The sequence below is a fragment of the Dactylosporangium cerinum genome (genome assembly GCF_042653625.1).
Lineage (GTDB): Bacteria > Actinomycetota > Actinomycetes > Mycobacteriales > Micromonosporaceae > Dactylosporangium > Dactylosporangium cerinum.
Map to the genome: position 1 here is coordinate 114932 of NZ_JBHSIU010000019.1, position 86774 is coordinate 201705.

Annotated in this window: 81 protein-coding genes, 2 tRNA genes and 4 pseudogenes (1 of these 87 cut by a window edge); 37 read left to right on the forward strand and 50 right to left on the reverse strand. The window is 71.6% G+C overall.

Annotated elements, in window-relative coordinates; translation table 11 throughout:
• Nucleotides 1–355, forward strand: the 3' end of a protein-coding gene (locus ACFPIJ_RS18250) for an elongation factor G-like protein EF-G2 (RefSeq protein ID WP_380116321.1). 1808 nt of this gene lie to the left of the window's left edge; only the last 355 of its 2163 coding nucleotides appear in the window; its start codon lies beyond the left edge, outside the window; it ends in the stop codon at nucleotides 353–355.
• On the opposite strand, the gene ACFPIJ_RS18255 is transcribed toward ACFPIJ_RS18250, so the two are convergent.
• Nucleotides 356–829, reverse strand: a complete 474-nt coding sequence (locus tag ACFPIJ_RS18255; protein WP_380116322.1) for a GNAT family N-acetyltransferase — start codon at nucleotides 827–829, stop codon at nucleotides 356–358. It abuts the gene before it with no gap.
• Nucleotides 830–867: 38 nt separating this feature from the next.
• Between ACFPIJ_RS18255 and ACFPIJ_RS18260 the strand changes: the two genes are divergently transcribed.
• The gene (locus tag ACFPIJ_RS18260) at nucleotides 868–1890 is read left to right on the forward strand and encodes a hypothetical protein (RefSeq protein WP_380116324.1); all 1023 of its coding nucleotides are present in this window, start codon (nucleotides 868–870) and stop codon (nucleotides 1888–1890) included.
• Between the two features lie 34 nt (nucleotides 1891–1924).
• On the opposite strand, the gene ACFPIJ_RS18265 is transcribed toward ACFPIJ_RS18260, so the two are convergent.
• From ACFPIJ_RS18265 to ACFPIJ_RS18295, 7 genes are all read right to left on the reverse strand, one after another.
• Nucleotides 1925–2437 carry an HIT family protein gene (locus ACFPIJ_RS18265; protein ID WP_380116326.1) on the reverse strand — a complete coding sequence of 171 codons (513 nt, stop codon included), beginning with the start codon at nucleotides 2435–2437 and terminating at the stop codon, nucleotides 1925–1927.
• Complete coding sequence (thrS, locus tag ACFPIJ_RS18270; RefSeq protein ID WP_380116327.1) at nucleotides 2434–4422, reverse strand: threonine--tRNA ligase; 1989 nt, start codon at nucleotides 4420–4422, stop codon at nucleotides 2434–2436. The genes ACFPIJ_RS18265 and thrS overlap by 4 nt, the downstream gene beginning before the upstream one ends.
• 54 nt (nucleotides 4423–4476) lie before the next feature.
• On the reverse strand, nucleotides 4477–5058 hold the full coding sequence (locus ACFPIJ_RS18275; protein ID WP_380116329.1) for a phosphatase PAP2 family protein: 582 nt from the start codon (nucleotides 5056–5058) through the stop codon (nucleotides 4477–4479).
• Nucleotides 5059–5144: 86 nt separating this feature from the next.
• Nucleotides 5145–7568: a VIT domain-containing protein gene (locus tag ACFPIJ_RS18280; protein WP_380116330.1), complete on the reverse strand. Its 2424-nt coding sequence runs from the start codon at nucleotides 7566–7568 to the stop codon at nucleotides 5145–5147.
• Nucleotides 7565–8137, reverse strand: a complete 573-nt coding sequence (locus ACFPIJ_RS18285; RefSeq protein ID WP_380116331.1) for a MerR family transcriptional regulator — start codon at nucleotides 8135–8137, stop codon at nucleotides 7565–7567. Before ACFPIJ_RS18285 ends, ACFPIJ_RS18280 begins: the two co-directional genes overlap by 4 nt.
• 18 nt (nucleotides 8138–8155) lie before the next feature.
• Nucleotides 8156–9499 carry an ATP-binding protein gene (locus ACFPIJ_RS18290; protein WP_380116333.1) on the reverse strand — a complete coding sequence of 448 codons (1344 nt, stop codon included), beginning with the start codon at nucleotides 9497–9499 and terminating at the stop codon, nucleotides 8156–8158.
• Between the two features lie 82 nt (nucleotides 9500–9581).
• Nucleotides 9582–10241, reverse strand: a complete 660-nt coding sequence (locus tag ACFPIJ_RS18295) for a response regulator transcription factor (protein WP_203849905.1) — start codon at nucleotides 10239–10241, stop codon at nucleotides 9582–9584.
• Between the two features lie 99 nt (nucleotides 10242–10340).
• Here ACFPIJ_RS18295 and ACFPIJ_RS18300 point away from each other — a divergent pair, with 99 nt between their 5' ends.
• Nucleotides 10341–11477, forward strand: a complete 1137-nt coding sequence (locus ACFPIJ_RS18300) for a LolA family protein (RefSeq protein WP_380116334.1) — start codon at nucleotides 10341–10343, stop codon at nucleotides 11475–11477.
• A 25-nt stretch (nucleotides 11478–11502) separates the two neighbouring features.
• Here the strand turns inward: ACFPIJ_RS18300 and ACFPIJ_RS18305 are convergent, their stop codons facing one another.
• Nucleotides 11503–12342, reverse strand: a complete 840-nt coding sequence (locus tag ACFPIJ_RS18305; RefSeq protein ID WP_380116336.1) for an MHYT domain-containing protein — start codon at nucleotides 12340–12342, stop codon at nucleotides 11503–11505.
• Between the two features lie 111 nt (nucleotides 12343–12453).
• Between ACFPIJ_RS18305 and ACFPIJ_RS18310 the strand changes: the two are divergent.
• Nucleotides 12454–12906, forward strand: a pseudogene (locus ACFPIJ_RS18310) (SRPBCC family protein); the annotation flags it as partial.
• A 267-nt stretch (nucleotides 12907–13173) separates the two neighbouring features.
• Here the strand turns inward: ACFPIJ_RS18310 and ACFPIJ_RS18315 are convergent.
• Entirely contained in the window at nucleotides 13174–13953 is a 780-nt protein-coding gene (locus ACFPIJ_RS18315) for an SAM-dependent methyltransferase (RefSeq protein WP_380116337.1), read from the reverse strand.
• 187 nt (nucleotides 13954–14140) lie between these two features.
• The gene (locus tag ACFPIJ_RS18320) at nucleotides 14141–15136 is read right to left on the reverse strand and encodes a terpene synthase family protein (protein WP_380116338.1); all 996 of its coding nucleotides are present in this window, start codon (nucleotides 15134–15136) and stop codon (nucleotides 14141–14143) included.
• 270 nt (nucleotides 15137–15406) lie between these two features.
• On the opposite strand from ACFPIJ_RS18320, the gene ACFPIJ_RS18325 reads away from it, so the two are divergent.
• A complete protein-coding gene (locus ACFPIJ_RS18325) occupies nucleotides 15407–15727 on the forward strand; it encodes a hypothetical protein (RefSeq protein WP_380116340.1) in 321 nt (106 codons plus the stop codon).
• Complete coding sequence (locus tag ACFPIJ_RS18330) at nucleotides 15727–17037, forward strand: DUF6745 domain-containing protein (RefSeq protein ID WP_380116341.1); 1311 nt, start codon at nucleotides 15727–15729, stop codon at nucleotides 17035–17037. Before ACFPIJ_RS18325 ends, ACFPIJ_RS18330 begins: the two co-directional genes overlap by 1 nt.
• 42 nt (nucleotides 17038–17079) lie before the next feature.
• On the opposite strand, the gene ACFPIJ_RS18335 is transcribed toward ACFPIJ_RS18330, so the two are convergent.
• The gene (locus ACFPIJ_RS18335; protein WP_380116342.1) at nucleotides 17080–17292 is read right to left on the reverse strand and encodes a hypothetical protein; all 213 of its coding nucleotides are present in this window, start codon (nucleotides 17290–17292) and stop codon (nucleotides 17080–17082) included.
• Between the two features lie 120 nt (nucleotides 17293–17412).
• Here ACFPIJ_RS18335 and ACFPIJ_RS18340 point away from each other — a divergent pair, with 120 nt between their 5' ends.
• Both ACFPIJ_RS18340 and ACFPIJ_RS18345 read left to right on the forward strand, forming a co-directional pair.
• Nucleotides 17413–18507: a DNA glycosylase AlkZ-like family protein gene (locus tag ACFPIJ_RS18340; protein ID WP_380116344.1), complete on the forward strand. Its 1095-nt coding sequence runs from the start codon at nucleotides 17413–17415 to the stop codon at nucleotides 18505–18507.
• Nucleotides 18508–18511: 4 nt separating this feature from the next.
• Nucleotides 18512–18841, forward strand: a complete 330-nt coding sequence (locus ACFPIJ_RS18345; protein ID WP_380116345.1) for a hypothetical protein — start codon at nucleotides 18512–18514, stop codon at nucleotides 18839–18841.
• On the opposite strand, the gene ACFPIJ_RS18350 is transcribed toward ACFPIJ_RS18345, so the two are convergent.
• On the reverse strand, nucleotides 18805–20526 hold the full coding sequence (locus ACFPIJ_RS18350; protein WP_380116346.1) for a CocE/NonD family hydrolase: 1722 nt from the start codon (nucleotides 20524–20526) through the stop codon (nucleotides 18805–18807). The two genes, ACFPIJ_RS18345 and ACFPIJ_RS18350, sit on opposite strands and share 37 nt — an antisense overlap.
• An 11-nt stretch (nucleotides 20527–20537) precedes the next feature.
• Complete coding sequence (locus ACFPIJ_RS18355; RefSeq protein ID WP_380116347.1) at nucleotides 20538–21437, reverse strand: transglycosylase SLT domain-containing protein; 900 nt, start codon at nucleotides 21435–21437, stop codon at nucleotides 20538–20540.
• A 157-nt stretch (nucleotides 21438–21594) separates the two neighbouring features.
• Here ACFPIJ_RS18355 and typA point away from each other — a divergent pair, with 157 nt between their 5' ends.
• Entirely contained in the window at nucleotides 21595–23460 is a 1866-nt protein-coding gene (typA, locus tag ACFPIJ_RS18360) for a translational GTPase TypA (protein WP_380116348.1), read from the forward strand.
• Nucleotides 23461–23469: 9 nt separating this feature from the next.
• On the opposite strand, the gene ACFPIJ_RS18365 is transcribed toward typA, so the two are convergent.
• From ACFPIJ_RS18365 to pnuC, 7 genes are read right to left on the reverse strand one after another with little or no spacing between them, the layout of a single operon-like run.
• Nucleotides 23470–24348 carry an STM4011 family radical SAM protein gene (locus tag ACFPIJ_RS18365; RefSeq protein ID WP_380116349.1) on the reverse strand — a complete coding sequence of 293 codons (879 nt, stop codon included), beginning with the start codon at nucleotides 24346–24348 and terminating at the stop codon, nucleotides 23470–23472.
• Entirely contained in the window at nucleotides 24345–25655 is a 1311-nt protein-coding gene (locus tag ACFPIJ_RS18370; RefSeq protein ID WP_380116350.1) for an STM4012 family radical SAM protein, read from the reverse strand. The genes ACFPIJ_RS18365 and ACFPIJ_RS18370 overlap by 4 nt, the downstream gene beginning before the upstream one ends.
• Nucleotides 25655–26470, reverse strand: a complete 816-nt coding sequence (locus tag ACFPIJ_RS18375; RefSeq protein WP_380116351.1) for an STM4013/SEN3800 family hydrolase — start codon at nucleotides 26468–26470, stop codon at nucleotides 25655–25657. Before ACFPIJ_RS18375 ends, ACFPIJ_RS18370 begins: the two co-directional genes overlap by 1 nt.
• Nucleotides 26467–27693, reverse strand: coding sequence for an STM4014 family protein (locus ACFPIJ_RS18380; RefSeq protein WP_380116352.1), 1227 nt, complete (start codon nucleotides 27691–27693; stop codon nucleotides 26467–26469). The genes ACFPIJ_RS18375 and ACFPIJ_RS18380 overlap by 4 nt, the downstream gene beginning before the upstream one ends.
• Nucleotides 27690–28616 (reverse strand): STM4015 family protein, encoded by a 927-nt coding sequence (locus ACFPIJ_RS18385; protein ID WP_380116353.1) that lies wholly within the window; start codon nucleotides 28614–28616, stop codon nucleotides 27690–27692. The genes ACFPIJ_RS18380 and ACFPIJ_RS18385 overlap by 4 nt, the downstream gene beginning before the upstream one ends.
• Nucleotides 28617–28626: 10 nt before the next feature.
• A complete protein-coding gene (locus tag ACFPIJ_RS18390) occupies nucleotides 28627–29736 on the reverse strand; it encodes an AAA family ATPase (RefSeq protein ID WP_380116354.1) in 1110 nt (369 codons plus the stop codon).
• On the reverse strand, nucleotides 29733–30347 hold the full coding sequence (gene pnuC / locus ACFPIJ_RS18395) for a nicotinamide riboside transporter PnuC (protein ID WP_380116355.1): 615 nt from the start codon (nucleotides 30345–30347) through the stop codon (nucleotides 29733–29735). Before pnuC ends, ACFPIJ_RS18390 begins: the two co-directional genes overlap by 4 nt.
• Nucleotides 30348–30368: 21 nt before the next feature.
• Here pnuC and ACFPIJ_RS18400 point away from each other — a divergent pair, with 21 nt between their 5' ends.
• Nucleotides 30369–30662, forward strand: coding sequence for an antibiotic biosynthesis monooxygenase family protein (locus ACFPIJ_RS18400; protein ID WP_380116356.1), 294 nt, complete (start codon nucleotides 30369–30371; stop codon nucleotides 30660–30662).
• Here ACFPIJ_RS18400 and ACFPIJ_RS18405 read toward each other — a convergent pair whose 3' ends face one another.
• Complete coding sequence (locus ACFPIJ_RS18405; protein ID WP_380116357.1) at nucleotides 30663–31631, reverse strand: hypothetical protein; 969 nt, start codon at nucleotides 31629–31631, stop codon at nucleotides 30663–30665.
• A 174-nt stretch (nucleotides 31632–31805) separates the two neighbouring features.
• A complete protein-coding gene (locus ACFPIJ_RS18410; RefSeq protein WP_380116358.1) occupies nucleotides 31806–32048 on the reverse strand; it encodes a hypothetical protein in 243 nt (80 codons plus the stop codon).
• A 147-nt stretch (nucleotides 32049–32195) separates the two neighbouring features.
• On the opposite strand from ACFPIJ_RS18410, the pseudogene coaE reads away from it, so the two are divergent.
• Nucleotides 32196–32765 (forward strand): annotated as a pseudogene (gene coaE / locus ACFPIJ_RS18415) (dephospho-CoA kinase); the annotation flags it as partial.
• 316 nt (nucleotides 32766–33081) lie between these two features.
• Complete coding sequence (uvrB, locus tag ACFPIJ_RS18420) at nucleotides 33082–35235, forward strand: excinuclease ABC subunit UvrB (RefSeq protein WP_380116359.1); 2154 nt, start codon at nucleotides 33082–33084, stop codon at nucleotides 35233–35235.
• Nucleotides 35236–35320: 85 nt separating this feature from the next.
• On the opposite strand, the gene rpsA is transcribed toward uvrB, so the two are convergent.
• Nucleotides 35321–36826, reverse strand: coding sequence for a 30S ribosomal protein S1 (gene rpsA, locus ACFPIJ_RS18425; RefSeq protein WP_203849882.1), 1506 nt, complete (start codon nucleotides 36824–36826; stop codon nucleotides 35321–35323).
• Between the two features lie 258 nt (nucleotides 36827–37084).
• On the opposite strand from rpsA, the gene ACFPIJ_RS18430 reads away from it, so the two are divergent.
• On the forward strand, nucleotides 37085–37894 hold the full coding sequence (locus ACFPIJ_RS18430) for a class I SAM-dependent methyltransferase (RefSeq protein WP_380116360.1): 810 nt from the start codon (nucleotides 37085–37087) through the stop codon (nucleotides 37892–37894).
• A gap of 73 nt (nucleotides 37895–37967) precedes the next feature.
• Here ACFPIJ_RS18430 and polA read toward each other — a convergent pair whose 3' ends face one another.
• Nucleotides 37968–40670 carry a DNA polymerase I gene (gene polA / locus ACFPIJ_RS18435; protein ID WP_380116361.1) on the reverse strand — a complete coding sequence of 901 codons (2703 nt, stop codon included), beginning with the start codon at nucleotides 40668–40670 and terminating at the stop codon, nucleotides 37968–37970.
• Between the two features lie 247 nt (nucleotides 40671–40917).
• Between polA and ACFPIJ_RS18440 the strand changes: the two genes are divergently transcribed.
• Nucleotides 40918–42174 carry an ABC transporter substrate-binding protein gene (locus ACFPIJ_RS18440; protein WP_380116362.1) on the forward strand — a complete coding sequence of 419 codons (1257 nt, stop codon included), beginning with the start codon at nucleotides 40918–40920 and terminating at the stop codon, nucleotides 42172–42174.
• Between the two features lie 209 nt (nucleotides 42175–42383).
• Here the strand turns inward: ACFPIJ_RS18440 and ACFPIJ_RS18445 are convergent, their stop codons facing one another.
• From ACFPIJ_RS18445 to ACFPIJ_RS18465, 5 genes are all read right to left on the reverse strand, one after another.
• A complete protein-coding gene (locus ACFPIJ_RS18445; protein WP_380116363.1) occupies nucleotides 42384–43181 on the reverse strand; it encodes an ABC transporter ATP-binding protein in 798 nt (265 codons plus the stop codon).
• Nucleotides 43178–44194 carry an ABC transporter ATP-binding protein gene (locus ACFPIJ_RS18450; RefSeq protein ID WP_380116364.1) on the reverse strand — a complete coding sequence of 339 codons (1017 nt, stop codon included), beginning with the start codon at nucleotides 44192–44194 and terminating at the stop codon, nucleotides 43178–43180. The genes ACFPIJ_RS18445 and ACFPIJ_RS18450 overlap by 4 nt, the downstream gene beginning before the upstream one ends.
• On the reverse strand, nucleotides 44184–45179 hold the full coding sequence (locus tag ACFPIJ_RS18455) for a branched-chain amino acid ABC transporter permease (protein ID WP_380116365.1): 996 nt from the start codon (nucleotides 45177–45179) through the stop codon (nucleotides 44184–44186). Before ACFPIJ_RS18455 ends, ACFPIJ_RS18450 begins: the two co-directional genes overlap by 11 nt.
• A gap of 10 nt (nucleotides 45180–45189) precedes the next feature.
• Nucleotides 45190–46470 (reverse strand): branched-chain amino acid ABC transporter permease, encoded by a 1281-nt coding sequence (locus ACFPIJ_RS18460; RefSeq protein ID WP_380116366.1) that lies wholly within the window; start codon nucleotides 46468–46470, stop codon nucleotides 45190–45192.
• Between the two features lie 171 nt (nucleotides 46471–46641).
• Nucleotides 46642–47253, reverse strand: coding sequence for an ANTAR domain-containing response regulator (locus tag ACFPIJ_RS18465; protein ID WP_380116367.1), 612 nt, complete (start codon nucleotides 47251–47253; stop codon nucleotides 46642–46644).
• 118 nt (nucleotides 47254–47371) lie between these two features.
• On the opposite strand from ACFPIJ_RS18465, the gene ACFPIJ_RS18470 reads away from it, so the two are divergent.
• A tRNA-Leu gene (locus ACFPIJ_RS18470) sits at nucleotides 47372–47445 on the forward strand.
• 37 nt (nucleotides 47446–47482) lie between these two features.
• Here the strand turns inward: ACFPIJ_RS18470 and ACFPIJ_RS18475 are convergent.
• Entirely contained in the window at nucleotides 47483–48298 is an 816-nt protein-coding gene (locus tag ACFPIJ_RS18475; protein ID WP_380116368.1) for a spermidine synthase, read from the reverse strand.
• Between the two features lie 30 nt (nucleotides 48299–48328).
• A complete protein-coding gene (locus tag ACFPIJ_RS18480) occupies nucleotides 48329–48883 on the reverse strand; it encodes a hypothetical protein (protein ID WP_380116369.1) in 555 nt (184 codons plus the stop codon).
• A gap of 116 nt (nucleotides 48884–48999) precedes the next feature.
• On the opposite strand from ACFPIJ_RS18480, the gene ACFPIJ_RS18485 reads away from it, so the two are divergent.
• The 4 genes from ACFPIJ_RS18485 to ACFPIJ_RS18500 all read left to right on the forward strand — a co-directional run bounded on the left by ACFPIJ_RS18485 (nucleotide 49000) and on the right by ACFPIJ_RS18500 (nucleotide 52982).
• The gene (locus ACFPIJ_RS18485) at nucleotides 49000–49290 is read left to right on the forward strand and encodes a hypothetical protein (RefSeq protein WP_380116370.1); all 291 of its coding nucleotides are present in this window, start codon (nucleotides 49000–49002) and stop codon (nucleotides 49288–49290) included.
• Between the two features lie 6 nt (nucleotides 49291–49296).
• The gene (locus ACFPIJ_RS18490; RefSeq protein ID WP_380116371.1) at nucleotides 49297–50172 is read left to right on the forward strand and encodes a hypothetical protein; all 876 of its coding nucleotides are present in this window, start codon (nucleotides 49297–49299) and stop codon (nucleotides 50170–50172) included.
• A 67-nt stretch (nucleotides 50173–50239) separates the two neighbouring features.
• Nucleotides 50240–52318: a hypothetical protein gene (locus ACFPIJ_RS18495; protein WP_380116372.1), complete on the forward strand. Its 2079-nt coding sequence runs from the start codon at nucleotides 50240–50242 to the stop codon at nucleotides 52316–52318.
• A gap of 37 nt (nucleotides 52319–52355) precedes the next feature.
• Nucleotides 52356–52982, forward strand: coding sequence for a TetR/AcrR family transcriptional regulator (locus tag ACFPIJ_RS18500; RefSeq protein ID WP_380116373.1), 627 nt, complete (start codon nucleotides 52356–52358; stop codon nucleotides 52980–52982).
• Here the strand turns inward: ACFPIJ_RS18500 and ACFPIJ_RS18505 are convergent.
• Entirely contained in the window at nucleotides 52969–54480 is a 1512-nt protein-coding gene (locus ACFPIJ_RS18505; protein ID WP_380116822.1) for a M28 family peptidase, read from the reverse strand. The two genes, ACFPIJ_RS18500 and ACFPIJ_RS18505, sit on opposite strands and share 14 nt — an antisense overlap.
• Before the next feature lie 178 nt (nucleotides 54481–54658).
• Here ACFPIJ_RS18505 and ACFPIJ_RS18510 point away from each other — a divergent pair, with 178 nt between their 5' ends.
• Genes ACFPIJ_RS18510 through ACFPIJ_RS18530 form a run of 5 tightly spaced genes read left to right on the forward strand, consistent with a single transcriptional unit; the run spans nucleotide 54659 to nucleotide 60166 of the window.
• The gene (locus ACFPIJ_RS18510; protein ID WP_380116374.1) at nucleotides 54659–56455 is read left to right on the forward strand and encodes a bifunctional metallophosphatase/5'-nucleotidase; all 1797 of its coding nucleotides are present in this window, start codon (nucleotides 54659–54661) and stop codon (nucleotides 56453–56455) included.
• 17 nt (nucleotides 56456–56472) lie between these two features.
• A complete protein-coding gene (locus ACFPIJ_RS18515) occupies nucleotides 56473–57471 on the forward strand; it encodes an aldo/keto reductase (RefSeq protein WP_380116375.1) in 999 nt (332 codons plus the stop codon).
• Nucleotides 57472–57475: 4 nt separating this feature from the next.
• Entirely contained in the window at nucleotides 57476–58573 is a 1098-nt protein-coding gene (locus ACFPIJ_RS18520; protein WP_380116376.1) for a carboxylate-amine ligase, read from the forward strand.
• A complete protein-coding gene (locus ACFPIJ_RS18525; protein ID WP_380116377.1) occupies nucleotides 58573–59184 on the forward strand; it encodes an HAD family hydrolase in 612 nt (203 codons plus the stop codon). Before ACFPIJ_RS18520 ends, ACFPIJ_RS18525 begins: the two co-directional genes overlap by 1 nt.
• A gap of 13 nt (nucleotides 59185–59197) precedes the next feature.
• Entirely contained in the window at nucleotides 59198–60166 is a 969-nt protein-coding gene (locus ACFPIJ_RS18530; protein WP_380116378.1) for a TAXI family TRAP transporter solute-binding subunit, read from the forward strand.
• A 29-nt stretch (nucleotides 60167–60195) separates the two neighbouring features.
• On the opposite strand, the gene ACFPIJ_RS18535 is transcribed toward ACFPIJ_RS18530, so the two are convergent.
• The 3 genes from ACFPIJ_RS18535 to ACFPIJ_RS18545 are packed head-to-tail and all read right to left on the reverse strand — an operon-like array spanning nucleotide 60196 to nucleotide 63793.
• Nucleotides 60196–61584, reverse strand: a complete 1389-nt coding sequence (locus ACFPIJ_RS18535) for a sensor histidine kinase (protein ID WP_380116379.1) — start codon at nucleotides 61582–61584, stop codon at nucleotides 60196–60198.
• 14 nt (nucleotides 61585–61598) lie between these two features.
• Nucleotides 61599–62270: a response regulator transcription factor gene (locus tag ACFPIJ_RS18540; RefSeq protein ID WP_380116380.1), complete on the reverse strand. Its 672-nt coding sequence runs from the start codon at nucleotides 62268–62270 to the stop codon at nucleotides 61599–61601.
• A 32-nt stretch (nucleotides 62271–62302) separates the two neighbouring features.
• Nucleotides 62303–63793: an AMP-binding protein gene (locus ACFPIJ_RS18545; protein ID WP_380116381.1), complete on the reverse strand. Its 1491-nt coding sequence runs from the start codon at nucleotides 63791–63793 to the stop codon at nucleotides 62303–62305.
• Between the two features lie 88 nt (nucleotides 63794–63881).
• Between ACFPIJ_RS18545 and ACFPIJ_RS18550 the strand changes: the two genes are divergently transcribed.
• Together ACFPIJ_RS18550 and ACFPIJ_RS18555 are read left to right on the forward strand one after the other, a co-directional pair.
• The gene (locus ACFPIJ_RS18550; protein WP_380116382.1) at nucleotides 63882–64343 is read left to right on the forward strand and encodes a PaaI family thioesterase; all 462 of its coding nucleotides are present in this window, start codon (nucleotides 63882–63884) and stop codon (nucleotides 64341–64343) included.
• Nucleotides 64344–64434: 91 nt separating this feature from the next.
• Nucleotides 64435–65094: a hypothetical protein gene (locus ACFPIJ_RS18555; RefSeq protein ID WP_380116383.1), complete on the forward strand. Its 660-nt coding sequence runs from the start codon at nucleotides 64435–64437 to the stop codon at nucleotides 65092–65094.
• On the opposite strand, the gene ACFPIJ_RS18560 is transcribed toward ACFPIJ_RS18555, so the two are convergent.
• The gene (locus ACFPIJ_RS18560) at nucleotides 65069–65704 is read right to left on the reverse strand and encodes a TetR/AcrR family transcriptional regulator (RefSeq protein ID WP_380116384.1); all 636 of its coding nucleotides are present in this window, start codon (nucleotides 65702–65704) and stop codon (nucleotides 65069–65071) included. The two genes, ACFPIJ_RS18555 and ACFPIJ_RS18560, sit on opposite strands and share 26 nt — an antisense overlap.
• A 60-nt stretch (nucleotides 65705–65764) precedes the next feature.
• On the opposite strand from ACFPIJ_RS18560, the gene ACFPIJ_RS18565 reads away from it, so the two are divergent.
• From ACFPIJ_RS18565 to ACFPIJ_RS18575, 3 genes are read left to right on the forward strand one after another with little or no spacing between them, the layout of a single operon-like run.
• Complete coding sequence (locus ACFPIJ_RS18565) at nucleotides 65765–66940, forward strand: acyl-CoA dehydrogenase family protein (protein WP_380116385.1); 1176 nt, start codon at nucleotides 65765–65767, stop codon at nucleotides 66938–66940.
• 26 nt (nucleotides 66941–66966) lie between these two features.
• On the forward strand, nucleotides 66967–68325 hold the full coding sequence (locus ACFPIJ_RS18570; RefSeq protein WP_380116386.1) for an aldehyde dehydrogenase family protein: 1359 nt from the start codon (nucleotides 66967–66969) through the stop codon (nucleotides 68323–68325).
• The gene (locus tag ACFPIJ_RS18575) at nucleotides 68322–69413 is read left to right on the forward strand and encodes a Zn-dependent alcohol dehydrogenase (protein ID WP_380116387.1); all 1092 of its coding nucleotides are present in this window, start codon (nucleotides 68322–68324) and stop codon (nucleotides 69411–69413) included. The genes ACFPIJ_RS18570 and ACFPIJ_RS18575 overlap by 4 nt, the downstream gene beginning before the upstream one ends.
• Nucleotides 69414–69423: 10 nt before the next feature.
• On the opposite strand, the gene ACFPIJ_RS18580 is transcribed toward ACFPIJ_RS18575, so the two are convergent.
• The 9 genes from ACFPIJ_RS18580 to ACFPIJ_RS18620 all read right to left on the reverse strand — a co-directional run bounded on the left by ACFPIJ_RS18580 (nucleotide 69424) and on the right by ACFPIJ_RS18620 (nucleotide 77483).
• Nucleotides 69424–70221 carry an alpha/beta fold hydrolase gene (locus ACFPIJ_RS18580; RefSeq protein WP_380116388.1) on the reverse strand — a complete coding sequence of 266 codons (798 nt, stop codon included), beginning with the start codon at nucleotides 70219–70221 and terminating at the stop codon, nucleotides 69424–69426.
• Entirely contained in the window at nucleotides 70218–71675 is a 1458-nt protein-coding gene (locus ACFPIJ_RS18585) for a flavin-containing monooxygenase (RefSeq protein WP_380116389.1), read from the reverse strand. Before ACFPIJ_RS18585 ends, ACFPIJ_RS18580 begins: the two co-directional genes overlap by 4 nt.
• 93 nt (nucleotides 71676–71768) lie before the next feature.
• Nucleotides 71769–72725, reverse strand: a complete 957-nt coding sequence (locus ACFPIJ_RS18590) for a hypothetical protein (RefSeq protein WP_380116390.1) — start codon at nucleotides 72723–72725, stop codon at nucleotides 71769–71771.
• Nucleotides 72726–72745: 20 nt separating this feature from the next.
• Nucleotides 72746–73357: a hypothetical protein gene (locus ACFPIJ_RS18595; RefSeq protein ID WP_380116391.1), complete on the reverse strand. Its 612-nt coding sequence runs from the start codon at nucleotides 73355–73357 to the stop codon at nucleotides 72746–72748.
• A gap of 105 nt (nucleotides 73358–73462) precedes the next feature.
• On the reverse strand, nucleotides 73463–74119 hold the full coding sequence (locus tag ACFPIJ_RS18600) for a hypothetical protein (protein ID WP_380116392.1): 657 nt from the start codon (nucleotides 74117–74119) through the stop codon (nucleotides 73463–73465).
• 10 nt (nucleotides 74120–74129) lie between these two features.
• Nucleotides 74130–74657 (reverse strand): hypothetical protein, encoded by a 528-nt coding sequence (locus ACFPIJ_RS18605; protein ID WP_380116393.1) that lies wholly within the window; start codon nucleotides 74655–74657, stop codon nucleotides 74130–74132.
• Between the two features lie 40 nt (nucleotides 74658–74697).
• Nucleotides 74698–75252, reverse strand: a complete 555-nt coding sequence (locus tag ACFPIJ_RS18610; protein WP_380116823.1) for a peroxidase family protein — start codon at nucleotides 75250–75252, stop codon at nucleotides 74698–74700.
• The gene (locus ACFPIJ_RS18615; RefSeq protein WP_380116394.1) at nucleotides 75144–76085 is read right to left on the reverse strand and encodes a peroxidase family protein; all 942 of its coding nucleotides are present in this window, start codon (nucleotides 76083–76085) and stop codon (nucleotides 75144–75146) included. The genes ACFPIJ_RS18610 and ACFPIJ_RS18615 overlap by 109 nt, the downstream gene beginning before the upstream one ends.
• Before the next feature lie 267 nt (nucleotides 76086–76352).
• A complete protein-coding gene (locus tag ACFPIJ_RS18620) occupies nucleotides 76353–77483 on the reverse strand; it encodes a damage-control phosphatase ARMT1 family protein (RefSeq protein WP_380116395.1) in 1131 nt (376 codons plus the stop codon).
• A 30-nt stretch (nucleotides 77484–77513) separates the two neighbouring features.
• Here ACFPIJ_RS18620 and ACFPIJ_RS18625 point away from each other — a divergent pair, with 30 nt between their 5' ends.
• The 3 genes from ACFPIJ_RS18625 (at nucleotide 77514) to ACFPIJ_RS18635 (ending at nucleotide 80472) form a co-directional block, all read left to right on the forward strand.
• The gene (locus ACFPIJ_RS18625; protein ID WP_380116396.1) at nucleotides 77514–77855 is read left to right on the forward strand and encodes a YkvA family protein; all 342 of its coding nucleotides are present in this window, start codon (nucleotides 77514–77516) and stop codon (nucleotides 77853–77855) included.
• 130 nt (nucleotides 77856–77985) lie between these two features.
• Complete coding sequence (locus ACFPIJ_RS18630; RefSeq protein ID WP_380116397.1) at nucleotides 77986–79041, forward strand: hypothetical protein; 1056 nt, start codon at nucleotides 77986–77988, stop codon at nucleotides 79039–79041.
• A 180-nt stretch (nucleotides 79042–79221) separates the two neighbouring features.
• Nucleotides 79222–80472 carry an alanine--tRNA ligase-related protein gene (locus tag ACFPIJ_RS18635; RefSeq protein ID WP_380116398.1) on the forward strand — a complete coding sequence of 417 codons (1251 nt, stop codon included), beginning with the start codon at nucleotides 79222–79224 and terminating at the stop codon, nucleotides 80470–80472.
• Here ACFPIJ_RS18635 and ACFPIJ_RS18640 read toward each other — a convergent pair.
• On the reverse strand, nucleotides 80418–81719 hold the full coding sequence (locus tag ACFPIJ_RS18640; protein ID WP_380116399.1) for an MFS transporter: 1302 nt from the start codon (nucleotides 81717–81719) through the stop codon (nucleotides 80418–80420). The two genes, ACFPIJ_RS18635 and ACFPIJ_RS18640, sit on opposite strands and share 55 nt — an antisense overlap.
• A 99-nt stretch (nucleotides 81720–81818) precedes the next feature.
• On the opposite strand from ACFPIJ_RS18640, the gene ACFPIJ_RS18645 reads away from it, so the two are divergent.
• The 5 genes and pseudogenes from ACFPIJ_RS18645 to ACFPIJ_RS18665 form a co-directional block, all read left to right on the forward strand.
• A complete protein-coding gene (locus ACFPIJ_RS18645) occupies nucleotides 81819–82931 on the forward strand; it encodes a DUF5937 family protein (RefSeq protein WP_380116400.1) in 1113 nt (370 codons plus the stop codon).
• Between the two features lie 32 nt (nucleotides 82932–82963).
• A complete protein-coding gene (locus tag ACFPIJ_RS18650) occupies nucleotides 82964–83188 on the forward strand; it encodes a DUF6158 family protein (protein ID WP_380116401.1) in 225 nt (74 codons plus the stop codon).
• Between the two features lie 99 nt (nucleotides 83189–83287).
• Nucleotides 83288–83359: transfer RNA gene (locus ACFPIJ_RS18655), tRNA-Val, on the forward strand.
• 113 nt (nucleotides 83360–83472) lie between these two features.
• Nucleotides 83473–84222: a DUF6928 family protein gene (locus tag ACFPIJ_RS18660; protein WP_380116402.1), complete on the forward strand. Its 750-nt coding sequence runs from the start codon at nucleotides 83473–83475 to the stop codon at nucleotides 84220–84222.
• Between the two features lie 157 nt (nucleotides 84223–84379).
• Nucleotides 84380–84757 (forward strand): annotated as a pseudogene (locus ACFPIJ_RS18665) (NUDIX hydrolase); the annotation flags it as partial.
• Here ACFPIJ_RS18665 and ACFPIJ_RS18670 read toward each other — a convergent pair.
• The 3 genes and pseudogenes from ACFPIJ_RS18670 to ACFPIJ_RS18680 form a co-directional block, all read right to left on the reverse strand.
• Nucleotides 84754–85311, reverse strand: coding sequence for an HD domain-containing protein (locus ACFPIJ_RS18670; RefSeq protein ID WP_380116403.1), 558 nt, complete (start codon nucleotides 85309–85311; stop codon nucleotides 84754–84756). The pseudogene ACFPIJ_RS18665 and the gene ACFPIJ_RS18670 overlap by 4 nt on opposite strands.
• Nucleotides 85312–85576: 265 nt before the next feature.
• Nucleotides 85577–86399: pseudogene (locus ACFPIJ_RS18675) on the reverse strand (transposase family protein).
• A 169-nt stretch (nucleotides 86400–86568) separates the two neighbouring features.
• Nucleotides 86569–86774: hypothetical protein (locus tag ACFPIJ_RS18680; RefSeq protein ID WP_380116404.1), on the reverse strand; the 206-nt coding region annotated here is incomplete at its 5' end.

Below are 86774 nucleotides of genomic sequence, written 5' to 3' on the forward strand. Positions count from 1 at the left end.
CTTCCAGACCGCCGGGGCCCTCGCCCTGCGCGAGGCCGCCGAGCAGGGCCAGACGACCCTGCTCGAGCCGATCGACGAGGTCACCATCCGGGTCCCCGACGAGTTCGTCGGCGCGGTGATGAGCGACCTGTCCGGCCGGCGCGGCCGGGTCCTGGGCAACGAGCCGGACCCCGCCGGGCAGGAGCGGACCCTGGTCCGTGCCGAGGTCCCCGCGACCGAACTGGTGCGCTACGCGGTCGAGCTGCGGGCGATGACGTCGGGCTCGGGCACGTTCAGCCGCGTCTTCGCCCGGCACGACCCGATGCCGGCGCACCTGGCCGACGCGGTGAAGAAGGAACACGCCGCGGCCCGGTGATCACTGCGGATGGTCTGGCTGGATCTCCCGATCCAGCCAGACCTGGTCGCGCAGCTCGATGCCGTCGACCATGATGCCCTCCGGATACCCCCTTGCCGGGGTGAACACGTCCCGCTCGACCGACCGGAACCGGAACCCCTGCCGCTGGTAGAAGCGCAGGTTGCCGACGTCGGCGGCACCGGTCGCGACGAGGATCGTGCCGCCGCCCTCCGCCCGCACCAACGCCACGGCCGCAGCGATGAGCGCGGCACCGACACCCGTCCCGCGCCGCTGCGGCACGACCGCCATGTTCTTGATCTCCAGGCCGACCAGCTGGAGATGCCCCACGACGTGCCCGCCGTCAGGCGCTTCTTCCGACGCCACCAGGACCCGGCCCCGGTCCAGGTAGCCGTCCAGCAGTTCGGCGGAGTCCTCGGCCAGCTCGAACGACCACCGCAGCGCGGCCCGGTCGCCGTCGTACAGGTCCACTCGCATGACCCCCGACTCTGGCAGGTCGGCCTACACTGCGCGGCATGATTTTCTCGCGGGGCAGGAAACAGGATCCCGTCGTCGAGTTCTGGGCCTGGTGGCCGACGATCCGTCCCGCCGTCGTCGCCGCCATCGCCGGCGGTGGCTGGGGTTCGATCACCGAGGATTTCAACAAGCGGGTCACCGCGATCCACAAGGAGCTCACGTGGGAGTTCAGCGCGGGCCATGAGGCCCGGCATGCGCTGGTCGTCTCCCCCGCCGGCAACGCCGAGCTGCGGGCCGTCGCCGCCCGCTGGGCCGCCCTCGCGCCCGCCGCCGACCCCGAGTTCGAGTACCACACCAGCCGCCAGCCGGACCATTCGACGCTCACCGCGACGATCGAGATCGGCGGCGGTGTGAAGCTCGACATGTCACAGCTGCGGTTCGCGTTCCAGCGCGACGACGGCGCCGCCGCGATCGACGTCGTCGGCTACCACCCGATGTTCCGCAAGCTGCAGGAGACCGTCCGGGGACAGGTGACGTTCCTGGCGCTCGACTGGCTCCTCGGCGAGGATGGCGTCGAGACGTGGGTCGGCGCGGTCGAGTTCGCGGCCGACGAGCCCGCCGGCGCCCGGGACCCGCTCGACCTCGTCGCCGCCGTCGACACGCTGCGGGAGGAGTACCGCGAGCCGCAGTGGGTCATCATGCGGGCCACCCCGCCGGGCGCGCCGATGATCCTCGCGCTCGCCGTGCGGCCGCTGCGGTCGGTGCGCTGGCCCCGTTTCGACACGCACGTCCCGGTGTCGCTGCCGTTCCCGGACCGCACCGACGAAGGACTGCCGGCGACCGGGTCCCTGGAGGCGCTGCGGGCCTTCGAGGACGGTCCGCTCGCCGCGGCGCTGCACGGCGACGGCGAACTCGTCGCCCACGAGAGCAGCGACGGCGTGCGTACCCTGCACTACTACGTCGACGGCGCCACCAGCGCGGGCGCGGACCTCGCCGCCGCGGCGGCCACCTGGCAGTTCGGCCGGGCGCAGGTGGGGCGCGCCCACGACCCCGGGTTCGAGGCCGTGGCGCACCTGTCCTAGCGCGGTACTTCCCAGCGCCTCAGTCCCAGCTGCTTCAATCCCACACCGAGGCCAGGAGCTTCCGGGTGTCGGTGAGCAGCTGCGGCAGGACCTTGGTCCGGCCGACGACGGGCATGAAGTTGGTGTCGCCGCCCCACCTCGGCACGATGTGCTGGTGCAGGTGGGCGGCGATGCCGGCGCCGGCGACCGTCCCCTGGTTCATGCCCAGGTTGAACCCGTGGGCGCCGCTGGCCCGGCGGATCACCCGCATCGCGGTCTGCGTGAACGTCGCCAGCTCCACCGTCTCCTCGGCGGTGAGGTCGGTGTAGTCGGCCACATGCCGGTAGGGGCAGACCATCAGGTGCCCCGGGTTGTACGGGTACAGGTTGAGCACCGCGAACACCGACGTCCCGCGGGCCACGACGAGGCTGTCCTCGTCCGGCAGGCCGGGCGCCCGGCAGAACGGGCACCCGGTCGGCTCGTCGTGGTCGCCGGCCCGGTCCTCCTTGATGTAGGCCATCCGGTGCGGCGTCCACAACCGTTCCAGATCATCCGGAGCACCCGTCATGCCGCTGAGGGTCCCACATTGCTCCGGGAACGGACGACCTCCACCACGTGCGCCACGGCGTCGTCGAGGGCGACCCCGTTGCGCTGCGAGCCGTCGCGGTACCGGAACGACACGGTGCCGCCGCTGACGTCGTCGTCGCCGGCGATCGCCATGAACGGGATCTTCTGCTGCTGCGCGGTGCGGATCTTCTTCTGCATCCGCTCGTCGGAGTGGTCGACCTCGACCCGGATGCCCTCCCTGCGCAGCCGCGCGGCGAACTCGGCGAGGTAGTCGCCGTGATCGGCGCGGACCGGGATGCCCACCACCTGCACCGGGGCCAGCCACGCCGGGAACGCGCCCGCGTAGTGCTCGGTGAGCACACCGAAGAACCGCTCGATCGAGCCGAACAGCGCCCGGTGGATCATCACCGGCTGCTGCCGGGTGCCGTCGGACGCCTGGTACTCCAGCTCGAAGCGCTTCGGCTGGTTGAAGTCGACCTGGATCGTGGACATCTGCCAGGTGCGGCCGATCGCGTCGCGGGCCTGCACGGAGATCTTCGGGCCGTAGAACGCGGCGCCGCCCGGGTCCGGCACCAGCTCCAGGCCGGAGTCCACGGCGGCGGCCCGCAGCGCCTCGGTCGCCTCGTCCCAGTCGGCCTGCTCGCCGATGAACTTCGGCGAGTCGTCGCGGGTGGACAGCTCCAGGTAGAAGTCGGGCAGGCCGTAGTCGCGCAGCAGGTTGAGCACGAACTGCAGCAGGCCGCGCAGCTCGCCCGGCATCTGCTCCTTGGTGCAGTAGATGTGCGAGTCGTCCTGGGTCAGGCCGCGCACCCGGGTGAGGCCGTGCACCACGCCGGACTTCTCGTAGCGGTACACCGTGCCGAACTCGAACATGCGCAGCGGCAGCTCACGGTAGGACCGGCCGCGGGCCCGGAAGATGAGGTTGTGCATCGGGCAGTTCATCGCCTTCAGGTAGTACTCCGCGCCCTCCATCTCCATCGGCGGGAACATGGTGTCGGCGTAGTACGGCAGGTGGCCCGACGTCTGGAACAGGTTCGCCTTGCTGATGTGCGGCGTGTTGACGAACTCGTAGCCGGCCTCCTCGTGCCGCTGGCGCGAGTACGCCTCCATCTCCCGGCGGATGATGCCGCCCTTGGGGTGGAAGACCGCGAGGCCGGAGCCGATCTCGTCGGGGAAGCTGAACAGGTCCAGGTCCGCGCCGAGCTTGCGGTGGTCCCGGCGGGCCGCCTCCTCGAGCAGCTTCTGGTATTCCTTGAGCGCGTCGCGGGTCGGCCAGGCGGTCCCGTAGACCCGCTGGAGCTGCGGATTCTTCTCCGAGCCGCGCCAGTAGGCGGCGGCGACACGGGTGAGCTTGAACGCCTGGATCATCCGGGTCGTCGGCAGGTGCGGCCCCCGGCACAGGTCGGACCAGCAGACCTTGTCCGACTGCGCGTCGAGGTTGTCGTAGATCGTCAGCTCGCCGCCGCCGACCTCCATGACCTCGCTCTGATCAACGTCCGATTTCACATCGACGAGCTCCAGCTTGAACGGCTCGTCCTTGAGCTCGGCCTTGGCCTGCTCGACCGAGTCGAACCGCCGGCGGCGGAACCGCTGGCCCGACTTGATGATCTCCTGCATGCGCTTCTCGAGCTTGTCCAGGTCGTCGGGGTGGAACGGCTTGGCGACCTGGAAGTCGTAGTAGAAGCCGTGCTCGATCGGCGGGCCGATGCCGAGCTTCGCCTCGGGGAACAGGTCCTGGACGGCCTGGGCGAGCACGTGCGCGGTCGAGTGGCGCAGCACGTTGAGCCCGTCGGGTGAGGACAGGTCGACCGCTTCGACCTCGGTGTCCTGCTCCGGCGTCCAGTCGAGGTCGCGCAGCCTGCCACCGTCTTCCCGGACCACGACGATGGCCTTGGGTCCGCTGGTCGGCAGCCCGGCCTCGGCGACCGCGGCACCGGCGGTCGTGCCGGCCGTGACCACGAGGGTATTCGAGCGCACTGTGGACACGGTCTGCTCCCAAGCGTGAAGAGGTCTGATTCCTCCAGAACTCTATCCGCCGCGCTACCGCAGGGCCGAGAACACCCCGCCCGCCACGGCCGCGCCGACGAGCGCGCCGACGACGACCTGCGCCACGGTGTGGTCCTTCAACGCCACCCTGGACCATCCGACGGCGGCGACCAGTGGCGCCGTGGCCGCCAGGGGCCAGCCGTAGACGAGGACGAGGATGACCAGCGCACCGGCCGCGACCGCGGTGTGGATCGACATCTTCCACCAGTGGTTGACGGCGGCGGCGACGACGAGCCCGACCCCGCCTGCGGCGACGCCCGCCAGGAGCTCCCGCTGCGCGTCCAGGCCGAGCAGCACGACGAAGCCGACCGCGACCGACGCCAGCCCGACGAGCAGCGGGCCGCGCCGCTGCCGGTGGTCGCCGACGTGGATGTCGGTCAGGTCACCGCGCCGCACGCCGCGCAGGATGTACAGGAACGGCAGCACGCTCTCGAACAGCGCGGCGACGGCCCCGAGCAGCAGCCCCCGCCCGATGCTCTGCTCGCCGTGCACGGCGAGCAGGACGAGGAGCACCGACACCAGCACCGCCGGTGCGAGGAGTTCGGTGACGGCACGGGCGATGCGCTGGGAGATCACCGCAGTACCGTACAGAAAGAGACGCCGGCCGATGCACTCCCCCGTTTGAAGTACATCGGCCGGCAGTCCCGGTCTTGTGCCGCCGCTCAGCGCTTCCAGAACGCCCCGCGGGTGGCGGGCGGCTCCGGCCGGTCGCCGGCGACCGCGTCGAGCTCCGTCAGGACCTCACGCCACAGCTCCTCCAGGGGCCGGGCCGCGATCGCCGCCGGGGTGAGCCGCTCCGCGAGGATCCGCAGGACCCCGATGCCGAGCACCGCCAGCCGCGACCCGAGGTCTTCGAGCAGCTCGCGCCGCTCGAAGTCGGGCCGGTCCTGGGCCTCCCGCAGCCGCCGCGCCTCACTCGCTGCGAGCTCCCGCAGCTCCGCCGTGTCGGCCCGGCGCCGCTCCGCCTCGACCGACGGCTGCGCCGCCGCGGGCGCCTGCGGGCGCACCGATCCCCGCCCGCGCAGCGACCGGGCGAGCCCGCCCGCGCCGGACATCGGCGGCATCGGCGGCATCATCGGCGGCATCGGCGGCGGCCCGCCGGGCGACGGCATCGCCGCGGACCGGCTCCGGTAGGGCGCGCTCGCGGGCGCGGCCATCGGCATCGCCGTCGGGTGCAGCGGCGGCGGTGGCACCGCCGTCGGCAGTTCCCAGCCGGCCGGCAGATCGACGGGCTGCACCACCTGGCGCGGCTCGCCGCCCTCGGTGACCACCCGCTTGTCCACCGCCACATACGCGGTGAAGCGGCACAGCACCTGGAACCGCAGCGACACCCCGGTGATCCGCCGTTCGAGCTCGTCGCCGCCGGCCGGCCCGGAGACATAGGCGTCCTCGAGGTCGCGCAGCAGCGCCCGGGCCCAGATCGCGGTCAGCGCCGAATTGTCGTGCCGGGTCGCGGTGACCGTGGCCGACCAGGGCGTGCCGTCGCGCATGGTGCCGCCGACGGTGAGCGAGCCCCCGGTCTCGCCGTCCGCCGCGACCCGATACCGCCCGGTGACCACGAACGGCACGCCGGGGAAGACGTCGGGCAGCCGGGCCGGGGCCTGCGTGCCGTCGATCAGGTCGAGCCCTCCGGCGGTGACGGTGACGCCGCTGACGACGGGCGCGCCGATGCGCCGGTGGATGCGGTCCATCGCCTCGTCGAGCCGGTCCTCGCTCTCCACCAGCTCGCAGCGGCCACCGCCGGCGATCGCGAGCCGGCCGAGGAACCCGGCGTTGACGGCCTGGTCGATGCCGACGGTGTGCACCCGCACCCCGCGCAGCGCCGAGGCGACCGTCCGCAGGATCTGGTCCTCGTTGCCGACCTGGCCGTCGGTGACCAGCACCAGGACCCGGTCGCGGCCACCGTTCGCGGTGGCCGCGTCGAGCAGCTTCAGCCCCTCGATGAGCGGCTGGAGCAGCTCGGTGCCGCCGCGGGCGTCGACCCGCGACAGGTGCTCCACGGCCCGGAACCGGTGCCGGTCGGTGCCGTCGGCCAGCCCGGACGGCAGCGACTTCGGCGTCTCGACCCGGTCGTCGAAGGCGAGGACGGCGAACCGGTCGCCGTCGGTGAGCGTGTCGACGATGCGGGCCGCGGCGCGGCGGGCGGCGACCATCTTCCAGCCACCCATGCTGCCGGAGCGGTCCAGCAGCAGCACCACGTCCTTGGGCTTCGGCGGCGCCTGCGACGCCGGCGGCAGCACGGTCAGCCGGTAGGTGCCCTCCTCGCCGGTGCTGTCGGGCACGAGCGCCAGCCCGGCCTCGCCGGACCCGTACGCCAGGCGCAGCACGAAGTCCCGGTCAGCCCGCGCGCCGGGCACGACGGTGACGGTCCGCTCGGTCTGGTGGACGGTGTGCAGGCTGGAGCGGACCTCGCCGAGCGGCAGCCCCGCGGGGTCGATGTCGACGGTGATGCCCAGCCGCAGCGGGTTGGGGAACCCGGGCAGCAGCACCGGCGGCGTGATCCGGGACGCGTCGGGGACCGCGTCGGTGTCGAGGGCGTGCCCGATGCCGACACTGTCACCGTCGAGAGCCCCGCCGGGGATGTACCGCGGCGCGACGACGAGCGGGAACCGGAACGTGGCCTCGCCGTCCTCGAACGACAGCGGTCCCGCCAGTGACAGTGACACGCTGACCCGCTCGCCCGGCAGGATGTTGCCGACCCGCATGGTGAACACGTCGGGCCGCTCCTCCTCGGCGATCGAGGCGCGCTGACCGGAGGCGATCGCCCGGTCGTAGGTCTCGCGGGCGGCGCCGCGCTCCTGCAGGTCCGCCTCGACGACCCGGCCGTCGGCGGTCATCGCCATGCGGATCACCGCGGCCCGGTCGGGCAGCGGGAAGACGTAGGTCGCTTCCAGGGCCTCGTCGTGGACGTTGACGAACTCCTGGGTGAGGTCGATCCGCGCGACCAGGCCCGTGATGGCCGTGTGCACGTCGATCCGGTCGAGCGGCAGGTTGCCCCGCCCGGTGCGCAGCGCGCCGAGACCGGCGTCGTCCTTCGGCGCGGCGACCCGCAGGGCCTCCGCCTCGCTCATGGTGGCGACTCTCATTGCACACTCCCTCGCTCGGCGCTCACATCGGGGCTCGGATCACGCGTCAGTCCACGGGCTGCCAGCAGGTCCAGCAGCGGCTTGGCGGCCGCCTGGATCGCGGCCACGTCGTCGGGTCCGGGAGTGCCGGGCAGCAGCAACGTCACGTCACCACTCAGCGGCACCCCGCTGAGCAGTGCGGGCGGCGGCGCCGGAGGCGGTGCGTGCGGTGCGGGCGGCTCGGTCCAGAACCTGTTGCGGGGTTGCTCGTGCTTCGGCAGGTCGGCGATCTCCCACAGGAGCGCGTCGGGCGCTTCGGCAAGCTCGATCTGGATGTCGGCGATCCGCATGCCCTCCGACTGGCGGCGTTTGATCGCCACCAGCTGCGCAAGGTGTCGCGGACCGTAGAGCGCGGTGCGGCCCCGCATGGTCGGGCGGTCGACGAGCCCGATCGTCGCATACCACCTGATGGCACGGGCGTCGGGAACGTCGCGCACCCGGCCGTTGGGTGCGCCCGCGTAGGCGGTGCCGTCGAGCGCGGCGGCAACCCGTGCCGTCAGCTCGTCGAGCGTCCATCCTGTCGCGGTCACACGACAACTATGACACTGTCACATGACACTGTCAACAAAGCGGGGCAGCCGCACCTCGGCCCGCACCCCGGGGCGCGCGTCCAGCAGGCGGACCGTGCCGCCGTGCCGCCGCACCAGCTCCCGGACGATCGCCAGCCCCAGCCCGGTGCCTCCGGCGTCGCGGGCGCGACCGTCGTCGAGGCGGGTGAACCGGTCGAACACCCGCTCCCGCAGCGGACCGGGGATGCCCTCCCCGTCGTCGGTGACGGTGACCAGGACCTCCTGCCCCTCCGCCTCGGCCCGCAGCACGACCCCCGTGCGGGCGTGCCGCACCCCGTTGTCGACGAGGTTCAGCACGACCCTGATCAGCGCGTCCTGCTCACCCTCCACCCACAGCGACTGGAGGGACTCCTCGACGGTCACGGTGGCGAACCGCTTCGCCAGGTTCGTCAGCAGGCTCTGCATCTCGACCGGCTCCCGCGCCACCCGCCGCCCGTCGCGCTCGTCCGCCCTCGCAAGCAGCAGCAGGTCGTCGACCAGCCGCGACAGCCGGTCCAGGTCGGTCAGCAGGTCGTCGCCGACGGACTGCCAGTCGCCCAGCTTCTGCGCCACCTCGACCTGGATGCGCATGCTGGCCAGGGGGCTGCGCAGCTCGTGCGCGGCGTCCGCGATGAACGAACGCTGCCGGGCCCGGGTCGTGGCGAGGCGGTCCAGCATGTGGTTGAGCGTCACCGCGAGGCGCTGGATCTCGTCGCTGGACGGCGGCACCGGCAGCCGCTCGTCGGTCGCCGCGCCCGTGATCCGCTCCGCCGACGCGCTGAGCCGGTCGACGGGCGCCAGGGCCTGCCCGACCACCTTCCAGGCGATCGCGACCAGGATGGTCACCAGGGCCGGGTACGTCACCCACAACGACGTCTTCAGCAGCTCCAGGCTGCGGTTGTAGTCGCCGAGCGGCACCGCGACCACGATGATCCGGCCGTCCCCGACCTTCCGGGCGGTGACCCGTAACGGGTCCGGCTGCAGCGCCCGGTCGCCGGGCACGGTGATCCGCTCGCGCTGGGCCCTGGCGATCTCGTCGTCGTGCAGCAACGGGACGAGCAGGTCGGCGTTGCGGTCACCGGCGACGACGCGGTGCTGGGTGTCGAGGACCTGGACGACCTGGCCGGCGGGCGCCGGCAGAGGCGACGGCAGCGTCGAGCCCTCCTCGAGGAGGGCGGCGATCTCGGTGACGGTCGCGTTGGCGGAGCGGTCCAGCGTGCCCCGGAAGCTGTACGTCATCGCGGTCGCCATCGCCACGCCGGCGATCGCCAGCCCGACGATGAGCCCGCTGGTACCGAGGAGCACCAGCCGCCCCCGCAACGACAGTCGCGACCACCAGTTCATGCCCCCTCCGCTTCGCTCCGGCGGCACGAACTTCGACCCTGAGCTCGCTGATTCGCGGCTCCTCCGCTTCGCTCCGGACCGCTCATGCCGACCGCAGCCGATATCCGGCGCCCCGCACGGTTTCGAGGGCGTCGCGGCCGAGCTTGCGGCGCAGGTACCCGACGTACACCTCGACGGCGTTGGGCGCGGTGTCGATGCTCGCGTCCCACACGTGGTCCAGCAGCTCCGTCTTGGACACCACCTGCCCCGGGCGGCGCATCAGGTACTCCAGCAGCGCGTACTCCCGCGCCGTCAGCACGATCTCCTCGCCGCCGCTGGTGACCCGCCGCCGCGCCGGGTCGAGGGTCAGCTCACCGACGGTCAGCACGCTCGGCCGCTCCGGCGCGCCCCGGCGCAGCAGCGCGCGGAGCCGGGCGACCAGCACCACGTAGGAGAACGGCTTGGTCAGGTAGTCGTCGGCGCCGCAGTCGAGGCCGTCGGCCTGGTCGTATTCGCCGTCCTTGGCGGACAGCATCAGCACCGGCACCCAGTTCTTCTCGGCACGCAGCGCCGAGACCACGCGATACCCGGACAGGCCGGGCAGCATGATGTCCAGGATCACCGCGTCGTAACCACCGTGTCTGGCCAGCTCCAGGCCGGTCGGCCCGTCCCCGGCGACGTCCACGGCGAACCCCTCCGCCTGCAGGCCGCGCTGCAGCGCCCCCGCCATGCGGATCTCATCCTCGACCACCAGCAGCCTCACGTGCACCAGCGTGGCACGCTGTGCTGTGGGAACGCACAGGCGGTCTCAGCGATGTCACAGCCGACCCCGCGCACCATGGTCGGCAGGAGGTGTTACCCAATGTCGAAGTTCACGTCACGACCTGTCCTACGGTGGGCGGTGCCCGCGGTTGCCGCGGTCGCTGTGGTAGGTGCGGGCGTGGCCGCAAAGACCCTCGCCGTCGCCGCCGAGCCGAACCTGCCGCCGCGCACCGCCGCGCAGCTGCTGGTCGACCTGCAGACCGCGCAGCTGGACGGACTGTCCGGCACCGTGGTGGAGCGCGCCGACCTGGGCCTGCCGGCCCTGCCGTCCCTGCTGGGCGAGCAGAGCTCGGAGCTCACGTCGCTCGTGTCGGGCAAGCACACCCTGCGCGTGTGGTACTCGGGCCCGGACAAGGCCCGCGTGTCGCTGCTGGGCACGCAGGGGCAGAGCGACATCATCCACAACGGCGTCGACACCTGGACCTGGAACAGCAAGTCCGGCTCGGCGAAGCACTTCAAGGGCAACGCCGAGCAGGACCCGACGGCGAAGGGTCCGGGCGCGGTCCCGAGCGAGATCCCGAAGACCCCGCAGGAAGCGGCCGACCTCGCCCTCAAGGCGATCGACCCGACCACGCAGATCTCCGTCGGCACCTCGGCGAAGATCGCCGGCCGGGACGCCTACGAGCTCATCCTGCGCCCGCGGGACACGGCGTCGCTCGTCGGTCAGGTCCGCCTGGCCATCGACGCCAAGGAGAAGCTGCCGCTGCGCGTGCAGGTCCTCGCGAAGGGGCAGTCGAACCCGGCGTTCGAGGTGACGTTCACGCAGGTGAGCTTCGCCCGGCCGGACGACAGCCAGTTCGTGTTCAACCCGCCGGCCGGCACCAAGGTCGAAGAGGCGGACCCGGCGAAGGCCGGCGCCGAGGGGCAGCCGAAGGTCGACGAGTCGGCCTCCGGTGAAAAGCCCAGGAGCACCGTCATCGGCACGGGCTGGACCTCGGTCTTCGTCCTCCGGACGGGCACCCCGGCTCAGGCCGCGGGCACCGACGCGGGGGCAGCGGCAGAGGCGAAGAAGGCACAGGACGCCATCAACCAGCTCCCGCTGGGCAACGGCGGCCGGACGTTCAACAGCAAGCTGTTCAGCGTCCTCATCACCGACGACGGCCGGGTCCTGGTCGGCGCGGTGAGCCCCGAGCGTCTCTCGCAGGTGGCCGCCGACCCGGCAGCCGCACTGAAGTAGCCGGAGCCGATCACTGAGAGACCGATCACTGAGGGACCGCGGCCTTGCCGCGGTCCCTCTCCTCGTGCCGGGCCGCGGCGGCGCGGTGCAGGGTCGCGATCGAGTACATGTCCCTCGCCCGCCGCAGCAGCTCCTCCTCCGACGCGGTGTTCTGGCGGACCGAGAACCCCACCGTCGCGTACGCCAGGACGCTCAGCAGCAGACACGCCAGCACGCACACCGGCGTGAGCAGTTCCAGCGGGCTGGTCCCCCGGATCTCCGCGGTGATCGGGGCGGCCTGGACCCGCACCGCGGACAACACCGTGTAATGGGTGCTGCACGCGGCCACGGCCATGATCGCCGCGGCGACGGCGAGGGCCTTGTTGCCACGGACCGTCGACACGCACCACAGGGTCACCGTCGCCCCCACGACCGCCGCGACGGTGGCGGCGACCGCGGTCGCCGGGTCGTATCCCACCGTGCCGGCCAGCCGCATCGCCAGGGGCGCGGTGCTGTAGACGGCGGTCAGCCCCAGGCCGGTGACGATCCCGGCCGGCACGACCTTCCACAGCGACGGGCGGCCGAACCCGACGATGTACAGGCCCAGGCAGTACACCACCACCGCGATGCCGAAACCGAGCGCGGTGATCGGCACGTCGTAGCGCACGACCGAGTTCGGCACGTCGGTGCCGAGCAACGCCATGAAATGCGGCACCCAGGTGCCCGCTCCCCCGATCGCGACCGCGGACAGGGTCAGCCACCGGGCTCTGCTGCCGCCGCTGGACGCCCTGGACCGGGCGGCGATGAACACGCCGAGCAGGCAACCGAGGAACGACAGGGTGAGGGCGAGCGCGGGCGTGATGGCGCCATAGGCGAAATGCTCCACGGACGCCCATTCAGCCAGCCCGATGGGTGAGCCGGTCGGACAACTTGTGCGGGTTTGCCCTCACCCCATGGGGGTAGTTGAAGGTGAGCACCGAAAGGAAGGGAAGCGCACATGAGCCAGGTTGTGGAGACCGTCGACGTCGCCGTGCCCGTCCGCACCGCATACAACCAGTGGACCCAGTTCGAGCAGTTCCCCGCGTTCATGAACAGCGTGCGGGAGATCCGCCAGCTGGACGACACCAGGTTGCACTGGGTGGTGGAATTCGGTGGGGTACGCCGTGAGTTCGACGCCCGGATCACCGAACAGCACCCGGACGAGCGGGTCGCGTGGACGTCGACGGAGGGACCGAAGCACGCCGGTGTGGTCACCTTCCACCGGCTCGACGACACGCACAGCCGGGTCACCGCGCAGCTCGACATCGACCCGGAGGGCTTCGTCGAGAACGTCGCCGACAAGGCCGGCATCGTGGACCGGCTGATCAAGTCCGACCTGGCGAAGTTCCGCGAGTTCATCGAGCAGCGCGGCACCGAGACCGGGGCGTGGCGCGGCGACGTGGAGCAGCCCGACGCGGCCGCCGGCGCCGTCCCGAAGCCGGGTTCATGGATCTCGCCGGGGAGCACGCCGCCCGGCGCGGCGCTGCGCTCCCCCGACGCGACACAGTCCCCCGCGTACGGGTCCGATGCCATCCAGGCCGCCCCGGACCTGACGCAGTCGACCGACGTGCATCGCATGCCGGATCCCGACGACTCCCGGCACGCCATCTGAGCATTCCTCTCCACCGCACCGGAAAAGCCGGCCGGTCAGCGTTCGCGCGCTGACCGGCCGGCCCGGTCACCGGCGCTCGCCGCGCCGGGCGGTGACGAGCAGGCGGTCACTGCCCATCGTGTACGGCGCATCGTCCGGCCCGCCGAACAGCGTCACGTCCGTGAACCCGCCGTCGCGCAGCAGGGCACCGATGTGCCCGCTGGTGTAGACGTGGTGCACGGCCGTCGCGTCGAGCCGTTCGTCGCCGCGGATGAAGGTGTACCTGCTGAGCATGCGGCTGGTGAGCACGTCGTACTCGATGGCCGCCTCGACGGTGATGTCGCCGGTGCGCATCACCCGGTCCTGCCCCGTGAAGCCGGGCAGGACGGTCTCCGCCGCCGCGCTGAAGTCGACGACGAACCCGCCGCCGGGCCGCAGCGCCGCGGCGGCCGCCGCGATGAACACGGTCAGGTCGGCGGGCTCCAGGTAGCCGAAGCTGTTGCCGAGGCAGAGCACCGCGTCGAAGTCGCCGGTCCGCGGGACGTCCCGCATGTCGGCGACCATGAAGTCGATCTCGGCACCGGCTGTTGCCGCGGCGCGGCGGGCGTGCCCGATCGCCTCCGCGGAGATGTCGACGCCGGTGACCCGGTGCCCCAGGGCGGCGAGGGCGAGGCTGTGCCGGCCGCTGCCGCACGGCACGTCGAGCAGGCGCGAGCCGGGTGCCAGCCCGAGCCGCTCCTGCACGAACCCGACGTCGGCGGTGGTCAGCTCCGGCACCGCGGCGCGGCGCCAGAACTCGTTGGGCAGTTCGGTGAAGAAGTCCGCGTACCAGGTTGCGGGAACAGCGGACCTGACGTGCTCTGACAACTGAGGATTCCCATCTCGGGTGTGCAACGGAATGGTCGTCGTTGCCCGGGCACACCTCGGCGCACCAGCGGACCGCAGCGGTCCGTGGTCACCGGCGACCCGGGACTGGGTCCCGGGCAGGCATGGCATCCTCCAAGATGAAAAGCTGCGCCGACGGTACCAGCGTCCGGCGCCGCCGCGAACCGGATTACTCCACCGGCAGGCGCTGCGCGGGGATCGCGATCGCCCCGCCGCTCGGGTGGCCGGTGGAGGCGTCGTCGGACGGCGTGTAGCGCCCGGACTCCATCGACCAGTCGACGTTGCCGCGGATCCAGTGCGCGAAGTCACCGGCGACCGCGGCGACCGCCGGGTCCTCGGCGAGGAGCCCGGTCGCGAACCGCTCCCGGGCCGCCACGAAGTCCCCGACGAGGGCGTCGTGCTCGGCGACGGCGGCCCGCACCGCGGTCTCGACCGGCAGGCCCCGCTCGTGCCGCAGCGCGAGGACGATGTTGTGGTGGTCGCCGGCGGCCTCCTCCTTCGGCCACGACACGAGGTCGTTGAAGATCGCGGTGATCATCCCGGCGGAGCGGCGCATCGCGGCGAAGTCGTGGTCGGTGAAGACCGCCGCGGGCAGTTCGACACCGTGCATCGGCTCGATGAGGTCGAAGAACATGTCGATCGCGGCGGTGCGGAACCGCATCGTGCGGTATTCGGCCACGGGCGGCGGCCGGTTCGCGGCCCGGTTGCCGGCCTCCCAGACGGTGGCCTCGAGATAGTCCCGGACGTGGCCGGCGAACCGCTCCCGCCAGGCGGGGCTGACCCTCGGCCCGGTCCGGCGCCACACCTCGCCGAGTGCCCGCAGGTGCCCCTTCGGCGGCTCGGACGCGTCATCGACGAGCAGCGCCAGGACCTCGTCGACGAGGTGCCGGGTCGCGGCCGGGTCGCCGGCCCGCTCCAGGCGGTCGTCGAGGGCGAAGACGCTGATCAGCCACGCGGTGGCGAGCTGCAGGTCGCCGACGCCGGCGTCGGGGTAGGTGCGGGCCATGAGGTTGGCGAACCTGGCCCGGGCGAACGCGGCCCGGGCGCCCGGCCGGTCGAGCAGGCCGTGTCGCGTGGCCCAGTGCAGCGACCAGCGCTGCACGAGGTCCACGTGCGGTGAGAGGCGCGGCGTGAACGGGCACAGGACCGCCAGCGTCGCCTGCACGATGCACCCCCTTGCGCCACGAGGTCTTCATGGTCGCGTCTTTTCACGCTTTACGCGACCCTGTTCGATGGCTTCAGCCCGAATTCACGGTTGTTGTCTTGATACGCGTTCTCTGCATAGACGTCGCTATGGGACTTGACCACCAGGGTGCCTCTGGGGCGAGGTCGTCCCGGTCCCGGCCCCACGGAAAAATGTCGTACCTCCCGGCTATCGTGCGATCTGCTGGTTCGAACATCTGTTGGTTCGTCTGTCCCGCTGGGAGGTCCGGCCGTGTATCGACAAGGTGACGTCCTGCTGGTGCCCGTCGCCGCGGGCGAGGTGCCCGTGACCGCGGTGCCCGCCCCGCGCGACCGCTCCGGCCGCATGATCCTGGCCCGTGGCGAGGCGACCGGCCACGCCCACGTGATCGTCGGCCCCGACACGCTGCTGCTCGCCGACCGCGACGACATCGACCGGCTCTACGTCAAGGTCGTGTCGCGGGCGAGGGTCGTGCACGAGGAGCACGGCGCGATCACCATCCCGGCCGGGTCCTATCGGATCGTGCGCCAGCGCGAATACGTGCCGGGCTCCTGGCGTCCGGTGGCCGACTGATGACCACGACCCCGCTCACCGACGAGACCAGCGCCGCGGCGCTCGGTGCCAACGCGGCGAAATGGCTGGCCGCCGGCCTGTCCACGACGCCCGCGGACCGGGCCGCCGCCGCCGACGCGGTCCGCCTCGCGTATCGCTCCGCCGGGTTGCCCGCACCCGCGCGCGTGGTGTGGTTCGCCTCACCGGCGGCGGGCGCGCGGGCGGCCGCCCTGCTCACCGGCCGCCGCGACCTGCCCGGCCCGGTGCCCGTGTCCGACCGGCCCATGACCACCGCGGCCCGCCGCGCCGCCCGGGCCGGCCTCACGCTGCCCACCGCCCGCCTGGGCGTGTCCACCACCGCGGCCCCCGGCGCCGAGGACAGCTCCGTCGTGGCGGACCGGGCCGTCGTGGAGGAGCTGCGGGCGCAGGGCTGCCCGCCGGTCCCGGGCACCGCGGGGGTGTCGGTCCGCGCGGCCGTGCGCACCGCACCGTGGGCGGCCGCCCGGGCCGAGGTCCACGGGCTGCTCGGCCCCGACGGCTGGGCGCGCCTGTGGGCGGCCTGCGGCGCGGACGTCTGGCGGATGGTCAACGACCGGGTCGCCGCGCCGCTGCGCACCCATCTGCGCAACGAGCTGCCGACCCGGGTGCGCGCGGTGCTCCTCGACGCCGTCGGCGGTCAGCACGACGCGGGCTGGCTCGCCGCGTTCGACGCCGCCGCTTCCCGAGCTGACGGTTCCAGAGCTGACGGTTCACGGGGTGAGACGCCGGCGGCGGTGCTGGGCGCGGCGCAGCGCCTCGCCGGGCTCGCCGGGGTGGCCCGGTCCGCCGGCTGGTGGTGGCCGTATGCCAACGTCGCGATCCTCACCGACCGCCCCGACGAGCTGCACCGCGACAACGTCGGCCGGCTGCACGCCGCGGAGACGCCGGCGCTGCACTACAGCGACGGGTTCGCGTTACACGCCTGGCGGGGCATGCCGATCCCCTCGGATCTCGTCGACCGGCTCGCCCACCTGACGCACGCGCAGATCGCCGGCGAGCGCAACGCGGAGCTGCGCCGCGTCATGCTCGAGCACTTCGGCTACGAGCGTTACCTGCGCGAGGCCGGCGCCCGCCGCCTCGGCGCCGACGCATGCGGCGTGCTGTGGCAGCTGACGTTCAGCGACGACGAGCCCCTGACGATGGTCGAGGTCATCAACAGCACGCCGGAGCCCGACGGCACCAGCCGCGTCTACTGGCTGCGCGTCCCGCCGACGACCCGCACCGCCCGCGCGGGCGTCGCCTGGACGTTCGGCCTCACCGAGGAGGAGTATCACCCGCTCGTACAGACGTGAGCCGCTCGCGCTGCGAACGTGAGCCGATCACGCGGCCCGGGGTCAGCCGCTGGCCCAGTAGGCGTTCATCTGCTCGCGGCTCGGACCGTCGGGCCAGTCGCGCCGGGGGTCGGTCTCGACGAGCTCGATCATGTCCGCGGGGCGCACCCGGGCGGGCAGCTCGCCGAACCGGGCGTGCCGCAGAAACGCCAGCTCGGGGTCAGTGAACCTGACCTCGCCGGTGCCGTCCCCGGCCGCGCCCACCTCACTGGTCATACACCAATCGTCCGCCCTCGCTGCCACGTCATGCAAGCACCGTTGTCACGCAGACACAGCGGTCTCACGGACCTGGCGAGCCGGGCTGCGGGGCCGGGCGGGCGGCACGAGAATGGGGCGATGCCGACCGTCGGACGGGCGAAGGTGCTCGCGTACCGGACCGTGACCAACCAGCTGCACGAGCGGGTCGACACCGACCCCGGTGACCTGGAGATCCTCGACCTCGGGGTGCCCAACGTGCCGGCCGGGACGGCGCGGCAGGCCCTGGCGGCCCGGACGAGCCGGTTCGACGGCGCTCTGAGCATGGTCTGGTCGACCCGGGGCGCCCGGCACCTGCACCGGCCCGGCGACCTGCCCGGCCTGGTCACGGCGCTGTGGCCGATCAGCGACGCCGACGCGGCGGCCCGGTTCGGCAGCCGGCAGATCCCGGACGGCGGGAAGCTCGGGATCGCGGCGTTCCGGGCGGCCGCCGAGGCGTTCGCGGCCGTCGTCACCGGCCCGACCGCGAAGGGCGACGCGAGCCGCGGCGTCAGTGACCGGGTCGACGGGGCGCTCACGTACGACTGCGGCCCGTGCGGGGCCCGGCACATCTCGGGCTCGCTGTTCCAGCAGGCCGGGCTCGCCGGCGGGGTCCAACTCGACGAGGACGCGCCGACCGGCGTGCTGCTGCCGGTCGGCGGGCTGCGCATCCCCGACGGGCCCGGCGACCCGTCCGGGCTCATCCGCGCGTACCTGCGGCTGCTCGGCCCGGCCACACCCGCCGACGTCGCGAAGTACCTGGGCACGACCCGGACCGCGCTCAAGCCGGCCTGGCCGGACGGGCTCGCCGAGGTCACCGTCGACGGCCGGGCCGCGTGGATACCGCAGGAGTCGCTGGCCGGCCTCCTCGCCGCGGAGCCGGTGCGCGGCGTGCGGCTGCTGCCGGCGTCGGACCCGTTCCTGCAGGCCCGGGACCGGTCGGTGCTGACCCCTGACAAGGCCAGGGAGAAAGAGGTGTGGCGAATCCTGGGCAACCCGGGCGCACTGCTGCTCGACGGGGACCTGGCCGGGACGTGGCGGGCGAAGGTCGCGGGGAAGCGGCTCGCGGTGACGGTCACGCCGTGGGTGCAGCTGCGGGCCCCGGCGAAGACCGCGATCGAGGCGGAGGCACAGTGGCTGGCGGCGGCGCGGGGACTCCCCACCGCCGAGGTCGCGGTCGGGCGTGGGGATACTTGAGCGCATGAGCTACTTGATCGCGTTCGCGTCGCGGCGGTTGGTGGAGGACGAGTCGCTGCTCCCCGGGTACGTGTATCACGACCCCGAGGACGCCACCCTGCCGGCCGCGCCCGACGGGCGGAAGGCCAGCGGGTGGAACCTGCTGGTCGGCGACGAGACCGACGAGCAGCTCGCCGACGCGGGTGAGCTGCTCATGCCCGACCTGGAGTGGCTCGTCGAGCGCTACCCGGCGTTCGGCAAGATCGTCAGCGCCGGGTCCGAGGGGCGCCAGTTCGAGTGGGACGCCGACGCCGGCACCTACACCGACGTCGGCCCGTCCACGTTCGACGACTGAGCCGGCTGCTCCGGCGGCAGCACCGGCAGGCTGATCGACGACGGGGCCAGGAGCTCCTGCCGGACGGCGCGCAACTCCAGTTCATGGCCGAGCGGCGCGCCCGTGCCCGGGTTCCGGGAGAAGCGCGGGTGCGCTCCCCCGCTGACCTGCACCCGGATGCGGCGGCCGGCCGCGAACCGGTACGCGGTCGGCCACAGCTCCACCCGCACCGCCACGGGGTCCGTCCCGGTCCCCGGGTCCGCCGCGGCGGTGGCTCGGGCCAGGCCGTCGCAGATGTTCCACGACCGGTCCTGCTCGTCAACCTCGCACAACCGGACGAACACGTCGAAGTGCGGCACGAGGTCACGGGACCGCGGTGCCGCGCCGTCCGGGCGCACGCACGTCGCGTGGACGGTGATGTCGGCCGAGACCGGGCCGACCACCTCGAGGGGCTCGGTCAGCGGCGCCGAGGTGAACGTCAGCACGTCGGGGCGCGCCTCCAGGGGGCGGTTGTCGCGGCGTCCGGCGATCTTGCCGACGAGCCGCGGGCCGCCGAGCGCCGGCGTCGGGTGTTTCGGGTCGTACGTGAAGCCGTCGAGGCGCTCGCCGTCCGGTACGGGTACCGGACGCAACGCGGCGTCCTGCTGGAGGTACCAACGCTGCGGTTGGCTCGTGACGGGAGGCCACTCGGGCAACTCCCGCCATGATTCAGCGCCGGTGTCGATGCCGCCGACGTGCACCCGGACGGGGTGCTCGCGGATGGGCTCGGGCCCGCCGGTGTGGGCGCGGAACCAGGCGACGGCCTCGGCCGCGGAGTGCTGGAACAGCCCGGCGCTGCCGTGGTGCCACGGGCCGACGGTCAGGTGCGGCTGGAGGCCGGCGGCCCGCAGCGCGGCGTAGTCGACCAGCTGCCACGGCAGGAAGATGTCGTGCCAGCCGCCGATCATGAGCACCGGCGCGGTGACCTTCGGCAGGCTGTGGGTGTGGCCGCGCTGGGTCCAGTACGCGGACGTCGGGTCCGCCTCGGCCAGCCACCGCTGGAAGAACTCGATCTCGGCGCCGGTGGTGATCCGGTCGGCCTCGGCGAGGGGCACCCGGGCCAGCCCGCGCTGCAGCCTCGGCTGGCCGCGCAGCAGCTCGAGGGCGTTGTCCAGCCGCGGGCCGCGCTGCGCGTCGAGGAGCGCCGACCAGGTGAGGACGGTGTCGAGGGAGAACGCGCCACCCGCGTAGGTGGGCGGGCCGAAGTCCGACGCGGTGACGATCGTGGCCATCGCCTTGAGCTCGTCGCCGGCCTCGGCGGCCAGGGCCCACTGCACGAACCCGACATAGCTGGGGCCGTAGGTGAGGAGACGGCCGTCGTACCACGGCTGCAGCCGCAACCAGTCGAGCGTGTCGAGGCCGTCCTCGCGCTCCTGGAGCAGCGGCTCGAACGTGCCGCCGGAGTCGGCGGTCCCGCGGCAGGACTGGATGAGCACGTTGAAGCCACGCTGGGCGACGGCCCGGCAGAGCAGGTTCGTCGGCGCGCCCCGGCCGTACGGCGTGCGCACCAGCACCGTGGGCAGCGCGGCGTCCAGGGCCGGCCCGTAGTGGTCGGCGCGCAGGATCGCGCCGTCCCGCATCCGGACCGGGATGCCCCTGGTGACGCGGACCCGTCCGGTCAGCGCGGGTGGCAGCTTCAGCAGTCGGCCTACCGGGTCGAGCCTCATGCCGCCCTACGCTAGTAGGTGTTGCAGCACCTGCCCATGAGCGCCTTGACGTTGTTGACGTAGGTCCAGTTGGTGATGCCGGCGTCACCCTTGGTGAGGTCGACCGCCCCGGCCCCGTTGTTGTACGCCGAGATCACCGCGTTGAGCAGGGTCTGATCGGCGCCCAGGATGTCGAAGGTGCCGAGCTGCTCACCGAAGTAGCGGATCGACCAGGCCAGGTACTGCCCGCCGAGCATCACGTTGTCGTGCGGGGTGTCGATCTTCCAGGACGTGCCGAACCGCTGGTTCATCCACGTCTCGGTGTTCGGCATGACCTGCATGACGCCGACCCCGCCGTCGCAGGCGTAGATGTTGGACTGCCAGCCGCTCTCCTGCTCGGCGGTGCCGTACAGCAGGCGTTTCGGCACCCGGATGGCCTGCACCTCGGCCGGGGTGGCGCTGCCCCAGAACTGCTTCACGGCGGCGGCGTCGAGATACTCCCGGACCGTCGACTTCGGCAGCTGGGTGCCCTTGTAGGTGGGCTGGCAGCCGGGCTTCGTGCTCGCCTTCGGCGGCGGCGGCGGGGGCAGGGCCGTCTGCTTCGGCGGCGCGATCGACTTCTTCGGCGCGGCGCTCTTCGACGGCTTGGCGGACGCCGACGGGCTCGGCGGCGCCGACGTGGTCTCCACGACTGCCTCCACCGGCTCGGCGCTCGTCTCCGCCGGCGACCTGGACGAGCCCGCCGTGACCGACGCCGGCTTCGCGTCCTGGCCCTTGACGAGGACCGCCAGCCCGCCGACGGCGATCAGGCCGACCACGACCAGCCCGCCGACCAGGAAGATCATCCCGGCGCGCCGCCTGCGCGGCGGGTCCTCCTCAACGCCCCATGGCTGCTCAGCGGTGTCGTCGTCATAGAAACTGCCGTAGCTCATCGATGCCCTCCCCGTCCTGGCACGTTATCGCGGACGGGCGGTGCCCGCTGTCCCCTAGGACGCCGCCGGACGGCGAAAACGATGACCGGGGGCGCGGAACGTCACAACGCGCACTGTGCGTCACGGCGATCTGGGACCGCCTGGAACAATGGAGGTCATGCAGACCCGTTCAGACCTCCGCAACGTCGCCATCGTCGCTCACGTCGACCACGGCAAGACCACCCTTGTCGACGCGATGCTGCGGCAGAGCGGCGCGTTCCACGCGCGCGCGGAGCAGGTCGACCGGGTGATGGACTCGATGGACCTCGAGCGCGAGAAGGGCATCACCATTCTCGCGAAGAACACCGCCGTGCGCTACGTCCCCGCCGACGGCGGCACCCCGACCACGATCAACATCATCGACACGCCCGGCCACGCGGACTTCGGCGGTGAGGTCGAGCGCGGCCTGACCATGGTCGACGGCGTGATCCTCCTCGTCGACGCCAGCGAGGGCCCCCTGCCGCAGACCCGGTTCGTGCTGCGCAAGGCGCTCAAGGCCCGCCTGCCGATCATCCTGGTGATCAACAAGGTGGACCGGCCCGACGCCCGGATCAAGGAGGTCATCGACGAGACGTACGAGCTCTTCCTCGACCTCGACGCCGACGAGCACCAGATCGAGTTCCCGATCGTCTACGCCTGCGCCCGTGACGGCGTCGCCTCGCTCAGCCAGCCGGAGGACGGCACCGTCCCCGCCGACAGCGACAACCTGCAGCCGCTGTTCCAGACGCTGCTGAACACGATCCCCGCCCCGGCGTACACCGAGGGCGCGCCGCTGCAGGCGCACGTCACCAACCTCGACGCGTCGCCGTTCCTCGGCCGCCTCGCGCTGTGCCGGGTCCGCGAGGGCAAGATCCGCAAGGGGCAGACCGTCGCCTGGATCCGCACCGACGGCACCGTGCAGAACGTGCGCATCTCCGAGCTGCTCATGACCCAGGGCCTGGAGCGCAAGCCGGCCGAGGAGGCCGCGCAGGGCGACATCATCGCGCTCGCCGGCATCCCCGACATCATGATCGGCGAGACCCTGGCGGACGCGGAGAACCCGGTCGCGCTGCCCCTGATCACGGTCGACGAGCCGGCGATCTCGATGACCATCGGCACCAACCAGTCGCCCCTGGCCGGCAAGGTCAAGGGCACCAAGGTCACCGCACGGCTGGTCAAGGACCGGCTCGACCGCGAGATGGTCGGCAACGTGTCGCTGCGGATCCTGCCGACCGAGCGCCCCGACACCTGGGAGGTCCAGGGCCGTGGCGAGCTCGCCCTGGCCATCCTCGTCGAGCAGATGCGCCGCGAGGGCTACGAGCTGACCGTCGGCAAGCCGCAGGTCGTCACCCGCGAGGTCGACGGCAAGGTGCACGAGCCGGTCGAGCGGCTCACCATCGACGCCCCCGACGAGTACCTCGGCGCGATCACCCAGCTCCTCGCCACCCGTAAGGGCCGCATGGAGCAGATGGTCAACCACGGCACCGGCTGGATCCGGATGGAGTGGCTGGTCCCGGCCCGCGGCCTGATCGGGTTCCGGACCGAGTTCCTCACCGACACCCGCGGCACCGGCATCCTGCACCACGTCTTCGAGAAGTACGAGCCGTGGTTCGGCGAGCTGCGCATGCGCGCCACCGGGTCCCTCGTCGCCGACCGGGCCGGCGTCGCGACCCCGTTCGCGATGATGAACCTGCAGGAGCGCGGCTCGATGTTCATCGAGCCCACCACCGAGGTGTACGAGGGCATGATCGTCGGCGAGAACTCCCGCGCCGACGACATGGACGTCAACATCACCAAGGAGAAGAAGCTCACGAACATGCGCTCCTCCGCCTCCGACGAGACGGAGAAGCTGATCCCGCCGCGCAAGCTCACCCTGGAGCAGGCCCTCGAGTTCTGCCGCGAGGACGAGTGCGTCGAGGTCACCCCGACCGCGGTCCGCATCCGCAAGGTCATGCTCGACCAGAAGGACCGCGAGCGCTCCGCCCGCAAGCGGGCGCACGCCTGATCCGCACTGTCACGCCGGCCGCGTTCTGGTGAGCGCGGCCGGCGGCACGGACCACAGCGGCAGCTCGTGCGGCACCCGCTCGAGGACGCCGCCGGCGAACACGTCGTAGAGCGGCAGCGTCCGCAGGTGCACGTAGCCGATGTGACAGTCGCACTCGCCCTTCGGGCAGGGTTGCGTGGTCCGCCGCCAAGTCCCGTCGTACAGGTTGCCGAGCGGCTCCGGCACGAAGTGGCAGCGGCGGACCGTGCCGTCGCCGAGGACCGAGATCACCTCGTCGCCGGTGCGGCAGGACCGGCCCAGGGATGCGTGCGGCCGCACGCTGTAGCCGAACAGCGGGTCGATCGCCGTCCACGCCGCCTCCTGCTCCGCCGGGTACCGGTGGCCCTCGGCGGCGTTGACCCACAGGTACACGTCGCCGGGCAGCGCCTCGCGCAACGCGACCGCCTCGGCGAGGTGCTCCGGCAGGCCGACCACGCCGACCGAGTGCCGGATGCCGTGCCGGTGCAGGATCTCGACCTGGCGCAGGAACCGCTCCCGGCTCACCTGACCCGGGTGGAACGTGCACCACAGCGCGAGGGTGCCCGGGTCCGCGCCGGCGACCCAGCTGAGCCGGCCGGCGAGATTGGTCTGGATCGCGGCGCGCCCGACGTGCGGCAGGTGCGACAGGCGCACGAGCGCCTCCCGATACCAGGACCGGGTCAGCCCCTCACCCCACGGCGTGAACAGCACCTCGATCGGCTCCCGCTGGGCCTCGACCCACGCCACGAAGCGCTCCAGGGCGGCCCGGTCGGCGCGCAGCAGCTCGGGCGGGTCGCGCCGCTTCGCGAACGGGCAGTACGCACAGTCGTAGTTGCAGCTGGCCAGGGGCCCGCGGTAGAGGATCCTCACCGCGGCACGTGCCCGGCCATCGCGGCGCGGACGCCGTCGGAGGTGAGCCACGGCCCGATCGCGTCGGAGTGCGCGAGCCCCTCGGCGGTGAGCCGGTGCCCGTCGAGGTGGCCGCTCTCGCGGAGCAGGCGCAGCGCCGGGAAGTCGTCGTCGACGGCGGTGCCGAAGCGCGCCAGGTAGTCGCCGGGCACCACCCCCGACGCCCGCAGCAGCGACTTGAGCAGCCAGCGGCGGCGCTGCTCGGTGCCGTCGAGCACGAACCCGACCTCGGCGACGTCGAAGTCCCCCGCCGGCCGCGCGAGGTAGTCGTCGAGGATGCCGCGCACCTGCCGGACGCTCACCGCGTAGTCGAACGAGTAGTGCAGCGCCGACGTGTACGACCTGGCCCCGCAGCCGAGTCCGACCATCCCGTCGTCCTGGCAGCAGTAGCCGGGACCCTCGGCGTCGTCCGCCGGTGGCGCGTCCCGCCGCCGGAACGCACGCATCGACTGCTGCTCGTAGCCCGCGTCGGCGAGCAGGTCCACGGCGTGCCGGTAGAGCCCGAGCCGGTGCGCGTCCCACTCGGGGTCCGCCGCGCCGGGCGCCCGCCGGCCGAGGCCGGTCATCGGGCGCACGTAGAGCGGATACAGGTACAGCTCCTCGGGCCGCCAGGTCAGGGCGGTCCGCAGCGAGCTCGTCCAGGTGTCGGTGGTCTGGCCGGGGATGCCGTAGATGAGGTCGATGTTCAGCTCGACCGGGCCGGCGGCGCGGATGGTGTCCAGGGCCCGGTCGACCTCGGCGCGGTGCTGCGGCCGGCCGGCGGCGTGCGCCTCCGCGTCGAGGAAACTCTGCACGCCGATGCTGACCCTGGTCGTGCCGCGCTCGACCAGGACCGCGAGCCGGTCGGCGGTCGCGGTCGCCGGTGACGTCTCGACCGACATCGGCACGGCACGCAGCTCCGCGCCGGTGGCCCGTTCGACGATGTCGAAGAGCCGGGTCAGCTCCGCCGCGGTCAGATACGTCGGGGTCCCGCCGCCGACCGCGGCCCGGGCGTAGGACGCGGCGGGCACCGCTGCCGCGACCCGGTCCGCCTGCCGCCCCAGCTGGTCGAGGTAGGCGGTGACCTGCGCGGCGGGCGGCAGAGCGCGGGTGAAGAGGTTGCAGAACCCGCACCGCATCTCACAGAACGGCACGTGGACGTAGAGGAACAGCGCCCCCGTCGGCTCCGCCGCCCACACGTCGGCGAGCCTCGGCCGGGGCCGCAGCGGCCGGTACGCGGTCTTGTGCGGATACGCATACAGGTAGCCCTGATACGGGGAACCGAGCATCACCACTCCCCCGGTCCGAGCGTGAACTCGGCATACGGCACGGTCCACACCACCTCGTGCGCGAACCGGTGCCCGGTGTGCCCGTCCTCGCCGTAGGCGGTGCCGTGGTCGCTGCACATGATCACATGGCAGGGCCGGCGACGGGACGTGACGAGCCCGAACAGCACCGGCAGGTGCCGGTCGACATACGCCAGGGCGGCGCCGTGCGACGCCAGGCTGTCCTCGCCGGCGCCGGGCAGGTAGTGCCGGTTGGGCTGGTGCATGGCGGCGACGTTGACGAACGTGAACAGCGGACCATCCCGGTGGCTGGGGTCGCGGCGGTCGCGCAGCACGGCGGCGAGCCGGTCGAGCTGCGCCTCGAAGCAGGCGGGGTTGGTGACGCCGAAGTCGCGGGTCCAGTGCGCCTCGTCGAACAGCCCCGGCAGCACCCCGCCCTGCGCGCTGGTCATCGCGAAGAAGCCGACCCCGCCGATGCAGACCGTGTGGTAGCCGGCGGCGCGCAGCCCGGTGACGACGTCGGCCGCGTCGAACTCCCAGGTGTCCCCGCCGACGGTGGTGCTGCCCGGGAACCTGGCCGCGAACGGCCGCTCGTGCGGCCCCGGCGTCACCGGCGTGGGCAGGAACCCGCCGAAGAACGCGTGGTGCGCCGCATACGTGAACGACGCCGGCGTGTGCCGCCGCTGCCACGCCCCGCCGGGCAGCACCCTGGCGAGGTTGGGGGTCCGCCCGGCCGCGAGCTGCGCGGCGGCGACGTCGTGGCGCAGCGTGTCGAGCGTGACGAAGAGCAGGTCGTGGCTGCCGATGAGCGCCTTCACCGGGCACCGGCCACGGCGACCACAGGCGCCGGCTCGGCAACCACAGGCGCCGGCTCGGCAACCACAGGCGCCGGCTCGGCGACCGCGGGACCGGCGGCGCGGAACCGGCCGGTCAGCAGCGCGTCGATCTCCGCGGCGTACGTGTCGCGCCCGCCGGCGAGCAGGCCCGGCAGCAGGTCACCGAACGCGTTGACCTCGGCGACCGCGTGCGTGCGGTGGTCGCGGGTGAACATCAGGTCCACGCCGGCGTGCAGGCTGCCGGGGAAGCACGCGGCAGCCGCCTCGCAGGTGCGCATCGCGGCGGCCCAGCGCTCCTCGCCCGCGGCGGCGCGGACGCCGGCCAGGTCACCGCGGGCGTTGCCGAGGTGCAGGTTGGTCATCGGGGACCGGCCGGTGCGCACGACGACGTGGCTGACGCGCCCGGCGACGACGAGCACCCGCAGGTCGAAGGCGAGCCCGTCGTGGGACGCCTTCGGCAGCCAGCGCTCCACGTGCAGGGCGCCGCGCTCGGCGGGCACGGCGCCGCGCTCGGCCGCGAGCCGGTCGATGATCGCGGCAACGGTCCGCTCGTCGGTGTAGTGGCGCACCCGCAGCTCGTTGTAGAGCCGGTCACCGTCGAACACCGCGGACGTGTAGGCACTGACCCGGCTGCCGCCCTGTCCACCGCCCTGTCCACCGCCCCGGTTGCCGCCGAACGCGAGGGCGACGACCCCCGACGCCGACGACCCGTGCGGCGGTTTGACGAACACCCTGCGCCAGCCCTGCTCCCGCCCCCGCTCGCGGATCTCCTCGTAGCCACCCGCGGTGAACGCCTCGGGCACCGCCACACCCCGGGACCGCAGCAGGGCGTGGCAGCGACGCTTGTCGAACATCACGTCGAGCTCGTCCACCGCGGTCAGCAGCGGCACCCCGCGCGCCTCGACCCGGCGCGCCGCGGCGACGAGACCGCGGTGCCAGGCGGCGAGCCCGACGATCTCCCCGTGCGCGGCGGGCGCGGCGGCACCCCGCAGCAGCCGGTCGATCTCCGCGTCCTCACCGGGCGACTCCAGCCGCACCCACGCCCTTCCGTCCCCCGCGCCGCCGGCCGCCAGGTCGAAGTCGCCGGCGCACACGTCGCGCCAGCTCACCACGGCCGGCTCGGGCAGGCCCGCGGCGACGGCCGCGTCGCGGAACAGCCGGACGCGCCGGTGGCCGGGAACGCCGACGACGGTGACGGTGGTCATTCCGACACTGCCGTGTATCGCTCGCCGTCGTCCTCCTCCTGCTCGTCGGACAGGTCGACGTCGACGCCGGGCAGCTCGGTCCGGAGCCGGTCGGCCAGCTCGGCCGAGATGAAGTGGTGGGACAGGTCGAGCCGGCGCAGATGGGTCAGTGGCTGGCCGAGCAGCAGCGCCTCGGCGCCCTGGTCGGACAGGATGCCCAGGGACAGGTCGAGCGTGTCGAGGCGGGGCACGACGGGTGCGCCGGCGAGCGCGGCCGCGACCTGGTCGGCGATCTCCGCGTTGCGCAGGGCGAGGCGGCGCAGCCGGGGCACGCCCGTGCCGCTGAACACCGGCGCCAGGTCCTCGACGCTGACGTCGCCGCCATACTCGCTGACGCCGAGCCACAGCTCCAGATCGGTCAGCGCCGGCAGGTGCGAGTCGGCGATGCCGCGCACGACACCGGCGGGCAGGCCACCGCTCTCCACCGCCAGCTCCCGCAGCCGCATGTGCCGCACCGGGGACAGCTGCAGCCCGTCGGCGCCGCGGATGCGCAGGACCTCCAGGCCCGGGAACGCGGCGAGCAGCGGCGCCACGTCGGTGTGGTTGATCCAGGAGATCTCGCACTCCTCGCTGGTCATCTCGCCGAGGAACAGCGCCCGCAGGTGCGGCAGCCGCAGGCGGGCGGCGATGAGCAGGTGCAGCGGCGGCGGGGTGTCGTAGGCCTCGCCCCACTGCCCGACGACGAGCGCCTGCACGGACTCACCGCCGACGACGTCGAGGCACCGGTCCAGGACGGTCCGGAACGCCTCCTCGTCGGCCTCGTAGTCCGTCTCGATGCGCCAGGCGACGGCGCTGCGCGGGGTCCCCTTCGCGTCGAGCCGGTCGACGACGCCGGGCTCGAACTGGACCACCGGGAGCCCGGCGAACGTCGTGATGTGCCTCATGCGCGGGACCCTAACAGGACCCACCGACAATTCCCGGCGCCCGATCCAGGGACTCATCCGCAGACCGGCGCGGCAACTGCGGCGCCGCGAAGGACCAACCCTGCGCGAGCACATCGTCGCAGGCCGCGAGCGCGGCACGCAGCCTGTCGCGGTACGTCCCGGTCAGCTCGATCCACGGCACCCGCCCGGCGGCGAGCTCGGCGCGGAAGCGGCCGGTCATCCAGCCGCGCAGGTGCTCGCCGTCGCGCATCCCGTCGTCCTCGAACGGCACGCCGTCGTCCGGGGTCAGCAGGTACAGCGCCGGTTCGCGGGCGGCGGCGCGGACCCCCGGCGAGGCCGAGCCCAGGTAGCGCTCCTCCCAGATCGTGGTGGCGAACGCGTCGGTGTCGCAGATCAGCAGCGGCCCGCCGGCCCGGGCGGCGGCGTCCTCGGCGGCGTTCTGCTCGCGCACGACGGTCAGGAAGTCGTCGCGGTCCCAGACGAGGTCCTCGACCTTCACGCCGCCGGCCATCTTCAGTTCGGTGAGGGTCCGGCCGTACTCGGGCACCCACCGCGTGCCCGCGAAGGCCCCGCCGCGCAGCCGGAGCTGGGCGGCGAGGGCCCGGGCCAGGGTGGTGGTGCCGGTCGACTCGGCGCCGACGACGACCACCCGGCGGGCCAGCCAGGCGCGCACCGGCGCGGCCAGGAACGCCCAGTTGGCCACGGGATCCGCGCGGATCGCCGTCCCGGAGACCGGCACACCGGCCCGGGAAGGGTCGACCGCCACGTGCCGGGCGTCGAAGCGCCGGGCGAGCTCGTCGCCGTACACCTCGGAGGAGAAGACCACATCCACCGTCGCGGCGCCGGCGGCGCCGCGGAAGACCTCGTAGTGCGCCTGCCAGATGTCGGGGTCGTCGTAGTCGATGGGCAGGTCGCAGTACACGCCGGCGAACCGCACGTGCGGGCTCGCCGCGTGCACCTCGCGCAGCCAGTCGAGCCGGACCTCGAGGGGGATGGACTCGGCGCTGGACGGTGCCACGACGACGGTGACCCGCTCGCAGGCGCGGGCGGCGGTGTCGATGAGGTGGTGGTGTCCGGCGTGCGGCGGGTAGAACTTGCCGACGACGAGGCCGTGCGTCATGCCGGCACCGCGAGCCGCTGCGCCGTCAGCGCCTGCCGCCAGGCCCGCAGGCCCAGGACGCACAGGCCGAGGAAGGCGAGGTACAGCACCGCGGTGAGCCACAGGTCCTTGTACCCGTACAGCGGCACGTACACGACGTCGACGGCGATCCACAGCCACCAGCTCTCGACCAGGCGGCGGGTCTGGCCGTAGGTGGCGAGCAGCGAGACGGCGGTGGTCGCGGCGTCCGGCCACGGCACGGTGGACTCCGTGAACCGGTCCAGGTACCACCACAACGCCACGGTGAGCACCGCGCCGGCAATGGCGAGCGCGCCCCACTCGACCCGGGTCGTGCGACGGACCTCCGTGGTCGCCCCGGGCCGCCAGCGCCACCAGCCGTAGGCGCCGAGGATCACGTAGACCACCTGCAGCCAGGCGTCGCCGTAGAGGCCGACGTGCTGGAACGCGACCATGAGCAGCAGCACGTTGGCGATCCCGACCGGCCAGTTCGCGATGTGCTGGCGCACCACCAGCCAGACCGTGCCGAGGCCGGTCAGGAACCCGAGCAGTTCGGCCCACGTGGTCGGCGCACCGAAAGCATGGAAGGCGGCGGATGTGAGCCAGTCGAGCACGATCTCCTCTACCCTTTCCGGATGGTCTTGGAAGTTGCGCTCATCGACGTGCTCGCCGGCCGCGAGGAAGAGTTCGCCGCCGCTTACCGCAAGGGTCACGAGTTGCTCGTGACCACCCCCGGCTGCCGGTCGGTGCGCATGACGCGCGGCGTCGAATCGGCGAGCCGGTTCGTGCTGCTGGTCGAGTGGGACTCCGTCGACGCGCACCTGGACAACTTCCGCGCCACCGACCGTTTCACGCAGTGGCGCGCGCTGCTCGGCCCGTTCTTCGACGGCGCGCCCACGGTCGAGCACTTCGTCGACGTGCCCGCCTGATCAGTCGCCGCTCTTCTTCCACACCGTGAAGTCGAGGTACGTGGTGTAGAGCTGGCCGGTGATCACCGCGTCGCCGGGACGGGGGCTGAACCAGCCGAAGCGCTGCTCGCCGGTGCGGACGCAGACCTTGGCGGTGGGCAGCAGGGCGGTGAGCAGGATCTTGTCGGTCCACTGCGCGGCCGGGACCGCCGAGCAGGCGGCGAGGGTCGGCGCCGCCAGGACGGGGGCGAAGGCCGCACCGCCGACCGCGCTCAGGCCGAGCGCACCGGCGGCGATGTCGGCGCCCGCCGGCTGCTTCACGCCGCCGTCGACGTCGAACGCCTCGTCGGGCTGCCCGGCCAGGACGGTCAGCCGGACGGTGCCGGCCCGCAGCACGTCGGTGACCGTGCCCGCCGGCACGGAACCGGTCACCACGGCGCTCGGGTCGGGGGTGCCGCTGAGGCCGGGCACCGGTGATCCGCTGGCGTCCAGACTCGGACCGCCGCTCGCACCGGTGGTGGCGGTGGTCCCGGTGGTGACCCGTGCGGTGGTTCCGGCCACGGCCGGTCCGGTGACGGCGCGCTGCTCGCCGTCCGGCTGCTCGGTGCCGCCGCCGGTTCCGCGGGTCGCCAGGACCCCGCCGACGACCGCGACCAGCAGCACGATCAGACCGATGATCAGCGCCGCGATCCGCCGCCGGTGCGGGGCAGCCGCCGGCACCACCTCGGCGTCCTCAAAGGTCTCGTGCCGGATCGGTTGGGTGGTGTACTGCGTCGCGTCCGCGACCGGGTTCTGGGGCGACTGCTCGGACTGTGGGGCCGCCTGGCGGGGGACGATCGCATAGGCCGACGTCGGCCAGCCGGAGCCGCCGTCGAGCGGCGAGTCCGACATCCAGCCGCGCCGGCTGCCGGGCCGCGGTGGCGACCCGTTGACCTGGTCGTGGCTCGGCTCCGTCGGTGGATCCTGCCGTGGGGGATGTCCCGGCTCCATGCAGCGTGTCCTTCTGGTCCTGGCGTCGGTGCAGTTCGTGCACTTGCGCACGGCACTCGTGCACTCGCCCGGCAGAGTATCGCTGACAGCCCGCGCCTCGCGCCACGGCTGATGGCTCAGCCTTTGGGTGCCGGCCCGGTCACTGCGCCTGCCATCGGGCCGATCACAGTCCGGTCACCGGGCCAGCATCTGCACGACCGCGGTGGCGCCCGACGCCGTGTACCAGCCGCTGACCGCGAGCATGGCGAGGACGGTCGCGGCGGCGACGATGCCGGCGGCCTCGGCCGTCGACCGGCGCACCGAGCGCCCCCGGCGGTGCCGTGGCCTGCGCCCGGAGGCGTCGGCGGCGGCCACGATCATGGTGATGTCGCGGCGCCCGAGGCCCGGCCGGCCGATGCAGTGTCGTCCCTGTGTCATGTTCGCCCCGTTACGTTCGCCCCCGGGAAGTCTTCCCCAGGACGGACGTTATCTCTATAATTGCCGCTTTTGACGGGGCCACGCCGGGCGGTCACCTGTCCGGTGCCCGGCGCCGCACTCCCATCGCGGCAGTGGTGTGATGGCGCGATGAGAATGGTGGGGCTGACCGGCGGCATCGGCGCCGGGAAGAGCGCCGTGGCGGCCCGGCTGGCCGCGCTCGGCGCGGTGGTCATCGACGCGGACCGGCTCGCCCGCGAGGTCGTGGAGCCCGGCACGCCCGGCCTGGCCGCGGTCGTGGCGGCGTTCGGCGACGGCGTGCTCACCGCCGGCGGCGCGCTCGACCGGGCCGCGATGGCGGCCCGGATCTTCGGCGACGACGACGCCCGCGCCACCCTCGAGGGCATCGTGCACCCGCTCGTGCGGGCCCGGACCGCCGAGCTGATCGCGGCCGCGCCCGACGGGGCCGTGGTGGTCAACGACGTGCCGCTCATCGTCGAGAAGCAGATGTCCCGCCTGTACGAGACGGTGGTCGTCGTCTTCGCCTCCCTCCAGACCCGGCTGGACCGCCTGGTGCGGCTGCGCGGGATGACGCCGGAGGAGGCCGGCGCCAGGATCGCCGCCCAGGCCACCGACGAGCAGCGGCGGGCGGTCGCCGACGTGGCGATCGTCAACGACGGCACCCCGGAGGACCTGGACGCGGCGGTCGAAGCGGCCTGGCCGGCGATCGCCGGGCTGTCACACCCCTGAGCCGCGGCCCGGCCCTGGGACGCAGGGGCGCTCGCGGCGGCCGGTCGCGCGTGTCGCGCGATCCCACCACGGTGCGCTCGCCGGCCGTGACGGGCCGGGGCAGCAACCTGGCGCCGGGAGGGCCGACCGTGTGGTGGTCGGCCTGCTCTCCGGTCGGCCGCCGCGAGCGGCCTACGGCTCTACGGTAGCCCGGTGATCTTCCCCACACAATCGTCAGGTTGAATACGATCAACCACCCAGGGCGAGGACCCCGAAAGTTGTCATACCCTCCGCGTACGGTTGGGTCATGGCGCTCGACATCCCCCGCTTGGACAACCGCTTCGAGGTGGTCAGCGAATACGTCCCGTCCGGTGACCAGCCCGCCGCCATCGAGCAGCTGGCGCGGCGCGTGCGGGCCGGCGACCGGCACACGGTGCTGCTCGGCGCGACCGGCACCGGCAAGAGCGCGACGACCGCGTGGCTGGTCGAGCGGCTCCAGCGCCCGACGCTGGTGCTCGCGCACAACAAGACCCTGGCCGCGCAGCTGGCCAAGGAGTTCCGCGACCTCATGCCCAACAACGCGGTCGAATACTTCGTCAGCTATTACGACTACTACCAGCCCGAGGCCTACATCCCGCAGACGGACACCTACATCGAGAAGGACTCGTCGGTCAACGAGGAGGTCGAGCGGCTGCGGCACTCCGCGACGATGAGCCTGCTGACCCGCCGCGACGTCATCGTGGTCGCGACCGTGTCCGCGATCTACGGTCTGGGCACGCCCGAGGAGTATCTGGACCGGGCCGCCAAGGTGACCGTCGGCGAGGAGCTCGATCGGGACAAGCTGCTGCGGCGGCTGGTCGACATCCAGTACACGCGCAACGACCTCGCGTTCAACCGGGGCACGTTCCGGGTCCGTGGCGACACCCTCGAGATCATCCCGGCCTATGAGGAGCTCGCGATCCGGATCGAGTATTTCGGTGACGAGATCGAGCGCCTGTCCTACCTGCACCCGTTGACCGGCGACGAGATCCGCCAGGTCGACCAGTTGATGATCTTCCCGGCGACGCACTACGGCGGTGGTCCCGAGCGCATGGAGCGGGCGATCTCCCAGATCGAGGTCGAGCTGGAGGAGCGGCTCGCCGAGCTCGACCGCGAGGGCAAGCTCCTGGAGGCGCAGCGGCTGCGGATGCGCACCACCTATGACATCGAGATGATGCGCCAGGTCGGCTTCTGCAACGGCATCGAGAACTACTCCCGGCACATCGACGGCCGCGAGGCGGGCAGCCCGCCGCACTGCCTGATCGACTACTTCCCCGACGACTTCCTCACCGTCATCGACGAGTCGCACGCCACGGTCCCGCAGATCGGCGGCATGTATGAGGGCGACGCCTCCCGGAAGCGGACGCTGGTCGAGCACGGGTTCCGGCTGCCCAGCGCCCAGGACAACCGGCCGCTGCGCTTCGACGAGTTCGAGGAGCGGGTCGGTCAGACCGTCTACCTGTCGGCGACCCCGGGCCCGTGGGAGCTCGGCCGCACCCAGGGCGAGTTCGTCGAGCAGGTCATCCGCCCGACCGGCCTCATCGACCCGCAGGTCGTCCTCAAGCCGACCAAGGGCCAGATCGACGACCTCATGCACGAGATCAACCAGCGGGTCGAGCTCGACGAGCGGGTCCTCGTGACGACCCTGACCAAGAAGATGGCCGAGGACCTCACCGACTACCTGCTGGAGCACGGCATCCGCGTGCGCTACCTGCACTCCGAGGTCGACACGCTGCGCCGGGTCGAGCTGCTGCGCGAGCTGCGGCGCGGCGAGTTCGACGTCCTCGTCGGCATCAACCTGCTGCGCGAGGGCCTGGACCTGCCCGAGGTGAGCCTGGTCGCGATCCTCGACGCCGACAAGGAGGGCTTCCTGCGCTCCGGGACCAGCCTGATCCAGACCATCGGCCGCGCCGCGCGAAACGTCTCCGGCCAGGTCCACATGTATGCCGACAAGATGACCCCGTCGATGGCCCTCGCCATCGACGAGACGAACCGGCGGCGGGACAAGCAGATCGCGTACAACACCGCGAACGGCATCGACCCGCAGCCGCTGCGCAAGAAGCTCGGCGACATCCTCGACGACATCTACCGCGAGGCCGAGGACACCGCCGGCGCGGTCGGCGGCCACGGCCCCGGTGGCGCCATCACGGTCGGTGGCGGCCGGCAGATGAGCCGCGGCAAGTCCCCCGAGAACACCCGCGCCCGGCAGAAGGGCGGCGGCACCAAGGGCTCCGCCGGCGCCGCCACCCCGGCCCGCGCGGGCATGGCCAGGGCCGAGCTCGCCACCCTGATCCAGGACCTCAGCGACCAGATGCTCGGCGCCGCCCGGGAGCTGCAGTTCGAGCTCGCCGCGCGGCTGCGTGACGAGGTCTCCGAGCTGAAGAAGGAGCTCCGTGCCATGGACGTCGCCGGCGTCAAGTAACCGCGGCGCTCCGCACACGCTGCACACAGAGAAGGGCCCCGCAGCCGGAACCGGCTGCGGGGCCCTTCTCATGTTCGGCGAGCCGTCAGCTCTTGCCGCCGGCCAGCTTCTCGCGCAGGGCGGCCAGGGCCTCGTCCGTCGCGAGGGTGCCTGCCGGCTCCTCCGGGGCGCGGGCCGCGGTCGGCGTCGACGAGGTCACCGGGCCGCTGCTCGTCGAGCCACCGGCCGCAGCTGCGGCGGCGGGCTCGGCGGCGTCGGCCTGGCGGGCCGTCTGCACCTGCTTGGTGTGGGCCTCCCAGCGCTGGCGGGCCTCAGCGTACTGCTGCTCCCACGCCTCGCGCTGCTTCTCGAAGCCCGCCATCCACTCGGCGGTCTCCGGGTCGAAGCCCTCCGGGTAGATGTAGTTGCCCTGCTCGTCATACGTGGCCGACATGCCGTAGAGGGTCGGGTCGAAGTGCTCCTCGCCCTCGACGAAGCCCTCGTTGGCCTGCTTGAGCGACAGCGAGATCCGGCGACGCTCGAGGTCGATGTCGATGACCTTGACCATGACGTCGGAGCCGACCTGCACGACCTGCTCCGGGATCTCCACGTGGCGCTCGGCCAGCTCGGAGATGTGCACCAGGCCCTCGATACCGTCGTCGACGCGGACGAACGCGCCGAACGGGACGAGCTTGGTGACCTTGCCCGGGACGATCTGCTGGATCGCGTGGGTGCGGGCGAACTGGCGCCACGGGTCTTCCTGGGTCGCCTTCAGCGACAGGGAGACGCGCTCACGGTCCAGGTCGACGTCGAGCACCTCGACCTCGACCTCCTGGCCGACCTCGACGACCTCGGACGGGTGGTCGATGTGCTTCCAGGACAGCTCGGACACGTGCACCAGGCCGTCGACGCCACCGAGATCGACGAACGCACCGAAGTTGACGATCGAGGACACGACGCCCTTGCGGACCTGGCCCTTCTGCAGCTTGTGCAGGAACTCGGTGCGCACCTCGGACTGGGTCTGCTCGAGGTAGGCCCGGCGGGACAGGACCACGTTGTTGCGGTTCTTGTCCAGCTCGATGATCTTCGCCTCGAGCTCGCGGCCGACATACGGCTGCAGGTCACGGACCCGGCGCATCTCGACCAGGGACGCCGGCAGGAAGCCACGGAGCCCGATGTCGAGGATGAGACCACCCTTGACCACCTCGATGACGGAGCCACGGACGATGCCGTCGTCTTCCTTGATCTTCTCGATCGTGCCCCACGCCCGCTCGTACTGCGCGCGCTTCTTCGAGAGGATCAGGCGCCCTTCCTTGTCCTCCTTCTGAAGGACCAGGGCCTCGATGTGGTCACCGACCGACACGACCTCAGCAGGGTCGACATCATGCTTGATCGACAACTCGCGCGAGGGGATGACACCCTCGGTCTTGTAGCCGATGTCGAGCAGGACCTCGTCCCGGTCGACCTTGACGACGGTGCCTTCGACGATGTCGCCGTCGTTGAAGTACTTGATGGTCTCGTCGATCGCGGCGAGGAACGCCTCATCGGACGCGAGTTCGTCGACGACCTTGTTGCTGCTGGCGCTCGAGGTGGCCTCGATGCTGCTCGTCATGTGGGTTGTTGCTCCGGTCGGTGGGTGACTTCGGTGGACCTGCGCTCCCGCGGATCATCGTCGGGCACAACCCGCCTGTCTGCAGTGCAGGATCAGTGCATTGGAAGCTCAGGATGTGTCGGACGACCGTGAGCCTGCTCCATGCCGAGGCGCACAACCCACGAGTGCACCGATCAGCCTACCCTGCGCAATACCACATGGTCCAACCCTCCCCCAGACCCGATCCGCCGACTTTTGCGGGGCCTACCGTTGCAGTCCATGGAAACGTCACCAGACGCAGGCGTCACACGACGCGCAGTGAACCCGGCCGAGAGCCGCCGCGCGAGCCGGGGCTGGTGGGACGCCGACGCCGACGCCTACCAGGCCGAACACGGCGCGTTCCTCGGTGACGTCGACTTCGTCTGGTGCCCGGAGGGCCTGCGTGAGGCCGACGCGCACCTCCTCGGTGACGTCGCAGGCAAGGACGTCCTGGAGATCGGCTGCGGCGCCGCGTCGTGCTCCCGCTGGCTGCGCACGCAGGGCGCGAGGGTCGTGGCCAGCGACCTGTCCGCCGGAATGCTCCGCCACGCGGACGCCGGGTCCACCCGATCGGGTGTACGCGTGCCGCTCCTCCAGGCCGACGCGGCCGCCCTGCCGTTCGCCCAGGGCGTATTCGACGTCGTGTGCACCGCTTTCGGGGCGGTGCCGTTCGTCGCCGACTCGGGCCGGGTCATGCGCGAGGTGTTCCGCGTCCTGCGTCCCGGCGGCCGCTGGGCGTTCTCCATCACCCATCCGATGCGCTGGGTGTTCCTCGACGACCCGGGTGAGGGCGGCCTGGTCGCCGTGCACTCCTACTTCGACCGCCGCGCCTACGTCGAGCAGGACGAGGCGCGCGTCCCGACCTACGTGGAGCAGCACCGCACGCTCGGCGACCGCATCCGCGAGCTCGTCGCGGCCGGCTTCGTCCTCGACGACCTCGTCGAGCCGGAGTGGCCCGACGACCACCAGGGCACGTGGGGCCAGTGGAGCCCGCTGCGCGGCCGGATCTTCCCGGGCACGGCGATCTTCGTCGCCACCAAGCCGGCCTGACGGCACTGCCGGCCCGCCGGCCCGCACCCGCTCGCCGCGGCCGCTCGAAAGTGCGGCCGCGGCGGACAGCGGGTCAGTGGTCGGCGGCGTTCCAGTCGCGGCCGGAGCCGACCGAGACGCCGAGCGGCACGTCGAGCGGATACGCGGCGCCCATCTGCTCGCGCACCAGCGCCTCGACCGCGTCGTGCTCGCCGGGGGCGACCTCGAAGACCAGCTCGTCGTGGACCTGCAGGAGCATGCGCGAGCGCAGGCCGGCGGTGCGCAACGCCTCGTCGACGCGCAGCATGGCAACCTTGATGATGTCGGCCGCGGAGCCCTGGATCGGCGCGTTGAGCGCCATCCGCTCGGCCATCTCACGCCGCTGCCGGTTGTCGCTGTTGAGGTCCGGCAGGTAGCGGCGGCGACCCAGCACCGTCTCGGTGTAGCCGTCGCGGCGGGCCTGCACCACGATCTGGCGCAGGTAGTCGCGGACCCCGCCGAACGTGGCGAAATACTCCTCCATGAGGACCGTGGCCTCGGCGGGGGTGATGCCGAGCTGGCTGCCCAGGCCGTAGGAGGACAGGCCGTAGGCGAGGCCGTAGTTCATCGCCTTGATCTTGCGGCGCTGGTCGGGGACGACCCCGGCGGCGGGGATCGAGAAGACCGAGGACGCGGTCGCGGCGTGGAAGTCGAAACCGGAGTTGAACGCCTCGATCAGCGCCTCGTCCTTCGACAGATGGGCCATGATCCGCATCTCGATCTGGCTGTAGTCGGCGGTGAGCAGGGTCTCGAAGCCGTCGCCGACGATGAACGCGCGGCGGATCTGCCGGCCGTCCTCGGTGCGGATCGGGATGTTCTGCAGGTTGGGGTCGGTGCTGGACAGCCGGCCGGTGGCCGCGACGGTCTGGTAGTAGGTGGTGTGGATGCGGCCGTCGTCGCTGACCGACTTCAGCAGCCCGTCCACGGTGGTCTTGAGCTTGGCCCAGTCCCGGTGGCTCAGCAGGTGCGCGAGCAGCGGGTGCTCCGTCTGCTTGTGCAGGCTCTGCAGCGCCTCGGCGTCGGTGGTGTAGCCGGTCTTGATCCGCTTCGTCTTCGGCAGGCCGAGCTCGGTGAACAGGATCTCCTGCAGCTGCTTGGGCGAGCCGAGGTTGAACTCCCGGCCGATCACCTCATAGGCGCCCTGGGCGGCGGCCTTGACGTTGCTGGCGAACCTCGACTCCAGCTCGCTGAGATAGTCGGTGTCGGCGGCGATGCCGACCCGCTCCATCTCGGCGAGGACCGTGACCAGGGGCAGCTCCACCTCGGCGAGCAGCCGGGCGGAGGAGTCACCGTCGCGGCGCAGCTCCTCGGCGATCGCCTCGGCCAGGTCGAGCGTGGCGCGGGCGCGGAGCATGAGATTCTCCTCCGCCTCCCCGGTGTTGCCGCCCAGGCCGTCCAGCGTCAGCTGGCCGTTGTCCGGGGTGTCGACCCGCAGCTCGCGCTTGAGATACCGCAGGGCCAGGTCGGTCAGCTCATAGGAGCGCTGGTCGGGGCGGGCCAGATACGCCTCGATGGCGGTGTCGCTGGCGACGCCCCGCAGGTCCCAGCCCCGGACGCCGAACGCGAGCCGGGCGGGCTTCACGTCGTGCAGGATCTTGAGCCGGTCGTCGGCGGCGAGCCACTCCCCCACGGCGGCGTCGTCGGCCGGGTCGAGCTCGGTCGGGTCGAACCAGGCGGCCGGGCCACCGGCGACCGCGAGGCCGACGCCGGTGACCTCACCGGTGCCGCGGCCGAACTTGCCGGCCACGGCGACGCCGACCCGGGTGCCGGCCGGCGCATGCTCGGCGAGCCAGCCGCCGACGCCGTCGCCCTCACCGGAGCGCAGCACGCTGCCGGCCAGGTCGAAGCCGCTCTCGGCCTCCGGCTCGACCGCGTCGAGATACTGGTAGAGCCGGTCGCGCAGGATCCGGAACTCCAGGGCGTCGAAGACCTGGTGGACCGCCTCGCGGTCCCAGCCGCGCCACTGCAGCTCGTCCGGGGTGATCGGCAGCTCCAGGTCGTCGACGAGGCCGTTGAGGTCGTAGTTGCGCATGACGTCGGCCAGGTGGGCCCGCACGCTCTCGCCGGCCTTGCCCTTGATCTCGTCGACCCGGGCGATGATCCCGTCGAGGTCGCCGAACTGCAGGATCCACTTGGCGGCGGTCTTGTCGCCGACGCCGGGCACGCCGGAGAGGTTGTCGCTGTCCTCGCCGACGAGCGCGGCCTTCGCCCGGTAGAGCGACGGCGGGATGCCGTAACGCTCCTCGACCTTGGCGGGCGTCATGCGGTCCATCTCCGAGACGCCGCGCTTGAGGTAGAGCACCGTGACCAGGTCGGTGACCAGCTGAAACGCGTCGCGGTCGCCGGTGATGATCGAGGTGTGGATGCCCTTCGCGGCGGCCTCGCGGGCGAGCGTGGCGATCACGTCGTCGGCCTCGTAGCCCGGCTTCTCGATGAAGGGGATCCGCAGCGCGTTGAGGATCTCCTTGATCAGGTCGACCTGACCGGCGAACTCGGGCCGGGTCGTGGACCGGTTGGCCTTGTATTCCGCATACTTCTCCAGGCGGAAGGTCTGACGCGACACATCGAAGGCGACCGCCACATGCGTGGGCTTCTCGTCCCGCAGCATGTTGATCAGCATCGACGTGAAGCCGAAGACGGCGTTGGTCACCTGCCCCGTCTTGGTCGAGAAGTTCTCCGCGGGGAGGGCGAAGAACGCCCGGTAGGCGAGGGAGTGCCCGTCGAGCAGCAGGAGCCTGGTGTCTGTTGAACCCGTCACACCTGCGAGCCTAGTCCGGGGGTATGACACTTCCCGGCAGTGGACCCGCACGGGACCTCACGCAGTGACGCGACAAAGCGATTCCCGCGACGGTTGCGAACAGGAAGATTACGACTGCGCAACTTCCTAGGGCGTGTTGCCCCGAAGGCCTAGTGCCAGCCCAGGAGTTTCATTAGGTTCTGGCTTCATCAGCGTCTTGGCATCTAGGCGCAACCACGCCTACCGCGCTGTAAAAAGGAGACAGGTGATGATCCGCCCCAACCTCGCATGGCGCTCGGTCGCCGTGCTGAGCGCTGCCGTCCTGGCACTCAGTGCATGTGGTGACGATGCAGATAGCCCGAGCACGAGCGCGACCACCGGTGGCGCCACTCCCGGCGACGGCGTTCTGAAGATCGGCACGATCCTGCCGCAGACCGGTTCGCTGGCCTTCCTCGGCCCCCCGGAGTTCGCGGGCGTCGACGTCGCGATCAAGGAGATCAACGCCAACGGTGGCGTGCTGGGCAAGCCCGTCACGATCCAGCACATGGACTCGGGCGACACCTCCACGGACATCGCCACCCAGTCGGTGAACAAGCTGCTCACGGACAAGACCGATGTCATCATCGGTGCTGCCTCGTCGTCCGTCTCGCTGTCCGTGATCGACAAGATCACCGGTGCGGGCGTGGTCCAGATCTCGCCGGCCAACACGTCGACGGCGCTGACCACCTACAACGACAAGGGCCTCTACTTCCGGACCGCCCCGCCGGACACGCTGCAGGGCCGCGTCCTCGGTGACCTGATCGTCCAGGACGGCAACGCCACCACCGGCATGCTGGTCCTCAACGACTCCTACGGCACCGGCCTCGCCGAGAACGCCAAGGCGGAGATCGAGAGCGGCGGCGGCAAGGTCGCCGTGTCGGTGACCTACGACCCGAAGGCCGCGGACTTCTCGGCCGACGTGGCGAAGATCAAGGCCGCCAACCCGGACGCCATCGCGATCATCGGCTTCGACGAGACCAAGAAGATCGTCCCCAAGCTGATCGAGGCCGGCCTCAAGACCAAGAAGTGGTACTTCGTGGACGGCAACATCGCCGACTACTCGAAGGACTTCGCCCCCGGCACGCTGAAGGGCTTCAAGGGCACCCAGCCCGGCGCCGCGACCAAGGACGACTTCAAGAAGAAGGCCCTTGAGATCAACAAGGACCTCAAGGACTGGAACTACGCCGTCGAGTCCTACGACGCCACCATCCTCGCGGCCCTCGCGGCCCTCGAGGCCGGCAGCGACAACCCGGGCGAGATCGCGAAGCACCTGGGCACCGTGTCCAAGGGTGGCGAGAAGTGCACGGACTTCAAGTCCTGCGCCGACCTGCTCAAGGCCAAGAAGGACATCGACTACGACGGCCTGAGCGGCCCGATCTCCTTCAACGACGCCGGTGACCCGGCCGAGGCCACCATCGGTGTCTACACCTACGACGAGAACAACAAGCTCACGTCGGACGTGAAGTACCAGAACGGCAAGATCTGATCTGAATAGCGAACAAGGGCCCCACCGCCACGGCGGTGGGGCCCTTTTTCCATGTCACCACTGCCATAACACCGCTTGTATGGCCGCTCACGCGAAGCGCGGGGCCCGCGAATATCAAATGCCCGACGAAGCGAACCGGTGCACGGCAACGGAAATCCCGCGTCCCCCGTTCGGGGGGCGCGGGATTTCCGTCTGACAAAAACGATGGTTCAGGCGCGGGCGAGCGTGCCCAGATACAACTCGATGACCCGCGGGTCGTTGATCAGGTCCTGACCCGACGCGGTGTAGGCATTGCGGCCCTGATCGAGCACATAACCCCGGTCGCAGATCTGCAGGCACCTGCGGGCGTTCTGCTCGACCATCACGACCGTCACACCGGTCGAGTTGATCTGCTTGGTCCGGAAGAACACCTCGTCCTGCAGCGCCGGCGAGAGGCCCGCTGAGGGCTCGTCGAGCAGCAGCACGGTCGGCTCCATCATGAGCGCCCGGGCCATGGCGACCATCTGCCGCTCACCGCCGGACATGAGCCCGGCCCGCTGCTTGCGCCGCTCGGCCAGGGTCGGGAACAGCTGGGTCACGAAGTCGAAGCGCTCCTTGTAGCGCTTCGGCTTCAGGAACGTGCCCATCTGCAGGTTCTCTTCGATGGTCAGCGCCGCGAACACGTTGTTGTTCTGGGGGACGAAGCCGATGCCCCGCTCCACCAGCGCGTGCGCCTTGAGGTTGGTGATGTTCTCCCCGCGCAGGGTCACCTGACCCGAGCGGATGTTGACCAGGCCGAACATGGCTTTCAGGAGGGTCGACTTGCCGGCGCCGTTGGGGCCGATGATGCCCACGAGCTCGCCGTCGTGCACGTACAGGTCGGCGCCGTTGAGGATGTTGACGCCGGGCAGGTAGCCCGCGACGACGTCGTCGGCCCGCAGGACCGCCCCGTCGGCGTGCGCCAGGTGGTCGCCGCGGTCGACGATCTCGTTGCTGACCGGGATGTCGTCTTCGATCGGTGCGGTCATGCCGGCCCCCTCTTGAAATCGTCGCCGCCTGAAACCGGAGACGTAGCCGAGCCGGACGGGTCGTCCAGCGACAGCTCGTCGACGGCGCCGATGAGGGTCACGCCGCCGCTCTCCTCGAGGTCACCGGCGTCCACCTCCTCGCCGCCGACGGTCTTGACCGCGCCGTCGTGGTGCGCGCCGAGGTAGGCGTCGATCACCCGCGGGTCGGCCATGACCTTGTCCGGGGTGCCCTCGGCGATGACGCCGCCCTGCCCCATGACGATGATCCAGTCGCTGATGTCGTGGACCATGTCCATGTCGTGCTCGACGAACAGCACGGTCATGCCGTCCTCGCGCAGCTGCTTGACGTGGCCGAGCAGCGACTGCGTCAGCGCCGGGTTGACCCCGGCCATCGGCTCGTCGAGCATGACCATCTCCGGCTGGACCATCAGGGCCCGGGCCATCTCCAGGAGCTTGCGCTGGCCGCCGGAGAGGCTGCCGGCGAAGTCGTCCCGCTTGGCGATGAGCTTGAACCGGGTCAGCAGGTCCTCGGCGCGCGCGGTGATCTCGGCCTCCTGCTGTTTCCAGGTGCCGGGCAGCAGCGCGCGCCAGAAGGTCTCGCCACGCTGCCCGGTGGCGCCGAGCCGCATGTTGTCGATGACCCTGAGCTTGGACAGGGCCTTCGTGAGCTGGAAGGTGCGGACCATGCCGGCCCGCGCGACCTTGTGCGCCGACACCCCGGACAGCGACCGGCCGTTGAACGTCCAGCTGCCCTCGTCCGGCGCGTCGAAGCCGGTGAGCAGGTTGAAGAACGTCGTCTTGCCGGCACCGTTGGGGCCGATCAGTGCCGTGATGGAGCCGCGCTGGACCTCGACGTGCTTCACGTCGACGGCGGTGAGGCCGCCGAAACGGCGCACCACGTTGTCGGCGACCAGGATCGGGTCGGGCTTCGGGATGCCGGGCTCGCAGGGCAGGCCGGCCAGGGCCTGCACGGCTCGCGTCCGGGCGGCCCGGTCGGACTTCTCAACGTCCATCGAGCATGACCTCCCTCTTGTCGCCGAAGATGCCCTGCGGCCGGTAGATCAGCAGCAGGATGAGGCCGAGACCGACCAGGATGTACCGGACGGAGCCGGCCTGCGAGGTGGTCATGAACCACTCCGGGAAGACCTTGTTGTTGGACGCCTCGCTGAGCGTGGAGTCGATGAAGACCAGCAGCACCCAGAAGATCATCGAACCGACGACCGGACCGAAGACCCGGGCCGCGCCGCCGAGGATCACGATGGTGTACGCGAAGAAGGTGAACTCCGTGCCGTACGTGTCCGGCTGGACCGCCGCCCGGTCGAGGGCGAAGACGAAACCGCCGAGCGCACCGATGACGCCGCCGAGGACCAGCGACTGCATCTTGTACGAGAACACGTTCTTGCCGAGGCTGCGCACGGCGTCCTCGTCCTCGCGGATCGCCTTCAGCACGCGGCCCCAGGGGCTGCTCATGAGCAGGTAGACCACGAGGCAGCTGATGGCGACCAGGGTCCAGCCGACGACCAGGATCCACAGCTCACGGTCGGTGAACGTGATGAGCCCGAGGTCGACGCCCTTGCTGCCGGCGAACGGGTTCAGGTCGTAGAAGTCCTGCGAGAAGCTCTGCAGGCCGTCCGAGGCACCGGTCCACTTGCGCAGGTCGGTGGCGCGGTAGAAGAGCCGGATGATCTCGGCCGCGGCGATCGTGACGATGGCCAGGTAGTCGGCGCGCAGGCGCAGCGTCGGGATACCGAGCAGCAGCGCGAGGATCACCGCCGCGGCGAGGCCGATGGCGACGCCGAGCCAGAGCGACTGGCTGAAGGTGGCCACGGTGATCGCGATGCCGTAGGCGCCGACACCGAGGAAGGCCGACTGGCCGAAGTTGAGCAGGCCAGTGTAGCCGAAGTGGACGTTGAGGCCGATGGCCGCGAGGGCGTAGGCAATGGTCGTGGAACCGATGATGGCTTCCAGCGACACGCTGAAGATACTGCTCCAGTTCATGGTCGTCCCCTCAGCCGATCCGGGCCCGGCGACCGAGGATGCCCTGCGGCCGGAAGAGCAGGATCACGATCAGCACCGCGAGGGCGCCCACAGACTTCAACTCGGTCGGGATCCACAGCGTGGAGATCTGGATGAACAACCCGATGACGAGGCTGCCGAGCAGTGCACCCCAGGCCGTGCCGAAGCCGCCGAGGGTCACCGCGGCGAAGATGAGCAGCAGGATCTGGAAGCCCATACCGAAGCCGACGCCCTGGAAGGTGCCGAGGATGGCACCGCTGAGCGCGGCGAGGGCGCCGCCGATCGTCCACACGAGGCGGATGATGCGGTCGACGTTGATGCCGGACGCGGCGGCCAGGGCGGGGTTGTCGGCGACCGCACGGGTCGCCTTGCCCAGCCGGGTGCCGACCAGCGCGAAGGACACCCCGGCGAGGACGACGAGGGCGATGACGTCGCAGACCAGGTTCTTCGGCGCGATGAGGAACGGGCCGTACTGCACGCCCGCCTGGGCGTTGTAGTCGGCGAAGTTCCGCGACTCACCGCCGAAGAAGTACAGGTAGACGTACCGCACCAGCAGCGACAGGCCGATCGAGATGATCATGGTGGTCACCAGGTTGGTGCGGCGCTTGCGCAGCCAGCCCCAGAACGCGCGGTCCTGGAAGTAGCCCAGGGCGGCGCCGATCACCACCGAGATGACGCCGGCCAGCACCAGCGGCATCCCGATCGTCACGTTGAACAGGAACGTGAGCAGGCCGCCCAGGGTGACCATCTCGCCGTGGGCGAAGTTGGTCAGACCGGTGGTGCCGAAGATCAGCGAGATGCCGAGCGCCGCGAGGGCGATGATCAGCGAGAAGTGCAGGCCGGAGTACAGCAGGTCGGCGAAGCGGTCGAACGACGAGGAGCCACCCGAGTCCTTCGTCCCCGGCTGGTTGCCGCCGATGGTGGTGCCGGCCGGGCCGAGCGGGAACAGCACGTTGCGTGCCTGCCCCTCCGCGACGGTCGGGGTCAGGCTGGGCCGGTTGTTGGTGACACCCACGCCCGCGGGCAGCGACGCGACATCGAGTTCCACCTTGTAGGTGCCCGGACCGGTTACCGGAATACTCCACTTGCCCTGCTCGTCGGAAGTGTCCTCACCGGCGGGCGCGCCGTCCTGGGTTGACGCTTTGATCTTGACGCCGGCGACCGGAGCGCCGTTGTTCGTCAACGTCCCCTGCAGTGCTTCCCCTTCGGCCCACGCGCTTGTGGCACTCAGACCGAAGGACAGCATCAGGCAGGCCAGGAAGGCCGTGAGCATGATCACGGCTCTACGCAATGGTGCTCCTCGAATAACTGATGGCTGCAATCCGTCCCGACCCTCGGGACTGGCGGATCATAGCCCGCGCCACAAGCCAATTGCGGGCTGTTACCAAGCCGTTATTCGACCATGAGCGTCACGTGCGCAGACGTGCCGTGCGCAGGTAAAAGGTCAGGACTCCGGGGTTACGGGGCTGTTACCGCCGGCGGTTTCCGCGATGATCCGATCAGCCACTTCGCGCATGGTCATTCGGTGATCCATCGCGGTGCGCTGAATCCATTTGAAAGCCTGCGGCTCGTTCATCTGGTAGGTCGCCATCAGCTGCCCCTTGGCCCGCTCCACGACCTTGCGGGTCTCGAGCCGGTCGGTCAGCGTGGCGACCTCCTCCTCGAGCACCGCGAGCTCCGCGAACCGCGACACGGCGATCTCCACGGCCGGCACCAGATCGCTCTTCTGGAAGGGCTTCACCAGATACGCCATGGCGCCCGCGGCGCGGGCCCGCTCGACCAGGTCGCGCTGGCTGAACGCGGTGAGGATGACGACCGGCGCGAGGCGGGCGCCGGCGATCTTCTCCGCGGCGGCCAGCCCATCCATGATCGGCATCTTGATGTCCATGATGACCAGGTCGGGCTTGAGCTCCTCAGCGAGACGGACGGCGGTCTCGCCGTCGCCGGCCTCGCCGACCACGTCGTAGCCCTCCTCGACGAGCATCTCCCGCAGGTCGAGGCGGATGAGCGCCTCGTCTTCCGCGATGAGCACCCGGCGGCTCTGTGCCTCGGCCACGCGCAACTCCCGATCCGACTCGACTGGACTGATGGACTGACTCACACTGGACTGGCTGACAACCCGACGGCGGTTACCACCGCGATCAGACTAGTGGGTACCCTGGTGCGGCGTACTCGTCCCGGTATCCCAATCGGCAGAGGAACGGAGCTCAAACCTCCGACAGTGTGGGTTCGAATCCCACCCGGGGCACGCACGATTCACCCGTTCCGGCGGTCCTGAGACACCGTCAAGGCAGCACGACCGGGTCCGCGCCGGCGGTCAGCAGGTCCAGTCCGGCGCCGCTGACGACCTGCGCGGGCTGGCGGTCCCGGCCGAGGATCGCGGCCAGCCGCGCGACAGGCAGCCGGTCCGGTGCCTTCGCCGCCGCAAAAACCACGTTGCCGAAGCGCCTGCCCCGCAGGAGTTCCGGACGCACCAGCAGGCACAGGTCATCGAAGGCGGTGCGCAGCGTGGCCGCCTGCCCCCGGGAGAAGGCCAGGGGCGCGAGGTCCGCGACGTTGACCGCGTAGACCCCGTCGGGCCGCAGGACCCGGGCCACCTCGGCGGCGAACGTGACGTCCGACACGCTTTCCGGCATCTGCGCCGCGTCGTACACGTCGCCGATGACGAGATCGTACGAGGAAGCCGGAATGTCGGACACGACCCGCCGGGCGTCGCCGAACACGAACGAGATGCCGGCCGGGTCGCGCAACGGCACGACCCGCTGCACGAACTCGGCCAGTTGCCGGTCCCGCTCGACGATCACCTGCGTGGAGCCGGGCCGGGTCGCGGTGACGTACCGCGGCATCGTGAAGGCGCCACCGCCGAGGTGCAGGACCCGCAGCGGCGCCCCGGCCGGCGCCATGGTGTCCACGACCGCGGCGATGCGCCGGGCGTACTCGAAACTCAGGTGCGTCGGGTCGGCCACGTCGACGTATGACTGCTGGACCTCTTCGAAGAGCAGCGTCCAGCCACCCTTGCGGCGGGGGTCGCGCACCAGCCTGGCGTTGCCGAACTCGGTGCGCTCGCCGATCCCGTCGACGATCTCGCGCCAGGTCCCCATCTACGCAGCACCCATCTACGCGGCACCCATCTAGGCGGGTGCCTCGTTCACGAGCTCCACGGGCGGCCCGTCGGCGTAGCGGGCGGCGAACAGCGGCTTGGCCTTGTCGACCTCCTGCGTGCCCACCACCACGACCCCGCGCACGAAGTCCGAGGACACGCTGTTGACGTGCACGCCCTGCTCGCTCCAGTACGTGGTGTCGTCGCCGACCTGCTGATACCGCTTCGCCAGCTCGGGGGCGGAGAACCGCGCGTCGTGCAGGATCACGCACGAGGTGGCAAACGTCGACCTCACCCACGCGTCGAGGTCGGCGGACGGCTTTCGGTAGACCTCGACGCCCTCGTCGCCGACCCTGGCACCGGCGAACACGGCGGCGAAGTCGGCCTCGCCACGGGTGCCGATCTGCCCGGCGACGTCCACCAGGCGCTCGGGGTCCGCCGACGACGCGGACGCCCCGCACCCGCCGGTGCGCACCGTCCCGCCGGAGGCGCCCGGCGAGGCCGGGGAGGAGGTGTCCGACGCGGTGCACGCCGTCAGCGCACCCACCGTCAGACCCAGCAGCAGCGTCACCAGTACACGTCGCATCGCCGCCCAACCTACCGGAGCGACCCCACCCTCCGCCAAACGGCGACTACCCTCAGTTTCGGGCAATTACCCTCAGTTACCCTCAGTTTCTGGAAGCCGGGGTCGAACCAAAGGACATGGACGGCACGGGCGGCCCGGGCGGCCCCGACAGGTCGACCGCGGGCATCATCCGCGGCATCGGCGACGTCATCGACGCGCGGGCCGTCACCACCGTGTTCCAGCCGATCGTGCGGCTCGACTCGTGGCGCCGCCACCGGCCCGAGGTCGTCGGCTACGAGGCGCTGACCCGGGGACCGGCCGGCACGCCGTGGGAGGCCCCCTCGAGCTGTTCGACGCGGCCCGCCAGGCCGGGCGCCTCGCCGAGCTCAACTGGGTCTGCGCTGCTGCAGTGGATCGTGCCAACATAGGCGGTTATGAAGCGGTTGGCGCTCGTCGTGGTGGTCGCTCTCCTCGCCGGTTGTTCCAGCGGTTGCTCTGCCGCCGGCGGCGGCAAGACGGAAGATCCGGTCAAACTGCGGGTCGAGCTGACCCAGGGCCGGGTCGACGAGGTCCGGCACACGGTGCAGATCTCGATGCACAACGACGGCCCCGCGAAGATCACCGTCGAGCGGGTCGAGCTGCAGGCGCCGTCGTTCAAGGGCGTCGGGCCGGTCACCGTCGACGCCCCGCTGCCCGTCGGCGGCCTGCGCGTCGACGTGCCCGTCTCCTACGGCACCGGCGTCTGCCAGGGCGACGAGCTCAAGCCGCGCAGCGCCGCCTCGCACGTCACCTTCGGGGTGCGCACCGGGGACGGCAAGCTGCACGACGTGCGGCTGCCGCTGCCCGACCCCGACCCGATGCTCGACAAGCTCCTCGCCATCGACTGCCAGCAGGCGTACCTGGACCGGCAGGTGACCCTCACCTTCGGCCCGTGGACGCACCTGCCCAGCGGCTGGCTCAACGGCACCGTCGTCATGAAGCGCGTCGGCTTCACCGGGGCGATCACGCTGCAGGAGTTCGTCGGCAGCATCCTCCTGGAGGTCCTGCCGCTGCCCGCCCGGGAGCAGACGCCGAAGCCGTACGCCGTGCTCAACCCGGGCCAGCAGGAGATCACTGTGCCGATCGTGGTCGACGGCGAGCGCTGCACGCCGCACGCCCTGGCGGAGATCAAGAAGCCGTACGTGTTCCCCGCCTGGCTCAGCCTCGACGGCGGCCCGCCGCTGTACACGGAGCTGAAGATCACCGATGCGGAGCGTGACGCCTTCAAGCCGGTCATCGACGCCTGCGCCGCCGGCCACACGCAGATGTGAGATCAAACTTTTAAGGCAGACTTAGGCCAGTTGCGATGGGGTACGGCGGGTGCCATGCTCCAGAGCCATGTCCGAGGTCGGTGAGCGCGTTCGCGCCGCATTACCCGCGGTCGCGCTGCTGACTCTCGCAACCGCGGCCGTCCTCGGCCTGTCCACGCTGGTCGGGATCGCCCCCGCGCCGCCCGTGTGGCAGCTCGGACTGACCCTCGTGGCGGGGCTGCTGCTCGGCATCGCCGCCACCGACCAGGTGCGGGCCGCGCTCACCGACTGGCAGGGCGCCACCGCCGCCGAGTCGGGCACCCACCGGCGGGCCCGGCGCGGGGCCGCACCCGCATCCTCACCCGCTTCGCCGTCGCCGTCGCCGTCGCCCGAGCAGCAACCGCTCGAGAAGCCCCGTCCGCCCCGGCCCGCACGCCCGTCGTGGCCGCGGATCGGCATCATCGCGCTCACCGTCGCCGGGCTCGTCGCCCTGCTGTGGGTGCCGCAGGTCCCCGTCCACGGGGTCGCCACGGCGATCTTCACGTTCGTGGTCGGCTACGCGGCCTACGCCCTGCCCGTCCTGCCGCTGCTGCTGCTCTGGCCGCTGCCGCGGCTGCCCCGGGCCACCTGGCCGTGGCAGCTGCCGCTCGTGCCGTTCGTCGACCGGCGGCTGTGGACCGGCGCCGAGCTGCGCGACCTGACCGTCGCCACCCTGCAGTACCTGCGCGAGCGGGTGCTGACCCGCACCACCGGCATCGCCCTGGCCGTGCTCGGCCTGCTGCACCTGGTGCGCGGCAACCCGAGCCTCTTCGACGGCGGCACGTCCCGCGCCGGTGGGCTGATCGGCTGGCTCCTCGCCGAGCCGCTGCGCCTCGTGTTCAGCGCCGGCGGCGCGATCGGGCTGCTCGGCGGGATCCTCGTCGGCGCGGCCGCGGTCATCGCCGCCTCGGTCGGCCGGGCCTGGGGCACCGTGACCGGCTACGCCGTCCTGGCGGTCGCGGTCGCCGTGCCGCTGCTCGGCGTCGGCGCCGGGCACTGGCTGGGCTTCGAGTACTACCTGCGCACCGAACAGGGCAGGGTCGTCGTCGTGGCGGGCCTGTCCCCCACCCACCGGCAGGCGGTCCACGACACCGCCGTGCCCGTCGACGGCCTGTCGCCGTCGCTGCTCGCCCTGCTGGACAAGGGGCTGCAGGTCACCGGCAACGCCGACGGCGACCGGATCGCGCGGGCCCTGGCCGACCCGTCACAGGCGGCCGCCGACCTCTTCGTCGGCGACCAGTTCGAGCTCAAGGCCGGCGAGTGCTTCGACTGGATCGGCGGGTCGTCGCAGCTGCGGTACGTGACGCCGTGCAACGCCGCGCACATCGGCGAGGTCACCTACGTCGGGCACCTGCCGTTCCTCACTGACCCGGGCCGCGACGCCGTCGACGCGGCCGCGAAGGCGGTCTGCGAGCAGTCCTACGGCGCGTATCTCGGCGTGCCGTACGGCCAGTCGTTCCTGCCCCTGGAGAAGCCGATGCTGCCGCCGGGCTGGACCGCGCGGCCGGTCATCGCGTGTTCCGTCGGCGCGGTCGGCCCGTGGACGCTGAAGGGCACCAAGACGGTCGCCGCGCTGCAGCAGAAGGTGCCGTGGGGCGCCGCGACCGGCTGCAAGGTCGAGGTGCCGGACGCGCTGCGGGTCACCGCCGAGCAGCCGAACACCCGCTGCGTCGCGCCCGGCCCCGAGCAGCGCCTCGCGGTCCAGGGCGGCGGCTTCGCGATGGACCTGGAGTTCGCCGCGATCGGCAAGGCCGCCGGCGGCGCCAAGATCGGCGCGGCCTGCCTGGACGGCGCCGACCTGGGCAACGGCTACACGTTCGAGGTCGGCGCCGACGGCGTCATCGAGATCTTCAAGCTGACCGGCGGGCAGCCGGTGAAGCTCGCCGCGTCGGCGAAGCCGAAGAACGCCGGCCCGCCGACCACCGCCTCGACCCCGCTGCAGGTCACCTGCAAGCCGACCGCCGACGGCGGGATCGAGCTGACCGCCTTCTCGACCGGCAACCGCAAGGCGACCGCGGTCGACAAGACCAACCCGGTGACCCGGCTCTCCCCCCGGCTGATGCTGGCGAACGCGGCCGCCGGCGGCGTCGTCATGACCGCGATGATCTTCAACGCAACTCGGGTCTGACACGTTCAGCGAGCGAACATTCGCTTTACAATGGGGTATGCCCCGCGTCTCCGAAGCCCATCTCGCCGCCCGCCGCGAGCAGATCATCGAGGCGGCCACGCGCTGCTTCCTGCGCAACGGGTTCCACCAGACGTCCATGCAGGACGTCATCAAGGAGGCGGGGCTGTCGGTCGGGGCGTTCTACCGGTACTTCGACAGCAAGGCCGCCCTGATCAAGGCCATCGCCGGGGAGAAGATCGGCATCGTGCAGGCGACCGCGGACCACCTGCTCGCGCAGGACCCGGCGCCGCCGCTGCTCGCGGTGATCGACGACCTGCTGCGGCAGATCGACGTGAACCTCACCGACAACGGCACGGTCCGCATCGCCGTGCAGGTCTGGGGCGAGGCGGTGCACGACCCCGAGTTCGCCGCGCTCATCTCGGAGATCTACGGCCGGATCCGTGGCAACGCCGTCGCCCTCGCCCGGCGCGCCCGGGACAACGGCCAGCTGCCCGCCGACGCCGACCCGGCCGCGGTCGGCTCGGCGATCTTCGGGCTCATCCAGGGGTACATCCTGCAGCGCGTCCTCATCGGCCAGGTCGACCGCGAGACCTACGTCGGCGGCATCGGGGCCCTGCTGGGGGCCGGCCACGAGGACCGGCCCCCGCAGGTCACGACTGCGTGACCTTCACGTCGTCGACGCCGGCCTCGACGAGGCTGGCGGTGCCGGAGTCGTTGGCCTCGACCAGGATCCGGATCGACTGGCCCGCGTAGGCGGTCAGGCTGACGCTCGCCGACGCCCAGGCGCCGGCCCGGTTCGACGCCGCGCCCGCCTGGCTGAACACGGTCGTCGTGGTGGTCCCGACGATGCGCACCCGCACGAAGTCGGCGCTGGTGGCGTTGTTGAGGTGGGCCAGGTACCAGGAGAACGTGAGCGTCAGCGTCCCACCCGACGGCAGCGCCGGCAGGGTGATCGCGGGCGAGCGGATGCTGGTGACCCCGCCGTCCACGTCGTAGGTGCCCGCGCTGCTGCCCGCCGCGGCGCCCGTGACCAGGTCGAAGGAGCCGCTGACGGTGGTGCCGAGCTGCAGCGCCACGCCCGAGGTGGTCGCCGCCGGGTCGCCCCGCTCGAACGCGCCCGCGGTGGCCGTGTCGGTGCCGGACGGGTTGACGGTCCAGCCGGTGGCCGTCTCGAACGTGTCGCTGTAGACGGTGGTGCCGGGCGGCGTCGGCGTCGAGGTGGCGATGGTCCAGACCGCGTAGGCGATCGCGTCGCTGTTGCGGTCCAGGGCCGTGTCGCTGATGTTGGCGGTGGTGTCGCAGGCGCGGTGGTAGCAGACGTCGAAGGCGGTGCCGGATGTGCCGCCCCACTTCGTCGCCTGGGCCGCGGTCTTGCGGCCCTCCGCGCCGGTGAAGATGCCGCCGGCCGGGATGCCGGCGCTGATGAACGGGCCGTAGTCGGAGCGGCCGTCGAAGTCGGTGCCCTCGGTCGGCACGCCGATCGACGTGAAGTAGTCCTGCAGCGTCTGCTCCAGGGCGGCCGAGCCGGCCGGACCGGGTCCGGAGCCGACGCCGTCGGAGTTGTCCCCGTCGTACAGGAAGTAGCCCGGGTTCGGCGAGCCGACCATGTCGAAGTTCAGGTACGCCTTGATCTTCGCCTTCTCCGCCGCCGGCAGGCTGTTGACGTAGGCGGTCGAGCCGCGCAGCCCCAGCTCCTCCGCGCCCCACCAGCCGAACCGCAGGTGCTTCGTGGTGCTCAGCGCCTGCCGGGACACCTCGAGGGCGACCTCCAGGTTGGCCGAGGAGCCGGAGCCGTTGTCGTTGATGCCGGGCCCGGCGGTGACGCTGTCCAGGTGCGCGCCGACCATGAGCACGTCGTTCGGGTCGCCGCCCGGCCAGTCCGCGATGAGGTTGTACCCGGTGGCGCCGTTGTACGTGAACGACTGCACGACCGTGGTGTACCCGGCGGCGTCGAGCTGGCCCTTCACGTAGTTGACCGAGGCCAGGTACCCGGGGCGGCCATGGGCGCGGTTGCCGCCGTTGGCGGTCGCGATGCTCTGCAGCTGCGACAGGTGGGCCTTCACATTGGCGACGGAGATGTTCGGCGCGGCGGCGAGCAGGATCTTCGCGGGCGCGGCGGCGGCGGGCGCCGGGATCGCGGTGGCGACCGGAACCACGACCAGGACCGCGGCGAGCGCGGCGGTGACAAACTTCTTCACGTGGACGGCTCCCAGGGGTGGAGGGACGGCAGCGTCATGGTCCCGTCACGCATCGATGTCCGTCAAGATGTTGATGCGCCGGTGAACCGATGCACCGGCGCGCGCGGGGCGGCAGCGGTTGCCGGAATATAGGGTGCCGGGAATGAACAACCCTTCAGGCACCTCACGGCGGACCGTCCTGGCCGTCGCGGCGGCCGCGGCGACGGCACCCTTCGTCGCCGGCGGCGAGGCCGGAGCGGCGCCCGCCAACGCGGCGCACCCAACCCAACCCCGGACCTGGGACCTCACGCTGCTGGGCACGTCCGACACCCACGGCAACGTCTACAACTGGGACTACTACAAGGACGCCGAGTACGACGACAGCGCCCACAACGACATCGGCCTGGCGAAGGTCGCCACGCTGGTCAACCAGATCCGGGCCGAGCGGCGCGGGAAGGCGACCCTCGTCCTCGACGCCGGCGACACGATCCAGGGCACGCCCCTCGCGACGTACTACGCGAAGCAGGAGCCGATCACCACGACCGGCGAGCGGCACCCGATGGCGCGGGCGATGAACATCATCGACTACGACGCCGTCACCCTCGGCAACCACGAGTTCAACTACGGGCTGCCGCTGCTCGCACTGTGGATCCGGCAGCTGGGCTTCCCGGCCCTGGCCGCGAACGCGATCAACGTGAAGACGGGCCGGCCGGCGTTCGTGCCGTACGTGATCAAGAAGGTCGACCTCGGCAGGGGTGCGCCGAACTTCCGGGTCGGCATCCTCGGCCTCACCAACCCCGGCGTCGCCATCTGGGACCGGGCCAACGTCGAGGGCAAGCTGCGCTTCGACGACCTGGTCGCCACCGCCGCGAAGTACGTGCCGGAGATGCGCCGCCGCGGCGCCGACATCGTGCTCATCTCGGCCCACGGCGGCGACAGCGGCAAGTCCAGCTACGGCCCCGAGCTGCCCAACGAGAACCCGTCGGCGCTCATCGCCGAGCAGGTCCCCGGCATCGACGCGATCCTCTTCGGCCACGCGCACAGCGACATCCCGCAGCGCTTCGTCACCAACACCGCGACCGGTGCGCAGGTGCTGCTGTCGGAGCCGTCGAGGTGGGGCCAGCGGCTGACCCGGATGGACTTCCAGCTCAGCCGCGACCGCAACCGCTGGACGATCACCTCGAAGGCCTCGACGTCGCTGAACACCAACACGGTCGAGGCCGACCCGAAGGTCATCGCCGCGGTGCACGCGCAGCACACCAAGACCGTCACCTACGTGAACCAGGTCGTCGCGACGTCGACGGAGACGCTGTCGGCGGCGGAATCGCGGTACAAGGACACGCCGATCCTGGACTACATCAACAAGGTCCAGACCGACACCGTCACCGCGGCGCTCGGCACGGCGCTGCCGGTGCTGTCGATCGCGGCGCCGTTCTCCCGGACCGCGGTGTTCCCGGCCGGCGACGTCAAGATCAAGGACGTCGCGGGGCTGTACATCTACGACAACACCCTCGAAGCCGTCGTCCTGACCGGCGCCGAGGTCCGCGCCTACCTGGAGTACTCGGCGAAGTACTTCGTGACGCTGCCGGTCGGCGCGCCGGTCGACCCGGCGGCGATCAGCGACCCGGCGGTGCCGGACTACAACTACGACACGATCTCCGGCGTCGAGTACGACATCGACATCAGCAGGCCCGTCGGGCAGCGCATCACCCGGCTGGTCCACCCCGGCACCACCACGGCCGTCGGTGACACCGAGCAGTTCGTGGTCGCGGTGAACAACTACCGGCGTTCCGGCGGCGGCAACTTCCCCGGCATCGTCAAGACCCAGGTGTACAACGCGCAGCAGGAGATCCGGCAGCTGCTGATCGACTGGGCCCAGGCGAAGGGTTCGATCAACCCGGCGGACTTCTTCACCCCGAACTGGCGCCTCGTGCGCGAGAACGTGCCGGTCTTCGCGTAACGCCATAGTCTGGGCGGATGCAGGAACGGATCTTAGGACGGACCGGTGCCCCGGTCGGCGTGGTAGGGCTCGGCGCATGGCAGCTCGGCGCCGACTGGGGCGAGGTCGACGAGGACCAGGCCCTCGCCACCCTGATCGCCGCGCACGAGGCCGGCGTGACCTTCATCGACACCGCCGACGTGTACGGCGACGGCCGCAGCGAGCGCCTCGTCGGTGCCTTCGTCAACGGCCTGCCTGCGGGGCACGGCGTCACGGTCGCCACCAAGATGGGCCGCCGGGTGCCGCAGGAGGCGGACCGGTACAACCTGGACAACTTCCGCGCCTGGAACGACCGGTCCCGGGAGAACCTCGGCGTCGACACGATCGACCTGGTGCAGCTGCACTGCCCGCCGTCGGAGGTGTACTCGACCGACGAGGTGTTCGACGGCCTGGACCTGATGGTCCAGGAGGGCCGGATGAAGGCCTACGGCGTGAGCGTCGAGACGGCCGCGGAGGCGCTGACCGCGATCGCCCGGCCCGGCGTCGCCACCGTCCAGATCATCTTCAACATGCTGCGGCTCAAGCCCCTCGACGACGTGCTGCCCGCAGCGGAGAAGATGGGCGTCGGCATCATCGCCCGGGTGCCCCTCGCCAGTGGCCTGCTGTCGGGCCGCTACGACGAGCACACCACGTTCGGCGCCGACGACCACCGCACCTACAACCGGCACGGCGAGGCGTTCGACCAGGGCGAGACGTTCTCCGGGGTCGACTACGGCACCGGGCTCGCCGCGGTCCGCCGGCTCGCCCCGCTCAAGCCCGAGGGGTTGACGATGGCCCAGTTCGCGCTGCGCTGGATCGTCGACCACCCGGCCGTGTCGGTGGTCATCCCCGGCGCCCGCAACGGCGACCAGGCCCGCGCCAACGCGGCCGTCGGCAACACTGGGACGGCCGCCGAGCCATTGCCCGAGGCCACCCACGACGCGGTCCGCAGCGTCTACGACGAACTGATCCGCGGCTCGGTGCACAGCCGATGGTGATGCCGTGGTGACGCCGGGCGGCGTGCGAGCCGGCGACACGATCGGTGTCGAGGAGGAGTTCCACGTCGTCGACGCCGGGACCGGCGACCTGGAGCCGGCCGCCCGGCGGGTCCTGCGCGGCGCGGACGCCGAGCCGGAGCTGCACCGCTCGATGGTCGAGACGGCCACCGGCGTGCACACCGACCTCACCGGCCTGCGCGCCGACCTCCTGCAGAAGCGCCGGTCGCTGGTCGAGTCCGCCGGCCGGCACGGCCTCGCGGTCGTCGCCGCCGGCTCGGTCCCCGGCTCCGGCGGCGGGCCGAGCCGGGTGTACCCCGACGAACGCTACGAACGCATGGCGCAGGAATACCGGCAGCTCGTCGACGAGCAGCAGGTGGCCGCCTGCCAGGTGCAGGTCGGCGTGCCGGACAAGGACCTGGCGGTGCGGATCACCCGGCGGATCCGGGAGTGGCTGCCGGCGCTGCTCGCGCTCAGCGTCAGCTCGCCGTACTTCGCCGGGCAGGACACCGGGTACGCCTCCTACCGGACCGTCGTCACGTCCCGCTGGCCGACCGTCGGCCCGCCGCCGGACGTGGACTCCGACGCCGAGTACCAGCGGGTCGTCCAGACGCTCGTCGAGAGCGGCGTGATCAGCGACGCCGGGATGGTCTACTTCGACGCCCGGCCGTCGGCGCGGTACCCGACGGTCGAGGTCCGGGTCGCCGACTCGTGCCCGCGGGTCGACGACGCGGTGCTGCTCGCCGCGCTGTCCCGGGGCCTCGTCACCGTCGCCGCCGAGGAGGACGCCGCGGGCCGCCCGCTGCCGGAGGCGCCGCAGGTGCTGCTGCGGGCCGCGACGTGGCGGGCCGCCAGGTCCGGGCTCAGCGGCCACCTCGTCGATCCGGCGACCCGCTCGGCACTGCCCGCCGGGGCGCGGGTCGACGCGCTGATGGCGCACGTCCGCCCGGCCCTGGAGGCGCGCGGCGACTGGGAGATCGCCGTCGACCTGCTCGATGACCTGCGGGCCCGGGGCACGTCCGCGACCCGCCAGCGGGCAGTCGAGGACCCGGTCGAGGTCGTACAGTCGCTGGCGAAGGAAACCGCGGAGGGAACGGAAGCCTGATGACCGTGCACGAGGTGACACTGCGCGGGCTGCTGGTCGACTACGGCGGGGTCCTCACCACCGACGTGTTCGTCTCCTTCGACGCGTTCTGCGCCCGGGAGGGCCTGCCACCCGGCACCGTCCGGGACCTGTTCCGCGACGACCCCACGGCCCGGTCGCTGCTCGGCGGCCTGGAGGACGGCACGCTGCCCGACGCCGGGTTCGAGGCCGGGTTCGCCGCCCTGCTGGGGGTGCCGCCCGAGGGCCTGATCGAGCGGCTGCTCGGCGCCACCACCGCGGACGTCGCGATGCTGGACTTCGTCCGGGCCGCCCGCGGCCGCGGCATCCGGACCGGACTGATCTCGAATTCGTGGGGTTCGCAGCGGTACGACCGGATCCTGCTGGACGAGTTGTTCGACGGCGTCGTGATCTCCGGTGAGGTCGGCGTGCGCAAGCCGGACCCGGCGATCTACGTCCTCGGCGCCGCGGCGGTCGGGCTGCCGCCGCAGGAGTGCGTCTACGTCGACGACCTGCCCGGCAACCTGAAACCGGCGCGGGCGCTCGGGATGACGACGGTGCGGCACCGCACCCCGCAGGAGACCCTGGAGATCCTGGCGGCGTGCCTGCCATGAGACGCAGGGTGCCATGAGACGCCGGGTGCTGCTGGCGGGCGGGCTCGGCTGGGGCGTCAGCGGCGCGCTGCTCACCGCGTGCGAGTCCGACGGTGAGGAGGCGACCGGGACGCTGCGGATCGCGACCGGCAGCACGGGCGCGGTCTACTACGCGTATGGCAACGCGATCGCGAAACTCGCCAAGCGGTACCTGCCGAACGTGCACGCCAGCGTCCTCACCACGAACGCGTCGAAGGAGAACGTCGAGGCGGTCCTCGCGGGCACGGCGGAGGTCGGTTTCACCCAGGCCGACACCGCCGGCGAGGGGCACAAGGCCGCGCCGGGGCAGCTGGCCGCGCTCGCCCGGATCTACGACGACTACGTGCACCTCGTCGTCGCCCATGACAGCCCGATCCAGAGCGTCGAGGACCTGCGCGGCAAGCGGGTGTCCGTCGGCGCCGCCCGCTCCGGCACCGCCGGGACCGCCGATCACATCCTCGACGTCGCCAGCACCGGCTCCAATGTCGGCACTGGTGCCGACCTCAAGGCCAGCATCGTCCAGCTGCCGCTGAACCTGGAGGCGTCGGTCGACGCGCTGCGGAAACGGCAGATCGACGCGTTCTTCTTCTCCGGCGGCCTGGCCGTCGGCCTCATCCAGGGGCTGGCCGAGACGTTCCCGATCCGGCTCCTCGCCCTCGACAAGCTGGTCCAGCCGATGCGCGACCGGTTCGGCGACTACTACGCGGAGCGGGTCGTGCCGGCCTCGGCGTACCGGGGCATCAGCCCGACCGTCTCGATCGGCATCGCCAACTATCTCGTCGTGCGGGTGTCGATGCCGGAGCCCCTCGCGCACGGCGTGACGCGGCTGCTGTTCGAGGGCCGCGACGAGCTGGCGAAGGCGCACCAGGCGGCGGGCCGGCTCAACATCCGCTCCGCGATCAGCACCACGCCGCTGCCGCTGCATGCGGGCGCGGTGCGCTACTACCGCACGCAGAAGGCCTGAGCCTTCCCGGCTGTGTCACGGCTTTCGGGTCACGGGGCCGGGAACCACAGGCGGGCGTGCAGGCCGCTCGGTTCGTTGGCGAGCAGGTCGAGGCGGCCGGACGACGCCTCGACGAGGACCGCGACGATCGGCAGGCCGAGGCCGCTGCCGTCGACGTTCTGCGTGCCGGGCGCCCGCCAGAACCGCTCGGTGGCCAGGTCCCGCTGCTCCTCGGTGAGACCGGGGCCGGTGTCGATCACGTGGACGGCGACACCGTCGACACCGTCGTTGTCGGCCGCCGCCGGGCGGATCGTGACGGTGCTGCCCTCGGCGGAGAACTTGACGGCGTTGTCGATGAGCGCGTCGAGCGCCTGGTCGAGCGCGGTCGTCACGGCACGGGCCTTCAAGGCGTGCGGCGCGCGGACGTATCGCAGCGTGATCTGCTTCTTCGCGGCGACCGGCTGCCACGCGACGACCCGCGCCCACGCGACCTCGCCGGCATCGATGTCGGCGAGCTCGAACCGTCCCCGCTCGGCGCGGGCCAGGGCGAGGAGGCTGTCGAGGACCTCGCCGAGGCGTTCGACCTCCTCCAGGGCGAGCCGGTGCCCCTCGACCGCCTGCGGGTCGGTGAGGTCGAGGCCGAGGTCCTCGACCCGCAGCCGCACCGCGGTGAGCGGGTTGCGCAGCTGGTGGCTGGCGTGGGAGACGAACGCCCGCTGCCGCTCCAGGGCGTCGGCGACGGTCGCGGCCATCTCGTTGAACGCGGAGCCGAGCCGGCGCAGCTCCGGCGGCCCGTCGGCGGCGGGGACCCGGGCGGCGTAGTCACCGGCGCCGAGCTCGTGCGCGGCGGCGTCGAGCTCGGCGACGGGCCGCAACGTCCACCGGGCGAGGGACCAGGCGGCGACGATGCCGGCGAACAGCACGACGAGCCCGCCGCCGGCCAGGACGCTCCAGGCGGCGCGGACCCCGGCGACGCGCCCGCCGACCGGCGAGACGGTGACGACGGCGCCGATGACCTCGCCGCCCCGGCCGACCGGGACCGCGACCACGAACGGCTCCAGCCGCCACGGCCAGATCGTGCCGTCGTCGCTGGCCTCGCGGCCTTCGAGGGCCCGGCGGGCCTGCCGTTGCACCGCCTCGTCGGCGAGGTTCACCCCGGGGCGGGACGCCACCACGCCGACCGCGTCCTGGTTGACCACGATCGCGGCGATGCCGTAGACCTCGTCGTATCGGGCGAGCTCCGCGGTGAGCTCGTCGGTCTCCCGCGGGGCCCGCAGGGCCGGTTCGGCGAGCGTGGCGAAGCGGGTGGCGTCGGCGAGCCGGTCCGCGACGACCTGCTGGGTGTCGCGGGTGGCGATGCTGAGGGCGAACGGCACCTCCAGTGCCGTCAGCACCAGCAACAGCAGCAGCAGGTAGGTGGCGACCAGACGGACCCGCATCGCTCGGCGACCTTCTACAGACCCGGCACGAGGCGGTATCCGACGCCGCGGACGGTCTGCACCAGGCCCGGCACGTCGAGCTTCGCCCGCAGCGAGCCGACGTGCACGTCGAGGGTGTGCCGGCCGACGAAGCTGGTCTGCCACACCGCGAGGATCAGCCGGTCGTAGGACACCACGACGCCGGGGGTGCGCACGAGCACCGCGAGGATCTCGAACTCCTTGCGGGTGAGCGCGACGTCCCGGCCGGCGACGGCGACCTGCCGGGCGGCGACGTCGACGCGGACCGGACCGGCGGCGAGGACCTCGACGGCGGTCTGCGGTGCCCGCGACGCGCGCCGCAGGACCGCTTCGATGCGGGCGTTGAGCTCGGCCATCGAGTAGGGCTTCACGACGTAGTCGTCGGCGCCGGTCTGCAGGCCGATGACCCGGTCGCGCTCCTCGCCGCGGGCGGTGACGGCGATGATCGCCACCGTCTCGTCCTTGCGGCGCAGGGTGCGGCACACCTCGATGCCGTCGCCGTCGGGCAGGTTGAGGTCGAGCAGGACCAGGTCGAACGGCTCACCGGCGAACGTGTCGAGGGCGGTCTGCGCCGTCGGGCAGTGCGCGACGTCGTGCCCGCGCCGGCGCAGGGCGGTGGCCAGTGCGGCCGCCACCCGTGCGTCGTCTTCGACCAGCATCACTCGCATCGTGCGCTCATGGTAGAGGAGCGGCGCCCGGCTCACAGGAGCGCGCGCAGCGCCTTGCGGTTGAGCTTGCCGACCGACGTCAGCGGAATCTGTTCCAGGACGTGGATCTCCCGCGGCCGTTTCGTCGGGGCGAGGTGCGCACGGGCGTAGGCGTCCAGGTCTCCGGCCGTGACATCGCCTTGCCCGCCCTCCCCGCCGGTCAGCGACACGAACGCGATGACCTCCTCGCCGAGCCGCTCGTCGGGGCGCCCGACGACGGCGGCCATGGCGACGGCAGGGTGCGCGGTGAGCACGTCCTCGACGTCGCGGGGGTACACGTTGAACCCGCCCCGGATGATGAGGTCCTTCTTGCGGTCGACGATGCTGAGGTACCCGTCGCCGTCGATCGTGCCGATGTCGCCGGTGGCGAACCACCCCTCGGTGATCCCGCTGCCGGTCAGCTCTGCCGGCTCCGCACGCCAGTACCCGCGCATCACGTTCGGGCCGCGGACGAGGATCTCGCCGTCGTCGGCGAGGCGGACCTCGATGCCCTCGAGGGGCTTGCCGACCGTGCCGCGGCGGGGCGCCTGGAGGGGGCTGCCGCTGACGATCCCGCCGGTCTCGGTGCAGCCGTATCCTTCCAGGACCCGCGCGGACGGCACGAGGCGCTCGAACGCCTCGGCCGCGGCCGGCGGCAGCGGGGCGGCGCCGGAGAAGACGAACCGCAGGGCGCTCAGGTCGGTCGTGGCGAGGGGTTGGCCGAGCAGCATGACGATCATCGACGGGACCACGGCGGCGGTCTGCGCGCGCTGCTCGGCGGCGAGCCGCAGCCAGCCGGCCGGTTCGAACCAGCGCTGCAGCACGGCGACGGGCGGCTCGACGGCCTGCATCGCGCCGACGGTGACCATCAGGCCGTACGAGTGCGACAGCGGCAGGGCCGTGATCCCGGTGTTGAGGCCCGGGGTGTGGGCCGCCTCCCGGGAGACCCGCCCCGCGTGGGCGAGGTTGGCGTGTGTGAGCGCGACCCCCTTGCTGCGTCCGGTGGTGCCGCCGGTGTACAGCAGGGCCGCGAGCTCGTCGGGTCCCCGGTCGGTGATCGGGGCCGGGTCGGCGGCCAGGAGCGCCTCGAACGACGGCGTGCCGACGACGATCGCCGGCACCTTGTCCGTCTTCGGCAGCCCTCGTTCCGTCTCGAGCAGCTCGCCGAACTTCGGCAGCAGCTCCGGCGAGGTGACCACGGCGACCGCGCCGGAGTCGCGCAGGACGTGGCTGAGCTCGTCGGCGGTGACCAGGAAGACGACCGGGGTGACGACGGCACCGGCCCGCCAGACCGCCTGGTACACCTGCGACACCTCGGGGCAGTTGGCCATGACGACGGCCACCCGGTCGCCGGGGCGCACCCCGAGCTCCCGCAGCCCTCCGGCGAGGCGGGTCGCGCGGTCGTGGGCCTCCCCGGACGTGTGCCAGGCACCTTCGAAACAGAGCGCGGGATAGTCGCCGTGCCGGTCCAGTGACGCCTCGGCGAGGCGGGCGAGGTTGACCATCGACGAACCTCCAGACCAAGGTACTGCCGCCATGTTTCTACACTGCCTATGCCGATACTTGCGTACTGTCAAGTGAGTGAGGGACCGCATGACGGATCGCCCGATCGCCGCCGGTGAGCGCTTCGCCGACGTCGGCGACTGGAGCAACAGCCGGGGCGTCAATGGCAGCTCCGGCCCGAACCTGTGGCGGACCCTCGGGTTCCGGCGCACCGGCTGGGAGCCCGGCGGCTCGACCGTCGAGTGGGACGCGACCGTCGACTACGGCTTCACCACCCCCGGCGGGCCGGTGATCCAGGGCGGCCTGGTCACCGCGATCCTCGACTCGGCGATGGGCGGCGCCTGCTTCACCACCCTCGAACGCGACGAGCTGTTCCTGACCGCGGACCTGCGGGTCGAGTTCTTCCGCCCGACCCGGCCGGGCACGCTGCGGGCGGTCGGCACGGTGCTGCGCCGGACCCGGAAGGTCGTGTTCTGCGCCGCCGAGCTGTATGACACCGCCGGGACCACCCTCGCCGCGAGCCGATGCACGCAGGTGCTCATGCCGGCCTGACTTTTTCGGGGTGGTTTCGCAGCGTCAAGTTTCCCTCAAGGAACGACCCCCGCGATTCCGCCGGCCCGGTCCGAACCGCCACGGTGAACGAGTGAACATCGTGTCGACCGGCGAGCGCTCCTCAAATGGCGAGCGTTATCGGGCCTCGACCGTCGCCGCGTTCGAGGCGGCCGTGCTGGTGCGATGCACAGGGGTGTGTGGCGGAGGAGGACGGGCCCGGGCGCTGGGGGGCGCCCGGGTCCGTGCCGCTTTCGCACACGCACCGTCCAACCTGCAACCGGGGGTGCTCGCCGAGTTCAACCGGTCCGTCGCCGCGGACCGGCTGGTCGAGCTGCTGGGGGCAGCCGGCCACTCGGCGAGCGTGCACCGCTACACCGCGGGCACGCGGCACCGCTACGAGATCTTCCGGGTGCTCACCGACACGGGCAGCAACTCCGGCACCGGTTCCGGTACCGGCGCCTTCCTGGATCGCGCCTGGCAGCAGGGGTACACCGACCTGTGCGGCGCCCCGGAGCTGCCGCGCTCGGCCCGCCAGATCCGCCACGCCCGCCAGCTCGCCGAGTCGGCGTGGCGCGGCGTGCTGCTGGTGTCGGGCCCGTCCCGCTCCGGCTCCCCCGGCCTGCGGGTCGCCGACCTGGAGACCGCCACGGTCCTGATCCGGGCCGGCCGGATGCTGAGCATGCCCGTGCGCATGAGCACCCGCCCCGGAGGCCAGCTGCTGCTGGTCATGCCACAGGCGGCAGCTGCCTGAACCGCCGCTCCAGCCCGTCCACCAGGGCCTCCAGGCCCAGCTCGAACGCGCTGTCGTCGACGTGGGCGTGCTGGCCGGCGAGCCGGTGCGCGTCGCGCAGGTGCGGGTAGTCGCGCGCGTACAGGTCCGGGTCGTCGACGAAGCCGAGCGCGAACGATCCCAGCGCCGAGCCCGCGACGAAGAACCGCATGGTCGCGCCGATGCGGGTGGCGTCGCCCGGCGGCCAGCCGGCGGTGACGAGCGCGCCGTAGACCGCGTCGGCGAGGCGCAGCGACGCGGGGCGGCGGGCCGGGCCGCGGGCCAGGAACGGCACCACGTTCGGGTGGGCCCGGAACGCCGACCGGTACGCCCGCGCCCACGCCTTCAACGCCTCCGGCCACGGGTCGCGGCCCAGCATGGACAGGTCGACGCCGGCCACGATGCTGTCGCCGATCGCGTCGACGATCTGCTCCTTGGTGGCGAAGTGGTTGTACAGCGAGGGCGCCTGAACGCCCAGCTCGCGGGCCAGCCGCCGGGTGGACAGCGCGTCGAGGCCGTCGGCGTCGACGATCGCGGTGGCCACCTCGACGATGCGGTCACGGCTGAGGAGTGGCGTTCTGGGGCGGACCATGGCTACGATCTTAGAAACTAACGGCGTTAGTTAAGGGATCGGGTTCATTAAGGACGCCCCATGGACTTCACGCTCAACGACGAACAGCGCGCGATCCGCCAGGTGACCGCCGAGTTCGTCGCCCGCGAGATCACCCCGCACGCCGCCGCCTGGGACCGGGCCGAGCAGGTCGACCTGTCGATCGTCAAGAAGCTCGCCGACCTGGGCATCTTCGGCATCACGATCCCCGAGGAGCACGGCGGCAGCGGCGGCGACCACACCACGTACTGCCTGGCCCTCGAGGAACTCGGCAAGGGCGACTCGTCGGTGCGCGGCATCGTGTCGGTGTCCCTCGGCCTCGTCGCGAAGAGCATCAACGGCTACGGCACCGCCGAGCAGAAGGCCGCCTGGCTGTCCCGGCTGTGCGCCGGCGACGCCCTCGGCTGCTTCGCGCTGACGGAGCCGGACACCGGCTCCGACGCGGGGTCCCTCGCGACGCGGGCGACCCGGGTGGACGGCGGCTGGCGCCTCGACGGGTCGAAGATGTTCATCACGAACGGCACCTGGGCACAGGTCGCGCTGGTCTTCGCCCGCACCGGCGAACCGGGGCCGAAGGGCGTGTCGGCGTTCCTGGTGCCTTTGAATGGGCCTTTGAACGGGCCCGCCGTCACCGCCGGGCTGCGCGTCGAGGAGATCCACGGCAAGCTCGGCCTGCGCGGCCAGGCGACCGCGGCGCTGACCTTCGAGGGGGTCACCGTCGGCGAGGACGCGCTGCTCGGCGAGCTCGGCCAGGGGTTCAAGATCGCGATGTCGGCCCTGGCGAAGGGGCGCATGTCCCTGGCGGCCGGTTGCGTCGGGATCATCCAGGGCTGCCTGGACGCGGCGGTGGACTACGCCCGGCAGCGTGAGCAGTTCGGCCGTCCGATCGCGTCGTTTCAGCTGGTGCAGCAGCTGATCGCGGACATCTCGGTCGAGGCTGACGCGGCCCGGCTGCTGACCTGGCGGGTCGCCGACCTGATCGACCGGGGCCTGCCGTTCGCGACCGAGTCGTCCACCGCGAAGCTCTACGCCTCGGAGGCGGCGGTCCGCGCGGCGAACAACGCGCTGCAGGTCTTCGGCGGTTACGGCTACATCGACGAGTACCCCGTGGGCAAGTACCTGCGGGACGCGCGGGTCACTACCGTGTACGAGGGGACGAGCCAGATCCAGAAACTCATCATCGGTCGCGCCCTCACCGGCGTGAACGCGTTCGTCTGAACCGGATTGCAGGGGGTTTGCCACCGATGTCCATCGACGTCTACAACCCGGCGACCGAGGAGGTCATCGGGTCCGTGCCCGAGACCGCCGACGTGGGCCCGGCCGTCGCCGCCGCCCGGGCCGCGCTCGGGCCGTGGTCCGCGCTGTCCCGCGCCGACCGCGCCGCGCACCTCGCCGCGCTGCGCGACCTCCTCGCGGCGCACGCCGACGAGCTCGCCGCGCTGATCACCGCCGAGATGGGCGCGCCCCTCACCATCGCCCGCAAGGTGCAGGTCGGCCTGCCGATCGCGGTGCTGTCCTCGATGGTCGACCTCCTCAGTGGCGACCCCGGTGGCGACCTGGCGGAGGAGCGGATCGGCAACTCCGTGATCGTGCGCGACCCGGTCGGGGTCGTCGCGGCGATCACCCCGTGGAACTACCCGCTGCACCAGACGGTCGCGAAGCTCGCGCCGGCCCTGGCCGCCGGCAACACCGTCGTGCACAAGCCGAGCGAGGTCGCCCCGCTGTCCGCGCTGCGCCTGCGCGAGCTGGTCCGCGAGGCGGGACTGCCAGACGGCGTCTACAACCTCGTCACCGGCTACGGCGACCCGACCGGGGCGGCCCTGGCCGGGCACCCCGGGGTCGACCTGGTGTCGTTCACCGGTTCGACGGGCGCCGGCCGCACCGTGGCGGCACTGGCGGCCAAGCACCTCACGCGGGTGTCGCTCGAGCTGGGCGGGAAGTCCGCGAACGTGATCCTTCCGGACGCCGACCTCGCCGCCGCGGTGAAGGTGGGCGTCGGCAACTGCTACCTCAACTCCGGCCAGACCTGCACCGCGTGGACCCGCCTGCTCGTGCACGAGTCCCAGCACGACGAGGTGGTCGCCCTCGCCGTCGCGGCCGCGTCCCGGTACACCGTCGGCGACCCCACCGACCCGGCCACCCGCCTCGGCCCCCTGGCCTCCGCCGCGCAACGCGACCGCGTGCTGTCCTACGTCTCGCGCGGTCTCGCCGACGGGGCGAAACTCGCCCTGGGCAACGGATCCGTGCCCGACGTCGGCTACTACGTGGCTCCGGTCGTGTTCGCCGACGTCGACCCCGCGTCCGCCATCGCGCAGGAGGAGATCTTCGGCCCGGTGCTGTCGATCATCCGGTACCGCGACGAGGACGACGCCGTGCGCATCGCCAACGGCACGCCGTACGGCCTGGCCGGCAGCGTCTGGTCCGGCTCGCAGGAGCACGCCGTCGCCGTCGCCCGGCGGCTGCGCACCGGCCAGGTCGACGTCAACGGCGGCTCGTTCAACACCCTCGCCCCGTTCGGCGGGATCGGGGACTCCGGATACGGGCGCGAGCTCGGCGTCCACGGCTACGAGGAGTTCACGTCGGTGAAGGCGATCCAGCTGTGAGCCTCGGTCTGGTGCTGCGCGCGGTGGACGGCCCGGCCACCGTCGAGGAGCTCGCCCTGAACCCGGTCGGGCCGGCCCAGGTGCGCGTGCGGCTCGCCGCGGCGGGCGTGTGCCACTCCGACCTGTCCCTGGCCAACGGCACCCTGCGGCAGCCCTTCCCGGTCGTCCTCGGCCATGAGGGCGCGGGGGTGGTCGTCGAGGTGGGGTCCGACGTCTCGGCGATCTCGGTCGGCGACCATGTGGTGCTGAACTGGTCGCCGCCGTGCCGGTCCTGCTGGTTCTGCGACGCCGGCGAGCCATACCTGTGCGCGCACGCCGACGACGCCCGCGGGGTCCCGTTCGCCCGCACGTTCACGCATGATCCAGCCGGTGAGGACGTCTACGCGGGCCTCGGCACCGGTGCGTTCGCCACCGAGACCGTCATCGGCGCCAACGCGTGCATCCCGGTGCCCGCCGACATCCCCCTGGACGAGGCCGCCCTGCTCGGCTGCGCCGTCCTCACCGGCGTCGGCGCGATCCTCAACTCCGCCCGCGTGCGCGCCGGCGAGTCCGTGGCCGTCATCGGCCTCGGCGGTGTCGGCCTCGCCGCCCTGCAGGGCGCCCGCATCGCCGGCGCCCCGACGATCATCGCCGTCGACGCGTCACCGTCGAAGGAGGACCTCGCGCTGTCCCTCGGCGCGACCCACTTCCTCACCCCCGGCCCGTCCCTCGCCAAGGAGATCCGCGCGCTGACCTCGGGCCGCGGCGCCGACCACGCCGTCGAGTGCGTCGGCCGCGCCGCGACGATCCGCGCCGCCTGGTCCGTCACCCGCCGCGGCGGCCGGGCCACCGTCCTCGGCCTCGGCTCCACCAGCGACGAGGTCACCTTCAGCGCCCTGGAGGTGGCGTACTTCGCCCGGACACTGACCGGTTGCATGTACGGCAGCACCGACCCCGCCGTGGACGTCCCCGTGCTGCTGTCGCACTACCGCTCCGGCGCGCTGAACCTGTCCGCCCTGGTCACCGACCACGTCTCGCTGAACGAGGTGAACGCGGCCTTCGACCGCATGCGCAACGGCGTCGGCGCCCGCACTCTGATCCACTTCTAGCGATCCACTTCTAGCGCCGGGTCGTCTGCAGGATGACGCCCGCGACCAGGTCCGGGTCGTCGCTCATCGGGACGTGGCCGCAGCCGTCGAGGGTGACGTGCCGGGCGCCGGGGAGGCGGTCGCGGGCGACGCCGGCCTGGACCGGCAGGAAGATCCGGTCGCGGGAGCCCCACGCGATCGTGACCGGGACCGCGGGCTGCCCGGTGAAGGCGTAGCCGCGGCCGTGGCGGGCGACCGCGCCGAAGCCCTTGCCGCCGCGCAGCGCCAGAGTGTCGGCGAGGGCGCGTTCGGCGGTGAGGACGCCGGGGTTGCGGACCAGCCAGCCGAAGGAGAACGCCTTGCCGAAGCCGGTGCGGTAGAAGACCTTCAGCAGCGGCGCCGGGGTGAACGCGCCGACGCGGTGGCCGCGCAGGATGCTCAGCGCCCGGCGCACCTGGGCGGGGGTGCAGAAGCCGGCCGGTGACAGGGCGGTGGCCGAGCGGGCGTGACCGGCGGCGGCGAGCTCCAGGGCGATGGCGCCGCCGAGGCTGTTGCCGGCGACGTGCGGCCGGTCCAGCCCGGCCTCGGCGAAGTACGCCGCGAGGGCCTCGACGGCGCTCGGCATGCCGCGGTTCTCCGCGGGCGCCGGCGACCGCCCGAAGCCCGGGAGGTCGATCGCGATCACGTCGTGGTGCTCGGCGAGGCGGTCGATGACGGGTTCCCAGGCGCGCCAGTGGTGGCCGATGCCGTGGATGAGCACCAGCGGCGCACCGGAGCCCTTCCGGACACTGTGCATACGTGCGCTCTCCGGGGCACTGTGCAGGGTCATGCGGTCACCTCGTATGCCGTGACGTCGAAGCGCTTCATCCGCTGGCGGAACCGCCAGGTGGACCCTGGCCAGAGGGTCGAGTTGCGGCCGGTCGCGTCGATGTACCAGCTGCTGCAGCCACCGGTCGCCCAGACGGTGCCCGCCATGCGCCGGTCGACGGCGGCGGTGAACGCCCGCTGCGCCTCCGCCCGCGGTTCGAGGCTGCGCGCCCCGCGCTCCAGGACCCGCAGCGCGCCGAGGACGTACTCGATCTGCGCCTCGATCATCAGCACGACAGAGTTGTGGCCGAGGCCGGTGTTGGGGCCGAGTAGGAGGAACAGGTTGGGGAAGCCGGCGACGGTCGTGCCGCGGTACGCCTGCGGGCTGCCCTGCCACACCTCGGCGAGGCTGCGCCCGTCCCGGCCGCGGACCCGTTCGGCGATCGGCAGGTCGGTGACGCGGAACCCGGTGCCGAAGATGATGGTGTCGACCTCGTGCTCGACGCCGTCGCGGGTCACGATCCCTTGTGGACGGACTGCCGCGATCGGCTCGGTCACCACGTCGACGTTGTCCCGCGCGAGGGCCGGGTAGTAGGTGTTGGACTTCAGAACCCGCTTGCAACCCATCGCATAGCCGGGGGTGAGCCGTTCGCGCAGCGCCGGGTCGGCGACCGCGGTCCGCAGGTTGCGCAGCGCGACCCGTTGCGCCAGCCGCATCACCCTCGGCCGCAGGAAGCCGATGACGCCTGCCTCGATCGCCCAGTAGACCAGCGTGCGCATCAGCCGTTGGGCGCCGGGGATCCGCCGGTACACCGTGTGCTCCCAGCGCCGCAGCGGCCGCTCGTTGCGCGGCATGACCCAGGCGGCGGTGCGCTGGAAGAGCGTGAGCCGCCCGACCGACGGCTGGATCGCCGGCACGAACTGGACCGCCGACGCCCCGGTGCCGATGACCGCGACGCGGCGGCCGGTGAGGTCGTGGTCGTGGTTCCAGCGGGCGGAGTGGAACGTCTCGCCGCGGAACGTCTCCAGGCCTGGCAGCTTCGGGATCACCGGCTCGTTGAGCGGGCCGCCGGCGCTGATCAGCACGTCCGCGGTCCATTCGCGCTGTGATCCGAGCTGTGATGTCTCGATCCGCCAGTGCCCCGCGGCGGCGTCCCAGCAGGCCTGCCGCACCTCGGTGTCGAGGCGGAGGTTCGGCCGCAGCGCGTGCCGGTCCGCACAGTCGCGCAGGTACGCCCAGATCTCGGGCTGCGGCGAGTAGGTGCTGCTCCACGCCGGGTTCAGCGCGAAGGAGAACGAGTAGACGTGCGAAGGGACGTCGCAGGCGCAGCCCGGGTATGCGTTGTCCCGCCACGTGCCGCCGATTTCCGCGGCCCGCTCGAAGATGACGAAGTCGTCATGACCCTGCTGCTTGAGCCGGATCGCGGCACCCAGCCCGCCGAACCCCGCACCGACGATCGCGACCCTGACGTGCATGCGACCTCCCTGGTACCGACTGGTACCAGGGAGGTTACCACTGAGTAGACTGGCCGGGTAGCTTCGCGGGGAAGCCACCGTTTGTCGGCCCGTCTACAGCCCGAGCAGGCGGTTGAAGAAATCGCGGTACTGCCGGACGGCCGCCCGCAGCTGCTCCGTGTCGTCGCCGCCCTCACCCTGCCAGGCGCTGAGCTGCGCCCGCTGCGACTCGAGGGCGCCGGTGACGGTCGAGACGGCCTCGGCGACGAGCTGGTCCGCCTCACCGGCCACGGAACGCGGGTCGTCGATGAACCGCAGTTGCAGCTCCCGCCACCGCTCCCGCAGCCCGTCCGCGGCGCCGTCGGCCCAGATCGCCCCGACCGGCACCGCTTCGACCGCGCCGGGCAGCAGTCCGGCGTCGGAGCCTGCGTCGGTATCGGTGTGGGCGTCGGCGCTGGTGTCGGTGTCGGTGTCCACGGGGACCGCGACCACGTCGCCGGCGTCGAGCGCCTCGCCGCCCTCAAGCGCCTCGCTGGTGTCGTCGCGACGGTTGTCGGCGTCGACGTCGGGGTCGGCGTCGGTGTCGGCGTCGGTGTCGGCGTTGAGCGAGCCGGCGCGCAACTGCGTCGCGTGCTCCGCCGCCCAGGCGCGATCCTCGGCGTCCTCCGCGTCCACGGTCTCGGCTTCGTCCCGCTCGTCGGCCAGCGGGTCGACGTCCGCGGGAACGAAGTCGCCGTCACCGCGCGCCTCGTTCTCCTCGTGCGCCTCGATCTCGTCGGCCTCGCGCTCCGCCTCGGCTTCTTCGTCGTGCCCGGCTTCCGCCGCTTCGTCGTGCTCGGCTTCGGCCTGTTCGTCGGCGAGCGCCTGGTCGTGGTCGACCACCTCGACGTCGTCGCGGTCGGTCAGGTCGTCACGGTCGGCGTCGGCGGCCGCCGAACCTGACGCGTACGTGCCGGCCGGGTACGTCTCGTGCGCACCCACGGCCACATCATCGGGCTGGTACGTGTCGTCGGACGGATCGCGGGGAGCGGGCACGTGGCCCTCGTCGAGATTGCCGCGTTGATCCTGCATCAGGGATTCCTTTCCCGGCCCTACGACCGGCGGCTGGTGTCGTGGGGGATGTCCTGCGAATCACGCTGCACCGGCACTTCGGCAGCATCAGAGGACGGCTGGGCGTCGGTGCCGAGCAGGTCGGAGAAGAGCGTGCGGTAGTGCACGACGGCCTGCCGCAGCTGCTCGGTGGTGGCCTCGCCACGGTCACTGACCAGGCTGATCTCATGCGCGTCGCGGTAGTGGCCGAGGGTGCGGGCATGCTCGACCGACAGGTGCGCGACCTGCTCCTCGTACTCGCCGCTCGGGTATCCGCGCTCGGCGATCAGCTCGGTGACGAGCGCGTCGGCGTCGCGGACGGCACCGGCCGGATCGTCCAGGAACCGGGCCTGGATCTCCTCCCAGGCGGTGGTGTAGCGGGCGCGCGCCTCGGGGGTGAGGTCGCGGAGCTCGAGCTCGGCGTGGCGCCGCTCCCGCTCGCGGAGTTCACGTTCGGCGGCGGCGCGGCTGTCACCGTCGGCGACGGCCCGGTCGTACTCGGGACCGAAACGGTGCTGCAGCGCCCGCCGCCGGGTGACGAACCAGATGCCGTAACCGATCGCCGCGATCACCAGGAGCACGACGATCGTGATGAGAACTTGGGTGGTTGTCATGGCGGTCCTCCTTCACAGGAGGTATTCCGCATGACGCGAGGTATCAAACGAGAACGGTCATTCCGGGCGGTTCACTCACGGGCTGAGCTCACGGCCCGACCAGGTTCACGGGCCCACCAGGTGGGTCAGGAAGTCGCGGTACCCGTGCACCGCCGCCCGCAGCTGCTCGGTGTCGTCGCGGCCACTGGCCCGCCAGGAGCTGAGCTGGTCCTTGCGGGCGTTCAGCGATGCGGTCACCCCCGCCAGGGCGTCGTCGACGAGCCGTTCGGCCTCACCGGCCGCGGTCTGCGGGTCGTCGACGAACCGCAGCTGCAGCTCCTGCCAGCGGGCGCGCACCTCGTACGCGTGACCCTCCGACGTCAACGGCGACGTCGCCTGCGTGAAGTAGGACGACCCGGTCGCCGGGACCGACGACATGGGCGCGGGAACCGCCGGGGAGGCGGCCGCCCCGTACGCGGCGCCGTACGCGGCGTTGGGAACCTGCGCGCCGTAGCCGGGCGCGGCCATGCCGCTGGGTGCCGCCATCCCGTTGGGAGCGACCATGCCGTTGGGGGAAACCATGCCGCCCTGTGCCGCCATGCCGTTCGGAGAGGCCATCCCGTTCGCCGCGGCCATACCGGCAGCCGGCGGGCGGGGCGCGGGCGGACCCGACGTGGTGGCCGTCTCCTCCTCGTCCTCCTCCTTGCCGCCGCGCAGCAGGATCCAGCCACCGACCGCCAGGGCCAGCACGACCAGGCCGATCGTGATCGTCGTCGAGTTCATGTGAACCCCTTCAGAGGCCGAGAATGCGGTCGAGGAACTCGCGGTAGTCGCGCAGCGAGGCGCGCAGGTTCTCGGTGTCGAGACCGCGGCCGGCCCGCTGCTGGTGCAGCTGGGTCCGCCGGGCGTCGAGGGAGGCGGTGAGGGACGTGACCGCCTCCTGGACGAGCCGTTCGGCCTCCCCGGCGACCAGGTGCGGGTCGTCGAGGAACTTCGACTGCAGCTCCAGCCACCGGCCGCGGATGCGCTGCCGGTCGGACTCGTTCCACATCGACGCGAGCGCTGCGGCGGACGTGCCGCCGGTTTTCGCGCGGTACGACATCCCGCTGAGCTGTGCTGAGCCGGCCTGTGCTGAACCGGCCTGTGCTGCACCGGACTGTGCTGAGCCAGCCTGCGCTGAACTGGCCTGCGCTGGGTTCACCGGCGCGGGACTGACCTGGGCGGGCTCGGTCTGTGCGGACTGCGGTGGCGCGGGCGCCGGCGGCTCGTCGTCAGGCTGCGTCGCCAGCTCCGGCACCGACTCGTCGGCTTCAGGTTGCATTGCGCGGTCCTACCCAGGTCTACGGAACAAAACCGTCAAGTCAGACCATGAAGTCAGGCCGCACCCGGAACACGTCCGGGGCAAGCTCGGACCGTGGGATGTCGGTGTTCAGGGCGATGACATCACCCAGGTCGCGGCGGAAATCCACCCCGTACACCCTCCTGATCATCTCCAGGCCCGGGTCGTTGCGGTAGAAGAACCGGTCACCGTCGCGCAACGCCTCGAACTGGCGGGACCAGATCGCCAGCTGCAGCTCGCCGAACTCGGTGCCACGAACGTGCGGCTCGGCGACCATCCCCACGAACGCGTCGACCCGGTCGACGGAACCGTAGACCGCTTTGAGCCGGGCGGCCAGTGGCGTGCGTCGTACCCCTCGGGTGACCGACGCCTCCGCCGCCTCCGAGGACGGGTCTACCCGCTTGCCGCCGGCGTCGAACAGGGCGACGAAGTCCAGTGCCGACGGGTCGTCGATCTCCTTGCCGGCGGTCAGGTCCGGGTCGCTCGGCCAGCTCTCCGACGCCTCGCCGGTGACGGCGCGGAACGTGCGGCGGGCCGGCAGCCCGTACGCGCGGCGCAGCTGGTTGTAGCCCGGGATGCCGTGGTCGCGGCCGCGTTCCACGTCGATCGCGCCGAGGTCCACAACCCCGCGGAAGCACTGCGGGAGGGTCGGCCCGTCGAGGCACTGCGGGTTGCCCGCGACCGGGACCTGGAACAGGACGCTGCGCAGCTGGTTGTCGATCTGCTCGTCGTTGCGGTACTCCGCTCGGAGCCGATGCCCTGCAGCAGCGGCCCGAGCTGCAGCGCCGGGACCAGGTCCGGGTTGAAGTAGGCGACGTTGAGCGGCACCGCGAGCTCGTTCGACAGCGTCGCGTCGACGTCGGACCGGTAGCCGCGGTACCTCGGCAGGGTGACGCCGAGCGCCGGCAGGAACTGCTCGTAGGTGATGTACTGCTGCTCGGCGATGACGACCCGGCGCGCGATCTGGAAGCGTTGCTCGGCGCTGAGCGACGCCGGCAGCAGGTCGACGATCCGGTTGTGCTCCCGGGCGAACAGGGTCTGCACGGCGGTGAGCGCGATGTTCTCGTTGGCCCGCTGGTCACCGGCGACGGCGGCGTGCCCGGGCCGGCCGAACAGCATCCCGTCGACCGCCATCGCCGGTGCGGTGCCGGGGCCGCCGCGGCTGTCGCGACGTGGCAGGTAGCCGCCCGGCAGCAGCAGGTGCGGCCCGTTGTTCGTCATGTCGCCGAGTGGGTCGGCCGGGTTGAAGGCGACGTCGGCCTTCTCCGCGCTGGCCTCCTCGCGCAGGCCGATCGTGTGGTCGACGAACTGGCCCCAGACGAAGCCCCACTGGCTCACCCGGCGGTCGGTGAAGATGTTCTGGTTCGTGTCGTTGAAGACGCGGACGAGCTTGCCGATGCGATGACCCATGACTCCTCCACAGGTACGACCGCCTCGCCGATGGCAATGCTTCGCCTACCCGCACGGGAGCGTCAATGAAGGGGTCCTCAAGTCTGGGTTAAGGATTGCAAGCTCATGTCGGACATTTCCGGTGAAGAGCGTGGTCGATGCGTGACCCCGGCCACCCTTGAGGGCTTTCGCAAGCCGACCGCAAGTGGCCGCCAAGTCGCGACCGGCAGAGTGCTCACCATGACGACGAAGCGCATCTGGGCCGGACCGACCTTCACCACCGTTGTTTCAAACCCGCACTTGGACCATGGCAAAAGCGCCGCTGGTGCGCCATGACGCGGGTAGCTGCTCCTCGACGCCCGCGGCCAACCCGACGACCACGTCCGACTTCACCGTCCGCAGGGCCGCGACCGGCCCGGGAAAGTATCCGGTGACTTCCGCGAACGACGTCTCCGGCGCCCAGCTGCGATCCCCGACCAGCCGCCGGTAGTTCAGATCCCCCTTGAGCACGGTCAGCGTCGCCGCCCCGAAGCGGGCGGCGAGGCCGGCCGGCATCTGCGGGAACTCCAGCGGCGCGCAGTAGAACGGGTCGGTGACCAGCTCCAGGGTCCCCGCACGCAACGCCGCCCACAGCCGGCGGCCGATGGCACTGTCCGCCGGGAAGCGCCGCAGCTCGGCGAGCACGTCGGCGGTCAACGCGTCGGAGACGAAGTACGGCGCGGGCTTGACGTGCAGCTCGACGCGCTTGACCCGCCCGGCGCGCAGCAGGAAGTCGATGAGCACCAGGTCCGGCAGCAGTTCCCGGCCGGCGTTGTCGGCGACCACACAGACGGTGCCGCCGCCGGCAAGACACTTCCAAAGCAGTCCGGTGTCGTCGGCGACGAGATCGGCGTGCGCCTCAGCAATACCGTGCGCCAGCCGGAAGCCGAGATCGGCCCGGTTGCCCCACAGCGCCGCCGCGACCAGCGCCGAGGCCTGCTCGCCCTCGGGGAGGTGCAGCAGCGCGTCCCCCGACTCCTGCACGGCGCGCAGTTCGTCCTCGCCGGGCAGGTCCGCGGCCTTCTGCGGCCCGAACGGGTCGATCCCCCGCCACGGACCCGGCTCGTGGTACCCGGTCGCGTACAGCAACCGCCGGTAGAAGTAGTTCTCCGCCCACAGGAACGGCACGTCGAACATCGACTGCCCGAAGTACGGCTCACCCCAGCGGTCCCAGTCCTCATGGTCGTGGGCGTCGCGCGGCAGCGGGGTCACCGTCGGGTCCTGCAAGAGCCTTGCAAGCCCGTCGCGGGCCGCCGCCGGGAGCGGGAGGTCCGCCAGGATCCGGGCAACGATCGCCGGGTGCCGGTCCCGCAGGACGGACGCCGCGAACGACGCCGGGTCGTCGCTGCGGATATGGGGCGGGGGTGCGTCGTCGGGCATGCAGCGAGTATCACCCGTAGACTCAGGCCCATGGACGACATCGTGTTCTACGGCCTCATCGTGATCGGCGGCCTGCTGCTGGTCGGGGTGCTGGTGGCCGCGATCGTCCTCGCCACCCGCGTGTGGAAGACCGGCAAGTATCTGCAGGCCATGGGCGCCGGCGGCAAGTTCGCTTTCTGGGGCGCGATCATCTACACGGTGTCCCCGGTCGATCTGCTGCCCGACCCGATCTACCTCGACGACGTCGGCGTCCTGGGCGCGGCCCTGATCTACCTGACCCGCCTGGCCTCGAAGGCCCGCGAGCGCCAGCAGCAGGGTGGCTCGCTGCTGCCGCCGCAGCTGCAGCGCCGCCCGCAGCAGAAGACCCGCTAGCTTTCACCCCGTCCAGCTTCTCCCCATGCGACTCTTTGTGCGGCACACCGCCAGGAGTCCTTGATCCGACCCATGCTCATCCAAGCTGGTCGATACGCTGCCTCCCCCTTCCAAGGATGGAGGCATCTGTATGAGGTTCAGACGACTGACGGGCACCGTGGCCGTCATGCTGGCCGGAGTACTCGCCGGCGCCCTCGGCGCCGCCAGGCCGGCCGCCGCGTTGCTGCCCGACACGTTCGGTTTCGCGCTGTACTCCGGCGGCGTCGTGTCGCAGCAGTGGCCGGTCGCGACCACCGTCAGCCCCGGTGTGCCCGGCCGGTGGACCGTCAGGTTCCCCGGTATCGCCGCCGCCGGCGGCGTCGTGCACGTCACCGCCGTGCAGGACGCGATCAGCAGCCCGCCGGGCCGCTGGTGCCAGGCCGACTCGTGGGGTCCCGTCGGCCCCGACGAGATCGTCAGGGTCAGCTGCTACCGGCCGGGCGGATTCCTCGACGCGCTGCCCGGGTTCTCCGTGCAGTTCTCCCGCAGCTCCGGCGTGTTCGCCGCGACCCGGTTCGGCTACGTGGACGCCAACCCGGGCGGCGGCACGATCACCCAGTACAACTCCGTCGGTGCCGCCAACACCGTCGCCAACGTCGCCCCCGGCCTCTACTCCGTCTCGCTGCCCGGCCTCGGCACCGGCGGCCCGCAGGCCGGCGACGTCCAGGTCACCGCCGTCAACCCGGGCGTCGGCGCCCGGTGCAAGGTCGCGAGCTGGCAGTCGTCCGCCAACGGCCAGTTCTTCCGCGTCTACTGCTTCAACCCGGCCGGGGCGACCGCCAACACCCGGTTCACGCTCACCTGGCACTACCAGCGCGCGCTGTACGGGGGCGCCGCCCCGCCCTACAAGTTCGCGTACCTGTGGAACACCCCGCCGCTCGGCCCGCCGCTGACCAACTTCAACTCCGCCGGCCCAGCGGGTGTGCTCGCCTTCGGCCCGCCCGTGTGGACCGCCACGTTCGGCGGCGTCGCGTCCCCGCCCGGCAACGTCCAGGTCACCGCGTTCGGCACCACGCCGGACCACTGCGGCCTGCACCTGCCGTGGACGCCCGGCGCCGGTGCGCTCGGCATCCGCATCAACTGCTTCACCAACGCCGGTGTCCCCGTCAACAGCGGCTTCACCGTCGAGTACAGCTCACGTTTCTGAACCAGGTACACTCACCGCATGCACATCAGGCGCTTCTCCGCCGCGGCCGCGCGAGCTCACCGCTCGCCGGACGCCGCTGCCTGATCTCTTCCCGCTTCAGCCGGCGACCGGAAACGGTCGCCGGCGTTTTTTGTGTGCCGCGAGGTCCCGTTTCCGGTCCTTTTCGAGAGGACCCCTCCGATGGACACCAGCACCGTCACCCTGAGCAGCGGCACGACCCTCAGCACCCGGCAGATCGCGGACACGTTCCTCGACTTCTACCGTGACCGCGGCCATCAGGTCGTCGGCGACGCGACCCTCATCCCGCCGCAGGGCGACCCGGTGCTGTTCACCAGCGCGGGCATGCACCCGCTCACGCCGTACATCGAGGGCCGGCCGCATCCACTCGGCCGCCGCCTCACCGGCGTGCAACGCTGCCTGCGCACCACGGACCTCGACGAGGTCGGCGACGACACGCACCTGACCATGTTCCAGATGCTCGGCACCTGGTCTCTAGGTGACGGGTCTGTCGGTGGCTACGGCGGTCCGCAAAGCCTTCAGTGGGGCCTCGAACTGCTCCGGGACGGGTTCGGCGTGCCGCTGTCCGGGTTGCACGTCACCGTGCACCACAGCGACCCCGGCTCCCTCGAGACCTGGCAGCGGCTCGGCGTGCCGGTCGAGGTGCTGGGCGAGGAGAACTGGTGGTCGAACGGCCCGACCGGCCCGTGCGGCCCCGACTCGGAGATCTTCGTCTGGACCGGCGACGGCACCCCCTCCGGCACCCCGTCGTCGGATGATCGCTGGGTCGAGGTGTGGAACCACGTGATGATGCGCCACCGCCGCCATCCCGACGGCTCCCTGACCCCGCTCGAACAGCCCGGTGTCGACACCGGCATGGGACTGGAACGGATGGCGATGGTCCTGCAGGGCCGTTCCTGCGTCTTCGACATCGACGTCTTCGAGCCGTGGATCCGGACCGTGTCGACCCTGTGGACACCGTCGCAGCAGTCCCCGCAGCAGTCCCCGCAGCAGTCCTTGCCGCAGTCTTCCCAGAGGTTGGTGTACGACCACCTCCGCTCGTCCGTCGTCGTCATCGGCGACGGCGTCCACCCGTCCAACACCGGCCGTGGCTACGTGCTGCGCCGTCTCATCCGCCGGATCCTCACGCACCTGTGGCGCGAGGACCCGTCCCGCACGCTGCTCGACCTGCCGACCGAGCCCATCGCGTCCACGGTCGACCACCACGGCCTGAGCATCGATCCCCTCTACGTCCAGGACGTCCTGGTGTACGAGGAACGCCGCTTCGGCGCGCTGCTGCGCCGTGGCCGCCCCCTGATCGAACGGCTTCTGCTGCGCGGCCCGCTCACCGACGACGACCTCCACTACCTGCACGACACTCACGGCATCCCCCGTGACCTGGTCGAGGAGGTGCTGAGCACGGGACTGCGCTGAGCGACCTGCCGGAGCCCGGCGTTGCCCTGGCTGGCACTGTTGCCGGGCTCCGGCGCCCACCGGTGCACGGCGAACGCGGCGGCGAGCGTGGTGCCGGCCAGGAGCGACCACAGCAGCGCGGGCGAGGCGGCGAGCAGGGCGAGGAGCAGCGCGGGGGCGGCGGCGTTGGCCAGGCCGGTGGACAGCTGCCACTGCGCCAGGGCATGGCCGAGGCGGTGCGGGGGCGCCGCAGCGGTCACGAGGGCGGTGCCGCTGCCCGCGTAGAGGATCTCGCCGACGGTGTACGCGACCGCCACCACGCAGATCGCAGCGACGCTGCCCGCCTCGTTGCCCACCCCGCCGCCCATCCCGCTGCTTGCCCAGAACCCCAGGTAGGAGGCCGCGAGGACGACCCCGGACACGGCCAGGACGGCCCGGCGGGAACGGTGCTCGAGCCGGACGACCAGGTACACCTGCAGCGCCACGACGAGGACCGTGTTGCCGGCGAACAGGATCGCCGACCAGGCGGCCGACGCGCCGAGGTGCTCGGTCAGCACGACCGGGATCGCCACCTCGAGCACCGCGAAGCACAACGCGAACGGCAGGTTCGCCCACACGAGCACCGCCATGCCCGGTACCCGTTCCCGCGACCGCGGGGCGGAAGCCTTGCCCGCAGGTACAGGGCTTGCGGGCGCGGGGCTCGCCGGCACAGTGACGGTGAGCACCAGGATCGCCGCGATCGCATACCCGGCGGCGGTGCCGGCGGCCAGGAGGCGCAGCACACTGGGTCCGCCCGCGACTGCGAGCGCCGCGACCAGCGCGCCGGCGCCGAGCCCCGCGTTGCGCAGCGAGCGGGCCGCCGCCAGGGGCGCGTCGGCCGGCCCGGGCGCGGCGAGGGCCGCAACCAGTGCGGCGTGCGCCGGCGGCCACACCTGGTTGCCGACGCCGAGCAGCAGCGACGCGACGACGAACGCGGCGACACCGTGCGCGGCGAGCAGGACCCCGACGCCGGCGACCCGGACGACCAGCGTCGCGGCGACGGGCAGGAGCCGGTTCGCTCGCCAGTCCCGGTGAGCAGTGTCGATCCAGCGACCCACGAGCGGGACGGCGAGGAGCCCGGCGAGCAACCCCGCGGACAGGGCGATACCGGTGGCGGCGGGGTTCAGGTGGAGGACGCTCAGGCCGTACACGACGAGAAACGGACGCAACAGACCCGCACCGACGGCGTCGACGGTGAGGGCGGCCGCATACCGGGGACCGAATCGCATGACGGTCACGGTGCGGTGCCGGCGGCCGTGGGATCACGCGGATTGACGGGACCCGTCAACCGCCGCCGGGGAGGGGCACCGCGCTGGCACGATGGTGCGGTGACGCTGACGATCGACATCACGGGGATGCCGGCGGAGCGGTGCGTGTTCGCGCCGTCGCCGCTGGCTGAGCTCACGTCGATGCTGCATGTGCTCGCCGAGCCGACGCACCACCCCGCGGTGCAGGCGTGGGCGGCGGCGACCCTCGCCGGGTTGAAGCCGGCACTCGCCGACCGGCTCCTGGAGGCCGAGTTCCTGTGGCGGTCCTCACGCGCGGACTTCCTCGTGCCCGGCCGGCCGCGGCCGACCCTGACCGCCGAGCTCGACGCGGTCGACGCGATCCCCGACGAGACGTACGTAGCGGCGGCGCTCGTGATGAGCTGCGGCTCGCCACGACTCACGGCGGGCGCCCCCGGCAGTGACCTCGGCCGTGATCTCGATCGCGCGCTGGAGCTGGCGCAGGCGCGGGGACCGCGGCAGGCGGCGTTCGCGGAGCGGCTGATCACCGACCCGGCGGCGGTGCGGGCCGCGGTCCGGGACCTCCTCGAGGAGTGCGCAGACGCGTTCTTCCTCGACGCGTGGCGGCAGGTCGAGCACCAGCTCGCCGCCGACGCGCGGCACAAGGCGGACCTGTTCGCCCGCCACGGCATGCAGGCCGCGCTCGCGGCGGTGTCGCCGGCGATCACGCTGACCAGCGATGCCGGCGGCGACCGGATCCGGCTCGACAAGCTGCAGGACAACGCAACGAGCGCGGTCTCCGGGTCGGCTGGGGACGGCGTCACGTTCATCCCGTCGGTGTACGGGCGCCCGCACCTGCTCACCGTCCACGCGCCGGGGTGGCGTCCGGTCGTGCAGTACCCGGTGGCGGAACGGCACCAGGACTGGCATCAGGGCCGGCCAGCGCCGATCGACCTGGTGCGGCTGCGCCTCGACGCGTTCGCGCATCCGGTGCGGCAGCGGCTGTGCCGCACCCTGGCCCGCGGCCCGCACACGACCGGCGAGCTGGCCGAGGCGTGGCACCTGACCGCGCCCGAGGTATCCCGGCACCTGGCCGTGCTGAAGAAGGCAGGGCTGCTGCAGACGACCCGCCGAGGCCGGTACGTGCGCCACCACCTCGACATCACGGCGACGGCGGCGCTGGGCGTGGACCTGCTCGCGGCGCTGCTGCGGTGAATGACACCGCCCACACGGGGTACCGAATTCGCATGCGCCGCGACGACACATCACCCGCCCTCGGCGTCCCGCCGGTCACCCTCACCGACGAGGACCTCCTGCGCGACCTGTCCAGCCTGCACAGCACCCGCCACGAGACCTTCCGCCACGGCGCCGCCGACGCCCTGACCAACCACTCCCGCCGCACCGACGAACTCGAACGCGAATACCTGCGCCGCTTCCCCGACCGCGAGATCAGCCCCGCCCGCATCCGCTGACCACCCCTTCCCCAGCACCTTCCCCCCGCACCGACCCCGACACCCCGGGATCCGACGTGCGGCCGGCGGGGTGGATCGGGTAGAGTGCACAAACGTCGCGGGCGATTGGCGCAGCGGGAGCGCGCTTCGTTCACACCGAAGAGGTCACTGGTTCGATCCCAGTATCGCCCACCGTGAAAGTGCAGGTCAGAGGCCACTTCCCATCGGGGAGGTGGCCTCTTTCGCTTCCTGAGTGACTAATTGCGTGACTAAGCTCCGGAGATCACGATCATCTGGAGGGTGCTGTGGGAGCGAAAACCGGGCTGCTGGCCTTCGCGGACGGTCCGGCCCCAGACCTCTTGCGAGGCGTCACGCGACCAGATCGGGAGCGCACCGACGCCCTGGTGCGGCGGCTGTACCCCTCCGGAGAGCTTGAGAAGGTCGAGGGTAGCAACCTCAGTGAGGGCTGCTATCCGCCGGAGCGCCTCACGTATGCGGGGAGCTTCCCGGGCATCGACGTGCTCGGCGACCAACGTTTCATGATCGACCGGCCGTCAGAGCTGCCGGAACACCTTGCCAAGGAGGGCCAGGGCCGACGAACCATCCTGCATGCGATGCACAGCGTCGTGGACTGGCTGGCATTCGCCGTCTGGGAGGACGGCCAGGTCGTCCGCTCGCTCAGCCTTTCGCCAGACGGTGGCGTCATCGAGGACATCGGCGCACCGCTGCCCTTCGAGATGCCGTACTGGGCCGGCGAACACCCGATGACACCGGTCCCTGGGTGGCCGAACCAAGAGCCGTACCCACTGCCGTTCCATCCTCTCGACCTGGGAGAGGACGCGCTCCGCGCGCTGTTCGGTTTCATCCTCGAAGGGCGCCCGTCTCCCTCGGACGTGGATGCCGACTCGATTCTTCTTGAGGGCTACCGAACACACGACCCAGGCGACGCGGAGCGGGACGCGCAGCACGCCGAAGCAAGGAAGCTTCTCAAGAACATGAAGCGGCGCACCTTCACCTACGGACCTGACGGCACGCTGGTCGAGATCACTCCCTAACGTCTAGAGAACGCTTCGGCGGCCCCCGAATCACATGGCCGGAGGCGGCGCCGGCTACCGGCGCCGCCTCCGAATGCACCGTTACTCGGACTCCTCGTCGGCGAAGATCTGATCCATGGCGACCGCCCCGCCGAGCAGCACGGGGCGCAGCTGGTGGCGGGTCCTGCTCATCCACCGCACTGACAACGACCTGTGGGCCCTGCCCGGCGGAGCCCAGGAATTCGGGGAATACATCGCACAGACCGTCGTGCGAGAGACAAAGGAAGAGACCGGGATCGACGTCGAGGTCGACACCGTCGTCGGCATCTACACGAACCCGAACCACGTCGTCGAGTACACCGACGGCGAAGTGCGGCAGCAGTTCTCGATCTGCTTTCGAGCCCGGCCGGTCGGTGGCGTGGAGACCCCGAGCGATGAGAGCAGCGAGGTTCGCTGGATCAGCCGCGACGAGCTGGACGGGTTGACGATCCACCCGTCGATGCGCCTCAGGATCGATCACGGCTACGAAACTCGAACGACGCCGTACATCGGCTAGCGGGCAGTGGTCGCCAATCGCGCTTCGGCTCGTCGCACTGCGGCTGTGATCTGGTCACCAGCTCGCGCGATGAAACGCGTGACGATGTGGTCGGGGCCGTACCGCGACCTGATCTCGGCCAGCCGGACGACCACATCAAGGTCTTGACCGTCCGGCCCAGTCGTCATGTCGCAGTACCAGAGGGCGTCCGCAGTTGGAGAATCCTCGCGATTGAACTCCACTTGCAGGTCGCCGGCCAATCCTCGTTCGTCCGCCTCGATGAGAGCGCAGGAGTGATGAGCGACCAGCGCTGCTACCCGGTCATCGAAACCTTCGGAGCGGAGCCAGCGTGCACCGTCGAGCGGGTGGAATCCCGTTGCCGCGAGCGAGGGCGCGTAGCCGACGTCATGCAGCCACGCCGCCGCCGCAAGTACATCTCGGTCCGGATCGCCGAACGATGCCGCCACCTGTTCGGCTTTCGCACCGACGGCCTGCACGTGCGTCCAGCGACGCGGCAGATCTTCAGCCAGGCACGCCGCCGCCATCCCGCGCGCACGCTCAACGAGAGACACCACGATCGCACCCTACGCTCGCGAAGGTTCTAGATGTGGTGTCGCCGGCCGTGTGGTCGAGACGTCCGATGCTGACTATGCGGCCGACCGGACGGACCTGCACTTCGTCACGCCGCTTCGTCCGTGGCCCAAGAAGCGTCAACGCTAGCTTGACGCCAACTCACGAAACGCCAGAGGGGCAGGACCATGCGAGTGAGCCTCAACGCGGCCGACGCCAAGTTCCTAGCCAATGAGCCTTTCCGCGCAACCAGTTGATCGCTGATGGTCATCATGTGGTGCGGGCATGGTCGGTGTGGAGCAGGACGAGGGCGGCGGCGACGATCCTGCCGATACGCCAGGGGCAGAGGCTGACGTTGCGGAATGCTTTGAATGTGCCTTTGAGCAGGGCGTTGCCGCGTTCAGCGATGGCGCGTACGGCGTTGTGGGCATGGTTGAGCTGCTGTTGGTGCAGGGTGAGCCGGCCGTCTTTGGGCTTCTTGAAGGCGATGGTGATGGTGTCGGCTTCGCCTTCGTAGCCGAGGTCGCCGAGGGTGCGCAGGTCAGCGGCGATCGTGATGAGGGTGGGAAGGATCTCGGCGTGGGTGCGGACCGCGGTGGTGTCGTGTTCCCGGCCGGGTCGCACGTCAGAGGTCCAGATCGGCCAGCCGTCCGGGGCGGTGACGACCTGGACGTTGCCGCCGTGCTGGGCACGCTTGCCTGACCACCACAGGTCCACGCCGGGAGTCGGGCCCGGGGTGCGGCACCGGTCCGTCTCGATCAGGGGTGCCGTCGATGGCGACGTGGCCGTAGCCGGCGGCCTTGGCGGCCAGGAGCGCGCCGTGCAGACCGGGCGAGCGCGGGGCGAGGACGTCGATACCTTCGTGCAGATAGTCGTAGCCGGTCGAGACGCTGATCGCGTTGTCCACGGCCAGCTGGCTCATCCGGGTGCCGTCGCAGAACCAGCGCAGGACAAGGACCGCCTGCTCGTGGCAGGACAGCGACCTGGTCCGCTGCCGGGTGCCGCGCCGGGCACGTTCAGCTGTCAGCAGACCGGCCAGGAAGTCCACCGTCTCGTCGCGTACCGGCAGGGTCGCGGTGTATGTGACACTCATCGTCGGCGCAGAGCCCCATATGAAGTTGATCTGTGAGAGGACCACCTTCATACCGGGGTTCTGCGTCTTTTCGTTGCACTGCAACGGGTTCCGGCGTGTCGACTGCCGCGCCGTCGGAGATCACCCAGAGTCAGCACGCAGTTGCGCGGAATGACTCATTGTGTCTTGTTTACCTTGCATTGCAGGGCCTTTGCATAGTCGAGAACGGTTTGTTAGGGCAGTTGCTGTCGTCATTGCCGTCGCGATCGGCTCTCATGTTCGACCACTGGCAATATGACTGATATGCGATTAGCCAGGTGGCACATTCTGCCTCGATCTGCTCGTGCATTGGTAGTAACGCCAGGTACGGACCCGCGCCGCCGTCGTATTTTCCCG

What these genes read in the sequence shown, in the direction of transcription:
- ACFPIJ_RS18255 (WP_380116322.1), bottom strand. Translation starts at nt 829, where the DNA reads ATGCGAGTGGACCTGTACGACGGCGACCGGGCCGCGCTGCGGTGGTCG.
- ACFPIJ_RS18260 (WP_380116324.1), top strand. Translation starts at nt 868, where the DNA reads ATGATTTTCTCGCGGGGCAGGAAACAGGATCCCGTCGTCGAGTTCTGG.
- ACFPIJ_RS18265 (WP_380116326.1), bottom strand. Translation starts at nt 2,437, where the DNA reads ATGACGGGTGCTCCGGATGATCTGGAACGGTTGTGGACGCCGCACCGG.
- ACFPIJ_RS18280 (WP_380116330.1), bottom strand. Translation starts at nt 7,568, where the DNA reads ATGAGAGTCGCCACCATGAGCGAGGCGGAGGCCCTGCGGGTCGCCGCG.
- ACFPIJ_RS18290 (WP_380116333.1), bottom strand. Translation starts at nt 9,499, where the DNA reads ATGAACTGGTGGTCGCGACTGTCGTTGCGGGGGCGGCTGGTGCTCCTC.
- ACFPIJ_RS18300 (WP_380116334.1), top strand. Translation starts at nt 10,341, where the DNA reads ATGTCGAAGTTCACGTCACGACCTGTCCTACGGTGGGCGGTGCCCGCG.
- ACFPIJ_RS18330 (WP_380116341.1), top strand. Translation starts at nt 15,727, where the DNA reads ATGACCACGACCCCGCTCACCGACGAGACCAGCGCCGCGGCGCTCGGT.
- ACFPIJ_RS18335 (WP_380116342.1), bottom strand. Translation starts at nt 17,292, where the DNA reads ATGACCAGTGAGGTGGGCGCGGCCGGGGACGGCACCGGCGAGGTCAGG.
- ACFPIJ_RS18340 (WP_380116344.1), top strand. Translation starts at nt 17,413, where the DNA reads ATGCCGACCGTCGGACGGGCGAAGGTGCTCGCGTACCGGACCGTGACC.
- ACFPIJ_RS18345 (WP_380116345.1), top strand. Translation starts at nt 18,512, where the DNA reads ATGAGCTACTTGATCGCGTTCGCGTCGCGGCGGTTGGTGGAGGACGAG.
- ACFPIJ_RS18350 (WP_380116346.1), bottom strand. Translation starts at nt 20,526, where the DNA reads ATGAGGCTCGACCCGGTAGGCCGACTGCTGAAGCTGCCACCCGCGCTG.
- ACFPIJ_RS18355 (WP_380116347.1), bottom strand. Translation starts at nt 21,437, where the DNA reads ATGAGCTACGGCAGTTTCTATGACGACGACACCGCTGAGCAGCCATGG.
- typA (WP_380116348.1), top strand. Translation starts at nt 21,595, where the DNA reads ATGCAGACCCGTTCAGACCTCCGCAACGTCGCCATCGTCGCTCACGTC.
- ACFPIJ_RS18370 (WP_380116350.1), bottom strand. Translation starts at nt 25,655, where the DNA reads ATGCTCGGTTCCCCGTATCAGGGCTACCTGTATGCGTATCCGCACAAG.
- ACFPIJ_RS18380 (WP_380116352.1), bottom strand. Translation starts at nt 27,693, where the DNA reads ATGACCACCGTCACCGTCGTCGGCGTTCCCGGCCACCGGCGCGTCCGG.
- ACFPIJ_RS18385 (WP_380116353.1), bottom strand. Translation starts at nt 28,616, where the DNA reads ATGAGGCACATCACGACGTTCGCCGGGCTCCCGGTGGTCCAGTTCGAG.
- ACFPIJ_RS18390 (WP_380116354.1), bottom strand. Translation starts at nt 29,736, where the DNA reads ATGACGCACGGCCTCGTCGTCGGCAAGTTCTACCCGCCGCACGCCGGA.
- ACFPIJ_RS18400 (WP_380116356.1), top strand. Translation starts at nt 30,369, where the DNA reads ATGGTCTTGGAAGTTGCGCTCATCGACGTGCTCGCCGGCCGCGAGGAA.
- ACFPIJ_RS18405 (WP_380116357.1), bottom strand. Translation starts at nt 31,631, where the DNA reads ATGGAGCCGGGACATCCCCCACGGCAGGATCCACCGACGGAGCCGAGC.
- ACFPIJ_RS18410 (WP_380116358.1), bottom strand. Translation starts at nt 32,048, where the DNA reads ATGACACAGGGACGACACTGCATCGGCCGGCCGGGCCTCGGGCGCCGC.
- uvrB (WP_380116359.1), top strand. Translation starts at nt 33,082, where the DNA reads ATGGCGCTCGACATCCCCCGCTTGGACAACCGCTTCGAGGTGGTCAGC.
- rpsA (WP_203849882.1), bottom strand. Translation starts at nt 36,826, where the DNA reads ATGACGAGCAGCATCGAGGCCACCTCGAGCGCCAGCAGCAACAAGGTC.
- ACFPIJ_RS18430 (WP_380116360.1), top strand. Translation starts at nt 37,085, where the DNA reads ATGGAAACGTCACCAGACGCAGGCGTCACACGACGCGCAGTGAACCCG.
- ACFPIJ_RS18440 (WP_380116362.1), top strand. Translation starts at nt 40,918, where the DNA reads ATGATCCGCCCCAACCTCGCATGGCGCTCGGTCGCCGTGCTGAGCGCT.
- ACFPIJ_RS18445 (WP_380116363.1), bottom strand. Translation starts at nt 43,181, where the DNA reads ATGACCGCACCGATCGAAGACGACATCCCGGTCAGCAACGAGATCGTC.
- ACFPIJ_RS18450 (WP_380116364.1), bottom strand. Translation starts at nt 44,194, where the DNA reads ATGGACGTTGAGAAGTCCGACCGGGCCGCCCGGACGCGAGCCGTGCAG.
- ACFPIJ_RS18455 (WP_380116365.1), bottom strand. Translation starts at nt 45,179, where the DNA reads ATGAACTGGAGCAGTATCTTCAGCGTGTCGCTGGAAGCCATCATCGGT.
- ACFPIJ_RS18460 (WP_380116366.1), bottom strand. Translation starts at nt 46,470, where the DNA reads ATGCTCACGGCCTTCCTGGCCTGCCTGATGCTGTCCTTCGGTCTGAGT.
- ACFPIJ_RS18475 (WP_380116368.1), bottom strand. Translation starts at nt 48,298, where the DNA reads ATGGGGACCTGGCGCGAGATCGTCGACGGGATCGGCGAGCGCACCGAG.
- ACFPIJ_RS18480 (WP_380116369.1), bottom strand. Translation starts at nt 48,883, where the DNA reads ATGCGACGTGTACTGGTGACGCTGCTGCTGGGTCTGACGGTGGGTGCG.
- ACFPIJ_RS18485 (WP_380116370.1), top strand. Translation starts at nt 49,000, where the DNA reads ATGGACGGCACGGGCGGCCCGGGCGGCCCCGACAGGTCGACCGCGGGC.
- ACFPIJ_RS18490 (WP_380116371.1), top strand. Translation starts at nt 49,297, where the DNA reads ATGAAGCGGTTGGCGCTCGTCGTGGTGGTCGCTCTCCTCGCCGGTTGT.
- ACFPIJ_RS18495 (WP_380116372.1), top strand. Translation starts at nt 50,240, where the DNA reads ATGTCCGAGGTCGGTGAGCGCGTTCGCGCCGCATTACCCGCGGTCGCG.
- ACFPIJ_RS18500 (WP_380116373.1), top strand. Translation starts at nt 52,356, where the DNA reads ATGCCCCGCGTCTCCGAAGCCCATCTCGCCGCCCGCCGCGAGCAGATC.
- ACFPIJ_RS18510 (WP_380116374.1), top strand. Translation starts at nt 54,659, where the DNA reads ATGAACAACCCTTCAGGCACCTCACGGCGGACCGTCCTGGCCGTCGCG.
- ACFPIJ_RS18515 (WP_380116375.1), top strand. Translation starts at nt 56,473, where the DNA reads ATGCAGGAACGGATCTTAGGACGGACCGGTGCCCCGGTCGGCGTGGTA.
- ACFPIJ_RS18525 (WP_380116377.1), top strand. Translation starts at nt 58,573, where the DNA reads ATGACCGTGCACGAGGTGACACTGCGCGGGCTGCTGGTCGACTACGGC.
- ACFPIJ_RS18530 (WP_380116378.1), top strand. Translation starts at nt 59,198, where the DNA reads ATGAGACGCCGGGTGCTGCTGGCGGGCGGGCTCGGCTGGGGCGTCAGC.
- ACFPIJ_RS18535 (WP_380116379.1), bottom strand. Translation starts at nt 61,584, where the DNA reads ATGCGGGTCCGTCTGGTCGCCACCTACCTGCTGCTGCTGTTGCTGGTG.
- ACFPIJ_RS18540 (WP_380116380.1), bottom strand. Translation starts at nt 62,270, where the DNA reads ATGCGAGTGATGCTGGTCGAAGACGACGCACGGGTGGCGGCCGCACTG.
- ACFPIJ_RS18545 (WP_380116381.1), bottom strand. Translation starts at nt 63,793, where the DNA reads ATGGTCAACCTCGCCCGCCTCGCCGAGGCGTCACTGGACCGGCACGGC.
- ACFPIJ_RS18550 (WP_380116382.1), top strand. Translation starts at nt 63,882, where the DNA reads ATGACGGATCGCCCGATCGCCGCCGGTGAGCGCTTCGCCGACGTCGGC.
- ACFPIJ_RS18560 (WP_380116384.1), bottom strand. Translation starts at nt 65,704, where the DNA reads ATGGTCCGCCCCAGAACGCCACTCCTCAGCCGTGACCGCATCGTCGAG.
- ACFPIJ_RS18565 (WP_380116385.1), top strand. Translation starts at nt 65,765, where the DNA reads ATGGACTTCACGCTCAACGACGAACAGCGCGCGATCCGCCAGGTGACC.
- ACFPIJ_RS18570 (WP_380116386.1), top strand. Translation starts at nt 66,967, where the DNA reads ATGTCCATCGACGTCTACAACCCGGCGACCGAGGAGGTCATCGGGTCC.
- ACFPIJ_RS18580 (WP_380116388.1), bottom strand. Translation starts at nt 70,221, where the DNA reads ATGACCCTGCACAGTGCCCCGGAGAGCGCACGTATGCACAGTGTCCGG.
- ACFPIJ_RS18585 (WP_380116389.1), bottom strand. Translation starts at nt 71,675, where the DNA reads ATGCACGTCAGGGTCGCGATCGTCGGTGCGGGGTTCGGCGGGCTGGGT.
- ACFPIJ_RS18590 (WP_380116390.1), bottom strand. Translation starts at nt 72,725, where the DNA reads ATGCAGGATCAACGCGGCAATCTCGACGAGGGCCACGTGCCCGCTCCC.
- ACFPIJ_RS18595 (WP_380116391.1), bottom strand. Translation starts at nt 73,357, where the DNA reads ATGACAACCACCCAAGTTCTCATCACGATCGTCGTGCTCCTGGTGATC.
- ACFPIJ_RS18600 (WP_380116392.1), bottom strand. Translation starts at nt 74,119, where the DNA reads ATGAACTCGACGACGATCACGATCGGCCTGGTCGTGCTGGCCCTGGCG.
- ACFPIJ_RS18605 (WP_380116393.1), bottom strand. Translation starts at nt 74,657, where the DNA reads ATGCAACCTGAAGCCGACGAGTCGGTGCCGGAGCTGGCGACGCAGCCT.
- ACFPIJ_RS18615 (WP_380116394.1), bottom strand. Translation starts at nt 76,085, where the DNA reads ATGGGTCATCGCATCGGCAAGCTCGTCCGCGTCTTCAACGACACGAAC.
- ACFPIJ_RS18620 (WP_380116395.1), bottom strand. Translation starts at nt 77,483, where the DNA reads ATGCCCGACGACGCACCCCCGCCCCATATCCGCAGCGACGACCCGGCG.
- ACFPIJ_RS18625 (WP_380116396.1), top strand. Translation starts at nt 77,514, where the DNA reads ATGGACGACATCGTGTTCTACGGCCTCATCGTGATCGGCGGCCTGCTG.
- ACFPIJ_RS18630 (WP_380116397.1), top strand. Translation starts at nt 77,986, where the DNA reads ATGAGGTTCAGACGACTGACGGGCACCGTGGCCGTCATGCTGGCCGGA.
- ACFPIJ_RS18635 (WP_380116398.1), top strand. Translation starts at nt 79,222, where the DNA reads ATGGACACCAGCACCGTCACCCTGAGCAGCGGCACGACCCTCAGCACC.
- ACFPIJ_RS18640 (WP_380116399.1), bottom strand. Translation starts at nt 81,719, where the DNA reads ATGCGATTCGGTCCCCGGTATGCGGCCGCCCTCACCGTCGACGCCGTC.
- ACFPIJ_RS18650 (WP_380116401.1), top strand. Translation starts at nt 82,964, where the DNA reads ATGCGCCGCGACGACACATCACCCGCCCTCGGCGTCCCGCCGGTCACC.